A 113,346-nucleotide genomic window follows, 5' to 3' on the forward strand; every position below is an offset into this window, starting at 1 on the left:
AGGCAAGCATCACCTTGCCCATAAACTTAATGCTGCGGGTTTGATTGTTGGAGGCCAGCAGACCGCAAACAGTGCCATCGTCACTTTGGATCAGTTTGACCGCCGTCGTTTCATAAAAGAATTGGACGCCGAGATTTTCGCCCGCTTTGACGAGCGCTTCGACTAACGCCCATCCCCCGCCGACAGGCATGAGGCGGGTCGTAGACTGGGTAATTAAGTAAGTTGGCATATCCGAATAGGTGATGCCAAATTTCTTTAACCAGGTGAGAGCCTTACCCGCTTCGGAGGAGAGCGTTGAAATAATCTCAGGGTCGGTGAAGCCAAGTGCTCGAACAATCGCTGAGCGATTATCGTGACTGTTCCCAGCCTCTTGCACCAAACTTGGATCGAGATGAAAGCCGCTATTGGCCATGAAGTGGTCCTCAAGATCATCGGCCACTTCGGTTTCGTTCTTCATGCGCATCAGTGCTTCGGTCCAACGCGTATTCCCACCTCGGTCCTCAATCGTCGCGCGCTCTAGCACAGCGACTTTCAAACCATTCTCTGCTGCGGATACTGCTGTGGCGAGTCCTGCGATACCACAACCTACAACGACCAGATCAAATGTGTGTTCCATGTTTTGCCTCAAGTTTTGATGGCGAAGGGATCTCTCGCCATATTCGAATAGTCAATCATGATATTTTTAGGCGCCAGGAATTCGTCCAGTGCCCATTCGCTTCGCTCGCGACCAAAACCGCTATCTTTGAAACCACCGAAAGGTGCTTGAACCGCCACGGCTCGGTAGGTATTGACCCAGACACTCCCTGCGCGGATCGCTTTGGAGACGCGCATGGCACGATTGAGATCAGACGTCCAAATTCCAGCGGCGAGTCCATATTTTGTGTCGTTGCCGATTGAAATGGCGTCTTCTTCGGTATCAAAAGGAATCACTGACAGCACAGGCCCAAAAATTTCTTCTTGTGCCAACTCCATGGAGTTTTTAACGTCGCGAAAGATTGTGGGCTGAACAAAAAGACCTTTGCCTAAGCTAGGACCTGTTGCTCGGTGACCACCCGCGACGAGTGTGGCGCCCTCTTTGACGCCATTTTCAATACAGCGCATCACACGATTAAATTGAGGCTCGTTGGCAAGCGTGCCCATTTCCGTCTGTTGACTGAGGGGATCACCCAGAACAATATTGGCTGATTTTTCAATTAAGGTTTTAACGATTTTTTCGTATATGGACTTTTGCACTAAAAGACGTGAGCCGGCAATGCAGGTCTGGCCGGTCGCGGCAAAAATCCCTGCAAAGGCACCGACCACGGCTTTATCCAAGTCGGCATCTTCGAAAATAATATTGGGTGACTTCCCGCCTAGTTCGAGCGTGACGGGGATCAATAGCCGACCACATTGGGCTGCGATTTCGCGGCCGACGTTTGGGCTCCCTGTAAAGCTGACACGATCAACGCGACCAGAGCTGGTGAGTGCCTTTCCGACGCGCATATCACCTGTGACAATATTGATCACACCTTTTGGGAAGCCGGCTTTTTCAACGAACTTTGCAAACTCAAGCGTGGTGGCTGAGGCGTGCTCTGAGGGTTTGATCACGACGCAGTTGCCTGCCGCAATCGCAGGCGCAAGCTTGTTGGATAACAAGCCCATCGGAGAATTCCAAGCCGTGATCAGCACTGCGACACCCAAGGGTTCGCGCGTCGCGTAGTCAAGAATATCTGGTTGATCTAGCGGAATCACCTTGCCCCACAACTTGTCAGCGGATCCAGCAAAAAAACGATACTGGCGCGCTGCAAAGAGCATTTGGCTGCTCGTTTCGCGGATGACCTTGCCGTTATCTGTGCTTTCGAGCACCCCCATCCTGGCTGCATCAGCTTCTAGCAATTCAGCCAGTTTGTTGAGCAGTCTGGCGCGCTCAAGCCCTGAAGTTTTAGACCATACGCCATCAAAGGCGGCTCGAGCACAATCAATGGCTTGAGCAACTTGCGCGTCGCTGGCCTGCGGAATTTCAGCCCAGACTTCTTGCGTGTAAGGATTGATCGCGGGAAAATATTCTTGGTTGCTATCCTTGACCCATTCCCCGTTAATAAATAATTCGTATTTCATACCGTTATTCCTGTTCACTAAATAGTTTTGTTTGCGCCGCGTTGGCACTATCGCAAAGGTGGCAGATCCAAGCGCACGATTTCGTTTCCGAGCGAAGAGCTCGCGACGGGATACTTTTGAAGCACAAGCGGATCATGGCCAGGAATAACGTGGTCCGGACCATCGGCCAAAGCTTCACAGGTTTCCCAGGCTTTAATCGTGTCGTGCAAGTTAAAAAATACTGGGAACGGGTTTTTTTGCTGATAGTTCAAATAAAAATGTGAAGCGTCTGATGCGAGGACAACCCATCCCCGTTGCGTTCTGACGCGCACGATTTGCATGCCCGGCGTGTGACCGCCGACCGAATGAAGTGATACGCCGTCAGTAATGTTTTCTGCGCCGCCATGGTGGTACGTCACCGCGCCCGCATATAAACGCTTGATCACGGTGCAGACGTCATCTACCAAGAAAAAGTTATTGAGTGCTTTGATCGCCATATCCGGACCCGTCGCACTTTTCATCTCCTCGAGCTGGATGTGGATGCGCGCGTTGGGTAGTTTGTCGATATTGCCGGCATGATCCCAATGCATATGGGTAATGACCACATCGTCTACATCTTCGGGCTTGATATTGAGTGCGCTTAGGGACTCGATCGGACAGCGAATGAATTGATGTCCACGATCGTTACATTTCCAGTCGCGCGATCCCGTATCGATCAAAATGACATGATCATTATTTTTAATCACCCATACAAAAAAATCCATGGGCATTTTGGATTCATGGATGTCAGGATTCTCACAAAAATTGCAATTGTGATAACGCTTGCGGTGTTGGCTCGTTGCGTATCGCAACGCATAAATTTCAAAAACCGGTTTATCTTGCGAAGTGACATCCATGATTTGACCTGGTTGCGCGATTTAGTTGATCATTAAGTTTGGTAGAAGCGTGACCATACCCGGCGCGAGGAACAGGAGGCCGAGCACAATGAGCTCAAGAATAATAAATGGCGTAACGCCTCTGAATACTTGACTCGTGGTCACAAGCCCATCCGAGGAGGACTGCACGGCATACAAGTTTAGTCCGACGGGCGGCGTGATGACAGAGAGCTCGATCAGTTTGACCATAATGATTGCAAACCAAATTGGATCAAACCCCATGCCAACAACGATAGGATGTACGATGGGAACAGTCATCACCATCATGGAAATAGAGTCCATGACACACCCAAGCACAAGGTAGATAAGCACGATCACGGTCATGATGACCCATGGTGGAATGTCGTTTGTCTTAATCACTTCCAGTAACGCATCGACTGTACCAGTCACGAGCAAGAGACGAGAAAAAGCCAAGCCACCGATCACAATAAAGAACAAGATCGCAGTCGTAGCGGCAGTTTCTTTCATTGACTCTGTGAAGTCGATGAATTTGAATTTGCGCATCGCGAGGGCAATGATGAGTGCACTCAAGGCGCCGATCGCACCGGCGGAGGCTGGGGCGACTAAGCCCGCATATATTCCACCAACGATGATGATAAAAACTAAGGCAACCGGAAACAAGGTGGATAAGCTGCGAACTTTTTCATCAAACGTGAATGATCGTGTGACTGGAGGTGCCCAGTGTTTCTTGATCCTGATCATGATGAAAATACCAACTAAATATACAACTGCAGTCAGTATCCCCGGCAAAATTCCTGCAACCAAGATTTTTCCGATGGACTCGTTGGTGAGTAGACCATAGAGCACCATCGTGATCGAGGGTGGAATCATTGCAGAAAAGGTGCCTGCTCCTACAATGCAGCCTGCAGAGGTTGCTCGGTCGTAACCAAGCTTAATCATTTCCGGTAGCGCAATCTTTGTAAAGAGAGCGGCGCCAACAATGGTCGAGCCGTTGATGGCACCGAATGCTGCCGAGGCGATCACGACCGCCATGTAGAGGCCCCCACGCACTTGTGCCAACCAGATATCAGCAGACTTAAAAAGTGATGCGGCTAGCCCTGATTTACCAAAGATGATCCCCATGGCGACAAAGGTGGGAATCGCAGCGAAATTAAATGAACTTGCTGCGGCATACGGCAGCGTCATAAAATTTGTAAGCGCAAAATCCATGCCTGCACTCAGCGTGAGTCCTACGAATGAGGACGCGATCATTGCGATTGCGACAGGTACGCCAAGGCATAAAAGAAAAAGCATACCTGCCAGGCAGGTCAATGCTAGGATAAGTTGTTCCATGATTCTCTGCGCGTTAGTGTGCGATTTGTTTGGGTGCTGCCATGGTCAAGCGACCAAACAGGAACCAGGCGAATAGTTGTGTTAATGCCTCAAACAGCGCGATGCCAAAGCCAATAGTGACTGCAATCTTGCCGATCCATACTGGGACGCTGAGATATCCGGCTGATGTTTCAAAGGTTGCGACTGAACTTTTTGCGCTTTCGTAAGACTGAACAGTCAGCATGAAAAAGACAAGAATTGTGAGCACGATTGCAATTAATAGAAAAATCTTTTTAAGTCCTGCGCCGCACTGTTGCGTGAACATATCAATTTCGATATGCGCAAGTTTCCTCTGCGCATAGGGAATGGCCAAGATAATACACATGGCAAGAAATAGTTCAGTGATTTCAACGGCACCTGTGAGGGGACGAGAGAAAAAAGCACGTCCTAGGGTGTCGATTGAGTTCACAGCAATAATTGTTGCGACAGAGGCGCCCGATACAACCATGGCCAGCATGACCATGGTTGCCGAGACCCTGTCCAACATCCTGTAAAGCTGATTGGAAGTTGGATCGGTCTGTGTCATTGGGAATCTACTTTTTTGTTGCGGCGGCGGTTGCTTTCCGGACATCTGCTACGACGCTCTTGGCGTCATCGCACATGCCTTTTTTGCACATTGCGTCTTCCCATACTTGCAGCATGTCTGGGAACATCGTTTTGAGCTTGGCCTGATCTTCAAACTTGACAATAGTGACGCCGGCTTTTTTAGCAGCCTCAATACCCTGTTGTTCGAGTTTGTCGAAATTGTTGATCTCAAATTTAGTCGCGACGATTGCGGCGTCATTCATGATCTTCTTAACATTGTCAGGAAGCTTTTCGTAGCGTGATGTGTTCATGAAACTCGAGTACGCAGCGATTGCACCAAAGTCGATATCACTCCAGAACTTTGCGACCTCTGATAGCTTGAGGAAGCCAGCATTTTCGATTGGGTTGTAGCCGCAATCAAGACTTCCTTTCTGCAGGCCCTCATAAATCTGGCCCAGTGGAATATTCACTGGAACAGCACCAAGTTTTTCCATGATGTACGGAGGCCAGTCTCCAAACGTGCGAATACGTTTACCTTTCAAGTCTGCAAGTGTTCGGATGGGCGTCGTGCATTGCAGGCGATAGGGTGGTAGGCCATGTAACAGAATTGGCGTGAGCTCGTTCTTTTTTAACTCACGCTTAACGGCATCATTATTTTTAAATAAGTATTCTTGAACTTTCATGGCCGTCGGCGCGTCATCCCACACCATAGGGAGGCTATTCGAGAGGCCGATCATGGGCCATTCTGAAGGATGATAGGTGGGTACGATACTTGCGACATTTACCGCATTCTTTTTTGCAGCGCCAAATAACTCACCGAAACCAAACAAGGAACCAGACCAAAAGAATTGAAATTTGATCTTGCCACCTGATTTTTCTTCAATTTCCTTCGCGTAAAGCAACTCTGCTTGCGCCGAACCCCAAGCGGGTGGCGCAAAGTGTGCCCAACGCCATGTTTGGCTTGGGATGTCTTGAGCAAAGGCGAGCGGGGCTGCTGCCGCGAGTACCAAAGCTGAAAGCCCTTTGGCGAGTAAGTGTGATTTCATCATTTTGTCTGCTCCAAAATAAAAGGATCGAATAATTATTTTTATGAATTCTTTTGTATACGTTTGAATCCTATACGTTTAATTGAGATTTCGCACTTAAGTGTTTACCCTTAATCAATCAAAGAAAAATGAGATCTCACACTTGCTTCGTTATGTGGCGATGCGATGAGGAAGCTTCGTTCGCTACGAACACGAGTTCGGGCTGAAAGTGCGCGTACTTAAGCCCGGTGGACGATGTGCTTGATACGTTAAAAGATGGGCCCAGGTTGGGGAAGGTCGAGTTTCAATCGAAAAAAGTTAAGCAAAACACGTGAAATCCCCTATGTCTTGAAGGCATAGATGTAAAAGGAATAGAAACACATGAAACTTTTAGCGAAATAACATGAGTCTTTCAACGTATGCAGGAAAAAGATCATGCTGGGTGCTGTGTTTTCAGGTAACAAGACGGTAGAGTTGATTGATTTTCCGGATCCATCGCCCGGACCGAACGAGGTTGTTCTTGAGATGAAGGCTTCTGGCATATGCGGAAGCGACCTTAAGAACTATCGAGGAACTTTCACGGGCAAGTTGCCGCAAGGCCCGATTATCGCTGGCCATGAGCCTTGTGGGATTGTGATGGCCAAGGGGAGTGCCGTTCAGGCGCCTGTTGCACGGCTTGGAGCACGCGTCATGGTGCATCACTACAAAGGCTGCGGCTGCTGTTCAGACTGCATGACAGGTTGGACGCATATGTGTGCCGATAAAGAAGCGAGTTATGGACTCACGGCACATGGCGGGCACGCCCGCTATCTTAAAGTGCCTGCCGATACGCTCATAGAACTCCCTGAGGATCTGTCCTTCGAGGTGGGTGCCGCTATTTCCTGTGGGAGTGGAACTGCTTGGGGAGCATTAAAGAAGATAGGCTATGCAAACTGCGCAAGAATCATGGTTGTGGGTCAAGGTCCGGTTGGTCAGGCCGTCACGCAGTTCGTTGTTGCCATGGGCGGAGAAGTGATTGCCATTGATATCAATCAAGCCCGGCTTCTTGATGCCAAAAAATTAGGTGCTGCTATCACGATTCATTCAGGCGAAGTTGACGCGTGGGAAGCGGTGAGGGCGTTAACCCATGGCAAGGGCGTGCCATATGTCGTTGAGACATCAGGCTCAGATCAAGGCGGCTTGGATGCGCTGCGCTGCGCAGGTGCTTGGGGACAGGTCGCATTTGTTGGAATGGGCGGCAAGGTTTCCTTAAATGTGACGGATCACTTGATTAGGAAACAACTACGTGTTTACGGTTCCTGGACTTTCTCAAAATCATGGCAGGAAGAATGCGCAGCATTCGTTTCAAAGCATCAGGTCGACGTTGAGAAGTTATTTTCAAATCGCTGGGAGCTCGGCCAAGTAGACGAAGCTTACCGTTTGTTTGATCAACAGGCCACAGGAAAGTCGGTCATTGTATTTCCTTGAGTGCTAAATAATCTCAATCCGATTGATCTGTCAGGAAAATGAAATGTCAGCGCAGAAGCCAATGTTATTTACACCCCTTAAGATTCGTGACGTGACGATACGTAACAGAATCGTGATTTCGCCGATGGCGATGTATTGTGCCAAAAATGGATTACTCAACGATTTTCATGCGCACCATTACGCTAAATTCGCGATGGGTGGTGCAGGTATTGTTTTCATCGAGCAAGCGTCCGTCATCCGTGACGGAAGAATTACGAATGGCTGTCTGGGGATTTGGTCTGACGAACATGCTCAGGCGATGCGGTCTTTAGTCTCCTTCATCAAGTCACAAGGTTCAACGCCTGCACTGCAGATTGCGCATGGAGGACGTAAGTCAAGTACACAGCGGGCCTGGGAGGGCAACGGACCCTTGACACAGCAGAACATCGACAATGGAGATGAAACGTGGACACCCGTTGGTCCGTCAAGTACGCCATTCGCCGAGGGTTGGTCCACGCCTCGCGCACTTGGGGTCGAGGACATTCAAGTTTTGGTCATGGCGTTTAGGGATGCGGCTAAACGTGCCGTGGATGTAGGTGTTGAGATTATCGAAATTCACATGGCGCACGGGTATCTTTTGCAAAGCTTTCTCTCTCCCCTCGCAAATAAACGTAATGACCAATATGGTGGCAGTCTGGAGAACCGGATGCGCTTTCCTTTGGAAGTGGCACGCGCTGTGCGAGATGCCATTCCGGAAGGGACTCCCCTCTTTGTCCGAATTTCAGCGGTTGATTGGATAGAAGGGGGATGGGAAATCGAGGACAGCGTTAAGCTTTCCCGTCACCTAAAGGAAATTGGTATCGATGTGATTGATTGCTCATCGGGAGGTAACCTTGTTGCTGGTGCGACGAATTCAAACCTCAAGCGTGAGCCAGGCTATCAGGCCGAATTTGCTCGTCGTATCAAAGCAGAGGTCGATATCCGAACTGAAGCAGTCGGGCTGATTAGGACCCCTGAACTGGCAGAGGAGTTATTGCAAAAGAATTTCGCAGATTTAATCGCAATCGGACGCCAGGCACTTTTTAATCCGTTCTGGCCTCATCAAGCTGCTGAACAGATGGGTGTGAATGAGGGCTTTGCAGAGTGGCCGCACCAGTACACATGGTGGCTGAGCAAGTGGAAATCTGGTTTAGCCGCTAACGGAGAGTCATTGAACAACTGGAGTGCGTGACATCTGGCAATATCATTCAGTCAAGCATGACTGCAGATGCTTTATAAATGAAGTGGCGGCAGGAGAGAGAGCAATCGTTTTAGGCGTTAACAAGTAGATGTGGGTGTTGATCGGATCTTTTAGCTCGACAGAACAAATATTTCTCCACTGCTCCGGGTCATAGGCCTGACGATTGACGATCGATACACCTCGGCCTGCATTGATGATGGCGCAAATAACGTCGCCTCGATCAACCTCAAGATACCTTTTGAACGTGATGTTATGTTCTTGAAGTTTGCGATCAATGTACTCGCCGATGGGCATATTCCGATTGGTAAATATAAACTCTTGTTCAATTAAGTCTTCGAATTTGATGGTTCTATTGTGTCGAAGGCTATTTTTTTTATGACATAAAAAAACGAAGTCACTTTTAGCAATGGCTGTGCATTCAAGTCTGTGCGAAATAATCGGCCAAACTGAAAATCCAAACTCAAAGGTTCCTGATTCGATATCTGATTCGAGGTCTTTGAGCATGGACGACTCAAACGAGATCATCACGTCTCTGTTAAAGGAAGCGATCACCTTTGGCAAAAACGAGCTACATAACGCCGGAGCTGCGCAAAACTTTAACCGGTCAATGTGTTGGACTTGCAAAGACTTGATGGCGGAGTCAAGACGATTTTTTTTCTCGAAGATGTCATCACAATATCGATTTAAAACAAACGCATTTTGTGTGGGCACGAGGTGAGAGGATTTGCGATCAAACAGCTTGAGCGCAATAGTACGTTCTAGCTGCGAAATGACACGACTGACGACAGGTTGGCTGACACATAAATGACTTGAAGCTCTATTGATAGAGCCATACAACATGACCGCTCTGAAGTATTCGAGTTGTTTCAGGCTAGCCATGGCGCATGATTAATAGGTAAATGAAGGTTAATTTTGAGTGATGGTTTGTAAATAGGGTTTGTGAATAGTTTATTCATTGAAAGGGGCATGAAAAAATTCTTTGAGTCGCTTAGCCCGGTACGTGCATCCCGCAATCCCTGGCCTGACGCGCCTCAAACTGAGTGCAGCGCTCATCATGTTTAAAGCCGCGTATCCCACCCCTGACCGTACCTGACTCACAGCTCCGGTACAAATCTCGCCAACACTCAGGCAGCTGCTCACTATCTGGTGGTGCAATCCAAAGGCGGTACAACAATCGTTTGAGAGCCGGATCATCGTGATCCGTAAACTCGGTCCGTGAATGTAAGGTGACGTGGCTATTAATAATTTGTACATCACCGGGCTCAAGCCACATTTCAAATGCAACATCGGGGCGACGCATCACCTGATCAAACTGCTCAAGTGCAGCATATTGCTCGGGCGACAGTTGAGGTGCACCTTCAATTTTTTGAGCACTCCGCACGCGGTTCCAGTTCCAGCGACCAAACCATCTGCCGTGACATTCTGAAAAAACGGGTTGCATCACATACGGACCTTCGTCTGGCGCTTGTTCGCCCTGCCGACTAAATGGAATCGGCTCGTACAACCATTTCACCTGCTCTGGGTATTCGCGCACCATGACATCATGCCCGGCCATCGAACTGCTAATGATGGTTTTCCCACCAGAGACGGCTTTATTAAAACAACTTAGAAAAATCGTATCGGAAGAGTCAGTATGGAAATCAAGATCTGCACTAGAGGAATAGCCTCTACCAGTCCCCGTGCGGTACGAAGTGCCTGCATCGCGGACCGCGGAAATATATTGCGTATCCTTACCCTGAGGCCTTGGTACACCTGAGTGCAGACCTAAGCCCCAAGTCAGGATTTCAAACTGATGCGCCGTCAGTGCATCTCTTGGTAAGCCTTTGATCAAGGCAATTCCGCGCCCCTTCTTTACTTCTTTGAGTGCATCCGCAAGAATCTCGCATGTACGACTCCACGCAAAATCAGTTCGGTGGTAGTCAAACAAGCTCTTGTTTGGATCGGCGACGGAAATAACTGTTTTGATCATTTCCTCGCGGGCCTGAGCGTCTACGTGGAAAATCCAGCTCTGATCGTTTTGCAGATCAGCAGTGCGCCAATTTGAAGGATCTTGAAGGGACAGCATTGTGAGGACCTATCTTGTTAAATTAAATGATCAATTCTAAACCAGTCATCAGTCAGGTGCTTGAATGTCATCGGAGATGATCAAGCGCAATGTGTGTGTTGAATTTACTGCGGTGCACGGAAAAAAATGTGCGTACATTGCGTACGTTTGCCGCGGCAGTCAATGCACGCTGTACCAGCGCATGATAGGCCGGCATGTCGACAACGTGGGCGATTAATACAAAGTCGGGACCGGTCGAGACGCGATAGCATTGCAAAATGGCGGGTTCGCGCGATACGGTTTCTTCGAATGTCTGTAGATTTTCAGCAGACTGAATATCAAGGGTGACCTCGATGATCGCGGTCAGTGTGCTGCCAAGCTTGGAGGGATCTAGGATAGCGACTTGCTTGGCAATAATGCCAAGCGCTGTGAGTCGACGGACGCGCCGCAAACAGGTAGGGGGGGAGGCGTGTACCCGCAATGCCAGTGCCTGATTGGTCAGGCTGGCATCTTGTTGCAATTGATTGAGGATGCGTCGATCAAGGTCGTCCAAGGTGTCTAGCGTCATGACCGAATAGATAAGTCCTAAGCAATGGATGAGTTTATGAAATTATATTTCATTAATTATATGAACACTATATTTATTTCATAAATAAAATAAAAATGAAATAATATTTCAAGCCAAGTTGGGCAAAATAGGTGATTCTCAGGAGAAAGTCTATGTGCGGCATCGTTGGCGCCGTCGCTTCACGCGACATTACCCCAATTTTGGTTGAAGGCCTCAAGCGGCTTGAGTACCGTGGCTATGACTCCTGTGGCGTTGCCGTTTATGACAACGGAGGCTTGCGACGAGCACGCAGCACCGAGCGCGTTGCTGAGTTGGCCGCCGATATCGAGCGTAACCATATCGCTGGTTTTACAGGCATTGCACACACTCGCTGGGCCACGCACGGCGCACCCGTTACACGTAACGCCCACCCACATTTCTCTGGGCTCGGAAAAGAGGAGGCGAGTATCGCCTTGGTGCACAACGGCATCATTGAAAACCATGAAGAGCTGCGCGCTGAGTTGCAAGTGGTTGGTTATGTTTTTGAAAGTCAGACGGATACAGAAGTCATCGCGCATCTTGTCCGTCATCTTTACGCGGGTGATTTGCTTGAGGCCGTGCAGCAGACGGTTCGTCGTTTGCATGGTGCCTATGCGATTGCTGTGTTTTGTCGCGATGAGCCACACCGTATCGTAGCGGCTCGGCAAGGATCGCCTCTTGTGATCGGGCGTGGAAAAGGTGAAAACTTTTTAGCTTCGGATGCCTTGGCATTAGCAGGAACGACAGATCAGATTATTTATCTCGAGGATGGTGACGTTGCAGATCTGCAATTGGGTAATGTCTGGATCATGGATCAGGATGGAAAGCCTGTCGTGAGACAGATCAATACCGTACACGTGCATACGGGTGCCGCGGAGCTCGGCCCCTATCGCCACTATATGCAAAAAGAAATATTCGAGCAGCCTCGCGCTGTAGCGGATACCTTGGAGGATGTCGAATCCATTACGCCTGAACTGTTTGGCGATCAGGCCTATAAAGCATTTAAAGATATCGATCGCGTGTTGATCCTCGCATGTGGCACGAGTTATTACGCGGGCTCTACCGCTAAATACTGGATCGAATCCGTGGCAAAAATTCCCGTCTCAGTCGAGATCGCGAGTGAGTATCGCTACAGAGATAGCGTACCCAATCCCAAGACCTTGGTTGTCACGATTTCACAGTCCGGCGAAACAGCTGACACGCTCGCGGCATTGAAGCATGCGCGTGGTCTTGGGATGGAACAGACGTTGACGATATGTAATGTCTCAACGAGCGCAATGGTCAGAGAGTGCAAGCTCGCCTACATCACGCGCGCGGGTGTCGAGATCGGAGTAGCGTCGACCAAGGCCTTTACGACACAGCTGACGGCTTTGTTTATGTTGACGCTGGCACTTGCACAAGTGCATGGGCAGTTAACTGAGGAGCAAGAAGCGCGGCATGTCAAAGCCTTGCGTCACTTACCTGTTGCGATAGGCGCAGTACTCGCGCTCGAGCCGCAAATCATGGCGTGGGCCGATCGTTTCGCGACCAAAGAAAATGCCTTGTTTTTAGGGCGCGGCATGCACTATCCGATTGCGCTAGAGGGTGCGTTAAAGCTCAAAGAGATTAGCTATATCCATGCGGAAGCCTATCCTGCCGGAGAGCTCAAGCATGGTCCCTTGGCGCTTGTCACGGATCAAATGCCTGTTGTGACCATCGCGCCAAATGATGCATTACTAGAAAAGCTCAAGTCCAATATTCAAGAGGTCCGCGCGCGAGGCGGCGAGCTGTATGTGTTTGCTGATACCGATACCAGGCTCGTGAGCAGCGAGGGCTTGTATGTCATCCGGATGCCCGAGCACTACGGCTTGTTGTCACCAATTTTGCATACGGTACCGTTGCAGTTGTTGGCGTATCACACGGCATGCGCGAGAGGAACGGATGTGGATAAGCCTCGGAATCTGGCGAAGAGTGTGACGGTGGAGTAATCCCGTTAGGGGGTAGTCGAGACGGCTTTCTAGTCCGTTTCAGCTTGGTGGTTAGGACTAAGGGGTTGATGATCGGCTCCTATTCAGCCTACCAAACAGAGCTGTCTGATCGAATCATCCGACTAAGGGACATAGAGGGACTTACCTACCGAGCCATAGCCGATTTATTGATTGAGGAGGGGTATAGGTCACCCCGAGGGTTCGATCTCGGTCCAGAGAGCGTTTTCTCAATCTATAAGAAGCGAAAAAAAAGGGATACCAGATTGAACGGTATCCCTAAGGTGGAAATTGAAGATATAGAAGTCATAAGGTTCCAAAAAACGGTCTAGGAACAAAGATACTCACGAATTTCAACCGAGTACGATCACTACCCTTACAAGGCTGAAGGTATGACAACAACCGTTTGTTTTGAGTTAGGGTTCAGGGAAATAATGAACGACTGTTGATTGGACTTCTTGATTAGATCTAGGAGTTTGTCTTTGGTGATAGACATTCCCGATTTCTGTGCTTCCTTGACCAGTTGATTTGACATCTTTATCTTCCTTTTTCTTTTTGGGTTTCTTGGCTTCTTCAACAAGCCATTCTTTGAAACTAAGCATTTCTTTCTCCTTAAAACAGTTCAGATCGAGCCTTCTTGAAATTTTCAGAGTTGTTCCAATGTTCGTTAAGAAAACGCTTAAGACAGTAGCGGATTACTTCAGAACGGTTAAGCCTAATCTGAACGTTCAAAGAGATTTGAATAATGCTTAATTTCGGCTGAGATCCGAGGGATGGCTGGATCATCACATCGCCAAACACATCAATGTTTTTCTGGGCTCTTATATAAACACGTAACGTTAGCCTTGAGTTGTTACGGGGAGTTGGGTACGATGGATTAGTATATTAAAAAACTAATGTGAATATGTTGGGGGTGCGGCGTCAACAACTGGCATCAGAATCAAACCCATCTAGAATCTCAATACCTTCTGCAGCCATTGCATCAAAAGTTTCCTGCGCAACTCCAAAACCATTGAGTGCACTATAAACGCCACCATACACGTACGCCTGCAATAGAACCTCACCTATTTGCCGTTTGGTAAGCCCTATTTCAACCGCGCTGCGCACATGTCTTGATACTGCGCCTGACTGACCAAGTACTGAGGCAATGCCCAGAGACAAGATGCTTCGCAACGGCTGGCCGAGTAACTCACGACCCCAGATCTGAGCGAAACAATATTCATGGGTGACATCGAAGAACATTCTGATGAACGGATCTTCTCGGGTCCGCTCTTCAGTTCGATTGACCATTTCTGTTCCGAGGACATTGCGGCGGATTTGTAAGCCCATCTCTCTAAGCGCGTTAGAATTCCTGATCTCTGGAATTTCAGTTGATCTATCAACGGTGGAGCCTGGAACATAATCAGGACATTCGATCGCAAATACAGTTATAGCTGCATCCATAGCATCTAGCGATGCTGGAAGACCTGCGTAGCATTGAGTATGAAATAAAATTTCTTCAATTTCTGCAGGCGTCCATCCAAGATTTAATGCAACTCTTACATAGCTTTTGACGCTATTTTGACTGCCTTTGGCGGCCACCATTGCCAGCGCTAATGCAGAACGAGTGCGTTGGGTCAGGCCCGGACGCTTCCAGATCAATCCCCAACAGAATTCGCTTTCACCAGCACGGCAAAGGTCTGTTTGTTCTGACGGGGTGCTTTGTCCTATTAATGTATCTTTTAGCTTGTTGCCGATATTTCGGCGTTCAAGCAATAACGCACGCGCCTCTTGGTCTCTCATGAGATTCATGTCACACCTATCCTTAATCTGCAGATAAATTCAAACGTTTAATCTCTGGCAACCAGCGTTCACGTTCTGATTGAATGAAGCGAGCAAAATCATCTGGGGAACCAGTAAGCGCCTCACTGCCATTTTGCAACAAGCGTTGTTTAAAATCATCAGATGTAATGACTTGGTTGACTGCAGCATTCATGTTTTGCACGACACTTTCAGGTGTGTTGACAGGTGCCATCAGACCGAACCACGAGCTTGCTTGCAGCGGGTACCCTTGCTCGGATAAAGTGGGGATATTACTGAGGCTTGCGTTTCGTTTATCGCTTGCAATCCCAAGTGCCTTGAGTTGACCGGACTGAATATTGGGTATTGCAGTTGAGAGCGTGTCAAACACCAGAACAATATCACCTGCGATCAGCCCTGCGATTGCTGGAGCAATTCCCTTATAAGGAACGTGTAGTACTTCGATCCCCAACTGACTGGATAGATATGCGCCGGCAAGGTGAGGGATAGTTCCGCTTCCAGGCGAACCCATTGGAAGGCTTTGCTTGCTTTGCTTGGCAGCTTCAATGAGTCCTTTGATATCGTTTGCAGATACCTTTGGATTTGTTACCAGCACGAGTGGTGATCGGGTCATGCCCGCGACAGGGATGAAATCTTTTTCAGGATTGTATGAAAGTTTTTTGTACAAGCCTATATTGATCACCAAAGAAGCTGGTGAGCCCACCATGTATACACTACCATCGGTGGGTGCACGAGCCACGTATTGTGCGGCGACGATACCTGCGGCACCCGGCTTATTGTCGACGACATATCTCTTGCCGGTTACCTTTGTGAGCCCTTCAGCTAGTACTCGTGTTACTTGATCGGTCGGACCCCCCGCCGAAAACGGAACGACTAGAGTGATCTGTTCTTGCGCTTGCGCTGCCCCCATTAAAAATCCGATTGCAGTTAGAGTTTTTATTAATATTCTAATCATTTTTACCTCCAAATTAAAAACACCAAGAGACATGCACTCCCCTCGATATATGCAAACAAATAATTTGCACCTATCTATGGGTTTCACTTTCTACAGCATTAAGGAGACCTGACAGAGTTCAGCTAAACTGAAATTGACAGACACTTTCCTCACAAAAAATCCAGCACAATATGCAGTTTGAGAACGGCGAGTTCAAAAATGAAGTGCAACATTAACGTTGAGGTAATGTGTTGAGATGAAAACCAATTGCAAACATCTTAAAGATTCACTATAACGATACAAACTCAAAAGGGTATCGAGAAACTGTGCATTATTATCATTTATGTATTTTATACAGGATGTCTCATAAATAACAGTAACACCTGCGGGAGTTCACCACTAGACTCACTAATAATAGGTGGCCAACACCGTACTTGGCAGTCCAACTTTACGCAACACAAAAGGCTCAAATGGTTGATGTCATTTATTTGCTTGTAGTGATCTTGATCATTGCATTAGTGATTTTAGGCGCTCGCAACTTACCAGTGAGGACATACAGTTTATTGATGTTGTTTTGTATGCTGTTGTCTGTGGCGACAGTGATTCTATATAACGAACTATATTTAGAATCATCATCAAAGACGCCCCTTCATTCGGCATTGTTGAGTGTGGGGCAGTACGGAGCGTTGACGCTTTCAGCTAAGGTTTGGTTTTCAATCAATTACGATCGTTTCACCGCACTCACCAAGATCGTTGTTAACTGTGTAGTGTATGGTGCATTTCTGGTCTTGGTGCTGACGAGTTATTGGATACAGCAGCAAACTCCGCTTTTAATGGTGTTGCTATACCCTTTGGGGAGTATTTCGTTAGCTTTGTTAGCCGAATCCATCGAAGAGAAATTGCGCCATCGCACAGAGTAATTAAATAACGAATTTTTAGCGGCAAAGCCATTGCGTATATCTGCGCAGATCAATGCAAACCTCCATGAATACTTTAAAATCGATTTGACTAACGCTGTTGTTAAAAATTAACGATGTAATTACCTTTGGGATGCTTCATGAGTGTGACAGTTGCATACTGTTTTGACAGAGGCTATGCGGGCTATGCGGCGATATCTACATATTCACTTTTTGCGAATGGAAATAAAAATACTCAAGTGTATTGGGTCGTACCTGAAGAAGACCAAGATGCTGCTACAAAGGCTAGATATTATTTTCCCGACAACCTTAAAACTAATATAACAATCATTCCAGCAGAAATTAGTAAATTTGTTCACTGGAAAGAGTCATATCACTTTACGCGTGGTATGTATCTGCGATTGATGCTACCTCTACTGCTGACTGAAGATAAAGTCATCTATATAGACGCAGATACAATCGTACAAAATAACCTCACTGAGCTCTATCAAATTGAGCTTGGTGAGTGTCTAATTGGTGGTGTACTTGATCCCGCAGGCAAAGAGGAAAGCCGTATTCCAAGAAATGCTGGAGATCCATATATCAACTCTGGTGTGATGTTGATGGATCTCAAAAAGCTGCGACTAGATGATTCTTTTCAAAAGTCCGTCCATATTTATGAGCGATTTCATAACGAAGCTACTTGGCCAGACCAATGCGTAATCAATAAATATGCAGAGGGTAAAAAATTCATCATTAATGAAAAATGGAATAGGCAGATTTTTGCTAATAGTTTGACCGATAGTCAATTTCAGAAAATTTCAAATAAAAATAACTCTTCAATTTTGCACTTTATTGGACCGATCAAACCATGGCAGAAGTGGTGCAATCCCTGTATAGCAAACTTTTGGTTAACGTATGTTTCACGCTTGAATATCAAGGACGTTCAAATCTTTGATATCGGAACAATTGAACAAGCCCTCATTTATACACAAGCGCTTGATTTGAATAGAAAATTTGAGGAGTCTTCTTTTATCAAGGGCAACGTTATTCGGGATTTAATCAATATTATTGAGTCACAGAACATTCGGTAATCGACCCTGAACATAGCGGTTGATTAAGCGCGAAATTACTGCACTTTGGAGGCGAGTCCTTTCCACTTTTCAATACCTTCGCTGATCGATCTTTGAGCATCTTCGGGCGAGCCCCCGACGGGTGTTGCCCCCTCATCTGTTAATCGTTTACGCACATCGGGTGAGTTCAAGATATGGTTGATTTCAGCGTTGAGTTTCTTGATGATGTCAGGTGGGGTTCCCTTCGGGGCCACTACACCGAACCAGCCGAGCCCTTGGTAGCCGGGTAAGCCAGACTCGGAGACGGTGGGTACGTCTGGCAACATCGACATACGTTCAGTGCCTGTGACGGCAATAGCTTTGAGAGCACCGGTCTTGATCGATGAAAGGACTAAAGGCTGTGGTGCGAAATTGAGTTGAGTGTGTCCGGCGATCAAGTCATTAATTGCTGGCCCACTGCCTTTATAAGGAACGTGAGTCATCTCGATGCCTGACATTGAGCTAAAAAGCTCAGCAAATAGGTGATTGGAGGTTCCCTTGCCAGACGATCCATAATTAAGCACCCCCGGATTTGCTTTCCCGTAGGCAATTAATTCCTTGACGTTATTTGCCTTTAAAGATGCTGTCGCCGTTAAGATTGTGGGCGGAGTCGCCACTAAAATCACAGGATCTAGGTCGTTGACCGGATCGTACGGCAGGTCTTTGTAAAGACTCTTGGCAACGATAATATTTCCAAAAGCGGCTAACGCCAAAGTGTGTCCATCTGGCTTTGCCTTGGCGACCATGTTTACGCCGATCGTTCCGCCAGCTCCGGGTCGGTTCTCAACCACGACTCTCGCGCCCCATGCTTCACCAAGTTTTTGGGCAATCAGACGACCCAAAATATCCGTGTTGCCACCGGGTGTGTAGGGAATGATCAGCTGGATTGGTTTGTTGGGATACTTTTCAGCTGCAACAAGCACAGAAGTAAAGCAACCTATTACTAGAGTCAATAACGCTCTCGTGAGTAGATTATTCATCATCGCTGTCATCCTTCGTAAAATCACTGAGTGATCATTTGACGTTTAGCTATTCGATCTCAAGGCTGGTATGAGATTGCTGTCAGCTAGTTTTTCTTGAGCTGCAGTTTGTTCAAAACTTCTTCGATGGTTGCAGTTTCTTTTTCGAGCATGGCCATGGTCTCTGTTGCCGTCATGAAGCGAGGCGCCCATTGGTTTTGTTCCAGGAAATTGTTCCATTCTTTTGTTTGGGCAACCTGTCTGAATGCAGATTCCCAAAACTTAATTTGTTGGGGAGTGATATCTTTGGGCGCCATCACGCCTTGCGGAGATGATGTGATCGTGTCTACGCCTAATTCTTTCCAAGTTGGAATATTGCTTAATACTCCTTTAAGACGTTCTGGTGATCCAATCGCTAATACGCGGACTTTTCCACTTTGAAGAGCAGGAATGATAGTTGGCGTAGTGGCACCGACCACATCAACGTTGCCACCAATTAGGTTTGTTATTGACTCAGAGGAAGATTTGAAAGGTACGAATGTCAGTTTTGATATGTCAACGCCAGCCAACATCAAAGCCTTTGCGGTACCAACATGCACATCATTGCCTAAGCTTGCAGCAATCGCGATGTTGAGACTATCTGGATTTTTCTTAAGGTGCTCAATCAGATCATTTGCAGTTTTGAATGGTGAGTCGCTTCTAACCAAGATGCCAACATATCCGTCGAGGAGCATCGCGACAGGAGTGTAGCTTTTGTAATTTGTTTTGATCATACCGAGATAGCTATTGTTAATGATCGCTGTCGGTAAGGTCATCAGATAGTTGGGGTCACCGACGTTTTGATTGAGTACATTCAAAGCAAGTTGGGCGCCAGCACCAGGACGATTGAGCACAACGAAATTTTTAACTAGATTTTCCTTTGTTAGAAGCTCTTGGAGTTTTCTGGCCACAATATCAAGAGAGCCTCCAGCGCCTGCGGGCACGATGAACTGCGTGTTCTGCCCTGGCTGATGTCGTTCTGCACGCGCGGTTTGTAGACCTACGGTCGAAAACGCTAAGGCTATACAGAGAAGAATGAACTTATGCATTGTTTGTCTCCAGCACTGAAATGTCAGTACGCGATATATTTTTTTGTAGTTATCTGGTCATAAAACTCAGGTTTTGCCGCGATGTTCAGATCACGCATGTAGAGTCAATTTATAGTAGTACTTTAAGCTGCTACTAGTCAATCAGCAAAAAAGTGGAGTTAGAGAGAAGCACGTATCGCAGCCTAAGTTGATGGACGCGTGCGAGTTCGGGACGGTTTTGTTTTGGAGATATTTTTTCCCAGATTTGCCGTGAGTAAGACCATTTGCTCGGGGGAAAATAGTTCTTTTCTGAGTTCAACCAAACCTTTTCCAAAGCGTAATTCAATATCTTTTCCGAGAAATGCCATGATTTCGGCCATGTAGACATCATGGCGAATGAGTGTTTCCGCCATACGCACTACCGCAGGGTTCGTGGTGTAAGCGCCGGTTAAGGAGGCATCCAAGCTCGCGGTCAAGGCAATTTTGTAGTCAATAGCCAAGGTAAAGAGGTTGTCAGCCCCGCCAACACGTTGACCATTTCCCTCATGCAGATAAATTTTGCTGTTTTTCCCGAAATGCAAAAATTTGACATCGTCACCAAAAACTACAAAAACGAGCTTGACCCCGCGCGAGGCGGCTTTCTTCATGCGTGGCGCATGTTTGCGCAACACATCTGTCGAAGCTTTAATCCAGATATGACTATTCGCTTTGTCGATCAATTCGTCAATTTTTGCGGTAATTCTCTCCTCTCCGTCGATGCCCCAGACAACATCGGAGCTTTCCTGCGGTTGCATTTCATTGAACGTTTGTTGCAGACGATCACAGACACCGCTGACATTGGAAGAAATCCTTTCAAGAAGGATGCGAGGTTCGATCGGGACATAACGAACCGGATTTTCGCTAATAGGTTGAACGGCCTGTTTTTTAACAAGGTTCTCAAGAGCGGCATAGGTATTCGCACGTTGTAGACCTGCGATCTTGCTAATTTCATATGCAGTAGCCGGACTTTTGCTAAGAACGCCCATGTATGTGCAGGCTTCGTATTCAGAAAATCCGAGGCTTTGAAGGTCTTGTATCGGACCAGGTGCATCAATATTTTTTCTGCTGTATACGGTTTTTTTAACGGCGTTTTTAGACATTAGAAATTTCCATTAAGTTCAAGGCGGAAAATGGGGGTAGGCACAAGCGTGACCGCACCTTGAGAGCAGACTGGTGGATTACACGATCATAAATCAATATTGACGGTAGTAGCTCCGACTACTACAATAAATCATCCACAGATCATAAGCAGACCATACTATGAGCCAAGATTCAAACAACTCTGAACTCCAGCAGCGTCGCACCAAGGCACTCGCCATGGGTGGCGAAGAGAGACTCGCTAAACGACGATCGCAAAATATCCTAAACGCTCGCGAAAGGTTGGACTGTCTTCTAGATAAGGATAGTTTTCATGAGGCCGGTTTGCTGGCTGCGTCTTACCGGCCAGCGGCGCGTGACAAAACTCCCGCAGACGGAAAAATAACGGGCTTTGGAAAAATCGCTGGACGTCCGGTTGCGGTCGTCTCCAATGACTTTACGGTACTTGGAGCTTCTAGTAGTGTCGTGAACGGAAAAAAAATTAAGCATGTCAGGGCGGTTGCTAATGACTCCGGGATGCCACTCATTTTGCTTGGGGAGTCCGCCGGTGCGCGCATGCCGGATCGGATGGGCGCCGAAGGTCGTGCGATTCTTGGGCAAGATCCATTGGAATTTCTTCGTGATCGACGAACACCATGGGTCTCTGCGCTTCTAGGTAGTTGTTATGGATCTTCCACATGGTATTCGTGCTTGTCTGATTTTGTTGTGATGAGAAAAGGTGCGACGATGGCTGTCGCAAGCGGACGGGTCACAGAGCTTGCAATTAAACAGAGCGTGGATCCGGAGGAGCTGGGAGGCTGGAAGTTGCATACGGCCACAACAGGTTTTGTGGACGTTGCGGTTGATACTGATGAGGAAGCACTTGAAACAGTCAAACAATTCCTGAGCTATTTGCCTAGCCACAATGGTGAGCCACCGCCATTGGCTCCTGTGCCTGAGGGCTCAGACGATGCGATGCATGACATTCACGAAATAGTGCCCCAGTCGAGATCAAAAACCTATGATAGTCGCGAGGTCATTCGCCGTGTTCTCGATAAGGAGACAATGTTCGAGCTTAAACCTCGTTTTGGAAAGTCGTTAGTGACAACGCTTGGACGAATTGATGGAAAAACGGTGGGAGTGATTGCGAATAATCCAAAATTCAAAGGAGGCTCCATTGATGTGGACGCATGCGCGAAAGCAACCAGCTTTTTGGTCTTTTGTGACTCATTTAATATACCGTTAGTTTTTCTGGTGGATCAACCGGGATTTTTGATCGGGATCGATGGTGAAAGACGTGGCGCTCCGGGACGTATTATCAATTGGATGAATGCATTAGCCCAAGTGACTGTTCCAAAAATTACGATTACGCTCAGAAAAAATTACGGTCAAGCATATTTAAATATGGGTGGTGGACGTAACAGCAATGATGCCGCTGCATGGCCTGAAGCAGACTTCGGTTTCATGGACGCAGGCACTGCGGTTAACGTACTGCACGGAGTGCGCTATGAAGATGATCCAGCGCGTTTTCTTCAGCTTGTTGAAAACGTATCTCAAGACAATGCACCTTGGGCTCTCGCCGCTTTGTATGAAATTCAGAGCATAATTGAACCGCGCGAAACGCGAGACTATCTCAAGGCGGTTCTGGCCATTCATTCGAGAGGGCCGTCCAGAGGAGTGGGGCAGCATCGCCTGCACAACTGGCCGACAAGTTATTAAGAAAGGTCATTAGAGATACTCACTAGCAAGTCTAATGGAAATCAAATTTAACAAGGAAAAATTAAATGGCCATCATTGCGATTAAAAGTGACATCACTGGAACGGTTTGGAAGGTGCTGGTCAAACCAGGCGAATCTGTAGAAGAAGATGCCGAACTGATCATCTTGGAATCTATGAAGATGGAAATTCCTGTCACTGCCACTGAAACTGCCGTCGTGCACGAAATCTGCGTCACTGAAGGTCAGTCAATATCGGAAGGCGATATCGTTGTGACGCTCGAAGTGTGAGCAATTTTTTCGTAAGCGAGATCATTGACTTGGGTCGGACATGGACAAAGCTACAAACGCGCGTCAATTAATAGAAAGGGCCAAGCAGATTGGTCGGTGCGCACTTGACGAGCCAACTTCAAAGCGTATTTTGGGTGGGTATGGAATACGTGCTCCGCGCTCAGCGGTGATACAAGCGAACGACGATATCAGTGAGGTCTTAACGCGTTTTTCTGGACCAGTTGTCCTCAAGCTTATCTCTCCCGAGGTATTACACAAATCGGATTTTTCTGCAGTTGTCCTAGGTTTGCGCGACGCAGAAGCGGTCAAGGCATCCATTGACGATATATCCCAAAGATGCCGAGATCACGGCTATACCATCGATGGATTTTTACTCGAGGAGATGGTTAGCAAAGGCCATGAGATCGTGATTGGCGGATACCGAGACGAAACATTTGGTCCCGTGATGATGTTTGGTTTGGGCGGCATATTCGTTGAGGTTTTACAGGATGTCACGTTCAGAATTTGTCCGATTACTGAAGCGGATGCGCGCGAGATGATTCAAGATCTTCGAGGTGCGGCCTTGCTCAAGGGCGCAAGAGGTGGCATTTCAGTGCCCGACGAAGTCATTGTCGATGCTTTATTGGCAGTGGGTGGAGAACAAGGATTATTTTATGAACTGACAGACTTGATCCAAGAGTTGGACATTAATCCGTTGTTAGCTAACGAGCAAGGGGTCATCGCCCTGGATGCCCGTATTGTTTTGTCAGAGAGTTAGAACGATGCACACAGTATTTGACCCAAACAGTGCACAAGAGGCGGATGCCCCCATCAATTTTGATGCTTTGTTTCACCCCCGGGCTATCGCTGTCGCAGGGGTATCCAATAAAGTAGAGGGCCAGGGCAATCGTTTTATTCAACGACTGCGCCGATCAGGGTACAAGGGCAATATTTATCCAATTCATCCCACCGAGTCGGTGCTTGAAGGGTTACCAGCCTACCCCAGTCTTGCCGACACACCGGAACCGATCGATTATGCGTTCATTGCCATTCCTGCAGAAGGCGTGCCAGACCTGATTGCAAACGCTGGCGGGCGAGTAAAGTTTGCGCAAGTCATGTCCAGTGGCTTCGGAGAAGGAGGTAAGGGAGAGAAACTGCAGGCATCGTTGGTTGATGCAGTGCGTATTGGCAAAGTGCGATTACTAGGCCCTAACTGCTTGGGTGTGTACTCACCAGCAGCTGGTATGACATTTGTAGACGGTCAGATGGGGTCCACAGGCGCTGTAGGAATTTTCTCGCAGAGCGGGGGATTGTCGGTCGATATCATCAAGCATGGTGAATATCGCGGACTACGCTTCACTGGCGTTGTTTCCTTAGGAAACTGTCTAGATGTCGGCCCATGCGATTTATTAGAATATTACCTTTCAGAGCCTAAGGTCAAGGTGATCGGCGCATATATTGAGACGGTCCAAGAGGGGCGACGTTTCTTTGAAATATTACGCGCAGCAAACGCCAGAAAGCCCGTGGTCATACTGAAGGGTGGAAGAACCGAACAGGGTCAAAGAGCAGCGGCATCTCATACAGGTTCTCTCGCGGGCAATGATCAGGTCTGGAAAGCATTGGCGTCTCAGACCGGCTCGGTACTCGTTGAGACGCTGGAGGAATTTATTGATACGCTCGTGGCGTTTCAAAACTGGGGTTCAGGAAAGAAGCCATTCCACGGGAATGTCGTTTTATTCGGCAATGGCGGTGGTGCGAGCGTATTGGCTTGCGATGCACTGGGACGTCTAGGCATTGAGTTGCCGGCAATAGGTTCTGATACTGCCATCAAGTTGAACGCTCTCGGGATTTCTGCAGGTGCAAGTTTAGAAAACCCTCTAGATTTTCCGGCCAATATTTTGAATCGGTTCGGCGGTGAGTTATTCGAAAAATTACTTCAAATTGTGATTGACTCAGATCGACCAGAGATTATGTTGATCCACTTAAATCTGCCAGTCATACTTCCTTATCGAAGCGGTGAGCTGATGAGTGAGCTGATGAGCATGGTGCTCAAGCTGCATGATGCATTGCCTCCTGAAACAAGCCTTTTTCTTGTCTTGCGATCGACGGGTCAGGCAGATTACGAAGATCAGCGGCAAAAATATGCCTTGTTAGCCATGCAAGCAGGTATCCCAACATTTCAGGATTTGACTTCGGCATCTCGAGCGCTAGGTGCGTTAAAAAGGTATGGAACATACTTTATCAACAGGCCTAGTTTGAACTAAGCCGAGCCTCAATAGATAGTCGTTAATTTAAGAGTACTCGTGGCGCCCGCTGCTGTAGGTTTTGTGATCCAGTCCCTATAAAAAGAGAGGCGGCTAGATCGACTTTTGATGGCCCCGCCAGATAGCGAACTTTTACCAGAGTGCTGGCGAGACCTAAAGCGTGCGGCATGCTTGTATAGTTGAGCTGAGCATTCAGCCTTTGATAAAGTAAAGATTGTTTTTTATTGGAATAACAATGACGAGTTCAATGTCACCTTTGAAAGCCTCCGGCATGTCCGTTCAGGGTACTGGCGCCCATGCGGTCGTCAGCGCGTTAAAACGACACGGTGTCGATACGATATTTGGCCAGAGCCTGCCGAGTATGGTCCACCTTGTTGCGGAGAAGCAAGGCATTCGACAGATTGCATACAGAACTGAAAATGCTGGCGGATATATGGCCGATGCCTACGCAAGAGTCAGCGGAAAAATCGGTGTAGTCACAGCGCAAAACGGACCCGCTGCGGCGCTATTGGTGCCACCCCTTGCTGAGGCCTTGAAAGCTTCGATTCCAATCTTGGCTTTAGTGCAAGACGTCAGCGCCGAGCATACGGACCGCAATGCCTTTCAAGACCTCGATCATATCGGGATGTTTACGGCCGTCACTAAGTGGGTGCGCCGAGTCACGGACGTCTCACGCATCGAAGACTATATTGATCAGGCCATGACGGCCGCTTGTACAGGACGACCTGGGCCTGTCGTACTGATGTTACCCGCTGATATTTTGCTGCAGCCTTACGGTGAGGCCAAGAGATCATATGCGCTTGGTTACTACCCCCTTGATCGGGTTGCAGCCTCACCTGAGCGCATTTTAGAGGCCGCTGAATTACTGGCTAAAGCCAAAAATCCTATCATTATTGCTGGTGGAGGTGTGCATTCGTCTCAGGCGCAGCAAGCACTCGCAGCGTTGCAAGAGCAGTGTCATTTGCCCGTCGCAACAACGGTGATGGGGAAAGGCGTTGTTGATGAAACCCACCCGCTTTCGGTGGGGGTCATGACATACTTTTTGGGTCCGAATGGCTCAGGACGATATCAACGCCCACTCATTGAACATGCGGATGTGGTGTTATTGGTTGGGACCCGCACGAATCAAAATGGCACAGACTCGTGGAAGCTTTATCCAAGAGGGGCGACGTTTATTCATCTCGATATCGATGGTCACGAGGTGGGTCGTAACTACGAAGCAAAGAGACTGGTTGGTGATGCACAGCTGACCTTATCAGCACTGACCGACGCGATCACCGCACTCAATAATACCGCTCGAAAAACTGCACGACCAAGCGTAGAGAAAAAAATCGCCGAAGGACGTGCGGCTTACTTGAAAGAATCCGAAGCGGTTAGAACTTCCGATGCGACGCCGATTCGGCCCGAGCGAATTATGCAGGAAATTCAGTCCCAGTTGACCGAGGACGCTATCGTCGTCGCAGATGCGAGTTACTCCTCAATATGGATCGCAAACTTCCTGATTTCACTCAAAGCGGGCATGCGTTTCATCACCCCGCGTGGCTTAGCAGGTTTAGGCTGGGGCTTTCCCATGGCGCTCGGTGTCAAAGTCGCGCAGCCGCAGAAAGAAGTATTTTGTGTGGTGGGAGATGGTGGTTTTGGTCACGTGTGGTCAGAGCTTGAAACGGCTGCGCGCATGGGAGTGAAGGTTACGCTGATCCTGATTAACAATGGAATTTTGGGTTATCAGAAGCATGCTGAGAATGTGAAATTTGGCGATCACACTTCGGCGGTACATTTCACGCCTGTCGATCATGCGGCCATTGCGCGAAACAGTGGCTGTGACGGGATCCGAGTGACGGATCCGCGAGAGCTGGTAGGAGCGCTTGCACAAGCGAAGAAAAATAAAGGTACAACCTTGATCGAAGTACTGTGCGATGAAAATGCATTTCCACCCATTACTTTCTATACACCCGATGCAGCGGTGATCAAATGATAAAAAAGCGAATCGCAGTAGTGACCGGTGCGAGACAGGGCATTGGGCTTGAGACATCGAAAGCGTTGTTAAACAGCGGTCATTTCGTTGTCATGGTGGACCGTCAGCCGTTTGACGGGGCGGCGCTCGTGGGGTCCGACCATGCGGCAAACATCTTAGCGTATACCTTAGATGTGACCGACGACAGCGGCATCGCAAGCTTGTATCAAACAATCAGTACGACGCTTGGCAAAGTGTCGGTGCTGGTGAATAACGCAGGTATTTCACCTAAACAGCCTGATGGAAAATCGAGTGGCATCTTGCAACTCGATCCTAAAGAATGGGCGAAGGTGATCGAGGTCAATCTGACCTCTGTGATGCGGATGTGTCAGACGTTTATTCCGGATATGCAAGCGTTGAAGTACGGAAGAATCGTGAGTATTTCATCGCTTGCGGGTCGATCAAAATCAGTGGTCGCAGGACCAAGTTATATGGCGTCCAAAGCAGGCGTGCTGGGACTGACGCGTGCGATTGCCACGGAAATGGGTCCCTTCGGTATTACGGCCAACTGTGTCGCCCCAGGTAGAATTTTGACAGAAATGGCCTTGCAAGCCGGCGAAGAAGTCAACCGTCGTTATGCGGAGCAGATTCCGGTGAAACGAATCGGCACACCCGAGGAGGTTGGTCAGGCTGTCGCTTTTTTATGTGCAGAAAGTAGTGGATTTATTAATGGAGCCACGATCGATATCAATGGTGGTTTTTTCATGTCGTAAGCGATGTCATACATCGCGATACTTATAACAACGGAGCAAACATGATTCAGAAAATGAAATTGGCCTTAGGTGGATTCGCATTGTTGGCAAGTGCAGGTCTGGTGAGTGCACAAAGCTTTCCGCAACGCGAGGTGGCATTGATCGTCAACTTTGGCGCAGGTGGTGCGACTGACGTGGCCTCGCGCGCTTTAGCGCAAGGCATGGAGGCGCCGCTCGGAAAGCCAGTGATCGTGCAGAATAAACCTGGCGCACTCGGAACATTAACTCCCGCATATATTGCAAAACAAAAACCTGATGGCTATCAGGTGGGTGTTGTGACGTACTCAACAGTTGCCATCATGCCGCATTTGATGAATCTGACTTACACGATCAAAGATTTTGAGTTTGTCGCGGGGTTTGGTCGCTTTCGTTATGGCGTCGCAGTACGTGCTGATTCACCTTATAAAAATTTACAGGACCTCGTCGCAGCGGCAAAGACAGGGAAGGGTATTTTCTTTGGTTCTCCTTCTGCACCAAACAATCTCGCTATGTTTGAGTTAGGTCGTGTCGCAGGCGGAAAGTTTGAGCAGATTAGTTACAAGTCGGGTACTGAAACAGTGACGGCTTTGTTAGGGGGTCAAGTGGAAGTGATTGTTCAAAATCCCTCGGATATTTTGCCGCATATCACCAGTGGTAAGTTGCGTTTGCTCGCATCTGCAAGCCCGATGCGTTGGGTTGAACTGCCTAATATACCCACGATGAAAGAGCAGGGATTTAATGTGGAGATTGACTCATGGATGGGACTTGCCGTACCAAAGGGGACACCAAAAGAGATTGTCGATAAGCTTCAGGCTGCAGCACTCGCTTCAGTCAGAAATCCTGATGTAGCAAAGCGCCTTGAGGGTCTTGGTGTAGACCCCTCTCCTCTAACGGGCAAGCAGTATGAGGAGACTTTGCAGACAGGATATGTAGAGATGGGTAAGGCGATTAAGGCTGCGAACCTTCCACGTATCAACTAGTGATTGAGTATATTTCTTTGCTCATGAAAGTGATGGTATGCGCAAATGATGATCCGTCATCTTTTGCCATGCCGCACCTACACCAAGTAGTTTTGCGTCGGCGTAAGGTTTCCCAATCAGCTGGAGACCGACGGGTAAGTCGCGACCCTTTGTGTCACGCATGAAACCGCCTGGTAGAGATAAAGCAGGCAAACCTAGATAGTTGAAAGCTCGATTGAGAATAGTGAGCTCGTACCTATAATGAAGAGCCTGCGCTGAGCCATGTTCAAGCTGAGAGATGAGAGGGGTTTGCACTTTACAAACTGGCGTCAGGATGACATCAACCTCTTTCATGACAACATTGATAAAGTAGTCAAGATGCATCGCGCGTTCATTTAAGGCTTGCACGTATAAAGTCCCTGGAAGTGCGAGGCCCTCTTGAAATCTTTCAATCACAATAGAACTTAATCCAAAAATAGTGCTGATTTTTGGAATGCGGGTAGCAGCTTCCACGCGCGTCGTCACTGCACCCAAGGCGTTGATGCGATCCCAATAAAATGTTGGTAATGGAACAATCGTCGCGCCATGGGTTGTATACAAGTCGATACTTTGTTTAAAAATCGAATCTATTTCCGGATCAATGCCATCAAAGAAGAACTGTTCGGGGATGCCGATTGTTAGACCTTGAAGATTAGTAAACGCGCCTGTGGCAACGGCCTCGAACCCTTTGGTCAGGTGCTGGCACAGCTCTGAGCTGACTGCTTTTTCGTTCATCAATACACGCATCATCAAGGCGCAGTCAGCTGCGCTTCGGGTCAATGGCCCAAGATGATCATTCGTATGGCTGAGAGGCATGGCGCCTGTCGTATCGACCAATCCCCACGTGGGCTTGAGGCCAGTGAGTCCGCATAGCGATGCGGGAATGCGGATCGAGCCGCCAGTGTCGCTGCCAATCGCTCCAAAGGTGGCGCGGCTGGCCACAGTGACAGCCGAGCCGCTTGATGAGCCGCCAGGCACTCGGTCGAGTGCCCAAGGATTGTGGCAAGGACCATATTCCGTGTTGAGGCCAGAGGGGTCGAATGCAAACTCGGTCATATGCAATCTTGCAGTGTCGATCGAGCCTTGCTGATGGAGTTGTGTCACGACAGGCGCAGAGCCCTCGAACGCATAAGGTCTCGGATCGCGAGGTTTGATCCCACAACCTGCATTCACACCAGCCTTGTAGAGTAAATCCTTGTGCGCAAGGGGGACGCCATGCAATCGCCCACGGTTATTGGACGTGCCGGATAATTGGTCCTTCTCTTTGGCTTGAGCGAGCGCTTGCTCTGAGGTGATTTCTACACATGCGTTCGTCGCGGATTGTATTTCCGCGAGGCGAGCGAGGGCGATCGTGGTGAGTTCGAGAGAAGATATTTCTTTCCTTTCCAAAGCACCGGTAATCAAATTCATGCTGGCTTCGAGAGGGTTTGCCGGCAGTTCACCTAATCTCGGTGAGGGCCCGTAGTGAAAAAATCCACTTGAATCAAAAGATGCACTGGCATGTTTCACTAAGGTTGGCAGGTAATCGTTTGGCGTAGCATTAAACGCAAGTGAAGAGGCGTGAGGTTTAATTTGTTCATTCCATTTTTCATAGGAAATGCCCATTCTTTTGAGCTGTTCTGGACCTAAATCCTGAAGGTGCCAAGTTTGTGCGGCAAGCTTGATCAGCGCATTCCAATGCTCAGTCATTGCGAAATAATCCTTACATGTAGTGTCGAAATTAAAATTAGGACTGCTCTTCGACGAAAGCCTCTTGTCTCTTTTTGCGTAATCCTGGCAAGGTCATTAGCAGAAAGGAGCCAAGCGTAAATAGTAGGATGCCTAAACTAATCGGACGCGTAAAAAATACCGTCGGATCTCCAAAGGACATTGTCATCGCGCGTCTGAGGTTTTCTTCCATCATCGGACCTAATACAAAGCCCAGAATTAACGGTGCAGGTTCAAATCCGGCTTTGATCAGAAAATATCCAAGCACACCGAAAATAACCATTAATAGGATATCCGTGCTGTTGTTGGCAAGGCTATACGCACCGACTGCGCACAATAATAAGATCACCGGATAGAGATAGTGATGAGGCGCTTTCAAGAGTTTGATCCAGATCCCCACCAACGGTAGGTTAATAATCAGAAGCATCAGATTGCCAACCCACATGCTCGCAATCAGTCCCCAGAATAGTGCGGGCTGCTCTTTAATGACCATCGGTCCAGGCTGAATACCTTGCACAATTAATGCGCCAATTAAAAGCGCCATGACTGAGTTTGTGGGAATCCCTAGGGTAAGTAGAGGAATAAAGGACGTTTGCGCTGCGGAGTTATTCGCGGACTCCGGACCCGCAACGCCTGCAATCGCACCTTTACCAAAGCGCTCGGGATATTTGCTTACCTTTTTTTCCATTGCATACGATGCGAAGGATGCAAGTGTAGGGCCCGCGCCCGGAAGAATACCTAAAAAAGCCCCTAATGCTGAGCCCCTGCAAATTGGCCCGACGGACTCTTTCATTTGCTGCTTACTGGGAATGAGCGAGTCAACACGAGCGACTTCAGTGTCTCCGTCGCGATGCCTCTCTTCGAGATTTCTAATGATCTCGGCCACACCAAACAAACCCATCGCGACGGTGACAAAACCGATCCCGTCCATTAGGTCGCGAATGCCGAAGTTAAAACGCGTCACGCCGGTATTGATGTCGGTTCCAACAATCCCTAAGGCAAGGCCAATGAAGATCATGGTGACTGATTTTAAAACTGAGCCATGTGCAAGAATGACGGACATGAGCAGTCCTAACACCATCATTGAGAAATACTCGGCGGGTCCAAAGCTTAAGGCCACGCTAGTCAGCCCAGGACTCAACGCGGCTACGATCAGTGTTCCCACACTTCCTGCCACAAATGAACCGACTGCTACGATTGCTAAAGCGGGACCTGCTTGCCCTTTTTTCGCCATTTGATAGCCATCAAGAGCAGTGACGACACTTGAGGCTTCACCTGGCAGATTGACTAAAATGGCGGTTGTTGAGCCGCCATAATTCGCCCCATAGTAAATACCTGCCAACATGATGATGGAACTTTCCACTGGAAGGCCGATAGTCAATGGTAGCAACATGGCAATGGTGGCTGTCGGCCCCAGTCCTGGGAGTACCCCAATCAATGTGCCAAGCAGAGCGCCGATAAAACAGGCGAGCAGATTTGCGGGAACGGTTGCTACAGAGAGTCCTAAGGCTAGATCATTTAAAAAATCGATCATATCTTTCAGTCAAATGTCGGCCATAGAGGAAATGGCAATCCGAGAGCTTGAACAAACAGCAGGCTCGCCAACGCGACCGTGATGGCGGTAAATACGAGGGCCTGGAGCCACTTCAGTTTGTCTTGAGCTTTGATGGCAATAAGCATAAGCGCAGTTGATGCGACGACAAATCCCAACGTATCAATGAAGGCCCAAAACGCAAGGAGTGCAAGTGAAATAATAATGATAGGTCGCCAAAGCGGGCGACCGAACTCAACGTTCGAGCCTCTCACGCCTTTGCCAGCGATAAGGAGTCCCAACACCACAATGCAAGAGAAAACAAGAAGGGGGAAATAGCCGGGCCCCATGCTAATCGCACTGCCCAAGCGCATGTCAAGCGAAAACCAGACACCCAGCGCACCGAACAGTGCAATCAGCAACCCGGCCCAGATATCCGTTCTGGGTCGAGACGCTAATTTCATATCTAGTTATTGCAGTTCGAGTTTGCTCTTGCGGATGACGTCGCCCCATTTCGCGAGCTCTTTATTGACAAACTCTGCTGCTTGTTGGCGTGTGCCAGGCATCGTGACTGCGCCACGTCCGTCGAAAAACTCTTTAACCTCAGGCTCGTTCAAAATCTTGTCTAGATTTTTATTTAACGAGTCAGCGATTGGCGCGGGCAGATTTGCGGGTCCAAAGAGTGCAAACCAAGCCGATACCTCGAATTGACCTAAGTTATAAGGTGCGCCGATCTCTTTGACTGTGGGTACGTCCGGGAGTTGTGGCGAACGTTTGTCACCCGTGACAGCGATTGCACGTAAAGCGCCGCTCTTGATGGAGGGCATGGACGAAGGCAGATCGTCAAACATGACGTTTGCCTGATTCGCAATCATTGCGGTGACAGCGGGCCCACTTCCCTGAAATGGCACGTGTACAACTTTGACGCCAACCTGTTCGTTATACATCTCACCTGCAAGGTGAATTGTTGTTCCGACGCCAGAAGATGCATAGGTCATTTTCCCGGAGTTCTTTTTGGAAAACTCGACGAGATCTTTGAGTGAATTGATGGATGATTTGGGATTAACCACAATCACTTGTGGGCTAGAAGCGATCAGTCCTAGAGACGTGAAATCTTTGACGGGATCGTATTCAAGTTTTTTATACAGGTTAGGTGCTACACCATGTGAGGACACTTGACCGAGAAATAAGGTGTATCCATCAGGTTTAGCTCTAGCAGCAAGTGACGTGCCGAGTGTGCCGCCAGCGCCGGGACGGTTTTCTACGATGAAGGGTTGTTTGTAGATTTCCTGAAACTTTTGAGCGAGCTTGCGCGCTACGACATCAGTGGCTCCGCCTGGCGCAAAAGAAACGATGATTTTGACAGGCTTATCAGGATATTGCTGTGCAACAACTGGTGTCGAGGTGAGTGCAGCTGTGACAGAAAGGGACAGAATGGATAATGCGACTAAGGTGCGGCGTTTCATGTTGAGTCTCCTATAATTATTTTGTGTAAATACTTCCAAGATAAATACTACATCCCCATTCGCCACTGTCAATACAAAAATAGATTATTCGTATAGTGGTTATGAAAATTAAGCGCAACTCACAATTAAATTATTCATTTCAAGCTCAGCCATATCCGTCATCTTGAGCAAGTTGTCAGTCAGATCAGATAGTTCGGCAGCACGGAGTGCAGAACTCTCTTCCATATTAACGATGTCGGTGTACATCTGCACAAGCTCTTCGAGAATGTCCAGACTGTCTCCGATATCTTCATCAAGTTCCAAATTTTCTTGGTCTTGAAAAAAACCAGTTAGAAATGCATCGAGCTCTTCACCACGCAATTGCGCGTGCGCTTTAAGTTCGCTCAAGGATGTTGCTTTGTCTAAAGTGGTGAGGGTGAAAGGCAACTCTGCATCTTCTTTGCTATGTGCCGCGAGTAAGCCCCAAAAATCTTCAAGAAAAGTTTTGGTGACTTCGTCGAGCTTTTCTTGCGACGGCAATTCAGGAAACTCGCCATCCCACAAGGCATTTAATTCAAAGAGTGGGTCGACGACATAGGGGCTTGCGATCGCCCCCATGAACGAAGCTCGAACTTCATGAAATTGATAAGGACACTGATACTCGCTCAGCAGCGACTGAACGTGTTGATGAATAGAATCTGCTGAGCGTTGCATCGTATGTATCCTAGTAACCGACGGCTTCGCCGTCACGACGGTGATCAGAGCCTGCAACGTAGGCGTAGGGTGCCTGCTCGGCCTCACCCGCGAGGCGCGAGATCAATTGTGCGCTGCCGAAATCAAGACTGTCAGGCGCGGCAACGATAGGCTTGTGACCCATGGCGCGGAGTGCGTCGACGACTGCAGGGTTAACGGCGGCTTCGAGCGTGAGCTCGCCCGCATCGTTGATGCGCCAGCGCGGTGCGTCCGAGCAGGCCTGTGGGTTGTAGCCCTCAGAGATATGGCGCAACACCATCTGCATATGACCCTGTGCCTGCATGTTGCCACCCATGACGCCAAACGCCATTGAGGGCTTGCCATCGCGCGTGATGAACGCGGGGATGATCGTGTGCATCGGACGCTTGCCGCCACCAACGAGGTTGGGATGTCCGGGGGTTGTGACAAAGCCCCAGCCGCGGTTTTGTAGGGCGATACCGGTTTTGGGGACGACTACGCCTGAGCCAAAGCCTTTGAAGTTTGATTGGATGTAGGACACCATGCGGCCTTCGGCGTCCGAGGTACACAAGTAAATGGTTCCGCCTGAAGGGGGCTGACCGGAGCCATAGGTACCCGCTTTGTTGGGATCGATCAGCTTGGCACGCTCTTTTGCATAGGACTTGCTGAGCAAATCTTTGGCGGTGACTTTCATGAAGTCAGGATCGGCGATGTGTTCGAACAGATCAGCAAAGGCGGCGCGCATGCATTCGACTTCGAGGTGCATGCGTTCAGCTGAGCCAGGCTTGGTTTGCGCATAAGGTAGGTGCTCGAGGAGGTTGAGCGCGAGCAATGCGGTGAGACCCTGACCGTTTGGTGGAATCTCATGCACGTCATAACCTTGGTAGTTGGTCGAGACTGTGCCGACCCAGTCACAACGGTGCGCAGCCAAATCAGCTTCGTTGAGCACCGCACCGTTTACACGGGCGAAGTCAGCGATCATTTTTGCTAAGCGGCCACGATAAAACGACTCGCCTTTAGTGCGCGCGATATCTTCGAGGGTATCGGCTTGGTCGGCGAATTTCCAGATCTCACCGGCAGTAGGTGTGCGACCGTCTTTCATGAAGGCTTCTTTGAAGCCAGGTTGAACGTGCAGCTCGGCTGCCTGGTCTTTCCACTGACGCGCAATCACAGGACTGACGGGGAAGCCTTCGCGTGCATGACGAATGGCGTCTTTGAACAAATCTTCGAAAGGAAGATTACCGAATTTGTTTGACAACTCAACCCACTGTGACACAACGCCAGGAACAGTGACGGACTCCCAGCCGCGATGAGGCATGGTAGCCATGCCTTTGAAGCGCTCAGGTGACCAAGCGGCAGGTGCGCGGCCAGAAGCGTTGAGACCGTGGAGTGCTTTGCCGTCCCAGATAATCGCGAAGCCGTCACCGCCAATACCGTTCATCGTGGGCTCGACTACCGTCAGCGTAATCGCTGCGGCGAGTGCGGCATCAATGGCATTGCCCCCGCGGGCAAACACAGCGGCACCTGCTTGTGAAGCGAGCGGTTGCGAGGTGGATACGAGATTGCGGGCGAGGACGGGTTGACGACCGGATTGGAAGGGCAGTTGCCAGTTCATGAGACGTGTGATTCCAAAAAGAGAGATAGAGGAAATTATAAAGGGGCGCTCAAGGCGCCCCTTTGCTTGCGACCGCCTGCGTTAAGCGGTTTCGTGCAATGCTTTCTTGACGGTCGAGAAGATCTCTTCGATCTGACCTTCGCTGACGATCAGTGGTGGCGAGAAGGCCATGATGTCGCCTGTGAAGCGCGCTAACACACCTTTTTCCATACACTTGAGGAATACGTCGTAAGCACGTGCGCCCGGTGCACCATCACGCGACTCCAACTCAACTGCGCCCATCAGGCCGAGGTTGCGAATGTCTTTGACGAAAGGCTCGCCGCGCAGCGCGTGGATTTCTTTTTCGAACTTCGGTGCGAGTGCCAAAGAGCGATCGAACAGTTTTTCACGACGGTAAATTTCCTGGGTCGCCAAACACGCTGCAGCGGCAGCGGGGTGGGCAGAATACGTATAGCCGTGGAAAAACTCAATCGCTGCGCCAGGACCGCCGTTGACGATTGCGTCGTGTACGTGACGGCTGGCTGCAATGCCAGACATTGGGATGGCGGCGTTGTTCATTGCCTTGGCCATCGTAATAATGTCAGGTGTCACGCCAAGCAGTTCGCTGGCGGTGGCTTTGCCTAAACGACCGAAACCGGTGATAACCTCATCAAAAATCAACAGAATGCCGTGCTTGGTGCAAATCTCACGCAAGCGCTGCAGGTAACCCTGCGGAGGCACTAAGACGCCCGTCGAGCCAGCGACAGGTTCAACGATCACGGCTGCGATGGTTGAAGGATCGTGCAAGGCACACAAACGCTCGAGGTCGTCGGCAAGGTGCGCGCCCCAAGCGGGTTGGCCCTTGCTGTAAGCCATCTCGGCCAGATTGTGTGTGTGCGAAATGTGATCAACGCCTGGGATCAGTGCACCCGAATAGGCTTTGCGGTTGGCCAAAATGCCGCCAACGGAAATGCCGCCAAAACCCACGCCGCTATAGCCACGTTCGCGACCAATCAGACGCGTGCGTTGTCCTTCTCCGCGGGAGCGGTGATAGGCCAGTGCCATTTTCAGAGCGGTATCTACAGCCTCAGAGCCGGAGTTTGCAAAGAAGATGCGATCGAGTCCCGCAGGCATGACAGCTGCGATCGCTTTCGCGGCTTCGAACGCGATAGGGTGTCCCATCTGGAAGGGAGGTGCATAGTCCAGTTCCATCATCTGCTTGTGCACGGCTTCGATGATTTCTTCGCGGCAGTGGCCAGCGTTGACGCACCAGAGGCCCGAGCTTGCGTCGAGTACTTTCTTGTCATCGACGGTCGTGAAATACATGCCTTTGGCACTTTTCAGAATACGGGGGGTTGCCTTGAACTGTTTGTTGGCAGTAAAGGGCATCCAGAAATTTTCCATGTCCACTTCTTTGGACAGGCTGACGTTTTCGGTAATGGTGTTCATGGAAATCTCCAGTTAACAAGCGAATATCTCACTGTAACGGTTCTGCAGAAATAATTACCAGTACAGTTGAAGCAATTTATGGCAAACTGTATTGAATTTCGGGTGTATCCGCCCATAACTGTACTGGTTTATGACCAAAAGACCGCCATGGCTAACACTTTTTCTCTCACGCTTGACCGTCAGTCCTCCCGGACGCTGGTGGAGCAGATTGTGGAGTCGGTCAACCTAGCGATTGAGCGGCGAACCCTCAGGGTAGGCGATGCCTTGCCCTCTGTGCGCATACTGGCCGTCACGCATGCTTTAAGCGCCTTTACGGTAGCTGAGGCCTATCAAAGGTTGGTTACGGCAGGACGCCTCAGTGCCCGACGCGGTTCGGCCTATCGTGTGGCGGATGCGCGTGCGGCATCGCCAACGGTGTCCCCCATCTGGTCCGCACCGAGTCTAAACGCGGCATGGCTGCTATCGGATGTATTTGCCGATCATTCTGTTCCCACCAAGGCGGGTTGTGGCTGGATACCCGGCGAGTGGATTAATGAAAGTGGTTTGCAGCACGCATTGCGAGCGCTCAGCCGTATACCGGGTCCGCGCTTTGGCGGGTATGGTCACCCGTTTGGCATGGCCTCATTACGCGAACAAATCGCGACGGCGCTCAGACGCTTCTCTGTTCCGGTGGAAGCCTCAAATATTTTGTTGACGCAGGGGGCGACGCAAGCACTTGATCTTGTGGTGCGTTCGCTGTTGCGGCCTGGCGATACCGTGATTGTCGAAGACCCGTGTTATTGCAATCTATTGCAGATTTTGCAGCTAGCAGGGCTCAAGGTCATTGGCGTGGCGCGGACGGCCGAAGGCCATGATTTTGCTCAACTCGAGCGCATATTGAAAGAATCTAGGCCTAAAGCGATTTTTATTAATACGGTGCTGCAAAATCCTTCTGGGTCTTCTTTGTCCACGGTAAGTGCCCAGCGTTTATTGGAGATGGCGACGCGGGACGGCTTGTGGATCATCGAGGACGATATCTATCGAGAGCTTGCGCCACCCGAGGCGCCTTGCCTAGCCGCGATGGAGGGCTTGAGTCGTGTCATTTATATCTCCGGCTTTTCTAAAACGATCACGCCCACTTTGCGTGTTGGTTATGTCGCGGCCCATGCCGAGGTATTAGCCGATCTTGCGCGTACCAAGATGGCCGTTGGCCTGACATCATCAGAGGTCACGGAGCGTATCGTGTCGAATGTGTTGAGTGAGGGGCATTACGCGCGTCATGTCGATTTTTTAAAAGATAAACTACGCGTTGCCCATACCCATGTGGTTGAGAGCATGCAGTCTTTGGGCATGGAAATTTTCGAACAGCCTAGCGCAGGGCTATTCCTTTGGGCGCGGCTGCCCATCGATGCCGAGCAAAGCGCACATGTTGCGACACGTGCGCTTGAGCGGGGAATTTGGCTTGCGCCAGGTTCTTATTTTCACCCGAACGATCGTCGCTCAAACTGGTTCCGCTTTAATGTCGCCACCTCCGACAATGAGGTACTGTGGAATTTTGTCCGCACACTTGAGCGGGTCTAAAGAAACGCGGGCCTAGCGATCAACCGCTAAGTAAAGTGTTTCCTTGATTTCTTCCATGACGACGTAGCTGCGGGATTCGGCGGAGCCTGGTAGGCGTTTAAGAATCTCACCAAGCAGCTGTCGGTATTTGTTCATTTCGGGCAGTCGGGCTTTGATCAGATAATCAAAATCTCCGGAAACCAAGTGACACTCCATCACCTCCGGCACATAGCTCAGTTCCTTTTTGACTTTTTCAAAGACATCGTCGGACTTTGCCGAGAGTTTGATTTCAAGGAAAACGAGTAGATTTTTGCCGAGTGCCGCTGGATTGACCCGAGCGTAATAGCCCATGATGACCCCTTCGCGCTCGAGCCTACGTACGCGTTCAGAGCAGGGCGTGGCGGACAGGTTGATGCGCTCGGCGAGATCAGTCATGGAAATGCGACCGTCGCGTTGTAAAACATCTAGAATTTTGAGGTCGATACGATCAAGCTCGCGCATAGTGCCTCCTAAAGACATCTATTTTAGTGTTTTCCGCTGGAAAGCTGTCAGAATTAAGCGTTACATCCAAATTTTATCGCCCTAGAGGTCAAGCCCATGTTTTTTAAAAATGCCCCAGAGTTCAAAACGGCCGAAGTGTTTACAGAGATGCCCGCACAGTTTCGACGGACAGGTGTGCGCTCGGAGTGGGCGGATGTCAATCGCGCAGGCGTCGCGATGGATTCATTCCTTGAGGGGCCCGTGTTTGATGCAGCGGGTAATCTCTACGTCACGGATATTATTTTTGGTCGGGTGTTTAGTATTGACGCGAAAGGAACATGGACACAGATTGTCGAATACGACGGTGAGCCCAATGGAATGAAATTTTTATCCGAGACCGAGTTGCTGATCACGGATTACAAAAATGGCTTGATGAGGCTGAATGTCCAAACCGGGCAGATGACCCAACATCTGACACGTCGCAATACCGAGGGCTTTAAAGGTCTCAACGACCTGACCTTCGATGCGCAGGGCAATCTGTACTTTACCGATCAAGGTCAGACGGGGATGCATGATCCGACCGGCCGCGTCTATCGTTTGCGCCCTTCCGGTCAGTTAGATCTTTTGCTGAGCAATGTACCGAGCCCGAATGGTCTGGTCTTGTCCCTCGATGAGCGCGTCCTCTATGTCGGGGTCACGCGGGGAAATTGTGTCTGGCGGGTACCACTGATGCCGGACGGGGGCGTTGCCAAAGTCGGGCAGTTTTTTACTTCATACGGTCCCAGCGGCCCGGATGGCTTGGCCATGGATGCCGCGGGAAACTTGGTGATTGCCAATCCTGGCCTTGGCTACGTTTGGCTCATTAATCCCCGAGGCGAGCCGATCGCGGTCTGGTCGAGCCCTAAATCTTCAGCCGTGACGAACATCGCGTTCGGCGGTGCAGATCGACAAAGTTTGTTTTGCACCGAATCAGAATCAGCTTCGATCTTGACCATGCGGATGCCTTATCCGGGTGCAAAGGTGCAGCAGCCCGGATAGCCTTGTTATTAATGGGTTTGTTTTAAAAATGATGACGGGTTTTAGTGGTCTGTATGCGAAAATACACGCTATACATATTGACTGCTTTTATCCCCTTTTTTAGGCACTGGCCATCCATGAATCATGTTTCTTTTACACGCCGTCGTTTGATTGTCGGTGTTCTTGCTACGTCGACCGTTTTTGGTCATTCATGGACGGCTTTTGCAAATCCGAATGCTAATGCACCGATCTTGGTACTTAATTCGCTGAACGCGAATGTCAGCGTGATTGATCCCGTTACATGGACGGAGATCAAGCGTGTTCCCGTTGGAAAGGAGCCGCATCACCTCTACCTGACCCCGGATGAAAAATCCGTCATGGTGGCAAACGCTGAGGGTGACTCGATCACCTTTATGGATCCTAAAACGGCCAAAATTCAGCATACGATGACGGGTATTGTGGATCCCTACCATTTACGTTTTTCACCCGATATGAAGTGGTTTGTAACCGCTGCAAACCGTCTCGATCATATCGATATTTACACTTGGGAAAACAAGGCGGGTGAGTTCAAACTCAATCTGGTCAAACGTATCTCCGCGAGTAAAACCCCCAGCCATATCGCGATCGATAGCAAAAGCAAAATTGCCTTTATCACTTTGCAGGATAGCAACGAGTTAACGGCGATCGAGCTTGCGACTCAAAAACGACTCTGGACCATCAAGGTCGGCAAGATTCCCGCCGACTTGTATTTAACCCCCGACGATAAAACCTTGTTGATTGGTTTGACGGGTGAGGCCGGGGTCGAGGCTTACGATGTGTCGAATGGTAAGGCGGTACTTAAACAACGCATTCCGACAGGCAAGGGTGCGCACGCCTTTCGCTCGCAGGGTGACAAGCAACACGTATTTGTGAGTAATCGCACTGAAAACACGATCAGTCGTATCGATTGGAAAACGTTGAAGGTGGTCGATACATATCGGACACCGGCCGGCCCGGATTGCATGGAGATGATGGCGGATGGCAAGACGCTCTTGGTGACAGCCAGATGGGCGAGTCGTTTGGCGGTGATCGATATTGAGAAAAAAGCGGTCGTCAGACAAATTCCGGTTGGCAAATCACCACATGGCGTGTGGACGTTGAATCATGCGAGTCGTGATTAAGCGTCCACTGCTTGTTTGTTGCGCGTCATTCCTGTTGACGGTCACGTCGTTTGCTTCCCCGCCTTCTGTATGTCATCAACCTCTGTATCTCACCTTTGATACGGGTCACATGGAAATCGCACCGTTTGTTGCAGAGGTATTGCAGCGGCAACAGGTGCGCGCGACATTTTTCTTGGCCAACGAACGTACGCGCACAGGCGGCGGGAGTTTGGACGAAGTGTGGGCGCCTTGGTGGAAAAAGCTCAGTGAGCAGGGGCATGTGTTTGCTTCACATACCTTTGACCATGTGTATTGGCGGGCGGACTTGCCGGATGGCACTTTCAGGGTGAGGGCGAGTGCCGGGCCCCTCGAAGGTAAAACCCAAACCTGGACGGCGCAGGACTATTGTCGAGAGCTCAAGCGTCCTGTCGAGCGGTTCAAGGAGATGACGGGACAAGACATGTTGCCACTCTTTCGCGCGGCGGGAGGACGCACTTCTCCGGCCTTGCTCAAGGCGGCGTCAGAATGTGGATTTACACATGTTGGCTGGTCTCCAGCAGGGTTTTTAGGGGACGAACTTTCTAGTGAACAGTATCCTAACAAGTTGTTGCTCGACCAAGCGCTGCGCAATATTCGGAGTGGTGATATTTTGTTGGCGCATCTCGGAATCTGGTCACGTAAAGATCCTTGGGCTCCAGCGGTACTCGAGCCGCTTATTCAAGGCTTGAAAGAAAAAGGATTTTGTTTTGCGACGCTTGATACGCATCCCTCCTACCAATCTGTATCCAAATTACCTGGGCTCAAGCAATAATGATCAAGACTGCCGAAGACCTGTTTGACTCCGCCCATCAATGGCTGTTTGAAATGATCGTTCAGCCGATATTTTTTCATATGGGTTTGAGTGCTTTTATCGAAGATGCTTTTGATGGCTCGATGTGGTTGCTCATCGGTGTCTTGCAGGTGATATTGATTGCGGTTGTATTTGGCAGCATCCAACGCTGGCGACCCGCGGAACCGATGGTCGATAAACAGCAGATCAGAATCGATATTTTGTATACGCTGATCCACCGTCTAGGTTTGTTTCGCTTAGTTTTATTTTTTTCGATTGGACCGGTTTGGGATTTTTTGTTCGGTCAGGCAAGCTTGCATGGCATTTCAACATTCCATGTGGATCAAATTTGGCCCGGTGTGACCGATATCGCTTGGGTTAGCCTGATTATTTATATTTTGATCTTTGATCTGGTGGATTATTTTTACCATCGAGCTCAACATCGTTATGCGTGGTTTTGGAGCTTGCATGCTGTTCATCATAGTCAGCGACAAATGACGATGTGGAGCGACAACCGTAATCATCTATTGGATAGTTTTTTACGCAGTTCAGTTTTCGTACTGGTTGCCAAAGTGATCGGCGTACCACCTGGCCAATTCGTATTGATCGTCGTGTTGACGCAACTGATTGAAAGTTACTCTCACGCAAATATCCGAATGTCTTTTGGAAAAATTGGTGAGCGCTTGCTTGTCAGCCCAAAGTTTCATCGTTATCACCACTCGATCGAATACAACGAATCTACTGCGGGACCTGCTCGAGGCCACAACTTTGCTGTGCTGTTTCCAATTTGGGATATTTTGTTTGGTACCGCGCAATACAAAACAGGCTATGCGAAAACCGGGATCCATGATCAAGAACCCGAAGGCGGAAACCGAGACTATGGGAGAAGTTTTCTCTCTCAGCAATGGCTAGGTTTGCGGCGTATGTTTGGCTCTAAGACCGCAGGATTTTGAACCGTTAGACTGTAAAAAAACCGCTGCGTGAATTTTAATCATGCAGCGGATTTTTATTAAACAGGTAAAAATTTAAATCATTCAGAACCTGCTGAGACTTTGTTTGGCATCCGCTTTTCAATCGAATTTTTAAGAAGCGCAGCGCAACGGTAGAAACCGTGCGCGAATTTGCCGTAAGGCATGGTGAGGAATAAGGCCATGACCACGCCGAGGTGGATGGCGAGTAGTAGTGCCATCGCGCTTGTGTCGCGCCAGACCAACAGGGCGAGTCCCGTCAGGCTTGTCCAAAATAGCAGAGCGATAAAGCCACGGTCCATCGGTTGTTGCGCTTTGTCGCCATGAAGCGGTGATCGTCTTTTGTTGAGGTAAAACAATCCCGCGGGACCAATCAACAGGCCAATACCACCGACGGTGCCGAGTATCACGGGCAGGCTGGTATAGCCGTAGGGCGCTTCCCAACCCAAAATGTAGTGATAGAGCGTGGCGACCGACGTTGCGGCAAAACACAACATGAAACCGTAAAAGGTAAAGTGGTGATAGATGCGACGACGCAACGTGAATTTGTCGTCTTCATCGTTGCAGCCTTCACCATGGCCACCATCGAGATACTTGAGCTTGAGCGCATAATGTGCCGCTTCGCCAACAGCGACCCCACTCACTTGCCCTGGCGTGATTTCACGCCAAAAGCGAACTACGCCTATCAGCAGTGCCAGAATAGAAAATCCAAACACCGATCCGAACAGAACCACGAGTGTGTTGTGTGGAAATACAGCATAGAAGTTGCCGGCAAGAGGCTCGTGCCAAAGTGTGCCCTGAGAAATCAGCGCTAAAACCAAGAACAAGGCTAGACCAAATGCGGTCGCCATCGAGACAGTCAAACCGTTGCGCTTATAGAGAGCTCCCATCGCAGAGGGCCACGCAAAGTCCATGTAGGTTTCCATACGGACCTTGGCCATCGCTTGAGGAACGTTGACCATGAATTCATGGGGAGGCGCGTATTGACAGGCGTGTAAACAGGCACCGCAGTTATGACAGAGGTTCGCCAGATAGTTCAAATCCGCTTTGTTGTCGAAATTGAGGCGACGCGTCATTGCCGGGAAAACCGCGCAAAAACCTTCGCAATAACGGCAAGCGTTGCAGATCTGCATCTGACGCGCAACTTCGGCTTCGTTTTCAGTAATGCCTTTGTTGTGCCAAGTGACCGAATGCTCTGAGGCACCCGCTAAGTTTTGTGCTTCGCGGGTCAGTGAATCAAGCGATTGCATGCTGTGGTGCTCCTTCTTTCATTTTTTTTGCTGCCAAGGCCGCCTGTGTCCCGGCAATTCGGCCAAAGGCCGTACCGATCGACATACCAACGCCTGCTGTATAGCCCTTACCGAGCACGTTGCCCGCATTAATTTCACCGGCAGCAAACATATTTGGACTGGCGTTGCCACCAAAGAACACGCTGGCTTTTTCGTCAGTCGTGAGTCCGAAGTATGTAAAGGTCACCCCAGGGCGTACGGCATATCCATAAAATGGTCCCGTATCAAGCGGGCGTGCCCAGTGCGTTTTTTCCGGAGTAATGTTTTCTGTATAGCAGTCATCCTGAATCGTATGGTCAAAGGTCCCGACTTTGCAGGCTGCATTAAAGCCTTTGACCGTTGCCATAAAGGTATCAACGTCAAGACCGAGCTTGCTCGCCAATTCTGGCAGTGTGTCGGCTTTGACGCCATCAAAAACGGGCGGCATAAAGCGACCAACAGATTTTGCATCAATAATTGAGTATGCGATTTGTCCGGGTTGTAAGGCAACCAGACGACCCCAAAGCGCGTAACGCTTGGGCCAGAAGTCTTCGCCTTCATCATAAAAGCGCTTTGCCTCGCGATTGACGACGATACCCAGCGAGACGCAGTCAATACGCGTACAGATGCCACCGTCATAAAGGGGCGAACGCGCATCAATCGCCACGCAATGCGCTTGTGTCGGATCACCCATGGTGTCTGCACCTTCGCGCATCATGACTTTGATGACCACACCCATGTTGTAGCGGGTGCCGCGAATCAAAAAGTTATCAGCAGGCCATTCGCCGTTTTCATTTTGGCCCCAAGCCTCACGAAGCCATTTGCGATCGGACTCGAAACCTCCGCAACCCAGCACAACAGCGTGACCTTCGTAGCGTTTGTCACCCACACGTGCAGCGATAAACTTGCCGTCTTTAATTTCAAGGTCATCGACGGGTGAGTCATACAAAATATCGATACCGAGATTTTCTGCGCTGCGGTAGTAGGCATTAATCAGCGCTTTGCCTCCACCCATAAAAAACGCATTGGTGCGCGCGACGTGCAGGGTGCCAGACAAGGAAGGCTGAAAGCGTACGCCGTGCTTTTCCATCCAGGGACGACAAGTGGAGGACTCACGGATGACCATGCGGGCGAGTTTCTCGTTGGTAATACCGCCGGTCACCTTAAGTAAATCTTGCCAGTATTCTTCTTCAGGATAGGCGTCGACCAGAACGCCTTGAGGGGCATCGTGCATACAGCGCAGATTGCGTGTGTGCTGGGAATTACCTCCGCGCCACTCTTTGGGCGATGCTTCAAGAATCAATACGCTTGCGCCAGCTTCTCGTGCCATTAAGGCGCTGCATAGGGCGGCATTGCCACCCCCCACTACGACTACGTCCCACATGTTTTTGCCTCACAATGTTTTTTCACATTGTAGGGGAATGTAAATATGTCGTGCAGGTGGGGTGATGGGTTTTTGGGGTATTCGGGCATCCGCGGTCTGGAGCGGTCTGTCCACGGGGGAGAGAGAGGCGGACGGGTGGGCGACGCCCACTTCCCTCACCACATCAGCTGCTGGCGAATCAGCTCCGAACTCGGCCCTAGCGGGCCTCAGACAGGCGGAGCTGATTTGTCGCCAACAGCTGACGTGGTTCGGCCTGTCCTTGACGCTCTTTCCCCCGTGGACAGACCGCTCCAAGCTGCATGGACTGAAAGGGCTAAAGGTGGCAGGCGCATCAGGACGAGCCTCAAAATAGGGATCACAGACACAAAATCGACTCCGCATGTTTGAGGCCCGCCAGGGCCGAGTTCGGAGTCGATGTGTCTGTGATCCCTATTTTGAGGGAAGTGGGCAACGCCCACCCGTCCGCAGTGCCAGCCACCTTTAGCCCTTTCGGTCCATGTATGAATCGACCGATGCCTCAATACCAATGGCGTAACATAATAGATTCAAGTCCCACCACACAGAAAATCCAAACGAATGAACGCAGACCTGACCACCATCGCTATGTCCGAACGCATCGCCAGCATCAAGGCTCGCATGGCTGAAGCCTGTCTACGCGTTGGCCGTACTCCAGATGAGGTCACGCTGCTCCCTGTCAGTAAAACCTTTGACGACCAAGCGATCAGACGCGCAGTCAGCCTGGGTTACAAACGCTTCGGTGAAAATCGCACACAAGAAATCGCTCAAAAAACGCCTCTGCTAGCGGATTGCGATATCCAGTGGGTAGTAATCGGTCAGCTGCAAACGAATAAAGCCAAAGAAGTAGCTCGCCTAGCCCATGAGTTGCAATCTTTGGATCGAATGGAGTTGGCTGAGGCATTGGACCGTCGACTTCAGCTTGAGGGGCGATCGATTGATGTGTTGGTTCAGGTCAAAACCTCACCAGAGGAAACCAAGGCCGGTCTCGACCCGGTTGAGCTGATCCCATTTTTGAAAAAGCTGAGTGGTTTTCAAACGCTGCGTGTGCGTGGTCTGATGACCATGGCGATTTTGTCCGAAGACCAAGCCGCTGTGCGTCGCTGCTTTGCTCAATTGCGTCAGTTACGGGATCAGGCTAAGCAAGAGGGAATTGCCGGTATCGAACTGGACCGTTTGTCGATGGGGATGAGTGGTGATTTTGAGCTTGCGATCGAGGAGGGCTCAACCGAGATCCGGGTGGGGTCCGCCATTTTCGGGGCACGAGATTACGCAGCGTAAGGCTTTACAGGTTTGATTTACTTTAAAACAATTTCACCGCGCATGACCGGAGAATGCCCGGCAAATGTGCAAACAAAACCATAGCGTTCGCCTCGAACTAGCTTTGCCGTGTCAAACGTCACGGACGATGACTCCCCACCCCCTATGACACCCGAGTGCGCGATCACGCGGATGTCTTTAGGGTCAACATAAGCTTTGTCCGCGCCTGCAAGCATGCCTGTGCGCGCGACCCCATCCAAGTCACTGAGCTTAGCCAAAACCCAGTTATGCCCCATCGCGAGTTTTGGGAGACGCCCAGTGTGCTTGAGCGTGACAGTAAAGGTTTTGCATGCCAGGGGAATCTCGATGTTGTTCGGATCGTAACGAATTGCATCATCGCTTTCAATCGTGGTGGCACAGTCTTGTGCGATAGCGAAACCTCCTGCGAGACTCAATAGCACCACGACTAAGGCGTGTCGAAATCGTTTGAACGTAGAAATATGAATGTGCATCGGGTCAGTCGCTTGTTTTGAATAGCCTGCGCGCTCGAACAATCCGACCATTGGGGCGGCGCTCGATATCGCCATTGAGTTCGAGTGTCAGAAGCTCGCACTGTAGGATGGCGGGCAACATATTTGTGCGCTGTTGCAGAATGTCTTCGCTAACCGGATCGTAGCCGATTGCGTCCCAAACAGGGGAGTGTGGCGCGGCTTTGCTCCAAGTGTCAGTGTTTACTGAAGGGGTAGGTAAGGTCTGCGGCACGCAAAATGCCTCGAGTTCGCTCAAGATATCAGTGGCGTTTTCGACTAGTTTTGCACCTTGTTGAATCAGTGCATGCGGGCCTCTTGAGAGGGGCGAATGAATCGAGCCAGGCATCGCAAAGACCTCCCGATCCATCTCGACGGCTAAGCGCGCGGTGAGCAATGAACCACTTTTAAGAGCGGCCTCTACAACCAGCACGCCATGCGAGAGTCCCGCGACAATCCGATTGCGGCGCGGAAAGTGATGGGGTCGCGCAGGCGTGCCGAGCGGGAATTCAGAAATGATCAAGCCGCCCGCGGTGAGGATGCGACGAACGAGCTCGACATGGTTACGTGGATACACCACATCGGCGCCCGTGCCGAGAACAGCGATGGTGCCTCCCGCTGCCAAGCCTGCTTGAAGGGCGCCTCGATGAGCGGCTGCATCGATGCCCTGCGCCAAACCACTGATAATGCACCAGCCTTGCCGAGCAAGCGCGCAGGCAAAGTCGCTGGCATGTTCCAGTCCATCTGCAGTCGCGTGGCGTGCGCCAACGATCGCCAAAGCGGGTTGTTCAAGCCTTGATAATGCGCCTTTGGCGAATAAAACAATCGGTGTATCGGCGATCTGTTTCAGTAGGGCAGGATAGTGTGTTTGATCTTGAGTCAAAATGAACTGATCGTCATGCTGAGCCCATTCCAAGGCCGAAGCGATCTGTTGCGTCACCGCCTCCCCCCTGGCCAAAAGCAAGGCCTCGCAGAGGGCTTTGGGGGCCCGTGCCGCGAGCTGTTGAGGCGTGCATCGCTCGATCTCCATAGGCGAGGAGAAGTGGCTGAGTAGACGTTGGCACAAAATCGGCCCAAGTCCGGGAGTCATGCTGAGGCGCAGCCAGGCGGTCAGCATTTCTGATGAGAGAGTGTGAGGCATGAACTAGTCTGCCACATCCCGTACGTTTAAAAAGGACAAAAGTGTCCCGAAAATACCCCCAAAACTGTGCGGAATGTATCGAATTTAGGGCTTAATTAATTTAAAATAAAAAACGGTTATGTAAATACGTGGTTTTCGCTATGGCTCTGCTTAACATTTTGAACTATCCCGACAAGCGCTTGCATACGGTTGCAAAACCTGTACGCGTGGTGGACGAGCGCATTCGCACACTCGTCGTGGATATGACGGAAACGATGTACGAAGCACCCGGCGTAGGCTTAGCTGCGACCCAAGTCGATGTGCATGAGCGCGTGGTGGTGATCGATGTCAGCGAAGATAAAAGTGATTTGCGGGTGTTGATTAACCCAGAGATCTTGCGCTACAGCGATGAAAAAAAGATCTACGAAGAGGGCTGCTTGTCGGTGCCCGGTGTCTATGATGAGGTTGATCGTCCGGCGAATATCCGCGTGCGCGCACTCAACTTGCAAGGTGAAACATACGAATTCGATGCCGACGGACTGTTGGCCGTCTGTGTCCAACACGAGATAGATCATTTGAATGGTAAAGTCTTTGTGCAGCACCTGTCCCTCTTGAAGCAAACACGCCTTAAAGCCAAGCTGCGTAAAGAGCAACGCGAACTGGAACGGGTATAGCCCCCACATGCATAGTGAAATCCTCGGCTATATCGCCGCATTTTTGACAACTGCTGCCTTTCTTCCTCAAACGATTAAAACAATTAAGTCTCGCGATACCGCATCGATTTCTTTAGCGATGTACGTCATGTTTACGACGGGCATTGTCTTGTGGCTGGGGTATGCAATTTTGATTGAATCAATGCCCATGATCATCGCCAACATCATTACTTTTGTTTTGTCAGCGACGATTTTGTTGCTCAAGCTGACCGAGAAGTCACCGACCACCCGGCGATAAATACCGAGACTGGCTGACGTTTACCACCAGGTCGCTGTAACGCTAACAAGCGCAGTATTCCTTGTCCTGTGGCGATATCAATGCCCTCGGCACCTACGTGTAATACACGTGCTACACCATCATTTTCCGGTGGGGCATTCGGTGCGTGGTGGGGTAATGCAATGGCATCCCAGACTTTGACCGGCTCGGCGATACCAGGTAGTTTGACCGTCGCGCCCGGTGCGGGGTTAAACGCCCGGATGCGACGCGCTAGCAACTCAGCGGGAGCCTGTAAATCTAAAGCCGCTTCGGCTTTATCGAGCTTGGAGGCATACGTCACGCCGGCCTCGGGTTGCGCCGTAGCCGCAAGTGCGTTGGACGATAACCCACGAAGCGCTTGCACAATTAAGCGTGCACCTTGCTCTGCAAGTTTGTCGTGTAGGCTGGACGCATTGTCTTGCGCTTCGATCTCTAAGGGCTCAACCAGCAACATCGCGCCAGTGTCGAGACCCTCGTCCATTTGCATGATGGTGATGCCCGTCTGACGATCGCCGGCCTCAATCGAACGTTGAATCGGGGCCGCACCTCGCCAGCGCGGTAGCAGACTCGCATGGATATTCAGGCAGCCGTAGCGAGGCGCTTGCAATACCCAAGACGGCAGAATTAAACCGTAGGCGGCAACCACCAATACATCAAGCTGCGCATCTAGCAGGGCGCGTTGCGCCGCCTGCGCATCCTCGGGATATTTGCCGTCTAGGCGCAGACTGCGCGGCTGGATAACGGGAATGTTGTGTTCGAGCGAGAGTTGCTTGACCGCGCTTGGGGTCAGCTTGAGTCCACGACCTGAGGGACGGTCTGGCTGCGTGAGCACGAGCGGCACCTCAAACCCTGCGTTCAACATGGCGTGTAAGGCGAGTTTTGAAAACTCAGGTGTTCCCGCAAAGCCTATACGCATCACATCAAGATCCAACCTTCTTTGCCCACAGGTCGTATTCGTCCGACTCCGTCACACGTGCTCGGATGAGATCGCCGGGCTTGAGAGGGGTATCGCTTTCAACGTAGACGCAGCCGTCGATTTCTGGGGCGTCGGCGCTTGAGCGACCTACAGCGCCATCTTCGTCGACCTCATCTATCAATACATCGATCTCTCGTCCAACGCGTTTGGCCAGCCGCTCGGTCGAGATGGCTTGCTGATGTGCCATAAAGCGATCCCAGCGTTCTTGTTTGACTTCTTCGGGCACTGCTCCGTCGAGCGCATTGGCAGGAGCGCCTTGAACGGGTGAATATTGAAAACAGCCCACGCGATCGAGCTGCGCTTCCGACATCCAATCCAGCAAGTACTGAAAATCGCTTTCCGTTTCGCCCGGAAAGCCGACGATAAAGGTCGAGCGCAGCGTAATGTCCGGACATTGCTCACGCCAGCGATGGATGCGGGCCATGGTTTTGTCCTCAAAAGCGGGACGCTTCATCGCTTTGAGAATGCGTGGGCTGGCATGCTGAAAAGGGATGTCCAAGTAGGGCAAGATCTTGCCCTCAGCCATCAAGGGAATAACTTCGTCGACATGCGGATAGGGATAGACATAGTGCAGACGCACCCAGATGCCGAGCTCAGACAAGGCAGAGCACAACTCGGTCATACGCGTTTTGACGGGCCGGCCATTCCAGAAGCCGCTGCGATACTTGACGTCAACGCCATAGGCGCTCGTGTCCTGGGAAATGACGAGTAACTCTTTGACGCCGGCTTTGGCGAGTCGTTGCGCTTCGTCGAGCACATCACCCACGGGCCGGCTGACCAAGTCGCCGCGCATCGAAGGGATAATGCAGAAGCTACAACGGTGATTACAGCCCTCGGATATTTTTAAGTAGGCGTAGTGGCGTGGGGTGAGTTTGATGCCTTGAGGGGGGACGAGATCAAGAAAGGGGTCATGCGAAGCATTGGGCGGGGCAGCCTCATGGACAGCGCGAACAACCTGTTCGTATTGCTGAGGGCCGGTCACGGCTAATACGCTTGGATGCACGGCGCGAATCACCGATTCTTCGACGCCCATGCAGCCCGTCACGATCACACGGCCATTTTCCGCAATGGCTTCGCCGATCGCATCGAGCGACTCGGCTTTGGCGCTGTCGATAAAACCACAGGTATTGACCACAACCACATCGGCATTGTTGTAGTCGGGCACAATCTGATAGCCCTCTGTCCGTAACTGTGTGAGGATGCGTTCTGAGTCCACTAGTGCTTTGGGACAACCGAGACTGACAAAACCGACTTTGGGCGAAGACATAGTGAATGGCCTGGCGAGTCGTAACCCGCGTTAAACAGTTTGTGATTTTACCTTGCACAGCGACTAAAACCGGCTTTGCGACAGATGTTGTGATGCGTCCGACAAACAGACCTCTCAAAGACCCTACAATTGAGGGATGAATCCAGTCACACCCGCCCTATCTCACTCTTTGCTGGCCGCGGCCAGCTCGGTCGCAGCCGTGGAGTCCGGTCAGTCCCTGACCGAAGCACTTGCCGACGTTCACCCAGATGTGCGACCTGCCGCACAAGCGCTTGCTTTTTACGCCATGCGTCACTGGGGAATGGCCAAAGCTTTGCGTCGCACACTCGTCGAACGTGAGCCGCCTAGCGCGACCATGTATGCCTTGATAGGTCTGAGCTTGCTACTTTTGGATGCCTCTATCCGTGCCCAAGAAGAAACGCCCGCCGAAGGCACGCCCATCTATGGCGCGCATACCTTGGTAGATCAGGCGGTTCAAGCCACACAATGGCATCGCTCGACCGCTTCGTTTAAAGGCTTGGCCAACGCAGTATTGCGTCGTTTTCAGCGCGAGCGCAGCGATATTTTGGCGAAAGTCTCCAACGATCTTGAAGCAAAGTGGAACCATCCGCGCTGGTGGATTGAGAGCTTGCAAAAGAACTATCCCCAGGACTGGGAGACGCTATTGCTAGCCGCGAACACGCATCCACCACTCACGTTGCGGGTGAATGTGCGGGCGACGACCTTGGAGGCCGTTCAACAGGTTTTTAACGACCAGGGTATCGAGGCGCAGGCCTTTGGTGATGCCGGTCTTGTCCTAAAGGTGCCGCGACCGATTACGTCACTGCCTGGCTATGCTCAGGGTTGGTGGTCTGTGCAAGATGCTGGCGCGCAACTGGCCGCCCCGATGCTCGACGTTAAAGACGGGATGCAGGTGCTGGACGCTTGCGCGGCCCCTGGCGGCAAGACAGCGCATCTGTTGGAATTGGCCAAGGTTGATTTAACCGCGCTAGATATCGATGCGGTCCGACTCGAGAGAGTGCATCAAAATCTTAAGCGCTTGGGTTTGATGCGTCGAGGCATTCGCCTAGTCGCTGAAAGTGCCATCAAAACCCATGTTTGGTGGGACGCAAAGCCCTTTGACGCCGTGTTAGCGGACTTGCCATGCACTGCTTCGGGCATTGTGCGTCGACACCCCGATATTCGGTGGTTGCGCCGCGCGCAAGACGTTGGGCAAACGGCCAAGTTAGCGAGAGAAATTTTGGATTCCCTCTGGAGTGTGGTCGCGCCCGGTGGCAAACTACTCATGGTGACCTGTTCGATTTTTCCGGAGGAGGGCGAAAAGCAGGCGCAGGCGTTTGCGGCCCGTCATGCTCAAGCCGAGAGGATGGCGGCTCCCGGCCAGTTGTTGCCGCACCTGCCAGACGCCGCGCATCCGGCAGGCTACGATGGATTCTTTTATGCGTTGTTTACTAGAAAGGTCTAAGTGTTAAAGATCATGACTGAACCTAAGGGCTGGACTTTTCTGAGGGGTGCGCTGCTTGCGCTCACCTTGATGAGTTGCGCCCTCGTTCAGAGTGCTGCGTTGGCGGGCGACGCACAGATTAAACAAATCGAGCCATTGATCGGCGAGGGTCATCTCACCATGGATTTGGACGTTGGGCTTAAACTGAGTCCGATCGTAATAGAGGCTGCTGAGCGCGGAGTCCCTCTTTATTTCACGCTAGACGTAAAAATTAAAGCACCGCGTTGGTGGTGGCTCGATAAGTCCATCGTTGAGACTTCGCTGACGCGACGCATGTCCTACAACACCTTGACCCAACAATGGCGAGTTGCGACGGGTGATTTGTTTTTGCCAGTGGCTTCTCTCCAGGACGCGTTGGCAGTGCTGGAAAAGGTCAAAGGTTGGCCGGTGGCGCCCTTGGATCGTTTCGAGCCCAATGTTCGGTATGAGGGCGAGGTGCGGATTAGACTCGATACGTCTCATTTGGCGAGACCATTGCAATTGGATGCACGCAATCGTGGAGCGTGGTCGTTGACGAGCCCCTGGAAGCCGTTTGATTTTTCCGTACTCAAGGTAGGGGCTACGAAATGAATCCCCTCATGCGACTTGTCTCAGGTGTGGGCATTGCGAGTGCGATAGTTTTATTCGTGTTGTTGGCGTGGTCGACAGGCAATGCTTCGCTTTTGGCGCAATACCAGGCTTTATTGCTATGGTTGAACGGTGGGTTAGCCCTTACCTTGTTTGTGTGGGTCGTGTGGCTCACGCTTAGTTTGGCGAAACAATTTGCAATTGGAAAGTTTGGTTCTCGGTTGACTGCGCGTTTCGCTTTGGCGTTTGCCCTCATTGGGGTCTTGCCTGGCGCGCTCATCTACACGGTATCTTTGCAATTTATGTCGAGGTCGATTGAGTCTTGGTTCAATGTTCGTGTGGACACCGCTCTTGAATCAGGTTTGACACTAGGTCGTGCCGCCCTTGATTCTCAGTTGGCTCAGCTCGATGCACGCGCTCGATCGATGACGCCTGATTTAAGCAATACGCCGGACCCTGACATAGCTGCGGTATTGACGCGTCTGCGAGAGGCGAATGGCGCGATCGACGCGATGGTATTTACGACAAGCGGTCGCTTAATCGCGTTTGCCACCGACAATATTGGCACGCTTTTGCCGCCTTTACCGCCAGCGGCAGTCCTGAATCAGTTGCGAACCGCGCGAGGTTATTCGGCGGCTGATTCGGATGACCCAACGGCAAACTTGGGTGATGCAGGATTGTTGTTGCGCGTGATCGTACCCGTGGGGTCCCCTGAGCGCGCTGAGAAAACGCTAGGTGTGACGTCGGAGTCACGTTGGCTGCAGTTGCTACAACCGGTGTCAGATAAGATCGCTCAAAACGCGCGCGAGGTACAGAAAGGATACCTTGACTATCAAGAGCTAGCGCTCTCGCGTCAAAGCTTGCGCAATCTTTTCGCGGTGACGCTGACCTTGGCGCTCCTCTTGACGGTATTTGCTGCCATCGCCGTCGCTTTATATCTATCCAAAAAACTTGTGAAGCCCTTGCTAACACTTGCCTCCGGCACCCAAGCGGTGAGTATTGGAGACTTTCGGCCTTTGCCTGAACCTCCGAGCAACGATGAGGTGGGTCAACTGACCCGGTCCTTCAATGATATGACGCGCCAGCTCGAAGAGGCGCGCCGAATGGTTGAGTCCAATCGCGCTCAGCTCGAACGTTCAAACGTTTATCTGGAAAGTGTGTTGTCGAATTTGTCGGCCGGGGTGCTCGTTTTTGATCAGCAGTTTCGTTTGACGACGTTTAACCAAGGTGCGCAGGCGATTTTGAGTGTTGATTTACGCGCAGCACCTGGCCGACCGTTGGAAACGATTGATGGCATGATCGATTTTGCAGGCATGATTCGTCAGGCGTTTTCGCAGCATGCTGCAGTGGGCTCTGAGCGAACCCATTGGCAGGAGCAGGTTGAGCTCAAACTCCCTGATTTAAGTGATGACACGAAGTTTTATACACTGACACTTCTGGCTCGAGGCACGCAGTTGCTTGTCGATGGCCGCGATAACGGCTACATGGTGGTCTTTGACGATATCACTGAGGTCATGTCTGCCAACCGAAGCGTAGCGTGGGGCGAGGTCGCGCGACGTTTGGCGCACGAGATCAAAAATCCGCTAACACCGATTCAGCTATCAGCCGAGCGTTTGGCCATGAAACTAGCCCACAAACTCGAGCCTCAGGATGCAGCGTTACTCGAAAGAGCCACTAATACGATCGTGAACCAGGTGAGTTCACTCAAGCATATGGTCGACGACTTTAAGGAATATGCGCGTAAGCCCGCTATATTAATGGTGCCGGTTGATTTTAATGCGCTAGTTGATGAGGTCCTTGGACTTTATGGATGGGATCCAATCGATGGTATGGTAAGGGATGAGCGGCATGCTTGGCATCTTGAGGTTTCGCTTGATCCTGCTTTGCCACCCGTTTTGGGCGATCCCACGCAGTTGCGCCAAGTGGTTCATAATCTCTTGGCGAATGCGCGCGATGCCTTGGTGGATAAGCCAGAAGGGGGCGTGATCGAGGTTGCGACCAAGTTGATTCAGGCGGGAAGTCGGGAAAATACCGAACATCCTGACCTGCCCGCGCTTAGATTTACAGTCTCTGATAATGGTTCTGGATTTGGATCACAAGTTTTGCAACGCGCTTTTGAGCCTTACGTGACAACTAAAGCGCAGGGTACGGGTCTCGGTTTGGCGATTGTTCGAAAGATCATCGATGAGCATCAGGGTCGTATTGATTTGTCCAACCGGCGCGAGGGTGGTGCCAAAGTTTCGATTTTGTTGACGCAGTTGGCGCAATCGCTGGACGCGCCGCTGCAAGGCAACGATAATGCTTACGTGTAAGGGGTGGTGAAAGATTTATGGCCAGAATTTTGGTTGTCGACGATGAGGTTGGGATTCGTGAGTTGCTCTCCGAAATCCTGTACGACGAAGGTCACACGATTGAGCTTGCGGAAAATGCGGCTCAGGCGCGTGCTGCACGTTTGCGTGGGCGTCCCGATCTGGTTTTGCTTGATATTTGGATGCCCGATACGGATGGCGTAACGCTACTCAAGGAGTGGGGCTCTCAGGGTCTGCTCGATATGCCCGTGATCATGATGAGTGGCCATGCCACCATCGACACGGCAGTCGAGGCCACGCGCATCGGTGCGATTGATTTTCTGGAAAAGCCGATCACTTTGCAGCGTTTGCTCAAAACAATCTCTGCGGGTCTTGCGCGTGGTCGTTTGCCAGTTGCCAAGTCAGCAAACGGCACCTTTGTGTCAGTCGCGCCACCGAGCAGTGCCGCGCCCCAGATCTCTGAGCCGGTCTCTCAGGCGGGAAACGTAGCGGCTGTCGAACCCGTCGATCAAAGTTTGCTGGGTGACATCACGCTTGATCAACCCTTGCGGGAAGCGCGCGATGCGTTTGAGCGCGTGTATTTTGAATATCATTTGGCGCGCGAAAACAATAGCATGACGCGTGTCTCAGAAAAGACAGGTCTTGAACGTACACACCTTTATCGCAAGCTCAAGCAACTCGGCATTGAGTCTCGCAAGCGCAGCAGCTAAGCGTTCGTCGAGGCGGGTGGCTGACTGAGGCCTCCGACACGTGCGTCTTCGAGTGTGCGCCTGACTTGCACTAATTGGGCGCCGACCGCGACGGCAATTTCAGCGGGTGTGCGGCTGCCGATTTGAAGACCAACGGGTCCATGTAGCTTGTCAACTTCCTGTTCAGAAAGATCAAAGCTCAGCAGGCGTTCGCGACGTTTGGCTTGATTGCGAACCGAACCCAGAGCACCGATATAAAAAGCGTTGGACTTCAAGGCTTCGAGCAAGGCCATGTCGTCGAGCTTTGGGTCATGGGTGATGGCGACGATGGCGGTGCGAGAGTCTGTTTGAATCTCCAGCACGGCATCATCAGGCATGCCTGGCTGCAGCGTCACGCCCTGCATGTCCCAGCCGGCGGTGAATTCCTCGCGTGGATCGCAAATAATGACTTGAAATTCGAGCATCGTGGCGATCTGGGCCAGAGCCCGAGCGGTTTGGTTTGCACCGATAATCAGAAGTCGCCAGTGTGGACCATAGATGAAATGGCAGCCGTCTTCTTTAACTTCAGTCAGTTGGCCTGGCCGAGCGTTGGTCAACGTGGAGATGCCGGTGGACATATCTAACCAGCGACCGATGAGTTGTTGCGTTTCGGTGGTGGCGACCACCTGCTCGAGCCAGTCGCTGTGGATCAGAGGCTCGATCACCAAGCGCAGAGTGCCACCGCAGGGCAGGCCAAAGCGGGCCGCTTCGTCCTGTGACACACCATAACGCGCCCACTCGGGCTTGGTGGGGAGTCTCCCTTCTTGGGCTCTAGCGATCAGATCGTCCTCGATACAGCCGCCTGAAACAGAGCCAATGACGCGTCCGTCTTTACGCACAGCCAGCATCGCACCCGCCTGTCGCGGGGCCGAGCCCCACGTCTTGACGACAGTTGCCAGATGCACCGTATGACCGGTGGACACCCATTCGCGGGCTTGTTTCAATACTTCGGTATCAAGAGAGTCCATGCAGCATTCTTTCAGAAAAGGAGTCGAGGCGGGCAAGGGTTGTATCCAGTCAGTATACTGATCGACTTTACCAGCGTCGAGATCGAGTTCAACCTCATGGATCCATTATTTATCTTAGCCCTTGCCATTCTAGGCTGTGTGACCGGCTTTGCCGCCGGATTACTGGGCATTGGCGGTGGCATGCTGCTCGTCCCTTTTTTAACGCTTTTGCTGACTTGGCAAGGCTTGCCGCTTGAATTGATCGTTCATGCGGCGATCGCGACATCGATGGCTTCTATTTTATTTACTTCGGTGTCGAGTGTGCGCGCGCACAATAAAAGGGGGGCGGTGCGCTGGGATTTAGTCGCGGCCTTGACGCCCGGTATCGTAGTAGGCGGTTTGATTGCCGGCGGGGCTATTTTTTCTTTCCTTAAAACGGGCTGGTTGGCGCTCTTTTTTGCCGTCTTCGTGGGCTACTCAGCTTTTCAGATGTTGCGTGATAAAAAGCCCAAACCTTCACGTCACATGCCCGGTAAAGTCGGCACTGTAGGTGCGGGAGGTACGATTGGTTTCGTCTCTGGTTTAGTGGGTGCTGGCGGTGGGTTCATCTCTGTGCCCTTCATGCTCTGGTGCAATATTCCCTTGCATCAGGCTGTGGGCACATCGGCTGCGCTTGGTTTTCCGATCGCACTGGCCAATACGATCGGTTACGTCTGGTCTGGCTGGCACAAAGAAGGTTTGCCCTTTGAGATGTTCGGCTACATCTATTGGCCGGCTTTGATTATTTTGGCAATGTGCAGCGTGGTGCTGGCTCCTGTCGGCGCGCGTGCTGCCCACAACCTTCCTGTCAAAACACTCAAGCGTATTTTTGCTTACTTGTTATTTGGCTTGACGGCATACATGGCCTACAAAGCCTACGACTCATTTTTCGGCTGATTTTCGCTGAATCGCGCTCACGCTGATGCGCGTTTCCCCCGCCTGGCCGCGCCGCATTGCGCTGCGCCAGGCGTGACCATAAGCCACTTCGATGGTGAGATGGATACGGCCGTCAGGACGACGTTGTTCTTCTAGCGCATCCAGTAAACGCTGTCGCCATTGACGCGTCGTGAGCGACGCTTTACGTCCCAGAGCAGGATTGCCACCAAGATTTTTGACATCGTGCAAAAGCTTTTCCGGCGTGGCGTAGGTGAGCGTGAGTACTTCTTGATCCATGACCGGATCGGCAAAGCCTTTTTCAATCAGCAAGTCACCAAAATCGTGCATGTCCACAAAACTGGGCGTGCTGGTGTTGAGACCTGCAGTGCTCAACGCTTGACGAAGCTCTTGCATGCTCGCGGGACCAAAGCAGGAGAAAAACACTAAGCCATTTGGCCGAATAATGCGCCCCCATTCCTGAAGCACCTCGTGCGGGGCTGGGTGCCAGTGCAATGCTAGGTTGGACCAAACGAGATCGAGAGACTCGGGATCGAGACCTGTTTGCGCGAGATCCTGCTGGATCCAAGAGGTCGCTGGTGAATCTCCACGCAAACGTCCGACCCACGACCGCCAACCGTGCGGATAGATATTGTGTGCGGCTTGCTGTGCAAGCGTGAGCAAGCCTGCATTGTGATCCTGACCAATGAAGTGGGCATTAGGGTAGCGCGCGTACAAAAGTGGGATTTGAGCCCCGGCACCGCAACCTGCATCTAATAGTTGCGTGGGCTCTAAACGCACAAGCCTCAAGCGCTCGTCCATGCGGCGCGCGATTTCGCCATATAAAAACTGAGCCTCTTTGAGGTCGCCTCTGCGGTTGAATTGACGCAGGACGTGATCAACGTTCAAAGGGAGACGACTCAGTATGGATGTTGTTGTCATAGCAATAAAAAAAGGCGTGCGGTGCTGGTGCAGAATAAAGGCTTGAGGAATGAAAATGTACTCTATCCGAGAAAAAATCCGACAAATACTCCGCGCCCCATGTCCCTTATGTGGTTTAGCTGCCGTCGGCGGGGACCTTTGCCGCCCTTGCGAGAGCGAGGTCAGGTTCGAGTTCGATGCGCGTCGACATTGTCGCCGTTGTTTGTACCAAGCCCCCTGCGGCAGTTTGGGACCGCCGCACGCACTGAGTGCATTATGCGAAGCTTGTTGCCAACGGCCGGTGACGTATGCCCGTGCCATGGCAGGGATTCACTTTGCGGCGCCTGGCGATCAGCTGATGCGTCGCTTCAAGGCGCAGGGACGACTGACGGATGCGGGGCTGTTCGCCAGATTGCTGTGGCGTAATATGCAAATGGCATGCCCTGCCTTGCCGCCATTGACGGCTTTAGTTCCTATTCCGTCTAGTCGCGAGGCAATGTTGCGACGTGGCTTGAATCCCGCGGGTGAAATCGCGCGCGAGCTCGCGGGCTTAAGCGGCTTACCGTTACGGGGCGCATGGTTGCGCAGAACGCGCGAAGCTCACAGTCAAAAAAATCTGGATTGGCGTGCGCGCCAGGAGAGTGTGTGTGGACTGTACGAAGGGCGTATTCCAGTCAGTGGTGGCTGGTTAGGCTTGGTCGATGATGTGCTCACGACAGGGAGCACGCTGGAGGCGGCCTCTGCTGCGTTGTTGCGCGCTGGAGCTCAAGGCGTCATCGCCCTCGTTGCTGCGCGGACTCTGGCAAAATAGCGCTCATGTTTGATGTCATTCTTGTCCAGCCAGAAATTCCGCCCAACACGGGTAACGTGATCCGCTTGTGCGCCAATACGGGCGCGCGGCTACATCTTGTGCGCCCGCTCGGTTTTGAGATCGATGACACGCGACTCAAACGCGCCGGTCTCGATTATCACGAGTGGCAGCCCGTCAAGGTACATGATAGTTTACCCCTGGCGATTAAAGCGACCGGGGCACCACCCGAGCGTGTATTCGCCATGACGACCAAAGCCACGCTGCTGGTCAGCGAGGTCAGTTTGCTCGAGGGTGATGTCTTTGTGTTTGGACGTGAAACCGCAGGTCTCTCGGCAGAGCAAATGGCGCTGTTTGAGCCGACTCAGCGCGTCCGTTTGCCGATGTTGGTAGGACAGCGTAGTTTAAATCTTTCCAACGCAGTGGCGGTGGTGGTGTTTGAGGCCTGGCGACAGCAAGGCTATCCGGGCGCCGTGTAAAAAACAAACGTCTCGATCCGCGGTACTCAGTCCAGCGAAAGCTTGAGGTCTTCTATCACGGCATCCCAGCGTCTTTTTTCATCTTGGATGCGCTGTTTGAGCTCGCTAGGGCTCGAACCGACTGTTGAAAAATATTGAGAGGCAAATTTGTTTTTAATTTCTTCGCTGGCCAACAGTTCGGCGAGCGCTTTGTGGAGGCGCTCAAGGATGACTGCAGGGGTCCCCGCAGGTGCCAGAATCGCATTCCAGGAAATTGCTTCAAAGTCGGCAAAACCCTGCTCGGAGAGCGGCGTGATGCCTGGTAGTGTGGCGATCGCCTGTTGGCTCGTGACGCCTAAGGCTTTGACTTTACCGCTTTTGATTTGAATCATCGCGATCGCCGGCACCATGAAAGCAGCCTGAATGTCTTGGGCGATGACGGCTGTCGTGACCTGTGGAAAGCCGTTGTAGGGAATATGCGTGAGCGCAACACCCGCTTGTTTTTTAAAGAGCTCCATCGCGAGGTGGGACGCGCTGCCGGCGCCGATGGAGCCGTAGTTCCATCGGCCATCGTGTTGTTTGGCTTGGGCGACAAAGTCGGCGATGTTGACACCGGTAAAGCTTGCATTGACCACTAGAACGTTTGGACTGGTCGCGACTAAGGTGATTGGTGCGAGGTCAGTGACGGGGTCGTAGCCCAGTGTTTTTTTATAAAGCGTTGGTGCCGTGACGAGAGGGCCGTTGATCGTGTAGAGCAGCGTATAACCATCGGCAGGCGCACGTGCCACAAAGCGGGTGCCGATGTTGCCGCCTGCGCCGGGCTTGTTTTCAACGACAATATTTTGTCCGAGCTGTTTAGCGAGCGGGGCAGCGAGAGTGCGCGCCAGAATGTCAGGTGAGGATCCAGCGGGAAAAGGAACGATCAGGTGAATCGGCTTTTCATGCGGCCAAGTGTTTTGTGCAGATACGGGACGTAACGCAAAGGTGGTCATGAGCGTGAGTGCGCAGGCCAGGAGACAAAACAAACGCGAAGAAAAAAACATGGGGCACCTATTATTCAGTTGTCGCGACGCGCGAGAGCAGTCGTGTGACAGCTTCGAAGGGCCCGACGCCCTCGAACAGCACCTCGCACACAGCATGGGTAATGGGTAGTTCAACACCGAGCTGAGAGGCTCGCTTGAGAACGGCTTGCGCGCAGCGCGCGCCTTCGGCAGTGAGGCCTGTCTTCAACACTTCGGTTAAGGATTTGCCGCGACCAATTTCGAGGCCGACTTGGCGATTGCGCGACAGGTCGCCCGTCGCGGTCAGTACAAGATCTCCGAGTCCGGTGAGGCCAGAAAAGGTCGCGCTATGGGCGCCTAGAGCCTCGCCAAAGCGGGTCATTTCCGCCAGACCTCGGGTAATGAGTGCTGCGCGTGCGTTAGTGCCCAGACCGAGCCCCTCGCCGATGCCGCAGGCAATCGCCATGACGTTTTTTAGGGCACCGCCGACCTCGACGCCAATGACATCTTGGTTGGCATAGACGCGCATGGCGCCACCATGCAGTGCTGCGATCGTTGCGCGTCTTAACGCCGCATCGTGGCTGGCAATGGTGAGCGCAACGGGGAGGCCTTGGGCGACCTCCCGGGCGAAGGAGGGACCGGAGAGCACACCTGTTGGGATGTTGGGGACAGCGCTCAGCGCCTCGCGTGCAATCTCGCTGGGCAGCATGCCGGTCTCAGCCTCTAGGCCTTTGCAGGTCCATACGATGCCTGTGAGCGGTTGCGACAGTTTTTCGCCGAGCTGAGTGCATAAAACACGCAGGCCAGCGAGGGGAACACTCAAAATAAGCAAACCTGCAGCCTCTGGCGTTCTGGCTGACGTGTGCGCCAAGGCATGGTCAAGGTTGGAGGTAAACAAAAGAGAGTCTGGTAGTGCAATGCCTGGCAGATAACGGGTGTTTTCTCGACGAGCAGTCAGTTGCTCGGCGAACGCGGGATGACGCGCCCAAAGCATCGTGGGGGCATGGCGGCTCGCCGCGCATGCAAGAGCGGTGCCCCATGCGCCAGCACCAAGCACCGCAACGGGTCGCGGTGCTTGTTCAGCGTTGTGCATGGTCATGGGAGGTCAGCGTTATTGACGTGTCACACCGGGGGGCAAAATCAGGCCCGAATCAGCAGGTGCGGACTCAGCTTCTTGGGTTGCCTGAGCGATGCGTTGTTCGTAGAGGGCTTGGAAGTTGACCTCAGCCAAGTGCAATGGGGGTAACGAAGTGCGCGTGATCGCATCGGCGACATTGGAGCGCAGGTAAGGGTAAAGCATGGTCGGACACACGATGCCCATCAAGGGATCGATCTGTTCGGCGGGGATATTTACCATTTCGAAAATCGCGGCCTGTGTCGCTTCGACCAGATATAAAACCTTGTCCTTGATGCGTGTGGTGACGGTGACGGTCACGGTGGACTCAAAGACGGTTTCGGCCAAGGCCTGACCGCCAATGTTGATCGAAACCTCGACCGCGGGGGCTTCTTGCTCGAGGAAGATGCCCGGTGCGTTAGGCATCTCAAGCGAGAGATCCTTCAGATATACGCGTTGCATATTGAAGGAGGGAGCGTTGTCAGCTTGAGTGTTTTGTTCGGCCATGAAAATTTCCAGTAAAAACTAAAATAGAGGCGATTTTGATTTCGAGTCAAGAAATCGCGAGAAAACAGCAAAAAAAAACAGAAAAAAAGAGCAAAGGGTATTTAGCCGTTGAGCAGGGGCAAGAGCTTGCCCTCGCGATCCAGCGCAGACAAATCGTCGAAACCGCCAACGTGGGTGTCCCCGATGTAGATCTGAGGCACGGTTCGTCGGCCGGTGCGTTCCATCATGAGCGCGCGCTGCGCGGCGTCTTCGTCAATCCGGATTTTTTCGATCTCCGCCACACCACGCTGTGTCAGCAGCATTTCGGCGCGCGTGCAAAAGGGGCAATAACCGGTGGTGTACATCACGACTTTATTCATCTGAGGCTCCGAGAGGTCATTATTTTGTAGTTAAGGGCAGTCCGGCGGTCGACCAGGCGCGCATGCCGCCACCGAGCACATTGACTTGCGTAAAGCCAAGGGCACGTAGGCGTACCGCAGCGCTGCCAGCGGTGCGACCAAAGTCGCATACGACGATCAATGGCTTGTTTTTGGGCAAATTGGCCGCTTTTTTCTCAATTTCGATGGCGGGGATGCTGCGAGCTTGCGCAATATGACCCGACTTGTAAGCATCGCTAGGGCGAATATCAATCATGATGGCATGCTGATGATTCATCAATTGCACGGCTTCTGTGCAGGAGATGCTCGCACCAGCACGTTTGCTTTGGATCATGGGCCAGGCGAGTGCCAAGCCCGAGACTAAGGCTACGCCAATTAACAACAGGTTATTTTGACTAAAAAAGAAATCCACGGTGTATCCAGAGAAGCGGTTGCAGCCCAAATTTGGGGCGGGTTATGAAATATCACTCAGACAATTATAAAATGATGTTTTAACCACACTTTAACCTGTGTCTGCCATGTATAAACTTGTATTGATGCGTCACGGCGAAAGCCAATGGAATCTCGAAAATCGTTTTACGGGCTGGACCGACGTCGATCTGACTGATCTGGGTCGGGAGCAGGCGCATAAAGCTGGTCAAATGTTGAAAGATCAGGGCTACGAATTCGATATCGCCTTTACCTCGGTGCTCACACGCGCCATCCGCACGCTCTGGATCGCACTGGATGCGATGGACGCGATGTATCTGCCCGTTCATAACAATTGGCGCCTCAATGAGCGGCACTACGGCGCGCTCCAGGGTCTCAATAAGGCTGAAACAGCCGCCCAATATGGTGATGAGCAGGTGCTGATCTGGCGGCGCGCCTACGCAATCGCACCCAACCCACTCGCACTCGATGACCCTAGGCACCCTAAGTTTGACCCGCGCTATGCACGACTGACCGCGCAGCAATTGCCTGCGACGGAGTGTTTGAAAGACACGGTCGAGCGTGTGCTGCCGTTTTGGGAAGAAACGATTGCCCCTGCCATACGCGCCGGTCGTCGTGTGATGATTTCTGCGCACGGCAATAGCTTGCGTGCATTAATCAAGCATCTTGACCACGTTTCCGAAGAGGACATTGTTCATCTGAATATTCCGACCGGGCAGCCTCTGGTGTACGAGCTCGACAAGGATTTGCGTCCGATTCGGCATTATTACCTCGGCGATCCAGCCGAAATCGCCGCAGCGATGGCCGCGGTCGAGGCGCAAGGCAAGGCGAAAAAGGAATAGTCGTATGCGATTGGCGTTCTGGCGGTGGTGCGTCGCGGTGGCCTTGTCGGCCATGGTGGGCGCAACGCTGGCCGCGCCAGAGGCGGACGATTTGGCGAATCGTCGCAGCGCTGTCGAGCGTCAGCGAGCCGATTTGCGCGCCCGTATTCAAACGCTCCAAAAGGAGCTAGATGCGCGCGAGGCAGTTCGTAAGGAGGCCGCCGATGCCCTCAAGGTCTCCGAGGTCGCGATCTCTCAAACAACGCGACGACTCAACGAGTTGTCTACCCAGCTTAAAAAAGCACGCACTGAGCTTGAGGCTTTAAAAAACCAGATTCAGCGTCAACAAGGCATTCTGGTGCAACGCCGCGAGGAGCTTTCGGATCAATTGCGTCGGCAATATGCAAGTGGTTTATCGCCTTGGGCGGCCTTGCTCTCCGGCGATGATCCCCAAGAGCTGAGTCGCAATCTTTCCTACCTCGACTATATTTCGCAGGCTCGCGCCAAGACGGTTGCCGAGCTGAAAATTGAGATTGAGCGTTTGGCGCAACTTGAGGCGCGCTTGGAGGTGCGTCAAAAAGAGGTGTCACAGTTGGTCGAAGAAACCACGCAACAGCATTCGGTGTTGGAATCGCAGCAAAAGGAACGCGCAACGGTACTGGCTAGGATTGAAGGCCAAATTCAGGCTCAACGCTCTGAGGCCGTGCGCTTAGGCCAGGACGACCAGCGACTGAGTGGGCTCATTGATAGTCTTGGCGGACAGATTCAGGAGGCAAAAAAGGCGGAAGAGGCGCGTCGCGCAGAGCAAGCGAAGCTGGTTGAGCAGGCTAAACGCGAGGAGCAAGCAAAACAAGCCGAGTCGGTGCGCCGAGCCGAGGAGCAGCAGATCGAGCGTGCGCGTAGAGTCGCCCAGGAGCAGGAGCTTAAGGAGTCAGCGCGTGCCTCCGAGGCCGCGGCGACTCCTGAGTCTGGCGAGGGTCTTAAAAAAGGCTTGCGATGGCCCTTGAGGGGCACTGTGATGGCCCGCTTTGGCACGAATCGACCGGAGGGTGGCATATGGCGAGGTGTGTTGATCAAAGCCTCTGGTGGCACACCTGTCCATGCTGTGGGCGGAGGAACCGTGGTCTATTCCAACTGGCTTCGGGGATTCGGAAATTTGCTCATCGTTGACCATGGGGAGCAATATTTGAGCGTTTACGCCTATAACCAGAGTCTGCTCAAACAGGTCGGGGATTCGGTGCGGGCTGGAGATCCCTTGGCTCTTGCCGGAAGTACCGGTGGACAGGTGGATTCGGCCCTATACTTCGAGATTAGGCATCGTGGCGCAGCCGTAGACCCTTTGACGCTTTTATCCCGGTAGGAAGTACGGTATAGGATTGCCATTCTTCGCGCAGACCATTACGCTTTGTCTTATTTGTCTTGTTGTTTTTAGTTTGATCGGCATTCAACTTGGGAATGTGCATGAGCACTCGCAAAATACGTAGTATAGGTTTGGTGTCCGTTGGCGTCATCGCAGGTGTGCTCTTAAGTCTTGGGCTCAGTGCGGTCGCCCAAAGAGGTTCGCCTTTGCCGCTTGACGAGTTGCGTCAGTTTTCAAGCGTGTTTTCCGCGATTAAAAATAATTACGTCGAACCCGTTTCTGATAAAAAACTGATTAGCGGTGCGATCTCAGGCATGTTGTCTGATCTGGATCCTCATTCCGCCTATCTGGATGCGGATGCTTTCAAAGAAATGCAGAGTGCCACGCAAGGTGAGTTCGGTGGCTTGGGTATCGAAGTCGGCACTGAAGACGGCATGGTCAAAGTGATTTCGCCGATCGAGGACACACCGGCAGCGCGCGCAGGCATTCGCGCGGGTGATGTGATTACCAAAATCAACGATACCTCGACCAAGGGCTTGTCGCTAACAGATGCCGTAAAAATGATGCGCGGCCCGGTCAAGACGCCGATTACGTTGACGATTTCTCGTCAGGGACAGGCGCAGCCCATCGTCATTAAGATCGTCCGTGACACGATCCGAGTGCGCAGCGTGCGCAGCAAGATGTTGCCGGACAATATCGGCTACATTCGTATTGCGCAATTCCAGGAAAAAACCGGTGTGGACTTGGTGCGCCACTTGAAGGAGCTGGGTGAAAAAGGTGCGCCGCGCGGATTGATTCTAGATCTTCGTAATGATCCAGGTGGTTTGCTGACAAGTGCGATTGGTGTGTCGGCCGCCTTCCTCAAGCCCGACACTTTAGTTGTGTCAACGGATGGTCGTGCACCCGACGCTAAACAAAAGTATTTATCCAACCCCGCGGACTATGCGCGCGGTGAGCGTGACTATTTGGTCGGTTTGCCTGCTTGGGTTAAAACCGTCCCCATGGTGGTCTTGGTCAACGTAGGTTCTGCCTCCGCCTCGGAAATTGTCGCGGGTGCGCTTCAGGACCATAAGCGCGCCACCATAATGGGCAATCGAACCTTTGGTAAGGGCTCGGTCCAAGTCATCCTGCCGATTTCAGACACAACGGCGATCAAGCTGACAACCTCGCGTTATTACACACCCAAAGGACGATCGATTCAGGCGACTGGCATCATGCCTGATATTGTCGTGGCTGATACGGCCGAGGGAGATTTGTTCCGTATGTCACGCGAGGCAGACCTTAAGCGTCATCTGAGTAATAGCCGCAGCGGTCAACCAGAGTCTGAGAAAAAGACAAAAGAAGAGGAAGCGCCTCTTGCCGACACAGACAAGATTTTCCAATTTGGTACGCCCGAGGACTTCCAGTTGAATCAAGCGATCAACTTCCTCGAAGGCAAGCCTATCCAAAAGGCAGTGCCTCGTCCAAAGAATGCGAGTGCAGAGTCCTCCGGAGCTGCGCCAAAGGGCAAATGAAGGATAGCCAGCTTCTTCGTTATGCCAGACATATTTTGCTCGATGAGTTTGGCATAGAGGCCCAAGAAAAATTACTCGCGGCGCGCGTATTGGTTCTTGGTGCGGGCGGACTGGGCTCTCCCGCCGCCTTGTATCTGGCCTCCGCAGGTGTGGGTCATATTGTTTTGGCTGACCACGACACGATTGAACTGAGTAACCTGCAACGTCAGATTCTGCACACAGACGCTCGCGTCGGCTGGCTCAAAGCCGAGTCTGGTCGTCAAACGATGCTGGCTCTTAATCCCGACATCGAGGTTGAGGTACGCACAACAAGAATGGAACCGGAGAGCTTGCTCGCGGAGATTGCCACAGTCGATGTTGTCTTGGACTGTACGGATAACTTCGCGACACGGCATGCTGTGAACAAAGCATGCGTGATCCATCAAAAACCTTTGGTCTCAGGTGCTGCCATCCGTTTTGAAGGTCAAATCAGTGTGTTTGATCCTCGGGATGAGCAAGCACCCTGCTATCACTGTTTGTTTCCCGAGGCCGACGATATCGAAGCGTTGAGTTGCGCGACAACGGGCGTTTTTGCGCCATTGGTCGGGATCATTGGGAGTATGCAGGCTGCCGAGGCGATCAAAGTGCTTGCAGGTGTCGGTACGTCACTCAAGGGACGGTTGCTCATGCTCGATGCCTTTGAAATGCAGTGGCATAGCGTGCGCGTCAAGCGTGATCCGGCTTGCCCTGTCTGTGCGGATCGAACCTAGCCGCGCTGATCTAACAGAAGTTTGAGTTGCGTGTGCATGTGTGTAGAGGGGGCTGCTTGCCAACCACTTTGTGCAAAGCGTAACCAACTGCCTAAGACAAGATGCGTGAGAGCGGCAGACAGTGGGGTGATTTCGGTTGTGGGGTTGATTTCACCGCTTGTGAGAGCCTGGCGCAGTGACTGTTTGAACACGACATCAATGCGGTCTGTAATCTGGGTGACGCGTCCTTGAAGCCGCTCGTCCTCGGTGACGAGCGCATCACCACATAAGACACGAGTCATCCCTCTGTTGCGCTCTGAGAACGTCATTAACATGACGGCAATTTTGCGCGCTTGCTCGATGCCTTTTGGTTCGGTGGCGACGATTTGGTTGACGAGCGTAAAGATAGTCGTTTCAATAAATTCGAAGAGGCCTTCGAACATTTGCGCTTTGCTCGCAAAGTGTCGATAAAGCGCAGCCTCGGAGAGTTGCATTTTGGCGGCGAGCGCCGCGGTAGTGATCCGCGCCGCCCGCGGTTGCTCTAACATCTCTGCGAGTGTTTGCAGAATCTGATGTTTGCGTTCGCCCGTTTTGACCGACATACACTCAAGTCCAGAATTAGCCGTTAAGGAGGATGAAGCATTGCATGAGCTTTAAGTCACATACCTTGCAGGGTGCGCTTTTGGAGCAATAAATCACCTACATAGTTTACTCGTAAGTCTACGTAATTGGGACGCCCTCGCTTGCCTTTCGCAAAGGGCGTGCCGGGGTGAAAAACATGGACTGTGCGCAAGCCAGCATGTCTCGCGCCGCGCAGGTTTGCGGTCGTGTCCTCGACAAGCACGGCCCGTCGTGGATGGATGCCTTCGTGTGCGAGGATGTGACGCATGAGAGTCACGGAAGGTTTGGGTTTGTAGTGTCCGTGCAGACGCATTTGCTCAATGCCCCAAAACCCATCGAAGCAGCGTAGGATGTTGAGATGTTTCATGACAGCGCGGGCATAATGCAGTGGCGCATTGGTCACAAGAATTTTGCGACCAGGCAGGCGACGCAGCTTGTGCGCCAAACCTCGTTCGGCTCGAATCAAGGGGCCGACTTCAAAGTTGTGGCTGCGATGCAAAAACTGATGGGCATCTACACCATGGTGACGCACCAAACCGATCAAGGTGGCTCCGTAGCGTTTCCAATAGCTTGTCCGCAGGTGAGTGGCGGTCGCTTCATCGACCTCTAGGCTCTCCATCACGGCTGCGGTCATGCCAAGATTAATTTCTCGAAATATCTTGTAAGAAGTATCGTGTAAGGTATTGTCGAGATCGAACAGCCACACGCGTTCGCGGGCTTTGGAAATCGCTGCTTTGCGTGCAGGGGTATGCACGCGGGCTCGCCGCGTGCGGATCGGGGCATGGGGTGCGAACCGCTTGTGAATCACTCTGAGGTGATCATGGTGCCCACGCCGCGATCCGTTAGGATTTCGAGCAGCAGGCAATGCGGGACGCGACCATCGACGACGTGCACAGATTTCACACCATTACGTGCGGCATCCAGGGCTGAGGAGATTTTGGGGAGCATGCCGCCAGAGATTGTGCCGTCGGCAAAGAGTGCGTCGATCGTTTGTGCCGATAGGCTGCGCAGCAATTGCCCATCTTTGTTGAGTACGCCGGGTGTGTTGGTCATCATGAGCAGTTTTTCGGCACCCAGTACCTCTGCCATTTTGCCAGCGACGATGTCAGCGTTGATGTTGTAGGCAAGGCCGTCTTCGCCGTAGCCAATCGGAGAAATCACGGGGATGAACTGATCGTCCTGCAAGGCCTTGACGACCGCAGGTTCGACGTGGGCGATGTCGCCCACAAAACCGATGTCGATTGGGTTGGCGGGATCGTCCTTGTTGGGCATCATTTTCTTGCGAGCCTGAATGAGACAGCCGTCTTTGCCAGTGAGGCCAACGGCTTTCCCACCCGCTTCGTTAATCATCAACACGATGTCTTGTTGCACTTGTCCGCCGAGTACCCACTCTACGACTTCCATGGTCTCGGCGTCTGTGACGCGCATGCCTTGGATAAAGGTGCCTTGCTTGCCGATTCTGCGCAGCGCTTCATCGATCTGAGGGCCGCCGCCGTGAACGACGATGGGATTGAGTCCGATGAGTTTGAGCAAGACGACATCGTGTGCAAAGCTGCGCTGAAGAACTTCTTCGGTCATCGCATTGCCACCGTATTTGATGACGATGGTTTTGCCATGGAAGCGTTTGATATAGGGCAAGCTCTCAGAGAGCACTTTTGCGACGACTTCGGGAGGCATAGAGGCAGAGGGAGGCTGGCTATTCATTTGGCTGAGGCATTAGGGTGGGCAAGCAGTGAAAGAGGTGGATTTTTATAAGGGCGAGCTTAACCCGCGAGTGCTTTTTCAATCGATTTGCGTAATTCGGTTTTGTCGTACAAGCCCAAATAACGCTTGATGATATTGCCATTTTTATCGATTAGGAATGCCATCGGGGTCAGTTTGACATCACCAAAGGCTTTTGCGACTGTGCCCTGTGTATCCAGCGCAACAGTGAAGGGTAGTTTGCGTGTTTCGACGAACTTTTGGACAAAGTTGATGGGATCGTATTCCATGGCTACGGCGATGAGATCAAAGCCTTGAGCATGGTACTTGTTATAGTTTTCAATATTATCGGGCATCTGTGCCACGCAGCTAACACAGTTGGTCGCCCAAAACTTGACCAATACAACCTTGCCGTGCAACTCAGAGAGAGCGATTTTCTGGCCCGAGAGCGAGGTCAATGTCACGTCTGGAGCAGGGGTCGCGCGGGTACTGACGAACCAAGTCGTCAAGCCACCCACAACGACCAAGAGAATTAAAGCTACGATTTTTTTCATTGAATCGGCATCACTTGGACACCACCGACAGGCGGGGCATCCCCACCCATTGCACCCGAGCCACTTACCGGGGCTTCGCCTAGAGGTGTGGTGGGCTTGGTGTTGTTGCTTCCCATACGCGCTGCGTCATCCAGGCGTTTTGCTTGCTCGGGCGTGATGATCTGAAAGAGCTTTTCGACGCGCTTGACGCCGCTGACTTTGGCCGCGGCGGCGGCTGCCATATCACCTTCGCGTTGGGTCACCAGGCCCATCAGATAGACTATGCTGCGATCTGTTGTGACGACAATGGTGCGGGAGGGAATGTCTTTGGTGGTCGCCAAGATTGTCATGACCTTAGAGGTAATCCAGATGTCATTGGTCACAACTCCAAAGGAGGCCAGTTCTTTGACGACAACAATCTGGTCGGAGACGGATTTAACGTGTTCGACTTTGCGTGCGATCTCTGCCGCTCGATTTTTGAACTCGCTACTGATGGTGTCGCCCGTGAGTAACACGACGCCATCGTAGGAAGTGATCGTTGAGCGAACCGCATCGCCGAAGTTTTCGCGAAACTGACCACCGATTTTGAGTTCGATGGATTTGTCTTCGACTTGTTCGCCTAAGCTACGTCGATCGACGACGACCATGCCGGTTGTGGCTGCGGCTCCGCCAATGAGTAAGGGCACGCATGCGGTTAGCGTTGATCCCGCAGCAATCAGGGCGGCGCATAGGATCAAAGGACGAATGAATTGTCTTTTAAGGCTCATGCGGGATCTCCAAGTAATAAATGATCTATGCCATCGCACAGGATGTGCAACAGAAGGATGTGAACTTCCTGGATGCGCATGGTGCGGTCGTGCGGCACACACAGGTGGATGTCGTTATCGAGTAAAAGGTCTTTGATCTGGCCGCCGCCTTTGCCAGTGAGGGCGATGACACGCATTTCACGTTCGTGGGCGACTGCAATGGCAAGCTTGACGTTCGCTGAATTGCCGCTCGTGGAAATCGCGACAAGCACATCGCCAGGTTGACCAAGCGCACTGATCTGACGTGAGAAAATATGATCGAAACCGTAATCATTCCCCACAGCCGTCATGATCGAGGTGTCGGTGTTGAGCGCTACGCCAGCCAGAGGCAAACGGTCACGCTCGAAACGTCCGACGAGTTCGGCGATAAAGTGTTGCGCATCAGCCGCAGAGCCCCCATTGCCACACGCTAAAATTTTTGCATTGTTGGTGACGCAGCCAAAGCACAAGTCGATTGCCTGCGTGAGGGGGTCGGCGAGCACATCCATGCTGCGTCGTGTCGCGGCGATGTTGTCCTCGAAATGGGCGGCAAGGCGGTTGGCAAGGTCCATGGCTATGATCTGAAATACAGAATCTTTATTATCTCACTTATCTTGGCTCAAGCGCAGGGCGTCACGGTGCCAAGTCAGGTTGTCTTGGTCGAAGGTGGCAAGATCGATTCGGCATTGCGGCATCTTGCCGCCAAAGGCCTCCCGTACAAGCTTGGGTAGCCACCAATCGATGGTTTTGAGCAATCTTTGCTGCTTGGCGCGAGTGATGCTAGCCGTCGCGCCACCGTAAAGGCGGCTGCGTCGATAGCGAACTTCGACGAAAACAAGGACTTGGCCCTCTTTGACCACCAGATCGAGTTCGCCGAGAGGGCAGCGGAGTTGATACCCCAGCAAGGCGCAGCCTGCCTGCTGTAAGACTTCCCAAGCCCGCCGCTCATAGAGGTCTCCAATGCGTTGGCTGTTGCTGCGGGCCCTCTCGCGGGTTGAGCGCGTTTTGTCCGAAGCGCGTCTGTTGGCCGCGCGGCGGCGCTGTTTGCGTCGTCTTGCGAGGATCGCGCGCTGTTGCGCAGCCTCGGCGAGGGTAAAAAGAGTCAAATCTGGCGTGGGCGTTTGGGTCATAGGAGGCGCTTGTGCGTGACGCAGAGTGGTTGGGCGGTCTACACTGACACAATGAATGAATCTAGCCTATCCGCAATGACCGAACACGCACATTCCGATTCGCCGCCAGACTCTTGGGGTCGGTTGAGTGAGCGTATGGAGGGACAGCAATGGCCGACGCACGCCCTGTATGTCGTCGCGACACCGATTGGAAACTTAGGTGACTTGAGTTTGCGTGCCTGGCATGCCCTGAGTCGGGCAGATGTAATTGCCGCCGAAGACACTCGGGCGAGCCGGAACTTGCTCGAAGCTTGGGGAATCAATACGCCCTTGATTGCTGCGCATCGTCATAATGAGTTGAGTGCTGCGACAGAGATCGTCGCACGCCTTCAGTCAGGACAGCGGGTGGCCTTAATATCTGATGCGGGCTCGCCCGCAGTGAGTGATCCGGGAGGTCTTGTGGTGCAGGCCGTCAGGCAAGCGGGTTTGAGGGTGATCCCTTTGCCCGGCGCAAATGCGTTGATCACGGCGCTGATGGGCGCAGGCGTCACGACGGATGCTTCGCCGGGTTTTGTGTTCGCGGGGTTTGCTCCGATCAAGTCAGCTGCGAGGCAGCGTTGGTTTAGGCAATGGACACAACTGCCCGCGGCAACTGTATTTTATGAGGCGCCGCATAGGATTGTCGCCAGTGCGATAGATGCGGTGGCAGTGGTTGGTCCGACACGCAAGGTGACGTTTGCCCGCGAGCTGACTAAACGTTTCGAGGAAATTGCGACCATGCCAATTGCGCAGGCAGCGCAGTGGCTCGCAGAGGATCCGCATCGCGAGCAAGGAGAGTATGTCGTCATTATTCATCCTCCTGTTGTCGTGCAGTCAGAGGGGCTCGAACTGCAAGAGACTGCCTCGATTGATGCGTGGCTTGATGTACTGCTTGAGTCGATGTCCGTACGCGACGTTGCCCGTGTAGCGGCCAAGGCGACCGGTCAGCCGCGTGATGCCTTGTATACCCGAGCACTTGCGCTCAAAGCGAAACGCGAAGAGACGTAAAGGGTCGTTTTTCTGAACACAGGAAGTCCCTCAGTTCGCTGCACGGCTAAGGTTTACGCACGCGCCAGTTACGAATTTCCTCAGGCATGATTCGCTCGACGATCACCTCAGCGCTACCGGGGGCGAGAACGCCGAGTTGATAGGCCGCCACATAGGACAAATCAATCACTCTGCCCCGAAGAAAAGGTCCTCGGTCGTTGACGCGCAGCACGACGGTCTTGCCGGTCGACACGCGCGTGACCCTGACATAGCTGGGGATCGGCAGCGTGGGATGCGCAGCGGTCATTGCGTACATATCGTAGCGCTCACCGTTCGAGGTCGGATTGCCATGGAACTTTCTGCCGTACCATGAGGCGCGACCTTGAACGCGATAAGGGCTTCCGCTTGTATCAGGTGTAAAGCTTTGTCCTAGCACGGTATAGGGTCGATTTGGACCCCGTGCGAGCGGTTCGATTTTGGGTACGGCATCTGGCACGCGATCCAAATTTGCGGGTGGGTTGGGGCCGGGCCCATCGTCTTTGTAATAGCCGCCTTTGCGTGAGCTCGAGCCACAGGCTGCGAGGAGTCCACATAAAGCGCAGATACTCAGCAGTCGCAGCAGTCGAGCCGAGCCGCTTTTCATCCGGAGATCTCGGGTTGATGACGATGCCGCACTAGCAATTGTTGTTCTGCAAAGCGTTGTGCCAGTGTTTCGACCACATACACGGAGCGATGTTTACCACCAGTGCAACCGATGGCGACCGTCAGGTAGCTGCGTGTGTCTTCGGTGTAACGCGGCAACCATTTACGAATAAAGCCCTCAATGTCACTGACCATCAGTTCGACATCCGCGAAACTTTTGAGCCAGTTCGAGACGAGTTGATCTCGACCGGTGAGTGGCCGCAGCGCGGGATCATAGTGGGGATTTGGCAGGCATCGCACATCAAACACCAGGTCGGCGTCTCTGGGGACACCTTCTTTAAACGCAAAAGATTCAAAGGTGATAAGCAGTGGTTTGCGGTCGGCTTGTATCAGGTCGCGAATCCAGGCGCGGAGTTGACCGGGCATGAGGCCCGACGTGTCGATCACGTGACCTAAGTTGCGCAGGTCACTGAGTTGATTGCGCTCTAGTTGAATGCATTCTTCTAGCGTCGCGCTCAACCCTTTTTTGGTCAACCGCTCTGCCAAGGGATGACGACGGCGTGACTCTGAGTAGCGATGCACCAGCGTTTCATTGTCCGCATCAAGAAAAATCAATTTAAATTCAGTCTGTGTCGTGTTGAGCGCACTAATGACGGCAGGCATTTCTGCAAGCTCACCAGGGGAGCGGACATCGATGGCGACCGCAATCCGACTTGCTACATCATCGCGCATCGAGGTAATAAAATCATGCAAAAAACGCAGCGGAAGATTGTCGACGCACACGTAGCCTGCATCTTCGAGCATGCGCAATGCCACGGACTTGCCAGAGCCAGAAATACCCGTCAAGAGAACGACCTTGAGCGCAGGCATATTAATTTTTCCCTTGAGCAATAGCGGCCGATTGCAGTGCCATGAACTCGGCGAGCGTGTCGATGCCACGTAGTTTGAGGATCGTATTACGAACAGCGGCCTCGACGAGGACGGCGAGGTTTCGGCCGGCTGCGACCTGAAGCATGACTTTGCGAATCGGACAACCGAGCATATCCTGCGTCATATCTTGTAAGGGGAGTCGTTCGAATTTGTCCTGTGCGGTTGCGCGAACCAGATGCACAATCAGTTTGAGCTTCATTTTGCGTCGTACGGAGGTTTCACCAAAGATGGTTCGGATATTGAGCAAACCCAAACCCCGTACCTCGAGCATATTGCGCAAGAGCTCCGGACAATGGCCCTCGATGGCATGGGGTGCGGTGCGAGACAACTCAACCGCATCGTCGGCGACGAGTCCGTGACCGCGAGAAATCAACTCCAACGCAAGCTCGCTTTTGCCCAGGCCAGATTCGCCCGTAATCAGAACGCCGAGTCCCAGCACATCCATAAAGACACCGTGTACCGTGGTGGTCGGGGCGAGTCGACGACTGAGGTAAATGCGTAAGAGGTCGATTAGTTCTGCGGCATGAACCGAGGTTGACAAGAGGGGCACATGGCTATTCTCGCAGTTGAGAATGAGGTCCTCCGTGGCCTGTAAGTCGTCAGCTAGCAGGATGGCAGGAACGCCTCCCGCGAGCAACTCTTCGAGATGGTGCACTCGCCGACGCGTATCGAAGCGGGTGTAGTAATCCATTTCTTCACGACCAAAGACTTGGATACGAGAGGGATGGATCAGATTCAGGTGCCCGATCAAGTCAGCAGCGGCCATCCCGTTGTCAGGAATCAGGCGATCCGCCGCCGATTGTCCTGCTACCCATTTGAAGGAAATGTCTTCGACATTGTCATTCACTAGATCCTGCACCGTCAGCATAGCGACTCCGTAGTTGAGAGAAGAGGCCGACCGTTCTATAGCTAAGCCTGACCGGCGGTCAGCAGCTGATGGATAACGATGGGATCGACCTCGGTGGCTAGGCGCGCTCGTAAAGCGGGGTCTGAAAGACGCTGAGCCACCTCTGCCAGTATATCGAGATGTTGTTGATTTTCCGCTTCTGGGGCGACGAGAAAAAGTAATTGCTGAACAGGCATATGGTCAGGCGCGTCAAAAGCAATGGGTTGTGCCAGCCTGAAAAAAGCAGCGGCGGCATGTTTGATGCCTTTGACTCTGCCATGAGGAACGGCGATGCCCCCGCCGAGCGCTGTTGAGCCAAGGCGCTCTCGAGCAAATAAGCTTTCGTAAACGGCCGCGCGCTCAATCCCGTTATTATTCTCAAATAAAAGGCTAGCCTGTTCAAAGGCGCGCTTTTTACTCGTAACAGTGAGGTCGAGCACGATGTTGCTGACAGGCAAGATACGCGGCAAAAGTTTCATGCATTTGATTATATGCTGCAGTGCGGCCAGATGACGTTGGCCGTTGCAGTCTAAGTTTTATACAGTCTCGAAGATTTGTCGCTTGACTGATATGTGGTGATGGTCTTGGGTACGTGACTTATGTTGCAAGACCTTACGGTCGACTTTGTCGACGAGTAAGTCAATCGCTGCATACAAGTTGTCCTCAGAGGCTTCGCAATGGATGTCTTTGCCTCGAATGTGAAGGGTCAATTCCGCTCGGTGCTTGAGAGGTTCGAGCGACAGAAAGACCTGTGTATCGATCACATGATCAAAGTGGCGCACGACGCGCGACATCTTTGTGTGAATGTATGCCCGGATGGCAGGTGTAACGTCAAGATGGTGACCAGTAATGTTCAGATTCATTGCGTACTCTCCATTAAAGGGATAGAACGAAGTGCAAACACTTACTACGGTTTGACGTGCAGAGGTTTAGTGAGGCGCTCCTTTAACTAAATTGTCATATTTTTAGTTTAATGATTTAGTCGAAGAAAGCAAGGGTATAAATCCTTAAAGATTGATCTAAAACAAAACTTTGACGCTGCACTGCAGCAGAAAAGAGAGGATAGTATCCAATCTTTTTTTGACTTACATTTTGAAGTGTTCGCCCAAATAGACGCGACGCACCGAAGCGTCGTTGATAATCTCCTCGGGCTGTCCTGTCGTCAACACTTTACCTTCGCTAATGATGTAGGCGCGATCACAAATACCCAGGGTTTCACGAACGTTGTGGTCGGTAATCAGCACGCCGATGCCACGGCTTTTAAGAAAGCGTACGATACGTTGAATTTCAATCACTGCGATCGGGTCAACGCCGGCGAAAGGTTCGTCCAGCAAGATGAAGCGAGGCCGTGTGGCAAGCGCGCGCGAGATTTCGACGCGCCGTCGCTCGCCACCCGAAAGGGAGAGCGCACTGTTGCGACGGATATGGGTGATTTGTAACTCATCAAGCAAGGAATCAAGTTGTTCCTCAATTTTTTTTGAGGAGAATTTTTTGCCATCATTATCGATTTGAAGTTCGAGTACGGCGCGAATATTTTCTTCGACGGTCAGACGTCTGAATACGGAGGCATCTTGGGGCAGGTAGGACAGCCCGAGGCGCGCGCGTTTGTGGATAGGCATGCTGCTGATAACGGTATCGTCGATTTCAATCCGGCCTGCATCGGCGGCCACCAATCCGACAATCATATAAAAACTTGTGGTTTTTCCAGCGCCGTTGGGGCCCAGTAGACCCACGACTTCACCGCTGTTAACTGAGATTGACACGTCTTGCACCACCATCCGGCCGCCATAGGATTTACGCAGACCCGTTGCGCTCAGTTGACCGGGCTTCGACAGGGCTTGTGAATCAAAGCTGGAGGGGGCGTGCGATGTTTGCATAGAGAAGCTTTGGTGTCTTTGGGTATTAGGGGCGAGGCGCCACAGCGGGAGGGCTCGCAGGCGTGAGCGCGGGCGTTGGCGTATTGGCTTGTGCGGCTCGGCAGGCTGAGATGGCTGCTTCAGTGCGTGCTTTAGGTTGTGCGACCGAGCGCACGCGTCCGTCTGGATTGTAGGAGTCGGGGCCGGAGAAAGCCTGATAGACATCTGTTTTTTGGTTGTAGCGGACTTGCTGCCCACTGACCGTATCAAAATGTTTGCCGCAAATGTAGCGAGTGACGACGGCCTGACCAATCAAATCAAACGTTTCATTTTTGCCATCGTAGTCTGCCTTGAGCGCTACACCCTCGAGGACCTCGAAGTTTTCGGGACGAACTTGGCGAATGAAGACACGCTTGCCGGGGTCTGCTGTTGCGATCCCGTGCTGGTTGCCTTCGGCGTCCTCGCGCATGGACAACACGTCGGAGCTCAATGACAACAAGCCGCGCGTCATCACAACCTTGCCAGTAAAGGTACTTTCTTTTTTGGAATCGTCAAAGCGCAGCGTATCAGACAAAATCATGGTGCTGGGTTCTTCGACGGGGGCAACCGGTGTCGCGTTCGCAGGGCTTGTGGGTGCAGCTGCGGTTTGCGCCTGTGCGGAGGCAACGGATCCAAGAAGGATAAGCTTGCAAAGAAATGGCAGGGCGAGTTTAAAAATCATGGATTGGCTCTTTATGCAGGAGGCTTGGCGCCCTCGCGCTGGTCTTTGGGGGCGATGTCGACATCTGTTGATTTGAATACGTCCAATTGTTGCGTGGCATTGTTAAAACGCATCCCTACACCCGACATTTTGGAGCGACCACTTATCGCGATGGCGGGCATGTCTGTGTAGGCGAGATCTTTATTCACTAACAGAATGATCTCTTCGCTGCGAAAATTGAGTGGCTGTCGTTCGGCATCGCCTAGGCGCAGCAGCACAGCGTCTCCGCGCAAGATAATCCGGTCGCCTTCATCGTAAATAAATGCGACTTTGGCGGTGGCGACAGTCAGCGGATTTTCTTCTTTGAGGGTATAAGCACGCGGTGCCTGAAGCTCGTAGGATTTGTCGTCAGGAAAGTGTTCCATCAGATCGCCCTCGAGGCGATGAATCACAATCCCCTTGTCACTGGTCCGAATCAGCACGATTTTTTTTGCCCAAGTGTCGCGCTCGTGGGTCAGCCGGCTCGGGGGATCAATCTGAACAGCACGCTGAGAGTAGTCGGCCGCCCACCACGTCCCCATCACCAACAAAGTGAGGATGAAAATCGAGACGACGATGGAGGCGCGTTCTTTCATGGGGCCGCGGTCATTGAATGGAACCGGGGCCGAGGCGACCCGGTTGAAAAAAGTGTCCGAGTCGACCTTGAGAGGCCAAGATTAAGTCGCAACATTCACGCACAGCACCTTTTCCGCCTGCTTTGGTCGCGGTCCAGTGGGCGGCCTGGGTGACATAGGCAGGTGCGTCCGGTACGCTTGCGGCAAAACCGGCGCGCTGCATAGCGGGCAAATCGATCAGATCATCACCCATAAAGCCAGACTCTTCGAGCGTCAGGCGGTGTCGTGCCACAAGTTCATTTAACGCGGCGCCTTTGTCGCGGACGTTTTGCAGGACGTCCCCGAGTCCCAGTTCAGCGGCTCTGCGATCGACGATCGGCCCCTCGCGACCAGTCACCAGTGCGACTTTGATTCCGCTGGTCGTGAGCATCTTTAAACCATGACCGTCGAGTGCATTAAAGCGTTTGAACATTTCGCCTTGTTCACCGTACCAAAGGCTACCGTCGGTCAGCACGCCATCGACATCGAACACCATCAGTTTGATTTGTCCGAGGCGCTCTCGCAGGGTGGCGGGGATACGGGCCAGCACCAGTGCTTCGGCAGGATGGGGAATGAAATGGGGTTTATTCATGGACGTTATCTCAAACAACCTTGGCGGCCATCAGGTCATGCATATGCAGGGCGCCTACGAGTTTGTCATTCGCCTCAGCGACCAGCATTTGGTTGAGGCGGTGGCGGTCCATCAGGGTGGCGGCATCGACGGCTAAAGCCTCGGCAGCGATATGTCGCGGATTGCGTGACATACCTTCTGTGACAAGCACATTGCGGACGTCACCCTTCCTCTCGATCAGGCGACGCAGATCACCATCAGTAAAGATACCGATGGCACAACCATTGGCATCGAGCACAGCGGTCATGCCCATACCCTTTCGAGAGATTTCTTCTAACGCTTGAAATACTGTGGCGTCGGCCGCAACGGTGGGTACGGCGTCGCCACAGCGCATGACATCCGAAACACGCAGCAATAGGCGTCTGCCGAGCGCGCCTCCGGGGTGCGATCGGGCAAAATCCTCATGACCAAAACCGCGCGCTTCAAGGCAGGCCACTGCAAGCGCATCACCTAAAGCGAGTGCGGTGGTGGTGCTTGCTGTTGGGGCGAGATTCAGTGGGCAGGCTTCTTGCGCCACGCTGATATCGAGGTGGACCTCGGCAAGTTTCGCGAGCTCGGATTGCGCGTTGCCTGTGATAGCGATGACCTTGACGCCTAAGCGGTGCGCCACGGGCAGAATGGTGAGTAATTCTTGACCGTTACCGGAATAAGACAGAGCGATGAGGAGGTCTTGCCCGCCCAACATGCCAATGTCGCCATGGATGGCCTCGGCAGCGTGCAAGAAAAAAGCCGGTGTCCCGGTGGAGGCGAAGGTCGCCGCGATTTTGCGGGCGATATGACCTGTTTTGCCCAAACCGCAAACGACCACCCTTCCGGAGCAGCCCAAGATCAGTGCGACGGCTTGAGCGAAGCCCTCGTCGAGGCGGTTTTTAAGCTCAATAATGGCCTGAGCCTCGAGCGTGAGGGTGCGCTCAGCCGATGCCAGCGCCGCTGCGTGAGGGCTGTCAAAGTCGGTCGGGTCATCGCGCATATGGCACGGCGTGGTTTTAGGTGAGTGCTTAGAGGACATATCCTAAGTTTAATCGTTTCAGGTCTGACATGCGGGTTTTGGGTGTGGTTGCGTCGGGGTACGCGCTGTGGCAATCTGACGCCTCTGTGTTTCCTCCCCTGGATTTTCCATGACAACGCCCATGAATATTTCATCTGTTGCAACTGCGGGGTCTCCTGCGGCGGCTCTCGCGCCTTACGCGGCTGTTTTTGGTACCCCTTTGTCGGGCGCAGCGCTCAAGGTGATGCTGTTGGGTGCCGGCGAGCTGGGTAAAGAGGTCATTCTGGCCCTCCAACGTCTAGGGGTTGAGGTCATCGCGGTCGACCGTTATGCCGATGCTCCCGGACAACAGGTCGCGCACAGAGCCTACGTGGTGGCGATGACAGATAAAGTCGCCTTGCGCGCGGTGATTGAAAAAGAGCAGCCCCACTTGATCGTGCCCGAAATCGAGGCGATTGCCACGGATTTGTTGGTCGAGCTCGAGGCTGCCGGTGTGGTTCGTGTCACGCCCACAGCCCGGGCGGCGCAACTCACCATGAATCGCGAAGGCATTCGTCGACTCGCCGCCGAAACGCTCGGATTGCCGACTTCGCCCTATCGTTTTGCGGATTCCTTAGCTTCTTTGGCCCAGGCAACCGCCGCAGTCGGTTTTCCTTGTCTGGTCAAGCCTGTCATGTCTTCGTCTGGCAAGGGGCAGTCCGTCTTGCGCGGCCCAGAAGATATTGGGTCCGCCTGGAATGTCGCCAAAGAAGGGGCCCGGGTCGAGGGCAGCCGCATAATTGTCGAGGGATTTATCGATTTTGAATACGAGATTACGCTGCTGACCGTTCGCGCTCGAGGTCCGAACGGACAGGTCGAGACTCATTTTTGCGAACCGATCGGCCATCTGCAGGTCGGCGGTGATTATGTAGAAAGTTGGCAGCCTCAGCCGATGTCGCCTCGGGCGCTTGAGCGTGCGCAACAAATCGCCCGCGTGGTGACAGACAATTTGGGCGGACAAGGCTTGTTCGGCGTGGAGTTGTTCGTCTCGGGTGACGAGGTTTGGTTCTCCGAGGTGAGCCCGCGACCTCACGATACGGGCTTAGTGACCCTGGTGTCGCAGGGCCAGAGTGAGTTTGAATTGCATGCCCGCGCCTTGTTAGGCTTGCCAGTGGACACCTCCTTGCGCGGGCCTGCAGCGAGTAGTGTGATTTATGGCGGAATCGAAGCTAAAGCGGTTCGTTACGAAGGGGTTACCGAAGCGTTGGCCGAGCCTGGGACCGATCTGCGTTTGTTCGGCAAGCCGGAGTCCTTTATTAAGCGGCGCATGGGGGTCGCGCTGGCGACAGGCGCGTCTGTGGATCTGGCGCGCGCTAAGGCCCTGCGTGTTTCTGGTGCCATACGTGTGAAAGCCGCTTAAACTACTTCTTCTAATCTACGGCTTACCCCATGCGGAGCGCTACTTAATGATCATGCCCATCATTGCCCCCTATCAGGACTCAATAGAAGTCGTACGAGGGTTGATTCGGACGATTCCAGATTGGCCCAAACCGGGCGTGATGTTTCGGGACATTACGCCGCTTTTGCAAGACCCAAGAGCATTTCGTGTGTTGATCGATATTTTTGTCTATCGCCATATGCGTCAACGCATCGATGTGGTCGTTGGCATCGATGCCCGGGGGTTTATTTTTGGTAGCGCGCTAGCCTATGCCTTAGGCGTTGGTTTTGTACCGGTGCGTAAACAGGGAAAGCTGCCGCACAAAACCGTGGCGCAGTCCTATAGCCTTGAGTACGCCGACGCGACGGTCGAGGTACACCAAGATGCAGTCAAACCAGGACAGCGGGTATTGTTGGTAGATGACTTGGTCGCCACGGGTGGCACCATGCTGGCTGCCATCAAGTTGTTGCAGTTGCTTGGCGGCAATGTCGTCGAGGCCGCAGCGGTCGTAGATCTGCCCGATCTTGGCGGTTCCAGCAAAATCGCTAAAACAGACACACCTTTTTTTAGCGTCTGTCAGTTTAGTGGTGACTGAGTTGCCGTTATATCTGAGCGATTCTTATGAGCGATCCTTACAAAAATAATTTATAAGCGGGGTTGTCAGATTCGTTCCAGTGCGGGTAGCCAACCTCTTCGAGGAAGGCTTTGAAGGCTTTTTTGCTACCTGTGGGGACTTGGATGCCAATCAGGATCTGACCGTAGTCGGCGCCCTGATTGCGGTAATGGAACAGACTGATGTTCCATTCGGGTTTCATGGAGTTCAAAAAACGCATCAAGGCACCGGGCCGCTCGGGGAATTCGAAACGATAGAGCAACTCATTGCCTGCAAGGCTGGAGCGCCCCCCCACCATGTGCCGTAAATGGGTCTTTGCCATTTCATCGTGGGTCAGATCCAGCGTATCAAAGCCGTGCTTGCGGAAGTTGTTCGCGATTTTGTTGGGCTCGCCCAAAGAAGAGACTTGGATGCCGACAAAGACATAGGCCGAGGTTGCATCTGAAATGCGGTAATTGAACTCGGTGACATTACGGTTGCCGACAAGCTCGCAAAAAGCTCTGAAACTCCCTCTTTGCTCAGGGAGCGTCACAGCAAAAATGGCTTCGCGCGCCTCACCAACCTCCGCACGTTCCGCAACAAAGCGCAAACGGTCGAAATTCATGTTGGCCCCGCAGGCAATCGCGACAAGCGTTTTTCCCTTGAGTTTGTGCTCAGCGGCGTATTGTTTGGCGCCTGCGAGGGCGAGTGCACCCGCGGGCTCCAAGACGCTGCGGGTATCTTGAAAGACGTCCTTGATTGCAGCGCAGATGGCGTCCGTGTCGACGAGGACGTAGTCGTCCACCAGTTCGCGAGTCAGCCTAAAGGTTTCAACGCCGACTTGTTTAACGGCGGTGCCATCAGAGAACAGCCCGACATCGGTCAAGGTGATGCGTCGACCGGCACGCACGCTGCGCACCATGGCGTCCGAATCGAAGGTTTGTACGCCGATGATTTTGATCTCAGGACGAACTTGTTTCACATAGGCGGCGATCCCGCTGATCAGGCCACCCCCGCCGATCGCCACGAAAATCGCTTCGATAGGCTCGGCGTGTTGGCGCAAAATTTCCATTCCAATCGTGCCTTGGCCTGCGATGACATCCGGGTCATCAAAGGGATGCACAAAGGTCAACTGTTGTTTTTTTTCTAGGGTCAGTGCATGTCCATACGCGTCGCTAAAACTGTCGCCATAAAGTACGACCTCGGCGCCAAGCGCGCGGACGGCGTCGGTTTTGACGCCCGGCGTGGTCGTGGGCATGACGATCACAGCCCTGCAGCCAAGACGCTTGGCGGACAATGCGACGCCTTGAGCGTGGTTGCCCGCGGAGGCGGCGATCACGCCGCGCGCGATAACGGCCTTGGGCAAGTGCGCCATTTTGTTGTAGGCACCCCGCAGCTTGAAACTAAAGACGGACTGCGTGTCCTCGCGTTTGAGCAAAACGGTGTTGCCGATACGCTGAGAAAGCTGAGGGGCGAACTCCAACGGTGTTTCGACCGCAACGTCATACACTTTTGAAGTAAGGATACGTCTGAGATAATCCGTGGTCATGATGTTCCTAAGTAGACTGCGTACTGATTCGACATTATCCCACGGGGACTTTTTACTTGACCTGTAGTCACTGGAGTTTGCTTTGGGCGCGCTCATACAAGACTTTTTGACCTGGCTGGCGATGCCAGGAGTGGGTTTGCCGGCGGTTTTTGCCGTGAGCTTGTTGGCGGCAACGATCTTGCCGCTTGGTTCTGAACCTGTGTTGCTGGGGTACTTGGCGGCGTTTCCAGAGATGTTTTGGCCGGCGATCTTGGTGGCGACAATTGGTAACACCCTAGGGTCGCTCGTCAGCTACGCCATGGGTGCCGGGGCGCATGGCATCTTTGGTCGTTGGCGGCAGAAAAAGCGCTTGAGCGCGGCAAGCTCTGGACCTACGCGTTCGCACGCTCTTGAACCCGTTCCTGTCATCACCCCTGGACGTGTCCGCGCTGAAAAATGGGTGCACCGCTATGGTGCCCCAGTGCTCTTGTTGGCTTGGCTGCCTGTTGTGGGGGACCCTCTCTGCGCGGTGGCTGGTTGGTTAAGACTACCATTTTGGCCTTGCGTGGTTTATGTCGCACTAGGCAAATTTGGACGCTATCTGGTCTTGGCTTGGGCGTTTCGATGGGTCTTTACCCCTACTTAAGCGGTGCGCAACCATATTGTTTTAAGGGTATTGGGTGCGCCCTAATAGGATGTCTTAAAATGTTTATTTGAAGGTCCTTAAACGAGCCTAGACCTATGAACGCACCGTTTCCAAGCCATTTACTGAATGCCGAGCCCGCTCAAGATGCGCAGGCTCGTTTACGTGAAATCCCCTACAACTACACCTCTTTCTCTGACCGAGAAGTCGTGTGTCGCTTGCTAGGCGATGATGCCTGGGCGTTGCTGTCCGATTTGCGTGGCGAACGCAAGACGGGCCGTTCCGCGCGGATGCTTTACGAGGTGCTGGGCGATATCTGGGTGGTACGTCGCAATCCTTATTTGCTGGATGATCTGCTTGACAACCCCAAGCGCCGTAAGCTGTTGATCGAGGCGCTTGAGCACAGACTGACCGAAATTGATCATCGACGGATATCGGATGATGCGAGCCGCGATGAAAAAGTCGCGAGCTTGCTCGAGCGTGCTCGCGCTGCCGTACGCGCATTCGAAGAAGAGTTCGAGCGCACCGCGCGTTTGCGTCGTCAGGTGCAAAAGGTGCTGGGCAAGATCACGGCCAAAGACAACATCAAATTTGACGGTTTGTCTCGTGTCTCGCACGTTACGGATGCAACCGACTGGCGCGTCGAGTACCCTTTCGTCGTATTGACGCCGGATGATGAGCAAGAGATCGCGGCTTTGGTGCGCGGTTGTATCGAACTCGGTCTGACGATTGTGCCTCGAGGCGGTGGGACGGGCTATACCGGCGGTGCGATCCCGTTGACCTGGCGATCCGCAGTGATCAATACGGAAAAACTTGATACGCTCGGTGCCGTAGAAGTGGGTCCGTTGCCTGGTGTCGCCACACAGGTCGCGACAGTGCGGTCTGGAGCGGGCGTTGTCACCAAACGCGTCTCTGAGGCAGCCGAGGCCGCAGGCTTTGTGTTTGCGGTGGATCCGACCTCGGCCGATGCCTCGTGCGTCGGTGGTAACGTCGCGATGAATGCCGGCGGGAAAAAAGCGGTGTTGTGGGGGACCGCGCTGGACAATCTGGCATGGTGGAGGATGGTCGATCCCCAAGGCAATTGGCTTGACGTTACTCGCCTAGAGCACAACCTTGGCAAAATCCATGAAGCCGGCCGGGTTCGGTTTGAGCTTCAGTGGTCAGATGGCACCGAGGCCGCTGGCGCACGCGTTTTGCGTACTGAAATTTTAGAGATTGACGGTGCGCGGTTTCGTAAAGTCGGTCTGGGCAAGGATGTCACAGACAAATTTCTCTCTGGTTTGCCTGGTGTACAAAAAGAAGGTTGCGACGGTTTGATCACGGCGGCCCGCTGGGTGCTGCATCGCATGCCGAGTCACACCCGCACGGTCTGCCTGGAGTTTTTTGGGCAGGCCCGCGATGCGATCCCCTCCATTGTTGAAATTAAAAACTATCTGGACGTTCAGGGGCGCGCCCGCGGCGCGTTGCTGGCGGGTCTTGAGCATCTCGATGAGCGCTATTTGCGCGCAGTGGGGTACGCTACAAAAAGCAAGCGCGGTGTGTTGCCCAAAATGGTGCTGATTGGCGATATCGTCGGTGATGATGATGCGGCGGTCGCCCATGCGACGAGTGAAGTGGTGCGCTTGGCCAATACGCGCCACGGAGAAGGTTTCGTCGCAGTGAGTGCGGACGCGCGTAAAAAATTCTGGCTGGATCGTTCGCGCACGGCCGCGATCGCACGCCATACCAATGCTTTTAAAATTAACGAAGATGTCGTGATCCCGCTCGAGCGCATGGGCGAGTACACCGATCACATCGAACGAATCAATATCGAACTGTCGACGCATAACAAGCTCAAATTACTGGATGCATTGCAGCGCGCGCTCGAGGGCGAACTGCCGATTGCAAAACTCGATCGTGGCAGCGAAGAAGGTGGCTTGCTCGAAGAGTCGCTCGATGAGCGTCGTCGTAGCGCGATTGAAAGTGTGATGCGGGTGCGCGCGCGCTGGCAGTGGGTGCTTGAGCATTTAGATGTGCCGCTCTCGGAGGCGATGGCTGGCTTGTCGGCGCATGGCCTCAATGTCCTAGAGCCGGCTCTCGCGCAGCGATTGGCTTTGCAACCCGAGGCGCGTCTATTCGATGTCGTGCAGGACCGTACCTTGCGCATCTCTTGGAAAGCCGAGGTGCTCTGCGATTTAGCCGGCGTGTTTGGTGGCACAGATTTTGCACCCATCATGACCGAAATGCAGGCCATTCATGATCGCGTACTTAAAAGTCGCGTGTTCGTCGCCTTGCATATGCATGCGGGCGACGGCAATGTGCACACCAATATACCGGTGAACTCTGATGACTATGAAATGCTGCGCGAGGCCAATGAGGCCGTTGTGCGTATCATGCAGATCGCGCGCGATCTCAATGGTGTGATTTCTGGCGAACACGGCATTGGTTTGACCAAGTATGAGTTTCTGACCGAAGCGGAGTTATTGCCCTTTCAGGACTACAAGCGTCGTATCGACCCGAACGACCATTTCAATGCCGGCAAACTGATGCCAGGCGCTGACTTGCGCAATGCTTGGACGCCGAGTTTTGGTCTGATGGGCCATGAGTCGCTCATCATGCAGCGCAGCGAGATCGGCGCGATTAGCAACTCCATCAAAGACTGTTTACGCTGTGGCAAGTGCAAGCCTGTATGCGCAACCCATGTGCCGCGTGCGAATCTGTTGTACTCGCCACGTAATAAGATTCTTGCGACTTCGCTGTTGATTGAGGCTTTTTTATACGAAGAGCAAACCCGACGCGGCATTAGTTTGAAGCATTGGGAAGAGTTCGAGGATGTGGCTGACCACTGTACGGTTTGCCACAAGTGCTACAACCCGTGCCCGGTAGATATTGATTTTGGCGATGTTTCCATGAACATGCGCGCGCTGTTGCGCAACGTGGGTCGTAAGTCTTTTAATCCTGGCACCTCGACTGCGATGTTCTTTTTGAATGCCAAGGATCCCGCAACGATTAATGCGACCCGCGTCGCGCTAGTGGGTGTGGGTTACAAGATTCAGCGCATGGCGAGCGACTTGTTGTCCAAATTCGCGCGCAAGCAAACCGCCAAGCCCCCTGCGACTGTTGGCAAGGCACCCTTGCGCGAGCAGGTGGTGCACTTTATCAATAAAAAAATGCCAGGGGGTTTGCCCAAGCAGGCGGCGCGCAAGTTGCTGGATATCGAAGACGCGGACTACGTACCGATTATTCGTCCTCCGCAGGCGCCTGCGGATACGGAAGCGGTATTTTATTTTCCGGGCTGTGGTTCTGAGCGGTTGTTTTCACAGGTTGGCTTAGCGACGCAGGCGATGTTGTGGCATGCGGGTGTGCAAACGGTATTGCCTCCTGGCTATTTATGCTGTGGTTATCCGCAACGCGCCAACGGGATGAACGACAAGGCCGAGCAGATCATCACGGACAATCGCGTGCTGTTTCATCGCGTGGCGAATACGCTGAATTATCTTGATATTAAAACCGTCGTGGTGAGTTGCGGCACGTGCTATGACCAGTTGGCAGGCTACGAGTTTGAAAAGATTTTCCCAGGCTGTCGCTTGATTGATATTCACGAATATTTGCTTGAAAAAGACATTAAGCTCGAAGGTGTTCAAGGCACGCGTTACATGTATCACGATCCCTGCCACACACCGATGAAGCTGCAGGATCCGATGAAGACCGTGCGCTCGCTTGTGGGTGACTCAGCGATCAAGACGGATCGTTGCTGCGGTGAGTCCGGGACCTTAGCTGTGACGCGTCCGGACATTTCGACGCAAATCCGTTTCCGCAAGGAAGAGGAGCTTGTCAAAAATGATGCGACCTTGCGTCAAGATGGTTTTGACGGCGAGATCAAGGTCTTGACCTCGTGCCCTTCTTGCTTGCAAGGACTGTCACGCTTTGAGGCGGACAGTGGCGCCAAAGCCGACTACATCGTAGTCGAAATGGCCAAGCACATTTTGGGCGACAACTGGCTTGAGGAATATGTCAAAAAAGCCAATGACGGCGGGATTGAGCGCGTCCTCGTTTAATGTCAGGATGTGCTTGTTCGCAGCCTGAAGAGGGTGTTTAAAAGAGGCTGTCTACGGACAGCCTCACTTCATTACACGCCAACTTCGATGCCTTCGGCGCGCAGTGCTTCGCGGATAGCTTTGGCAAAGGTCACCGCACCTGGCTGATCGCCGTGAATACAAAGCGTGTCAGCACGGACCGTGACGATGGTGCCGTCATTGGCGGTTAAGGTGCTGGTCTTGACCATCTGCAGGACTTGCTTGATCGACTGTTGCACGTCTGTGATCATCGCGTTGGGCTGGTTTCGTGGGCTCAGCGTCCCGTCAGGCGCGTAGTTACGGTCACCAAAGACTTCGCTGGCGACGCGCAAGCCGATGGACTCGGCAATAGGAATCATCTGGCTGCCCGCCAAGGCAAAAAAGACCAGATCCTTGTCGACGTCGTAGGTCGCTTGAGCAAGTGCGCGCGTGAGACCTTCGTTTTTGACGGCCATGTTGTAGAGCTGACCATGCGCTTTGACATGACGCAAGCGCGCGCCTTGCGAGGCAGCGACCCCCGCTAGCGCGCCGATCTGAACCACCATCATGTCGTAGGCTTCTTGATCTGTGATCGCCATATTGCGGCGACCAAAACCTTGCAAGTCGGGCAGACCTGGATGCGCGCCGAGCGCCACGCCATGTTTATGAGCCGAGGCGACTGTTTTGCGCATCGTCGCCGGGTCGCCACCGTGAAACCCGCAGGCGATGTTGGCCGAGGAAACGTAGGGCAAAATTTCCTCGTCGTTGCCCATTTTCCAGGCGCCAAAGCTTTCGCCCATATCGCAATTCAAATCAATACGTAGTGCCATGATTGAGGTCCTTAGTGATGAAGCAATAATGTTCGCACGGGGCGGAGTGCCTGCGCAAGGTCCATGAATGCGCGGGTTCGCGCTGTGTCCAGTGTTTGTGCGGTTTCGAGCGTGACTAGTTCAAACTGCACCTTGTCGCCAGGGCCCATCTGAGCGAGAAGCGGTAAATCGACGGTCGCGACATAGGCTATTTTTGGGTAGCCTCCCGTGGTCTGGCGATCAGCCATCAGGACGATCGGCTGTCCACCGGCCGGCACTTGAATGGTGCCAAAAGTCGTGGCTTCGGAGATCATTTGCCGAGGCTTGGTCATGAGGATGTCTGGACCCTGCAGTCGGTAGCCCATCCGCTCCGAGTCAGGACTGATGCGAAAAGTTTGACTCAGGAGCGCCTCTCGACTTGCGGGGGTGAACTCTTCCCACTGTTGACTCTTGATGAGCCGAATGCGCGCGCGCGTGGAGTCCGCAATGACGCTTGGCAAATACAATCTGATATCCCAGAGGGCTTTCGCGAGGGTTTCGAGCGTTCCGCCATCTTGGCCAACTTCCCTGAGGGGGCGCCGCAAGGGAATTTCGTCGTGACGCTTAAGGGCGCGACCATGCCAACCTCCGAATTGACTGCGAAGATACGTGCTTTGACTGCCAAGGATGCTGGGGATGTCGAAACCACCGTGCACGGCCAAATACGCACGCGTACCGTGTTGTCTGGCGCCGAAATGCAGTTCGTCCTGCGCACGCAATACCAGTGGACGATTCATCGCGATTGGCTTGCCATTGAGCTGAGGGCTCAGATCTGCGCCACATAAGGCGATACAGCACGCTTGCGTAAATTGCAGCGTGGGTCCCGTCAGGGTAATTTCCAGGCTTGCAATATCCTCGGCATTGCCGACGAGCGTATTCGCAAGGCGGTGTGCGCGTTGATCCATTGCACCCACAACCGATACGCCGAGTGGTTGATGGCCAAAGCGACCCTCGTCCTGAAAGCTCGACAGCATGCCTGGTTTGAGAACGCGAACGGTCATGTGGCCTCCTGAGCGATTGCGGCTGCGAGGCGGTCGTACTCTTGTTCGCTGATGGAGAAAAAGCGCACTTGATCACCCGGCAATAGCAAGGAGGGCTGAGGTCGTCGTAAGTCAAAAAGCTTGAGCGGGGTGGCGCCAAGAATATGCCAACCACTCGGCAAAAGCGTGGGGTAAATCGTGGATTGGCGGTTGGCAATCGCAACAGAGCCGGCGGGTACGGCGGTACGCGGTACATCTCGCCGAGGCAGGGCAAAGAGTGCATCATGCACGCCAATATAGGGATGGCCGGGTGAAAACCCAAGGCCAAACACCATGCTGCCAGGCTGCGTGTGCAGCGCGATGACCTGCTGCTCGGTGAGCCCCGTTTTTTGAGCGACATCGCTTAGGTCGGGGCCATGTTTGCCCCCGTAGCAAACGGGAATCTCCATTTGACGCGCTGAGGTTGTGGCTTGGACAAGTTCGCCCTGGAGCTGCGCGTCGACTTGAGCGCAGAGTGTGGCGAAGTCTGTGCCGCCCATCTTGATGCCTGGTTTGTAAAAGAGTGCGACGGCCGTATACAAAGGGACGATGTCCGTGACGCCTTGGAGTTTGGCGCGTTCCAGCGTGGCTGCCGCCCAGAGGCAGAGTGTGCCGGTCTCTAAACTGATGGATTCGCCAAAGTCGATGCTTAGGCAACGGTCGCCTTGAGGGCGCAGGGTGTAATGGATCGAGGCCATGCAGAGGGGTGGTTCAGAATGCAGTATGAAGCCTCACGGCAAAGAACCTTCAGTTTATGCCTTTTTCAGCGTTGAAATGACGTCTGAGAGATTAAACTGGGCATTGCATTGATTTGAGTGAAAGACTATGTCACAAGAAAAGACACACTTTGGTTTTCAGACCGTCGAAGAGTCCGAAAAGGCCGGCAAGGTTGCTCAGGTTTTTCACTCGGTTGCTTCACGCTACGATGTGATGAACGACCTCATGTCCGCTGGCCTGCACCGAGTTTGGAAGGCTTTTACGATTGGTCGGGCCGCTGTCAGACCAGGCATGAAGGTGCTCGACATCGCAGGCGGAACAGGTGATCTCGCGCGCGAATTTGCCCAAAAAGCCGGTGCGCAGGGTGAGGTCTGGCTCACCGACATTAATGACTCAATGCTGCGCGTCGGACGCGATCGGCTCCTCGATGATGGCGTGGTCTTGCCTTGTGCGGTGTGCGACGCGGAATATCTGCCTTTCCCAGACAATTATTTCGATCGTGTTACGGTTGCTTTTGGATTACGCAACATGACACACAAGGATCGTGCGTTATCTGAGATGACCCGGGTGTTGCGTCCCGGAGGCAAACTCTTGGTATTGGAGTTTTCGCGCATCGCCAAACCCCTTGCGCCCGCGTATGATTGGTATTCCTTTAATATCTTGCCGTGGTTGGGAAGCAAAGTCGCGGGAGATGCGGATAGTTATCGTTATCTGGCCGAATCCATACGCATGCATCCCGATCAAGAGACGCTTAAGGGGATGCTCGAGCACGCGGGTCTCTCGAGGGTGCAGTATTTCAATTTATCGGCGGGTCTGACGGCCTTGCACGAAGGGATCAAACTGGGCTGAACGCTAAGAATGAACTTTTGGACACTTGCCGTTTCTATATACATATATTTGTTCAGCTTTTAGTCAGATTCAGGTAAAATTCAGCTTATATTCAGTTTTAGTGTACGGGTTTTCTATTTCTATTGACAGGCGATATTCGCCTAGGAGCACTCAATGTCACGTCCTTTGATTCGTTTCTTTGCTGCAGCGTTGGTGGCTGTGAGCGGACTGGCCCTTACTGCCGTAGCCTTCGATGCCGAAGCCGCTCGTGCGGGCAAGGGTAGCAACTCCGGTCGTCAGTCTTCGAACGTCACGAGCCAAAAGGCTGCCCAGCCTGCTGCCGCGACAAGTAACACAACACAGCGTAGTGCCGCCGCAGCCCCTGCCGCCGGCGCTGCCGGAGCGGCAGCCGCCTCTGGCGCCTCCCGCTGGCTCGGCCCCTTGGCTGGCATTGCCGCCGGTCTGGGAATCGCGGCGCTCATGTCTCACTTAGGTTTGGGCGGCGCCTTCGCCGACTTCTTGGTGCTGGCGCTGATTGCCGGTGTGGTCGTGTTTGGCGTGATGTTCATCATGCGCAGAATGCGTGGCCCTCAGCCTGCTGCCGAGGGTGCGGGCGCGGGTAATGGTGGAACGTCAAATCAAAATAATAATGCTACGTTGCGCGAGACCAGTGAGCCTGCGGCGCAGGCGCCCGTCTCCTTGCCGTCAACCGCGACGGGTTCGATGTCAGCAGCGGGTTTTGGTTCCGATGCACCAGCACCAGATCAAAATTGGTTTATTCCTGTCGACTTTGATACGCAACGTTTCTTGAGCGAAGCCAAAAAGCAGTTCGTTTCGATTCAAAAAGTCTGGGACAGTGGCAACATCGCAGAGATGCGTACTTTCCTGACGGACGACCTGATGAAAGAGCTGCAAGCTCAACTCAGCGACCGTATTGAGGAAAATCACACGGAAGTGGTTTTGTTGAATGCCGAGCTGCTTGGTATCGAAAAGGTCAGTGATGGCCACCTGGCGAGTGTACGTTTCTCGGGCATGCTCAGAGAGCAAGCTGGCGCTGAGGCGTTCCGTTTTGAAGAGGTCTGGAATCTGTTCAAGCCTGAGCAAGGCGGTTGGTTGCTCGCGGGTATTCAGCAGGTACCCGTCAGCCAAGCGAGCTGATTCCCTAGTTGCATGATGTCAATCAAACAAAACGCCCGCCTTTGCGGGCGTTTTGTTTGGGCTGAACCGCCACACCCGCTAAAATAGTGGATTATGCCGAAAATACTTGCTACGACAGTGCGAGGCGCTGCGTCCCAGAGGCTTGGTTTGTCACTTTAAGGTGAATCGTATTTCCACTACTTTTTTCGGTTTTGCACCTGTGCATCCAGCGCAGGCGATGGCTCTAGCGCTCAATACGCTGACTCAGCAGCAAGTCTGGGCGGCGCAGCGCCTAGCTCAGCACGCCGGTAAAACCGTGCGGATCGTTGTGGCGGGCTTTCAGCTCAACTGGCGGATCGAGTCCGATGGCAAGCTGGTTCATGAGCAGGAGTCGGTGACGCCCGACGTCACCCTAGAGATTTTGCTGGAAAAGCTTAGTCCTTTTGCTTTTGTTGATCAGGCGCGACGTCCGGATATCGCCGAATATGTTCATGTCTCGGGACAGGCCGCATTGGCGCAAGTGATGTCTGATTTGGCCCGAGAGTGTCGTCCCGACCCAGAGGATGCACTTGCTCAATGGCTAGGTGATGTGCCCGCGCGCCGCATCGTGCAGGGCTTGCGTCAGACGCTGAGCGCCGTTCAAACCCTCGGTTCGAGTCTGACACAAAATGTGGCTGAATATTTATCTGAGGAAACGGACGCCTTGGTGGGTCGGCCTGCAATGCTCACGCAGCGCGCGACGCAGTCGCAGTTGCTGGCATCCTTGGAACGACTCGAGCATCGTCAGCTGCGCATACAAAGCAAAATCGAAAAGATTGAGCGTTCAGTCGGGGCGAAACCATGATGTCCTTGCCGCGCTTGACGCGGATCATCGTCGTTGCTTTGCGATACCGACTGGATGAATTGGTTTTATCCGGTATTGATCATCCTATCGCTGTGCGCTTGCTGTGGGTAGTGAGGCTCGGATCCCAGCCAAAGATGCCGCGGGGACTTAGACTGCGTCTTGCGCTTGAGTCCTTAGGGCCGATTTTCGTCAAATTTGGTCAGGTATTGTCGACGCGGCGCGATTTGATCCCGCCGGACGTCGCGGATGAGCTCACGCTGTTACAAGATCGCGTCGCGCCTTTTCCGTCTGACGAGGCCGCGGCGATGATCGAGGCGGCGCTTGGCGCACCGACGTCTAAGTTATTTGCGCAGTTTGATAAAGATCCGGTCGCATCCGCCTCGATCGCCCAGGTGCATTTTGCAGTGTTACACGATGGTAGGTCTGTCGCGGTCAAGGTGCTTAGGCCCGGTATGCTGGAGGTGATCGATAAAGATCTCTCTTTGATGCGGGTGTTGGCAGGGCTCATCGAGCGGCTCGCGCCTGATGGCCGGCGACTCAAACCACGCGAGGTTGTTGGCGAGTTTGATAAGCATCTGCACGACGAGTTGGACCTCCTCAGAGAAGCCGCAAATTGCAGTCAGTTACGCAGGAATTTCTCCAACGAGGGTCCTCGGCAGAATCTATTGTGGGTTCCCGAGGTGATGTGGGATTATTGCGCGACGAATGTGTTTACGATGGAGCGGATGTACGGTGTTCCTGTCAGCCAGATAGAAAAGTTGCGTTTGCTTGGGGTGGATATTCCCAAGCTCGCCCAAACTGGCGTGGAGATTTTTTTCACTCAGGTCTTTGACGACGGTTTCTTTCATGCCGACATGCACCCTGGCAACATCTATGTGTCGGATCGCCCCGAGACGCTTGGCCGCTATATCGCATTAGATTTCGGTATTGTTGGGTCGTTATCCGAGTTCGATAAAAACTACTTGGCGCAAAACTTTCTAGCCTTTTTTCAGCGCGACTATCGCAGAGTGGCTCGGCTGCACATCGAGTCAGGCTGGGTACCGCCTACGACCCGTGAAGAAGAACTCGAAGGCGCCGTGCGGGCGGTCTGCGAACCTTATTTTGATCGACCGTTGGCTGAAATCTCACTTGGACAAGTGTTATTACGTCTTTTCCAGACATCAAGGCGGTTTAATGTTGAAATACAACCGCAATTGGTCCTGTTACAAAAGACCCTGCTCAATGTCGAAGGACTTGGACGTCAGCTTGATCCGCAGTTAGACTTGTGGAAAACGGCTAAACCCTACCTAGAGCGTTGGATGCATGAGCGAGTTGGGTTCAAGGGAATTAAGAAGAAATTGACGCAGGAAGCGACGCAGTGGTCGCAGTGGCTGCCAGAGTTTCCACGTTTGTTATATGCGCAACTCACGCGTCCGGATGTTTCGTCCGCGGTGTTGTCCGAGTTACAGCGCTCGCGCAAAGCGCGCGAGCAGGGTAATCGTTTGCTGGTTGCTTTAACGGGCGTAGCCGCCCTGGCATTGGGTGTGGCGCTTTGGGCGCTCATTCAATGAATTTGTTAGTTGAACCTTTAGCCACAGATCACTGTTTTATGTGAAAACGATCTGAGCTGAATCTTTAAGGCAGTAAATGATGCTTTACACAGAACTTTTCAAGTCCATGGAGTCGGTGCGCTGGAATATGGCCACGGATATTCCTTGGCACGATTTTGATCGGAGCAAGCTCACTGATGAGCAGGCGCAAACGATCAAGATGAATGCCATCACAGAATGGGCGGCACTGCCTGCTACAGAAATGTTCCTGCGCGACAACCGCGACGACAGTGATTTTTCTGCCTTTATGTCGGTTTGGTTTTTCGAAGAACAAAAACATTCTTTGGTACTGATTGAATATTTGCGTCGCTTCGCGCCCGATCTTGTCCCGACCGAAGAGGAGCTGCACCGCGTTCGATTTGAGTTCGATCCAGCGCCCCCTCTTGAGACATTGATGCTGCACTTTTGTGGTGAGGTGCGTCTGAATCATTGGTATCGACGCGCAGCGGACTGGCACACAGAGCCTGTGATCAAGGCGATCTACAACGTGATCGCACAAGATGAGGCTCGACACGCCGGTGCCTATTTACGCTATATGAAGCGCGCCTTGACGCAGCGTGGGAGCGAAATTGCGACGCAGGCTCGGATGGCCTTTGCAAAAATTGGTGTGTTGATGGCTTCGGCACATCGCACGCCTCAAGCGCTGCACCCCACCAATTTGCACGTGAATAAGGATATGTTTCCTGATGACACGGTGCAGTCCAAGTTGCCTGAGCCCGGTTGGCTTGAGCGTTGGCTCGATCATCAAATTCATTTTGACAAAGTCTGGGAAGGCAAGGTGAGTACGCGTATTTTGCATAACATGTCTTTGCTGATGGACAGTTCGTTTAAGTCGGTTCAGGATTTGAATCGTTATCGTAAAGAGTTGCTAAGAGCCGTGCCCTTGATCGCGCCCGACACCAAACCTTCGGTAGCCTAAGGAGCGGGGTTGTTGATGGCTGCCCGGTTTGAAAGCAAAATCTTGTCTCCTCAGGCCTGTGCACAACACATCGCCCGTGGGGATTGGGTTCGCCCAGTGGTGTTTACGAATGGTGTTTTTGATATTTTGCACCGTGGCCATGTGACCTATCTGGATCAGGCCGCCCAGCTTGGCGGCACGTTAGTAGTGGCGATTAATAAGGACGCCTCGGCGCGCCGTTTGGGCAAGGGAGCGGATCGGCCCCTCAATCACGAGCAGGATCGTGCGGCTTTGCTTGCTTCGCTAGCGTGCGTCGACGCCGTGACTTTTTTTGATGAAGACACCCCTGTCGCGTTGATCGGCTTGCTCCGACCAGATCTCATCGTTAAAGGCGGCGATTACGACATGCAGACCTTGGCAGAAACCAAGCTGGTGGAGTCATGGGGCGGCAAAGCAGTCGCAATCCCGTTCGAGTTTGCGCGTTCGACGACCGCCTTGGTGACAAAGATTCGACAAACTTAGAACTTAAACTTTGATGGACGCGTGCCGCTCAGAGGTTTAATGACGGTTTCAAACAGGGGTGTTGTTTCAAAACTAGCAGCAGTTGTCCGCGTGACACAGTAAGCCGTCATCGCAGGGGCTTGACCCACCACAACCACCATACGCCCACCTTCGCAAAGCTGATACTTGAGCGCATCCGGTATGGCGGCCACCGCGCCGGTCACCAAAATCGCATCATATTCGGTTGTCCCCCAGCCGTTGCTCGCGTCACCTATTTCAACCTTGACGTTTGAAATGCCTGCTTGCTGAAGGTTGAGCTGTGCAAAAGCGGCCAAACGTGGGTCGATGTCAACGGACGTCACACCGCGTGCGATGTGCGCCAGCAAGGCGGCCTGATAGCCGGAACCCGTGCCGACTTCGAGTACGCAGTCATCCTCTTTGAGCTGAAGCAGTTGTGTGAATTTGGCTTCGAGCTTGGGTGCGAGCATCGTCTGATGCGTTTCCCCCGAGGAAATGGTCAACGGAATCTCAAGATCCGAAAACGCGAAAGCGCGGTAGCTCGAGGGAACAAAGAGCTCACGTTTAACGTTAAAGAGCGCCTCAAGCACATTGCTGTTAGAAACGTCCCAAGGACGAATCTGTTGTTCGATCATATTGATGCGCGCGCGCTCGATATCAGGCAAAGTATTGGCTTTCATAAAATCAACGGGGCAACAAGTCAGTCGCCTAACAATGTCACATGGCGGAAAACCCTTATTGTAAGGGTTTTCCTGACCAGAGTTGGTGAAAGTGGTGAACAGGGCCATGCCCTTGACCTACACGCAGGTCCTCGGCATGCAAAATCGCCTGAACCAAGTAGTCTTTTGCTTTCTGAGTGGCTTCGGGTACGGACTGCGTTTGTGGTAAGAGGGCCGTGATCGCAGAGGAGAGGGTGCAGCCTGTGCCGTGCGTGTTGCGCGTCGGGATGCGATGACCGGGCAACTCGATCATCTGATCACCATCGTGCAGGATGTCGATGGTGTCATTCCCAGGGAGATGACCGCCCTTGACGAGCACCCAACGGTGTCCAGAGTGCGTCATCAGGTTGCGCAGACGTTCGGCAACGCGACGCATTTCTCGTACGGTCTCGACACTGCGCATTTCTAGTAAAACGCCCGCTTCAGGCAGATTTGGTGTCAGGATGGTGGCAAGGGGTAGCAACTGCTCTCTCAGCGCGCCGACGGCTTTTTGTTCGAGTAGCAGGTCGCCGCTCTTGGCCACCATGACGGGATCCAAGACGATGTGTTCGGGCTTGAAGTGTCCTAGCCGATCGGCCACCACCTCAATGACGCCTGTTTGACCGAGCATACCGATCTTTGCGGCATGGATCGTGACATCCGCAAACAGCGTATCGAGCTGTGCCCGAACAAATTGGGGATTGACCGGCGAAATATCCGTCACCGCCTGCGTGTTTTGAGCTGTCAGGGCGGCGACCACCGCGCAAGCGTAGGCACCTAGCGCGCTCATCGCTTTGACATCCGCCAAAATGCCCGCACCACCGGAGGGGTCCATGCCTGCAATCGTTAGCGTATTGGGAATCTGACGTGTCGATTCGTGGGCGCTCATGTGCTGCTCTTGGGGGTAATCAACCCTGTGGTGGGCGAGCTCGGCGCGGCCTGGTATGTTTTGCGGGGGACGCGTCCGGCGAGGAAGGCTTCGCGACCGGCTTGGACTCCTTTTTTCATGGCGCTGGCCATCAAGACGGGTTGCTGCGCACCTGCGATGGCAGTATTCATGAGTACACCATCGCAGCCAAGCTCCATGGCAATCGTTGCATCGGAGGCGGTGCCGACCCCAGCGTCAACAAGGACCGGCACGCGCGCTTGGTCAATAATGAGACGCAAGTTCCAGGGGTTGAGAATGCCCATGCCGGAGCCAATCAGTGAGGCGAGAGGCATGACAGCGACACAGCCAATATCCTCAAGCATGCGGCATTGCACAGGATCGTCGGTGCAATACACCATCACGTCAAAACCCTCGGCGACGAGAGTTTTCGCTGCGGCGAGTGTCTCGGGCATATTTGGAAACAAGGTATGTGGATCGCCGAGGACTTCGAGTTTAACGAGTCGGTGTCCATCGAGCAGTTCGCGTGCGAGTCGCAGGGTGCGGACGGCGTCTTCGGCGCTATAACAACCCGCCGTATTGGGTAGCAAGGTGAATTGGTGGGGCGGTAAATACTCGAGCAGGCTAGGCTCGTTGGCGTGCTGACCGATATTGGTACGGCGGATCGCGACCGTAATGATTTCGGCACCGCTGGCGTCGATCGCCAAGCGCGTTTGTTCGAAATCCTGATATTTACCGGTACCGACGAGGAGTCGAGATTGGTAGGCCTTGCCTGCGATGACCAAACTGTCGGTAGGGTGGGAGTTCTTCATAAGCTTTCTCGGTTTTAGGGCGTCACCCGTTATTTTCGGGCTTGTTGAATCATGCTGCAAATCGCTTGCGCAGCCTCGATAAGTCTTGGGCCGGGACGATAGAGTACATCCGAATCCATCACGTAGCTTTGGCCAGCCTGTACGGCAGGTAAATTCAGGCGTGACCAGTACTTTTGTGTCGCGGGATCCAAGGCGGGTTGTGCTGACGCCCCGACTCTGCCGAGCAAAATGAGCTCTGGGCGCTGTGCCAGCACGCTTTCAGCGCTAATTTTAGGCGCGATCGCCGTCGCTGAACCAAATATATTGAGGCCACCGCAGGCTTCGATGACTTGCGACAATAAATGCGTGCGATTGAGGGTGTATTCGGGCGTTTCTCCGACTTGTAAAAAGACGCGCACAGGCGAAGTAGGGCGCGGTGCTTGTTCTAAAGCGCCAAGCAGGGTTCGGAGCTCAGCTGCGCGATTTCGAGCAATTTCCTCCGTATCTAAAAGAGCGCCTAATTTTTCAATGGTATCGGGTACATCGTTGAGCGTCTTGGGGGCGCTTAAAAATGAGGGGATACGCAGGCTATGGAGGGTTGAAAATTGCGAGGCTTGCCAGCCAATCAGTAAGTCTGGCCGGAGGCGTAAAAGCTGCTCTGGCTCGGGCTGTAAGCCTGCGCCGATCCGTGGCAAGGTGCGGGCTGCCTTTGGGAAGTCGCTGGCATCGACGGTGGCGGCGATGTACGTGCCACCGCCTGCTGCAAAAACAAGCTCGGTCGCGTGGGGTGAAAGCGTGATGACGCGACGGGCAGGTGCGGAAAGTTGCACACGCGCGCCGCGATCATCTGTGACGCTGATTTGAGCAAAGGCGTGTGGGAGGACGGACAGACAGGCCATCAAACCCACAAGCACGTTGAAGGTGTTTTTCAACACGTCATATTGCCTCTAAACACTACATTTTCATCGCCAAGTTTACAAACACGTTTGAGCCTGGCGTCGCGTAGCCCTGGACGAGGGTGTATTGCTTGGCGAAGACGTTGTTCCAGCGCACCTGGACCTCTGTGTTTTCTGTGAGCGGGTAACTGCCCACGATATTCATCAGGCTGTAGCCACCCAGCGTATCACTCGTGAGCGCGTCTTGACGCTGACTGGTGACGAAAAACTCACCACTCAGCCGAGCGCGCCCCAAGCTTTGGTCTACGGCCATTTTAAACACGCGTTGTGCGCGTTGCGGTAACAGCTCCCCCGTCGTGGCATTGCGTGGGTTGGACCAATCGAAGCTACCTTTCACCAGAGTATTGCGACCGATCTTTTGTGAGCCGGTCAGTGTGATGCCCGTGATTAACGCCTGATCAATGTTCATCGGTGTGTAGGCCGAAAATACATTACCCGGAATCGTGGGTTCGTTCAAAATGAGATTATCGATGTTGTTGCGATAAAGTGTGAGACCAAGTTGGGTGTTGTCGGTGGTGTACTTGAGTCCTGCTTCAATGTTTTGCGAGCGTTCAGGTATTAGGGTTGGATTCCCTAAAAAGGAGGGCGTGACGGGCCAATAAAGCTCATTGAAGTTTGGGGCCCTAAAGCCTGTGTTGGCGCCGATGCTCGCCTTCCAGCGTGGCGTCAGCGCAAGACCATAGCTCAGGCTGCCCGTGGTGACGTTTCCGAACTGTGAGCTGTCATCGTTGCGCACGCTCGCTTGCACGGACTGAGGGCCCCAGGTGCCGCGATAAATCGCCAAAAGCGAGTTGGTAAAGCGCGAGGTTTGCTGATAGTTGACGACGCCAGGTGAAATGTTATCGACTAGCGAGCCATCGACCTGTTGGTCGAGTCTTTCGAAGGCCAGGCTGACGATTTGCGTCGGCGAAAAGGTCAAGTCGTTTTGCCAAACATACTGACTTTGATTGGTTTTGAAAAACTGTTTACCGTCCGGCGTGTTGTAGAAATTTTGCGAGGCGTCGACGTTGACGGTTTTGTAGGTATCGGTACTTAAGCTGGCTCTAAGCGTACTGGTCCAAAACGAGGAAATCACATTTCGACTTGTCAGGATGTTGTTGCTGAGTGTCTGAATCCCGCGGTCTCCAAAGAAAGGCGCGCCCATATCGTAGCTGCCATTGACTTTGGACTGATAGGTCTGAAAGCTTAAGGTTTGTCCGGGTTTCCAGGTGTAACCGAGTGAGCCACCCAGATTGCTGCGGTAGTACGAATCACTGTCTGGATTTTGATAATAATTGGATGCGGTGGTGGCATTGAAGCCGCCGCTCTGACCATAGCCACCAAACAAACTGTAGCTCCAACCGTCTTTGGCGCCGGAAAATCCCGCATCGTATTGGGTCGAAGCATAGGTGCCAATACCGGCATTGGCATGGGCCGAAAAGGGTCGGTCGGTTTCGCTGCGCGTAATGATGTTGACCACGCCACCGATCGCGTCCGCACCATACAAGCTGCTGCTAGTGCCCCGCACGATTTCGATACGCTCAATACTGTTGAGCGGAATCGCATTGAGCGGAGGTAGCCCGTTGGTGGCGTTATTGACGCGCACGCCATCAATCAATATGAGCGATTGGTTACTGTTGGTACCGCGAATATTGATCGTGCTGACGGTTTGCGGGCCGCCTAAGTTGACACTTTCGATGCTGTGCGCACGCGAGAGCGCCTCCGAGAGCGTGCCGTTGGGAAGCGTTTCGAGCGTTTCCCGGGAAATCACACTGTTGTCGCCCAGGGTTTGCGAGAGAGGTTCAGGTGCGCGTGTCGGGGTCACGACGATGGTGGCAAGCTTGGGGACTGGGGTTGGGTCCATGGGCGTAGGCTGAGCCAGCGCGTCCGGGGTGGTGAGTGCAGTCAGCCCGATTCCTAGGCTTAAAGCCGTAGAGATCGCAAGGGCAATAGTTGAGCGACCGGGGGTGGCCCGGTTGGGAGAATGATGCATGATAAACCTCGTAGTGATGTGCGTCCCCGCACATCCTGAACGTTCAAAAGATAGGGTGTTCAACACCTTTTCCACTCAAACTGGCCGGTATCGGGCTGGCGTCAGGCGGGCTTCATTGTTGAAGGACCGGACGTTGACCGTTGCGGGGGCAGCACAGGCACGAGGATCCGTTTGGATCGTTCTCCCTGTTTCCCGTTTAACTTTCCCAATGCGCGATATTGCTTGTGGCAAGACCGTTTTCGCACCGAAAGCACCAATTCTGATATCACTGTATCACAGCCACCCTTTTGTTAAACTAACAGGCTATCTCACTGCGTAACAATCATGACCTATCCAAGCTTGCCTTACCCCATCGAGCGTTACACCCGCGGCGCGGCATTTGCTCGTTTATTAGCCGAGCGCATTTTGATTCTCGATGGCGCGATGGGTACGATGATTCAGACCTACAAATTGTCCGAGGCAGACTTTCGCGGCAGTCGTTTTGCAGACCATGGCAAAGATGTCAAAGGTAACAACGAATTGTTGTCGCTCGTGCGTCCCGACATTATTCAGTCGATCCACGAACAGTACTTCGAGGCCGGTGCCGACGTGGTGGAGACCAACACATTTGGTGCTACCTCAATTGCGCAGGGTGATTACGACTTGCCCGAGCTTGCCTACGAGCTGAATCTGGATTCGGCACGTTTAGCGCGTGCGGCCTGCGACAAGTTCAGCACGCCTGAGCGTCCGCGTTTTGTTGCGGGTGCGTTGGGACCGCAACCCAAGACGGCCTCCATTTCTCCTGATGTCAATGATCCGGGCGCACGAAATGTGACGTTTGACGAGTTACGTATCGCGTACATCGAGCAGCTCAATGGCTTGCTCGATGGCGGTGTGGATCTGATTTTGATTGAAACGATTTTTGATACGCTGAACGCCAAGGCGGCGATCTTTGCTGTCGAAGAGGTATTTGAAGCACGCGGTGAACGCTTGCCTGTGATGGTCTCCGGGACCGTGACGGATGCTTCAGGCCGTATCTTGTCTGGCCAAACGGTAGAGGGTTTCTGGAACTCGGTTCGTCATGCCCGTCCAATCACCATCGGTCTGAACTGTGCCTTAGGCGCGGCGCTGATGCGCCCCTATATCGCTGAGTTAGCCAAGATTTGTGACACCTATGTTTGCGTGTATCCGAATGCGGGCTTGCCCAATCCAATGAGCGAGACCGGGTTTGACGAGACGCCTGCGGATACATCAGCTTTATTGGAGGAGTTTGCACGTTCGGGTCTGGTCAACGTTGCAGGTGGCTGTTGCGGCACAACACCTGAGCACATTAAAGCTATTGCGGACAAGGTCAGCAGTCTGCCGATTCGGATCGTGCCCGAGATCCCCGTCAAGACACGCTTGTCTGGACTAGAGGCGCTCAACATTGATGGTGAGACCTTGTTTGTCAACGTGGGTGAACGCACCAACGTGACCGGCAGCAAAATGTTCGCGCGTTTGATTCGCGAAGAAAAATACGACGAAGCGGTTGCCGTTGCACGCCAGCAGGTCGAGAGCGGTGCGCAGATCATCGATATCAACATGGACGAAGCCATGTTGGATTCGGCCGCATGTATGCATCGCTTTTTAAATTTGATCGCGTCCGAGCCCGATATCGCGCGTGTGCCGATCATGATTGATAGTTCGAAGTGGTCCGTCATCGAGACGGGACTCAAATGCGTGCAGGGCAAGTCGATCGTCAACTCGATTTCCCTCAAAGAAGGCGAAGAGCCTTTCCTCAAGCAAGCGCGTTTGTGCCGTCTGTATGGCGCAGCTGCGGTCGTGATGGCTTTTGACGAAAAAGGTCAGGCCGATACGCTAGAACGTCGTCAGGAGATTTGTACGCGTGCCTACAATTTGTTGATCAACGAGGTGGGCTTTCCACCCGAAGATATTATTTTTGATCCAAATGTTTTTGCGATCGCAACAGGGATCGATGAGCACAATCATTACGCGGTCGATTTTATCGAGTCGACCAAGTGGATCCGCGCCTCGCTGCCGCACGCGCGCATCTCAGGCGGCATCTCTAACGTCAGTTTCTCGTTCCGTGGCAATGAAGCCATGCGCGAAGCAATTCATACCGCTTTCTTGTACTACGCTATCCGCGAAGGTTTGACGATGGGTATCGTCAATGCGGGACAGTTAGGTGTGTACGCAGAACTCTCGCCAACGCTGCGTGATCTGGTCGAGGATGTGGTGTTGGATCGTCAACAGCCTGTCGGTCTGATTGAAGCGAATGACACGCGCACGCCGACCGAGCGACTGGTGTCGTTTGCAGATTCCGTCAAAGGCAGTGGTGCCAAGCGCGAAGAGGACCTCACCTGGCGTGAGCAGACTGTTGAAAAACGTCTAGCTCATGCCATGGTGCATGGTATGACGCAGTTCATCATCGAGGACACCGAAGAAATTCGCCAGCAGATCGCTGACCGAGGTGGCCGCCCGATCGAGGTGATCGAAGGTCCCTTGATGGACGGCATGAATATCGTGGGCGATTTGTTTGGCGAAGGCAAGATGTTCTTGCCTCAGGTGGTCAAGTCCGCGCGCGTGATGAAACAGGCGGTCGGCCATCTCGTGCCCTTTATCGAAGAGGAAAAAAAGCATATCGCCGCGGCAGGTGGAGATGTGCGCGCCAAGGGTAAGATTCTGATCGCAACCGTCAAAGGCGATGTGCACGACATTGGTAAAAACATCGTCACCGTGGTGCTTCAATGTAATAACTTCGAAGTCATCAATATGGGTGTGATGGTGCCTGCGGCCGAGATCCTCAATCGCGCTAAGGCCGAACAGGTTGATATCATCGGGTTGTCGGGTCTGATCACGCCAAGTCTCGAAGAGATGGCCTATGTTGCCAGCGAAATGCAGCGCGACGAGTACTTCCGTAGCCGCAAGATGCCACTGATGATTGGTGGTGCAACCACAAGTCGCGTGCACACGGCTGTCAAGATCGCACCGCATTACGAGGGCCCGGTGATTTATGTGCCAGATGCCAGCCGTTCTGTTGGCGTGGCACAGAATTTGGTGTCAGAAACTGCCAATAATTACTTGCAAGAACTTGCCGTCGAGTACGAGGACGTCCGTCGTCGCCATGCCAATCGTCAGATCGCACCGTTGATGTCGATGCTGGATGCGCGCGCGGCTAAGCCAAAGCTTGACTGGTCGGCGTATCAGCCACCGCGTCCGAAGTTTATCGGTCGACGTACGTTTAAAAACTTTGATCTCTCTGAGCTCGCTCGTTTTATTGACTGGACCCCGTTCTTTCAGACCTGGAGTTTGTTTGGTCAGTATCCCGCGATCCTCGATGACAAGATCGTAGGTGAGCAGGCGCGCAAGGTCCATATCGACGGCTTGGCGATGATCAAACGCATCATCGATGGTCGTTGGCTGACGGCCAATGGCGTAGTGTCTTTTTATCCTGCCAACACGGTCAATGATGATGACATCGAAATCTATCAAGACGAGACACGTGAAAAAGTGCTTTTTACTTGGCGCGGATTACGTCAGCAAGGCATCAAGCGCGAGGGTGTTGAAAATAAATGCCTGGCGGACTTTATCGCACCGAAGTCTTCGGGTGTGATGGACTATATCGGCCTGTTTGCAGTGACGGCAGGGATTGGGGTCGATAAGAAAGAAAAAGAATTTGAAAAAGACAATGACGACTACTCTTCCATCATGTTTAAGTCTTTGGCAGATCGGATGGCCGAGGCCTTTGCCGAGGCTTTGCACGCGCGTGTTCGGACGGATCTATGGGGTTATGTGCCTGACGAGTCCTTAACGAATGAACAAATGATTAAGGAGGCCTATGTCGGGATTCGACCTGCACCGGGCTACCCGGCATGCCCTGAGCATGTGGTCAAGCGCGAGATGTTTGAGGTTCTGGATGGTGCAGATATCGGGATGATGCTGACGGAGAGTTACGCCATGCATCCCGCGGCGAGCGTCTCGGGCTTTTACTTTAGTCATCCGCAGTCACAATACTTTAGCGTGGGTCCGATTGGCGAGGACCAAGTCGAGGACTACGTTAAGCGTTCAGGTCGGACCGCGGTGGATGTTAAACGGACCTTGGCACCGAACCTTGGCTAGAAGAGTGGGGCGGTGCAGTGCAAGAGCACTGCAGCCATCTACTTAGCGAGCGTAGGATTCAAGCGCCATTGTGGCCAATACGCCCGTGACGAGTATTGCAGTGGTGAGGTTCATGCCGAGTACGTTAGGTCGGGACTCTACGAAACGATAGAGAACCGCACCGCCGGCAATGGATGCGGCCACGGCGACCACGATACCAAGCGCATTGATCAGGATGCCGCTCGGAAACCATACGCTCCAAACCGCATTGACGCCGATGATCAACCCATAGTGAATTAAAAAGATCGAATAGGAGCGTTCACCTAGCCAATGCAAACTGGCTGAGCGTGGCCATTGCTCCAACCAGCCGCGCGCACTGGCAATGCTCAGTATGAGTGCGCTGACCGTTGCAGTCACGACAGATTTACGAAACTCGATACCGAGTGCGATCAGACCCAGCAAGGCAAGGAGGACCAAAAACCAACCTTTGGCAGGCGTGCGCGCCGCCCAGTACGCCAGCATGCCGAGCCCGTAATACCCAAAGAAGTAAGGGGCTGCGATCTCATAGCGTGCGTGCAGACTCAGGTGCCACAATGACCACGCTGAGAGGGCTACGACCACGACAGGGAACAGGCTGTGCCATCGCGCGGGCATCCTATGAATGAGCGCAATCAGCACCGTGGTGAGGGCAAACAACTGGAAGTCCACCGCTACGTACCAAACCCCGGCAGAAAGCGCTTCTAGACCGATAAGATCATAGATTAAAAAGAGGTGTGCGAGGAGTTGGCCGACAGTGGGCGCCTCTGAAAGCGAAGCGTGTTGAAACCACGGACGGACAAAGGCTGTGATGAGCGCTGCGAGCGTGACAGCAAAGAGAAAGGGCGTGATGAGGCGCTTGTAGCGTTTCCAGACCAACGGACCTGGATGAATGGGTGTCGTGAGCCCGTTAGGCGAAAATTGTGAGGCAACAAAATAGCCCGCCACCACAAAAAAGAGTTGCACGGCTAAGCGACCGTAGACAACGAGCGCATCGATCAGCTGTGGATAAGCGGCACCAATGACTTCAGACATTGGGCCGTACACCGCTAAATGATGCACCACAATGACAAGACAGGCGATCCCCTTTGCTGCATCAATTAAGGGGAGCCTGCGCGTCATGGTTGGTGGATCTCCAGATCAGGTTTTGTGATAAATCTCAGAACCTTTTTTCACAAACTCGACCGCTTTTTCTTGCATGCCGACTTTGAGGGCTGCATCGTTTTCCACGCCCAGTTTTTTGGCATAGTCACGTACATCTTGCGTGATTTTCATGCTGCAGAAATGCGGACCGCACATCGAACAGAAGTGCGCCACTTTCATCGAGTCCTTGGGTAAGGTCTCGTCGTGGAAGTCTTTGGCGGTGTCAGGATCCAGACCCAAATTGAACTGATCTTCCCAGCGGAACTCGAAGCGTGCCTTGGACAGAGCGTTGTCACGAATCGCGGCGCCCGGATGACCCTTGGCCAAGTCGGCCGCATGCGCAGCGATTTTGTAGGTGATGATGCCATCTTTGACGTCTTTTTTGTTGGGCAGACCTAAGTGTTCTTTTGGCGTCACATAGCAGAGCATGGCGGTACCGTACCAGCCGATCAACGCTGCGCCAATGCCAGAGGTGATGTGGTCGTAGCCTGGCGCAATATCTGTGGTCAGTGGTCCGAGCGTATAGAAAGGCGCTTCGTCACAATGCTTGAGTTGCATCTCCATGTTTTCTTTGATGAGCTGCATCGGCACGTGTCCGGGACCTTCGATCATGACTTGAACGTCATGCTTCCACGCCACCTTGGTGAGTTCGCCCAGCGTTTTGAGTTCGGCAAATTGTGCTTCGTCGTTGGCATCAAAGCCTGAGCCTGGGCGCAGGCCATCTCCCAGAGAGAAGCTGACATCATAGGCCTTCATGATTTCGCAAATTTCTTCGAAACGCTCGTACAGGAAACTTTCCTTGTGGTGTGCGAGACACCACTTGGCCATGATCGAGCCGCCTCGCGAGACGATGCCGGTCATACGGTCGGCGGTCATGGGAATAAAGGGCAGACGCACACCTGCATGGATGGTGAAGTAATCCACGCCTTGTTCAGCTTGCTCAATCAGTGTGTCTCGGAAAATCTCCCAAGTGAGGTCTTCAGCTTTGCCGTCGACTTTTTCCAAGGCCTGATAGATAGGCACGGTGCCGATTGGCACGGGAGAGTTACGCACGATCCACTCACGTGTTTCGTGAATGTGTTTACCTGTGGACAAATCCATCACGGTGTCGCCACCCCAACGGATCGACCAGGTCATTTTTTCGACTTCTTCGGCGATGCCGGAGCTGACTGCGGAGTTGCCGATGTTGGCGTTTATTTTCACCAGGAAGTTGCGACCGATCGCCATCGGTTCGACTTCGGGGTGATTGATGTTGGCGGGGATGATGGCGCGACCACGTGCGATTTCGTCGCGCACAAACTCGGGTGTGATCAGATGGGGGATCGAGGCGCCAAAAGACTCACCTGCATGTTGGCGCAACATCCGCTTGGCCATTTTTTCGCCTTCGGGACCCGTGGCGCGCAGACTTTCGATGTATTGCTCGCGACGGAGATTTTCGCGAATCGCGACAAATTCCATCTCAGGGGTAATGATCCCGCGTCGTGCGTAGTGCATTTGTGACACGTTGGCGCCCGCTTTAGCGCGACGCGGATGGCGCTGCAGATCAAAGCGCATTGCGGTCAATTTTGGATCGGCCAAGCGCTCCTGTCCATAGGTGCTGCTTGGACCGCTCAACAATTCAGTGTCGCCGCGCTCTTCGATCCAGGCGCGACGCAGCTCTGGCAAACCGCGACGAATATCGATGTTGACTGACGGGTCTGAGTAGGGGCCGCTGGTGTCGTAAACGGTCAGAGGAGGATTTTTTTCTCCACCGAAAGAAGTGCCAGTATCTTCTTGCTCGATTTCGCGAAACGGGACACGGATATCGGGACGTGACCCAATTTCATAGACTTTGCGTGATTTTGGCAGGGGGGCGACCGCGGCTGCGTCAACTTCGGCGGTCGCAGCTAGAAACTTAGGAATGGCATTCATAAAAAAGCTCCAAAAATCGATTGGAGCCGAATCGGGATAGATCCCGGGTTCCTCCGGGATGCGCTCCCAGCATCGGCATTATCCGTACTGGTACGAAGGGACTCTCTCAACCTGGCACATGCCAAGTACCCCCGCATTTAAGTACAAAGTATAGGGCAGGATGGTCTGGTTTGGCAGCGATGCCCGCATCAATCTCAAAGAATGATGAGGTTATCCCTGTGGACTAACTCTTCTGCAGTCATCGCGCCCAGAATATCGGCGATTTTGCTTGAGGGTTGACCCATAATGCGTCGCGTATCGGATGAAGAGTAGTTGATCAGTCCGCGCGCACACTCTTTGCCTGCGAGATCGAGGCAGGCCACCACATCACCAGGCTCAAAGTCGCCTTCGATGCTGCGAACACCCACAGGCAGCAAACTCTTGCCTTCGACTAAGAGCGCTTGCAGCGCACCCGCATCGAGTAAGAGCTTGCCGGGTAAGCGAAGATGGTCGGCCATCCATTGTTTACGCGCCGATAGGACAGGCAGTTCGGCGCGGAGCTCTGTGCCAATGCAATCGCCCGCCGCCAGGCGAACCATGACGTTATCTTCGCGGCCTGAGGCGATGACGGTATGCGCGCCACTGCGGGCTGCGCGTTTGGCAGCCAGAATTTTTGTCAACATGCCGCCTTTGCCGATGCCGCTGCCTGTGCCACCGGCCATGGTTTCGAGGCTGAGGTCGCCGGCTTTGGCGTGAGAGACAAAACGTGCTTCGGGATTTTTGCGGGGATCCGACTCGTAGAGTCCGCGTTGATCTGTCAGGATGATCAATGCGTCGGCTTCGATCAGATTGGTCACGAGCGCGCCGAGGGTGTCGTTGTCGCCAACCGCGATCTCGTCAGTGGCGACAGTATCGTTTTCGTTGACGATAGGCACAACCCCAAGGCGTAACAGCGCAAAGAGTGTGGAGCGTGCGTTCAGATAGCGTTGACGATCCACGAGATCTTCATGGGTCAGGAGAATTTGGGCGGTACGTAGTTTGTGCTTGGAAAACTCGACTTCGTAGGCTTGGATGAGTCCCATTTGGCCGACTGCTGCAGCGGCTTGCAGGTCGTGCATGGAGGTTGGACGCTGGGCCCATCCTAGACGCGCCATCCCCTCAGCAATCGCTCCGCTTGAGACCAGCACCACTTCTTTACCTTGGTTGCGCAAGGCAGCGATTTGACTCGCCCAGTGTGCGACGGCTTGCCTGTCTAGCCCCTGACCATCGTTGGTCACAAGGGAGGAGCCAACCTTCGCGACAATGCGCGAGGCGGAGGCAATCACGGAGCTAGGCAATGCAGTGCTGTTCATGGGCGTTAAACAAAGCAAGGTCTGTGGAGGAGGGCTGGTGCGTGGCGATAGTTTTTAATTATGGCGCAGGCTTGTCGGCAGCGCTACGCGTCTCGTCAAAACGAGGGTCTTCGGCGACGTAGGTGCCATCCGCCTTATCTTCGGCAATGTTGTCGATTTGGCGATACGCATCAATCGCGTTTTGCAGATCCCAGATCAATTGTTGTGTACCGTCACCAGAAAGAGCAGAAATCGCATATACAGGGCCTGTCCAGCCATATTCTTTGCAGAAGCGTTTTTTAACTTCCTCGGGGTTGGGGACGACATCAAGCTTGTTAAGGACGAGCCAGCGCGGTTTGTTGTAGAGCGCCTCGTCATACAGGCGGAGCTCTTCGACGATGGCGCGGGCTTCGCCTAGCGCGCGTGCGACAGAGTCCTCGTCCGGATCTTGTGAGGAAACGTCAACGATATGCAACAAAATGCGGGTGCGTGTCAGGTGACGCAAAAACAAGTGTCCCAAGCCGGCACCTTCGGAGGCGCCTTCAATCAAACCTGGAATATCTGCGACAACAAAGCTGCGTGACTCGGAGGTCCGCACCACACCCAAGTTGGGGTGCAACGTGGTAAAGGGGTAATCGGCGAT

Annotated in this window: 109 protein-coding genes, 1 pseudogene and 1 riboswitch (2 of these 111 running past the window's edge); of the genes and pseudogenes, 44 read left to right on the forward strand and 66 right to left on the reverse strand. The window is 52.7% G+C overall.

The window, feature by feature from the left end:
• The 6 genes in view from AC8GE9_RS12675 to AC8GE9_RS12700 are tightly spaced (at most 47 nt apart) and all read right to left on the reverse strand, a layout consistent with a single transcriptional unit that may run on beyond the window.
• Positions 1-616 carry the beginning of an FAD-dependent oxidoreductase gene (locus AC8GE9_RS12675; RefSeq protein ID WP_506677506.1) on the reverse strand. It extends 824 nt beyond the left edge of the window, so the window shows 616 of its 1,440 coding nt (coding positions 1-616); it begins with the start codon at positions 614-616; its stop codon lies beyond the left edge, outside the window.
• 8 nt (positions 617-624) lie between these two features.
• A complete protein-coding gene (locus AC8GE9_RS12680; protein WP_506677507.1) occupies positions 625-2,097 on the reverse strand; it encodes an aldehyde dehydrogenase in 1,473 nt (490 codons plus the stop codon).
• Positions 2,098-2,144: 47 nt separating this feature from the next.
• A complete protein-coding gene (locus tag AC8GE9_RS12685; RefSeq protein WP_506677508.1) occupies positions 2,145-2,972 on the reverse strand; it encodes an N-acyl homoserine lactonase family protein in 828 nt (275 codons plus the stop codon).
• A gap of 21 nt (positions 2,973-2,993) precedes the next feature.
• Complete coding sequence (locus tag AC8GE9_RS12690) at positions 2,994-4,304, reverse strand: TRAP transporter large permease (protein WP_506677509.1); 1,311 nt, start codon at positions 4,302-4,304, stop codon at positions 2,994-2,996.
• A gap of 13 nt (positions 4,305-4,317) precedes the next feature.
• Entirely contained in the window at positions 4,318-4,869 is a 552-nt protein-coding gene (locus AC8GE9_RS12695) for a TRAP transporter small permease (protein ID WP_506677510.1), read from the reverse strand.
• Positions 4,870-4,876: 7 nt separating this feature from the next.
• Positions 4,877-5,917 carry a C4-dicarboxylate TRAP transporter substrate-binding protein gene (locus tag AC8GE9_RS12700; protein WP_506677511.1) on the reverse strand — a complete coding sequence of 347 codons (1,041 nt, stop codon included), beginning with the start codon at positions 5,915-5,917 and terminating at the stop codon, positions 4,877-4,879.
• Positions 5,918-6,328: 411 nt separating this feature from the next.
• On the opposite strand from AC8GE9_RS12700, the gene AC8GE9_RS12705 reads away from it, so the two are divergent.
• Positions 6,329-7,360, forward strand: coding sequence for a zinc-dependent alcohol dehydrogenase family protein (locus tag AC8GE9_RS12705; protein WP_506677512.1), 1,032 nt, complete (start codon positions 6,329-6,331; stop codon positions 7,358-7,360).
• A 43-nt stretch (positions 7,361-7,403) separates the two neighbouring features.
• A complete protein-coding gene (locus tag AC8GE9_RS12710) occupies positions 7,404-8,570 on the forward strand; it encodes an NADH:flavin oxidoreductase/NADH oxidase (RefSeq protein WP_506677513.1) in 1,167 nt (388 codons plus the stop codon).
• A 12-nt stretch (positions 8,571-8,582) separates the two neighbouring features.
• Here the strand turns inward: AC8GE9_RS12710 and AC8GE9_RS12715 are convergent, their stop codons facing one another.
• The 3 genes from AC8GE9_RS12715 to AC8GE9_RS12725 form a co-directional block, all read right to left on the reverse strand.
• Entirely contained in the window at positions 8,583-9,458 is an 876-nt protein-coding gene (locus AC8GE9_RS12715; protein WP_506677514.1) for a LysR family transcriptional regulator, read from the reverse strand.
• Between the two features lie 109 nt (positions 9,459-9,567).
• Complete coding sequence (locus AC8GE9_RS12720) at positions 9,568-10,644, reverse strand: TauD/TfdA family dioxygenase (protein WP_506677515.1); 1,077 nt, start codon at positions 10,642-10,644, stop codon at positions 9,568-9,570.
• A 67-nt stretch (positions 10,645-10,711) separates the two neighbouring features.
• Positions 10,712-11,191: an Lrp/AsnC family transcriptional regulator gene (locus AC8GE9_RS12725; RefSeq protein ID WP_506677516.1), complete on the reverse strand. Its 480-nt coding sequence runs from the start codon at positions 11,189-11,191 to the stop codon at positions 10,712-10,714.
• Positions 11,192-11,343: 152 nt separating this feature from the next.
• On the opposite strand from AC8GE9_RS12725, the gene glmS reads away from it, so the two are divergent.
• Positions 11,344-13,176 (forward strand): glutamine--fructose-6-phosphate transaminase (isomerizing), encoded by a 1,833-nt coding sequence (gene glmS / locus AC8GE9_RS12730; protein ID WP_506677517.1) that lies wholly within the window; start codon positions 11,344-11,346, stop codon positions 13,174-13,176.
• Positions 13,177-13,589: 413 nt separating this feature from the next.
• Here the strand turns inward: glmS and AC8GE9_RS12735 are convergent, their stop codons facing one another.
• The 3 genes from AC8GE9_RS12735 to AC8GE9_RS12745 all read right to left on the reverse strand — a co-directional run bounded on the left by AC8GE9_RS12735 (position 13,590) and on the right by AC8GE9_RS12745 (position 15,961).
• Entirely contained in the window at positions 13,590-13,775 is a 186-nt protein-coding gene (locus tag AC8GE9_RS12735; protein WP_506677518.1) for a hypothetical protein, read from the reverse strand.
• A gap of 319 nt (positions 13,776-14,094) precedes the next feature.
• Complete coding sequence (locus AC8GE9_RS12740) at positions 14,095-14,964, reverse strand: carboxymuconolactone decarboxylase family protein (RefSeq protein ID WP_506677519.1); 870 nt, start codon at positions 14,962-14,964, stop codon at positions 14,095-14,097.
• Between the two features lie 13 nt (positions 14,965-14,977).
• Positions 14,978-15,961, reverse strand: a complete 984-nt coding sequence (locus AC8GE9_RS12745; RefSeq protein ID WP_506677520.1) for a Bug family tripartite tricarboxylate transporter substrate binding protein — start codon at positions 15,959-15,961, stop codon at positions 14,978-14,980.
• 416 nt (positions 15,962-16,377) lie between these two features.
• Here AC8GE9_RS12745 and AC8GE9_RS12750 point away from each other — a divergent pair, with 416 nt between their 5' ends.
• Together AC8GE9_RS12750 and AC8GE9_RS12755 are read left to right on the forward strand one after the other, a co-directional pair.
• Positions 16,378-16,827, forward strand: a complete 450-nt coding sequence (locus tag AC8GE9_RS12750; RefSeq protein WP_506677521.1) for a hypothetical protein — start codon at positions 16,378-16,380, stop codon at positions 16,825-16,827.
• Between the two features lie 137 nt (positions 16,828-16,964).
• Complete coding sequence (locus tag AC8GE9_RS12755; RefSeq protein WP_506677522.1) at positions 16,965-17,897, forward strand: glycosyltransferase family 8 protein; 933 nt, start codon at positions 16,965-16,967, stop codon at positions 17,895-17,897.
• A 35-nt stretch (positions 17,898-17,932) separates the two neighbouring features.
• Here the strand turns inward: AC8GE9_RS12755 and AC8GE9_RS12760 are convergent, their stop codons facing one another.
• From AC8GE9_RS12760 to AC8GE9_RS12770, 3 genes are all read right to left on the reverse strand, one after another.
• Positions 17,933-18,898, reverse strand: coding sequence for a Bug family tripartite tricarboxylate transporter substrate binding protein (locus tag AC8GE9_RS12760; protein ID WP_506677523.1), 966 nt, complete (start codon positions 18,896-18,898; stop codon positions 17,933-17,935).
• 83 nt (positions 18,899-18,981) lie between these two features.
• Positions 18,982-19,962 (reverse strand): tripartite tricarboxylate transporter substrate binding protein, encoded by a 981-nt coding sequence (locus tag AC8GE9_RS12765; protein ID WP_506677524.1) that lies wholly within the window; start codon positions 19,960-19,962, stop codon positions 18,982-18,984.
• A 182-nt stretch (positions 19,963-20,144) separates the two neighbouring features.
• A complete protein-coding gene (locus AC8GE9_RS12770; protein ID WP_506677525.1) occupies positions 20,145-21,080 on the reverse strand; it encodes a TrmB family transcriptional regulator in 936 nt (311 codons plus the stop codon).
• Between the two features lie 160 nt (positions 21,081-21,240).
• Between AC8GE9_RS12770 and AC8GE9_RS12775 the strand changes: the two genes are divergently transcribed.
• The 7 genes from AC8GE9_RS12775 (at position 21,241) to AC8GE9_RS12805 (ending at position 29,031) form a co-directional block, all read left to right on the forward strand.
• Positions 21,241-22,776 carry an acyl-CoA carboxylase subunit beta gene (locus AC8GE9_RS12775; RefSeq protein WP_506677526.1) on the forward strand — a complete coding sequence of 512 codons (1,536 nt, stop codon included), beginning with the start codon at positions 21,241-21,243 and terminating at the stop codon, positions 22,774-22,776.
• A gap of 65 nt (positions 22,777-22,841) precedes the next feature.
• On the forward strand, positions 22,842-23,063 hold the full coding sequence (locus tag AC8GE9_RS12780; protein WP_506677527.1) for an acyl-CoA carboxylase biotin carboxyl carrier protein subunit: 222 nt from the start codon (positions 22,842-22,844) through the stop codon (positions 23,061-23,063).
• 40 nt (positions 23,064-23,103) lie between these two features.
• Entirely contained in the window at positions 23,104-23,820 is a 717-nt protein-coding gene (locus AC8GE9_RS12785; protein WP_506677528.1) for an acetate--CoA ligase family protein, read from the forward strand.
• A 4-nt stretch (positions 23,821-23,824) separates the two neighbouring features.
• The gene (locus tag AC8GE9_RS12790; RefSeq protein ID WP_506677529.1) at positions 23,825-25,306 is read left to right on the forward strand and encodes a CoA-binding protein; all 1,482 of its coding nucleotides are present in this window, start codon (positions 23,825-23,827) and stop codon (positions 25,304-25,306) included.
• Between the two features lie 235 nt (positions 25,307-25,541).
• Entirely contained in the window at positions 25,542-27,281 is a 1,740-nt protein-coding gene (locus AC8GE9_RS12795; RefSeq protein WP_506677530.1) for an acetolactate synthase catalytic subunit, read from the forward strand.
• The gene (locus tag AC8GE9_RS12800) at positions 27,278-28,033 is read left to right on the forward strand and encodes a 3-oxoacyl-ACP reductase (protein ID WP_506677531.1); all 756 of its coding nucleotides are present in this window, start codon (positions 27,278-27,280) and stop codon (positions 28,031-28,033) included. Before AC8GE9_RS12795 ends, AC8GE9_RS12800 begins: the two co-directional genes overlap by 4 nt.
• 41 nt (positions 28,034-28,074) lie before the next feature.
• On the forward strand, positions 28,075-29,031 hold the full coding sequence (locus AC8GE9_RS12805; RefSeq protein WP_506677532.1) for a Bug family tripartite tricarboxylate transporter substrate binding protein: 957 nt from the start codon (positions 28,075-28,077) through the stop codon (positions 29,029-29,031).
• Positions 29,032-29,052: 21 nt separating this feature from the next.
• On the opposite strand, the gene AC8GE9_RS12810 is transcribed toward AC8GE9_RS12805, so the two are convergent.
• The 7 genes from AC8GE9_RS12810 to aptA form a co-directional block, all read right to left on the reverse strand.
• Complete coding sequence (locus tag AC8GE9_RS12810) at positions 29,053-30,738, reverse strand: amidase (protein WP_506677533.1); 1,686 nt, start codon at positions 30,736-30,738, stop codon at positions 29,053-29,055.
• Between the two features lie 37 nt (positions 30,739-30,775).
• Complete coding sequence (locus tag AC8GE9_RS12815; protein ID WP_506677808.1) at positions 30,776-32,287, reverse strand: tripartite tricarboxylate transporter permease; 1,512 nt, start codon at positions 32,285-32,287, stop codon at positions 30,776-30,778.
• Between the two features lie 8 nt (positions 32,288-32,295).
• Complete coding sequence (locus AC8GE9_RS12820; protein WP_506677534.1) at positions 32,296-32,751, reverse strand: tripartite tricarboxylate transporter TctB family protein; 456 nt, start codon at positions 32,749-32,751, stop codon at positions 32,296-32,298.
• Positions 32,752-32,757: 6 nt separating this feature from the next.
• Complete coding sequence (locus AC8GE9_RS12825) at positions 32,758-33,753, reverse strand: Bug family tripartite tricarboxylate transporter substrate binding protein (protein ID WP_506677535.1); 996 nt, start codon at positions 33,751-33,753, stop codon at positions 32,758-32,760.
• A 108-nt stretch (positions 33,754-33,861) separates the two neighbouring features.
• Entirely contained in the window at positions 33,862-34,446 is a 585-nt protein-coding gene (locus tag AC8GE9_RS12830) for a hypothetical protein (protein ID WP_506677536.1), read from the reverse strand.
• A gap of 10 nt (positions 34,447-34,456) precedes the next feature.
• A complete protein-coding gene (locus AC8GE9_RS12835; protein WP_506677537.1) occupies positions 34,457-36,058 on the reverse strand; it encodes a gamma-glutamyltransferase family protein in 1,602 nt (533 codons plus the stop codon).
• Positions 36,059-36,139: 81 nt separating this feature from the next.
• Positions 36,140-37,486 (reverse strand): omega-aminotransferase AptA, encoded by a 1,347-nt coding sequence (gene aptA / locus AC8GE9_RS12840; RefSeq protein WP_506677538.1) that lies wholly within the window; start codon positions 37,484-37,486, stop codon positions 36,140-36,142.
• A 147-nt stretch (positions 37,487-37,633) separates the two neighbouring features.
• On the opposite strand from aptA, the gene AC8GE9_RS12845 reads away from it, so the two are divergent.
• Complete coding sequence (locus tag AC8GE9_RS12845; RefSeq protein WP_506677539.1) at positions 37,634-39,046, forward strand: aminotransferase-like domain-containing protein; 1,413 nt, start codon at positions 37,634-37,636, stop codon at positions 39,044-39,046.
• A gap of 12 nt (positions 39,047-39,058) precedes the next feature.
• On the opposite strand, the gene AC8GE9_RS12850 is transcribed toward AC8GE9_RS12845, so the two are convergent.
• A complete protein-coding gene (locus AC8GE9_RS12850; protein WP_506677540.1) occupies positions 39,059-39,526 on the reverse strand; it encodes an Lrp/AsnC ligand binding domain-containing protein in 468 nt (155 codons plus the stop codon).
• Between the two features lie 96 nt (positions 39,527-39,622).
• Between AC8GE9_RS12850 and AC8GE9_RS12855 the strand changes: the two genes are divergently transcribed.
• From AC8GE9_RS12855 to AC8GE9_RS12870, 4 genes are all read left to right on the forward strand, one after another.
• The gene (locus AC8GE9_RS12855; protein WP_506677541.1) at positions 39,623-40,543 is read left to right on the forward strand and encodes an SMP-30/gluconolactonase/LRE family protein; all 921 of its coding nucleotides are present in this window, start codon (positions 39,623-39,625) and stop codon (positions 40,541-40,543) included.
• A gap of 116 nt (positions 40,544-40,659) precedes the next feature.
• Positions 40,660-41,682 (forward strand): YVTN family beta-propeller repeat protein, encoded by a 1,023-nt coding sequence (locus AC8GE9_RS12860; protein WP_506677542.1) that lies wholly within the window; start codon positions 40,660-40,662, stop codon positions 41,680-41,682.
• The gene (locus AC8GE9_RS12865; protein WP_506677543.1) at positions 41,666-42,472 is read left to right on the forward strand and encodes a polysaccharide deacetylase family protein; all 807 of its coding nucleotides are present in this window, start codon (positions 41,666-41,668) and stop codon (positions 42,470-42,472) included. Before AC8GE9_RS12860 ends, AC8GE9_RS12865 begins: the two co-directional genes overlap by 17 nt.
• On the forward strand, positions 42,472-43,443 hold the full coding sequence (locus AC8GE9_RS12870) for a sterol desaturase family protein (RefSeq protein ID WP_506677544.1): 972 nt from the start codon (positions 42,472-42,474) through the stop codon (positions 43,441-43,443). Before AC8GE9_RS12865 ends, AC8GE9_RS12870 begins: the two co-directional genes overlap by 1 nt.
• A gap of 77 nt (positions 43,444-43,520) precedes the next feature.
• Here AC8GE9_RS12870 and tcuB read toward each other — a convergent pair whose 3' ends face one another.
• The gene (gene tcuB, locus AC8GE9_RS12875; protein WP_506677545.1) at positions 43,521-44,708 is read right to left on the reverse strand and encodes a tricarballylate utilization 4Fe-4S protein TcuB; all 1,188 of its coding nucleotides are present in this window, start codon (positions 44,706-44,708) and stop codon (positions 43,521-43,523) included.
• Entirely contained in the window at positions 44,695-46,110 is a 1,416-nt protein-coding gene (gene tcuA / locus AC8GE9_RS12880; protein ID WP_506677546.1) for an FAD-dependent tricarballylate dehydrogenase TcuA, read from the reverse strand. The genes tcuB and tcuA overlap by 14 nt, the downstream gene beginning before the upstream one ends.
• Positions 46,111-46,171: 61 nt before the next feature.
• On the opposite strand from tcuA, the gene AC8GE9_RS12885 reads away from it, so the two are divergent.
• Together AC8GE9_RS12885 and AC8GE9_RS12890 are read left to right on the forward strand one after the other, a co-directional pair.
• Positions 46,172-46,462, forward strand: coding sequence for a hypothetical protein (locus tag AC8GE9_RS12885; protein ID WP_506677547.1), 291 nt, complete (start codon positions 46,172-46,174; stop codon positions 46,460-46,462).
• 224 nt (positions 46,463-46,686) lie between these two features.
• Entirely contained in the window at positions 46,687-47,406 is a 720-nt protein-coding gene (locus AC8GE9_RS12890) for a YggS family pyridoxal phosphate-dependent enzyme (RefSeq protein WP_506677548.1), read from the forward strand.
• A gap of 17 nt (positions 47,407-47,423) precedes the next feature.
• Here AC8GE9_RS12890 and azu read toward each other — a convergent pair whose 3' ends face one another.
• The gene (gene azu / locus AC8GE9_RS12895) at positions 47,424-47,972 is read right to left on the reverse strand and encodes an azurin (protein WP_506677549.1); all 549 of its coding nucleotides are present in this window, start codon (positions 47,970-47,972) and stop codon (positions 47,424-47,426) included.
• Positions 47,902-49,053, reverse strand: a complete 1,152-nt coding sequence (gene dprA, locus AC8GE9_RS12900; RefSeq protein WP_506677550.1) for a DNA-processing protein DprA — start codon at positions 49,051-49,053, stop codon at positions 47,902-47,904. Before dprA ends, azu begins: the two co-directional genes overlap by 71 nt.
• Positions 49,054-49,193: 140 nt before the next feature.
• On the opposite strand from dprA, the gene def reads away from it, so the two are divergent.
• Both def and AC8GE9_RS12910 read left to right on the forward strand, forming a co-directional pair.
• Positions 49,194-49,706, forward strand: a complete 513-nt coding sequence (gene def / locus AC8GE9_RS12905) for a peptide deformylase (RefSeq protein WP_506677551.1) — start codon at positions 49,194-49,196, stop codon at positions 49,704-49,706.
• A 7-nt stretch (positions 49,707-49,713) separates the two neighbouring features.
• Positions 49,714-49,983 carry a SemiSWEET transporter gene (locus AC8GE9_RS12910; protein WP_506677552.1) on the forward strand — a complete coding sequence of 90 codons (270 nt, stop codon included), beginning with the start codon at positions 49,714-49,716 and terminating at the stop codon, positions 49,981-49,983.
• On the opposite strand, the gene fmt is transcribed toward AC8GE9_RS12910, so the two are convergent.
• Entirely contained in the window at positions 49,946-50,917 is a 972-nt protein-coding gene (gene fmt, locus AC8GE9_RS12915) for a methionyl-tRNA formyltransferase (protein WP_506677553.1), read from the reverse strand. The genes AC8GE9_RS12910 and fmt overlap by 38 nt on opposite strands.
• Before the next feature lie 4 nt (positions 50,918-50,921).
• Positions 50,922-52,244 (reverse strand): 30S ribosomal protein S12 methylthiotransferase RimO, encoded by a 1,323-nt coding sequence (rimO, locus tag AC8GE9_RS12920; protein ID WP_506677554.1) that lies wholly within the window; start codon positions 52,242-52,244, stop codon positions 50,922-50,924.
• A gap of 136 nt (positions 52,245-52,380) precedes the next feature.
• Between rimO and rsmB the strand changes: the two genes are divergently transcribed.
• From rsmB to AC8GE9_RS12940, 4 genes are read left to right on the forward strand one after another with little or no spacing between them, the layout of a single operon-like run.
• On the forward strand, positions 52,381-53,709 hold the full coding sequence (rsmB, locus tag AC8GE9_RS12925) for a 16S rRNA (cytosine(967)-C(5))-methyltransferase RsmB (protein WP_506677555.1): 1,329 nt from the start codon (positions 52,381-52,383) through the stop codon (positions 53,707-53,709).
• A 12-nt stretch (positions 53,710-53,721) separates the two neighbouring features.
• Positions 53,722-54,318 (forward strand): DUF4390 domain-containing protein, encoded by a 597-nt coding sequence (locus AC8GE9_RS12930; protein WP_506677556.1) that lies wholly within the window; start codon positions 53,722-53,724, stop codon positions 54,316-54,318.
• Positions 54,315-56,627 (forward strand): sensor histidine kinase, encoded by a 2,313-nt coding sequence (locus AC8GE9_RS12935; RefSeq protein WP_506677557.1) that lies wholly within the window; start codon positions 54,315-54,317, stop codon positions 56,625-56,627. The genes AC8GE9_RS12930 and AC8GE9_RS12935 overlap by 4 nt, the downstream gene beginning before the upstream one ends.
• Before the next feature lie 17 nt (positions 56,628-56,644).
• The gene (locus AC8GE9_RS12940) at positions 56,645-57,334 is read left to right on the forward strand and encodes a response regulator (RefSeq protein WP_506677558.1); all 690 of its coding nucleotides are present in this window, start codon (positions 56,645-56,647) and stop codon (positions 57,332-57,334) included.
• On the opposite strand, the gene AC8GE9_RS12945 is transcribed toward AC8GE9_RS12940, so the two are convergent.
• Positions 57,331-58,320 carry an XdhC family protein gene (locus AC8GE9_RS12945; protein ID WP_506677559.1) on the reverse strand — a complete coding sequence of 330 codons (990 nt, stop codon included), beginning with the start codon at positions 58,318-58,320 and terminating at the stop codon, positions 57,331-57,333. The genes AC8GE9_RS12940 and AC8GE9_RS12945 overlap by 4 nt on opposite strands.
• 96 nt (positions 58,321-58,416) lie before the next feature.
• Here AC8GE9_RS12945 and AC8GE9_RS12950 point away from each other — a divergent pair, with 96 nt between their 5' ends.
• Positions 58,417-59,235, forward strand: a complete 819-nt coding sequence (locus AC8GE9_RS12950) for a sulfite exporter TauE/SafE family protein (protein ID WP_506677809.1) — start codon at positions 58,417-58,419, stop codon at positions 59,233-59,235.
• Here AC8GE9_RS12950 and AC8GE9_RS12955 read toward each other — a convergent pair.
• On the reverse strand, positions 59,221-60,153 hold the full coding sequence (locus AC8GE9_RS12955; protein WP_506677560.1) for a methyltransferase domain-containing protein: 933 nt from the start codon (positions 60,151-60,153) through the stop codon (positions 59,221-59,223). The genes AC8GE9_RS12950 and AC8GE9_RS12955 overlap by 15 nt on opposite strands.
• Before the next feature lie 49 nt (positions 60,154-60,202).
• Here AC8GE9_RS12955 and AC8GE9_RS12960 point away from each other — a divergent pair, with 49 nt between their 5' ends.
• Both AC8GE9_RS12960 and AC8GE9_RS12965 read left to right on the forward strand, forming a co-directional pair.
• Positions 60,203-60,943, forward strand: a complete 741-nt coding sequence (locus AC8GE9_RS12960) for a ComF family protein (RefSeq protein ID WP_506677561.1) — start codon at positions 60,203-60,205, stop codon at positions 60,941-60,943.
• Between the two features lie 5 nt (positions 60,944-60,948).
• Positions 60,949-61,419 (forward strand): tRNA (cytidine(34)-2'-O)-methyltransferase, encoded by a 471-nt coding sequence (locus AC8GE9_RS12965; protein WP_506677562.1) that lies wholly within the window; start codon positions 60,949-60,951, stop codon positions 61,417-61,419.
• A gap of 26 nt (positions 61,420-61,445) precedes the next feature.
• Here AC8GE9_RS12965 and AC8GE9_RS12970 read toward each other — a convergent pair whose 3' ends face one another.
• The 5 genes from AC8GE9_RS12970 to AC8GE9_RS12990 form a co-directional block, all read right to left on the reverse strand.
• The gene (locus AC8GE9_RS12970; RefSeq protein ID WP_506677810.1) at positions 61,446-62,390 is read right to left on the reverse strand and encodes a Bug family tripartite tricarboxylate transporter substrate binding protein; all 945 of its coding nucleotides are present in this window, start codon (positions 62,388-62,390) and stop codon (positions 61,446-61,448) included.
• Positions 62,391-62,451: 61 nt separating this feature from the next.
• On the reverse strand, positions 62,452-63,492 hold the full coding sequence (locus AC8GE9_RS12975; RefSeq protein WP_506677811.1) for an NAD(P)H-dependent glycerol-3-phosphate dehydrogenase: 1,041 nt from the start codon (positions 63,490-63,492) through the stop codon (positions 62,452-62,454).
• An 18-nt stretch (positions 63,493-63,510) separates the two neighbouring features.
• Positions 63,511-64,020 carry a protein-export chaperone SecB gene (gene secB, locus AC8GE9_RS12980; protein ID WP_506677563.1) on the reverse strand — a complete coding sequence of 170 codons (510 nt, stop codon included), beginning with the start codon at positions 64,018-64,020 and terminating at the stop codon, positions 63,511-63,513.
• A 101-nt stretch (positions 64,021-64,121) separates the two neighbouring features.
• A complete protein-coding gene (gene grxC / locus AC8GE9_RS12985; protein WP_506677564.1) occupies positions 64,122-64,379 on the reverse strand; it encodes a glutaredoxin 3 in 258 nt (85 codons plus the stop codon).
• A 19-nt stretch (positions 64,380-64,398) separates the two neighbouring features.
• Entirely contained in the window at positions 64,399-64,809 is a 411-nt protein-coding gene (locus AC8GE9_RS12990; RefSeq protein ID WP_506677565.1) for a rhodanese-like domain-containing protein, read from the reverse strand.
• A 106-nt stretch (positions 64,810-64,915) separates the two neighbouring features.
• On the opposite strand from AC8GE9_RS12990, the gene gpmA reads away from it, so the two are divergent.
• The 4 genes from gpmA (at position 64,916) to AC8GE9_RS13010 (ending at position 69,270) form a co-directional block, all read left to right on the forward strand.
• Positions 64,916-65,668 carry a 2,3-diphosphoglycerate-dependent phosphoglycerate mutase gene (gpmA, locus tag AC8GE9_RS12995; protein ID WP_506677566.1) on the forward strand — a complete coding sequence of 251 codons (753 nt, stop codon included), beginning with the start codon at positions 64,916-64,918 and terminating at the stop codon, positions 65,666-65,668.
• Between the two features lie 4 nt (positions 65,669-65,672).
• A complete protein-coding gene (locus AC8GE9_RS13000; protein ID WP_506677567.1) occupies positions 65,673-67,007 on the forward strand; it encodes a murein hydrolase activator EnvC family protein in 1,335 nt (444 codons plus the stop codon).
• Between the two features lie 101 nt (positions 67,008-67,108).
• Positions 67,109-68,521 (forward strand): S41 family peptidase, encoded by a 1,413-nt coding sequence (locus tag AC8GE9_RS13005; RefSeq protein ID WP_506677568.1) that lies wholly within the window; start codon positions 67,109-67,111, stop codon positions 68,519-68,521.
• The gene (locus tag AC8GE9_RS13010) at positions 68,518-69,270 is read left to right on the forward strand and encodes a HesA/MoeB/ThiF family protein (RefSeq protein ID WP_506677569.1); all 753 of its coding nucleotides are present in this window, start codon (positions 68,518-68,520) and stop codon (positions 69,268-69,270) included. The genes AC8GE9_RS13005 and AC8GE9_RS13010 overlap by 4 nt, the downstream gene beginning before the upstream one ends.
• Here AC8GE9_RS13010 and slmA read toward each other — a convergent pair.
• From slmA to AC8GE9_RS13045, 7 genes are read right to left on the reverse strand one after another with little or no spacing between them, the layout of a single operon-like run.
• A complete protein-coding gene (gene slmA / locus AC8GE9_RS13015) occupies positions 69,267-69,851 on the reverse strand; it encodes a nucleoid occlusion factor SlmA (RefSeq protein ID WP_506677570.1) in 585 nt (194 codons plus the stop codon). The two genes, AC8GE9_RS13010 and slmA, sit on opposite strands and share 4 nt — an antisense overlap.
• 56 nt (positions 69,852-69,907) lie before the next feature.
• On the reverse strand, positions 69,908-70,624 hold the full coding sequence (locus AC8GE9_RS13020; RefSeq protein ID WP_506677571.1) for a pyrimidine 5'-nucleotidase: 717 nt from the start codon (positions 70,622-70,624) through the stop codon (positions 69,908-69,910).
• 50 nt (positions 70,625-70,674) lie between these two features.
• Positions 70,675-71,574, reverse strand: a complete 900-nt coding sequence (gene argB / locus AC8GE9_RS13025; RefSeq protein ID WP_028816511.1) for an acetylglutamate kinase — start codon at positions 71,572-71,574, stop codon at positions 70,675-70,677.
• A 59-nt stretch (positions 71,575-71,633) separates the two neighbouring features.
• The gene (locus tag AC8GE9_RS13030; RefSeq protein WP_506677572.1) at positions 71,634-72,125 is read right to left on the reverse strand and encodes a peroxiredoxin family protein; all 492 of its coding nucleotides are present in this window, start codon (positions 72,123-72,125) and stop codon (positions 71,634-71,636) included.
• Positions 72,122-72,871 carry a BON domain-containing protein gene (locus AC8GE9_RS13035; protein ID WP_506677573.1) on the reverse strand — a complete coding sequence of 250 codons (750 nt, stop codon included), beginning with the start codon at positions 72,869-72,871 and terminating at the stop codon, positions 72,122-72,124. The genes AC8GE9_RS13030 and AC8GE9_RS13035 overlap by 4 nt, the downstream gene beginning before the upstream one ends.
• The gene (locus AC8GE9_RS13040; protein ID WP_506677574.1) at positions 72,868-73,461 is read right to left on the reverse strand and encodes a phosphoheptose isomerase; all 594 of its coding nucleotides are present in this window, start codon (positions 73,459-73,461) and stop codon (positions 72,868-72,870) included. The genes AC8GE9_RS13035 and AC8GE9_RS13040 overlap by 4 nt, the downstream gene beginning before the upstream one ends.
• 33 nt (positions 73,462-73,494) lie before the next feature.
• Positions 73,495-74,019 (reverse strand): YraN family protein, encoded by a 525-nt coding sequence (locus AC8GE9_RS13045; RefSeq protein WP_506677575.1) that lies wholly within the window; start codon positions 74,017-74,019, stop codon positions 73,495-73,497.
• Between the two features lie 75 nt (positions 74,020-74,094).
• Between AC8GE9_RS13045 and rsmI the strand changes: the two genes are divergently transcribed.
• A complete protein-coding gene (rsmI, locus tag AC8GE9_RS13050) occupies positions 74,095-75,045 on the forward strand; it encodes a 16S rRNA (cytidine(1402)-2'-O)-methyltransferase (RefSeq protein ID WP_506677812.1) in 951 nt (316 codons plus the stop codon).
• Between the two features lie 70 nt (positions 75,046-75,115).
• On the opposite strand, the pseudogene AC8GE9_RS13055 reads toward rsmI, so the two are convergent.
• The 10 genes and pseudogenes from AC8GE9_RS13055 to AC8GE9_RS13100 form a co-directional block, all read right to left on the reverse strand.
• A pseudogene (locus AC8GE9_RS13055) lies at positions 75,116-75,667 on the reverse strand (septal ring lytic transglycosylase RlpA family protein); the annotation flags it as partial.
• Positions 75,664-76,536, reverse strand: coding sequence for an RNase adapter RapZ (rapZ, locus tag AC8GE9_RS13060; protein ID WP_506677576.1), 873 nt, complete (start codon positions 76,534-76,536; stop codon positions 75,664-75,666). The pseudogene AC8GE9_RS13055 and the gene rapZ, both read right to left, overlap by 4 nt.
• Before the next feature lies 1 nt (position 76,537).
• The gene (gene hprK, locus AC8GE9_RS13065) at positions 76,538-77,464 is read right to left on the reverse strand and encodes an HPr(Ser) kinase/phosphatase (RefSeq protein ID WP_506677577.1); all 927 of its coding nucleotides are present in this window, start codon (positions 77,462-77,464) and stop codon (positions 76,538-76,540) included.
• A 41-nt stretch (positions 77,465-77,505) separates the two neighbouring features.
• A complete protein-coding gene (locus AC8GE9_RS13070) occupies positions 77,506-77,961 on the reverse strand; it encodes a PTS sugar transporter subunit IIA (RefSeq protein ID WP_506677578.1) in 456 nt (151 codons plus the stop codon).
• 57 nt (positions 77,962-78,018) lie between these two features.
• Positions 78,019-78,345: a ribosome hibernation-promoting factor, HPF/YfiA family gene (gene hpf / locus AC8GE9_RS13075; RefSeq protein ID WP_506677579.1), complete on the reverse strand. Its 327-nt coding sequence runs from the start codon at positions 78,343-78,345 to the stop codon at positions 78,019-78,021.
• A gap of 222 nt (positions 78,346-78,567) precedes the next feature.
• Complete coding sequence (gene lptB, locus AC8GE9_RS13080) at positions 78,568-79,359, reverse strand: LPS export ABC transporter ATP-binding protein (protein ID WP_506677580.1); 792 nt, start codon at positions 79,357-79,359, stop codon at positions 78,568-78,570.
• Between the two features lie 25 nt (positions 79,360-79,384).
• Positions 79,385-80,059 (reverse strand): lipopolysaccharide transport periplasmic protein LptA, encoded by a 675-nt coding sequence (gene lptA, locus AC8GE9_RS13085; protein ID WP_506677581.1) that lies wholly within the window; start codon positions 80,057-80,059, stop codon positions 79,385-79,387.
• A gap of 11 nt (positions 80,060-80,070) precedes the next feature.
• Entirely contained in the window at positions 80,071-80,673 is a 603-nt protein-coding gene (lptC, locus tag AC8GE9_RS13090) for an LPS export ABC transporter periplasmic protein LptC (protein WP_506677582.1), read from the reverse strand.
• Between the two features lie 10 nt (positions 80,674-80,683).
• A complete protein-coding gene (locus tag AC8GE9_RS13095; protein ID WP_506677583.1) occupies positions 80,684-81,283 on the reverse strand; it encodes a KdsC family phosphatase in 600 nt (199 codons plus the stop codon).
• Between the two features lie 10 nt (positions 81,284-81,293).
• On the reverse strand, positions 81,294-82,292 hold the full coding sequence (locus tag AC8GE9_RS13100) for a KpsF/GutQ family sugar-phosphate isomerase (RefSeq protein ID WP_506677584.1): 999 nt from the start codon (positions 82,290-82,292) through the stop codon (positions 81,294-81,296).
• 160 nt (positions 82,293-82,452) lie between these two features.
• Between AC8GE9_RS13100 and purT the strand changes: the two genes are divergently transcribed.
• On the forward strand, positions 82,453-83,709 hold the full coding sequence (gene purT, locus AC8GE9_RS13105) for a formate-dependent phosphoribosylglycinamide formyltransferase (RefSeq protein WP_506677813.1): 1,257 nt from the start codon (positions 82,453-82,455) through the stop codon (positions 83,707-83,709).
• A 46-nt stretch (positions 83,710-83,755) separates the two neighbouring features.
• Entirely contained in the window at positions 83,756-84,322 is a 567-nt protein-coding gene (locus AC8GE9_RS13110; RefSeq protein ID WP_506677585.1) for an adenine phosphoribosyltransferase, read from the forward strand.
• A gap of 37 nt (positions 84,323-84,359) precedes the next feature.
• On the opposite strand, the gene ilvA is transcribed toward AC8GE9_RS13110, so the two are convergent.
• Entirely contained in the window at positions 84,360-85,868 is a 1,509-nt protein-coding gene (gene ilvA / locus AC8GE9_RS13115; protein WP_506677586.1) for a threonine ammonia-lyase, biosynthetic, read from the reverse strand.
• A 70-nt stretch (positions 85,869-85,938) separates the two neighbouring features.
• Between ilvA and AC8GE9_RS13120 the strand changes: the two genes are divergently transcribed.
• The gene (locus AC8GE9_RS13120; RefSeq protein ID WP_506677814.1) at positions 85,939-86,493 is read left to right on the forward strand and encodes a YqaA family protein; all 555 of its coding nucleotides are present in this window, start codon (positions 85,939-85,941) and stop codon (positions 86,491-86,493) included.
• Positions 86,494-86,588: 95 nt separating this feature from the next.
• Positions 86,589-90,527: a DUF3683 domain-containing protein gene (locus AC8GE9_RS13125; protein WP_506677587.1), complete on the forward strand. Its 3,939-nt coding sequence runs from the start codon at positions 86,589-86,591 to the stop codon at positions 90,525-90,527.
• 71 nt (positions 90,528-90,598) lie between these two features.
• Here the strand turns inward: AC8GE9_RS13125 and AC8GE9_RS13130 are convergent, their stop codons facing one another.
• The 3 genes from AC8GE9_RS13130 to pxpB are packed head-to-tail and all read right to left on the reverse strand — an operon-like array spanning position 90,599 to position 93,089.
• Entirely contained in the window at positions 90,599-91,354 is a 756-nt protein-coding gene (locus tag AC8GE9_RS13130) for a LamB/YcsF family protein (RefSeq protein WP_506677588.1), read from the reverse strand.
• An 11-nt stretch (positions 91,355-91,365) separates the two neighbouring features.
• Positions 91,366-92,373, reverse strand: a complete 1,008-nt coding sequence (locus AC8GE9_RS13135) for a 5-oxoprolinase subunit C family protein (RefSeq protein ID WP_506677589.1) — start codon at positions 92,371-92,373, stop codon at positions 91,366-91,368.
• A complete protein-coding gene (gene pxpB / locus AC8GE9_RS13140) occupies positions 92,370-93,089 on the reverse strand; it encodes a 5-oxoprolinase subunit PxpB (protein ID WP_506677590.1) in 720 nt (239 codons plus the stop codon). The genes AC8GE9_RS13135 and pxpB overlap by 4 nt, the downstream gene beginning before the upstream one ends.
• 127 nt (positions 93,090-93,216) lie before the next feature.
• On the opposite strand from pxpB, the gene ubiE reads away from it, so the two are divergent.
• The 6 genes from ubiE to rfaE2 all read left to right on the forward strand — a co-directional run bounded on the left by ubiE (position 93,217) and on the right by rfaE2 (position 98,926).
• On the forward strand, positions 93,217-93,957 hold the full coding sequence (ubiE, locus tag AC8GE9_RS13145) for a bifunctional demethylmenaquinone methyltransferase/2-methoxy-6-polyprenyl-1,4-benzoquinol methylase UbiE (RefSeq protein WP_506677591.1): 741 nt from the start codon (positions 93,217-93,219) through the stop codon (positions 93,955-93,957).
• A gap of 153 nt (positions 93,958-94,110) precedes the next feature.
• Complete coding sequence (locus tag AC8GE9_RS13150; protein WP_506677592.1) at positions 94,111-95,094, forward strand: Tim44 domain-containing protein; 984 nt, start codon at positions 94,111-94,113, stop codon at positions 95,092-95,094.
• Positions 95,095-95,254: 160 nt separating this feature from the next.
• Positions 95,255-95,917 (forward strand): ubiquinone biosynthesis accessory factor UbiJ, encoded by a 663-nt coding sequence (locus AC8GE9_RS13155; RefSeq protein ID WP_506677593.1) that lies wholly within the window; start codon positions 95,255-95,257, stop codon positions 95,915-95,917.
• The gene (gene ubiB / locus AC8GE9_RS13160; protein WP_506677594.1) at positions 95,914-97,467 is read left to right on the forward strand and encodes a ubiquinone biosynthesis regulatory protein kinase UbiB; all 1,554 of its coding nucleotides are present in this window, start codon (positions 95,914-95,916) and stop codon (positions 97,465-97,467) included. The genes AC8GE9_RS13155 and ubiB overlap by 4 nt, the downstream gene beginning before the upstream one ends.
• 79 nt (positions 97,468-97,546) lie before the next feature.
• Positions 97,547-98,425: a ferritin family protein gene (locus AC8GE9_RS13165; RefSeq protein WP_506677815.1), complete on the forward strand. Its 879-nt coding sequence runs from the start codon at positions 97,547-97,549 to the stop codon at positions 98,423-98,425.
• 12 nt (positions 98,426-98,437) lie between these two features.
• Positions 98,438-98,926 carry a D-glycero-beta-D-manno-heptose 1-phosphate adenylyltransferase gene (gene rfaE2 / locus AC8GE9_RS13170; RefSeq protein WP_506677816.1) on the forward strand — a complete coding sequence of 163 codons (489 nt, stop codon included), beginning with the start codon at positions 98,438-98,440 and terminating at the stop codon, positions 98,924-98,926.
• On the opposite strand, the gene AC8GE9_RS13175 is transcribed toward rfaE2, so the two are convergent.
• The 5 genes from AC8GE9_RS13175 to AC8GE9_RS13195 are packed head-to-tail and all read right to left on the reverse strand — an operon-like array spanning position 98,923 to position 104,226.
• Positions 98,923-99,603, reverse strand: a complete 681-nt coding sequence (locus AC8GE9_RS13175) for a protein-L-isoaspartate O-methyltransferase family protein (protein ID WP_506677595.1) — start codon at positions 99,601-99,603, stop codon at positions 98,923-98,925. The two genes, rfaE2 and AC8GE9_RS13175, sit on opposite strands and share 4 nt — an antisense overlap.
• Positions 99,604-99,658: 55 nt before the next feature.
• A complete protein-coding gene (gene thiD / locus AC8GE9_RS13180; protein ID WP_506677596.1) occupies positions 99,659-100,510 on the reverse strand; it encodes a bifunctional hydroxymethylpyrimidine kinase/phosphomethylpyrimidine kinase in 852 nt (283 codons plus the stop codon).
• Positions 100,507-101,319, reverse strand: coding sequence for a thiazole synthase (locus AC8GE9_RS13185; protein WP_506677597.1), 813 nt, complete (start codon positions 101,317-101,319; stop codon positions 100,507-100,509). Before AC8GE9_RS13185 ends, thiD begins: the two co-directional genes overlap by 4 nt.
• A gap of 29 nt (positions 101,320-101,348) precedes the next feature.
• The gene (locus AC8GE9_RS13190; RefSeq protein WP_506677598.1) at positions 101,349-102,233 is read right to left on the reverse strand and encodes an ABC transporter substrate-binding protein; all 885 of its coding nucleotides are present in this window, start codon (positions 102,231-102,233) and stop codon (positions 101,349-101,351) included.
• Between the two features lie 19 nt (positions 102,234-102,252).
• Positions 102,253-104,226, reverse strand: a complete 1,974-nt coding sequence (locus tag AC8GE9_RS13195) for a TonB-dependent receptor domain-containing protein (protein ID WP_506677599.1) — start codon at positions 104,224-104,226, stop codon at positions 102,253-102,255.
• A 65-nt stretch (positions 104,227-104,291) separates the two neighbouring features.
• Positions 104,292-104,479: riboswitch (cobalamin riboswitch) on the reverse strand.
• A gap of 71 nt (positions 104,480-104,550) precedes the next feature.
• Here AC8GE9_RS13195 and metH point away from each other — a divergent pair.
• Positions 104,551-108,324: a methionine synthase gene (gene metH, locus AC8GE9_RS13200; protein WP_506677600.1), complete on the forward strand. Its 3,774-nt coding sequence runs from the start codon at positions 104,551-104,553 to the stop codon at positions 108,322-108,324.
• Positions 108,325-108,366: 42 nt separating this feature from the next.
• Here metH and AC8GE9_RS13205 read toward each other — a convergent pair whose 3' ends face one another.
• From AC8GE9_RS13205 to obgE, 4 genes are all read right to left on the reverse strand, one after another.
• Positions 108,367-109,461, reverse strand: coding sequence for an acyltransferase family protein (locus AC8GE9_RS13205; RefSeq protein WP_506677601.1), 1,095 nt, complete (start codon positions 109,459-109,461; stop codon positions 108,367-108,369).
• A gap of 18 nt (positions 109,462-109,479) precedes the next feature.
• Positions 109,480-111,393 (reverse strand): phosphomethylpyrimidine synthase ThiC, encoded by a 1,914-nt coding sequence (gene thiC, locus AC8GE9_RS13210; protein WP_506677602.1) that lies wholly within the window; start codon positions 111,391-111,393, stop codon positions 109,480-109,482.
• Between the two features lie 194 nt (positions 111,394-111,587).
• A complete protein-coding gene (gene proB / locus AC8GE9_RS13215) occupies positions 111,588-112,724 on the reverse strand; it encodes a glutamate 5-kinase (RefSeq protein ID WP_506677603.1) in 1,137 nt (378 codons plus the stop codon).
• Between the two features lie 58 nt (positions 112,725-112,782).
• A protein-coding gene (gene obgE / locus AC8GE9_RS13220) for a GTPase ObgE (protein ID WP_506677604.1) crosses the window boundary here: on the reverse strand, positions 112,783-113,346 show its 3' portion. 555 nt of this gene lie beyond the right edge of the window; 564 of the gene's 1,119 nt are visible here — the last part of the coding sequence; its start codon lies beyond the right edge, outside the window; the stop codon is at positions 112,783-112,785.

Source organism: Zwartia lucis (genome assembly GCF_965234455.1).
GTDB lineage: Bacteria > Pseudomonadota > Gammaproteobacteria > Burkholderiales > Burkholderiaceae_B > Zwartia > Zwartia lucis.

Excerpts from the sequence above, each read along its gene's own strand:
- AC8GE9_RS13135 (WP_506677589.1), bottom strand. The coding sequence starts at position 92,373 with ATGACCGTTCGCGTTCTCAAACCAGGCATGCTGTCGAGCTTTCAGGAC.
- AC8GE9_RS12830 (WP_506677536.1), bottom strand. The coding sequence starts at position 34,446 with ATGCAACGCTCAGCAGATTCTATTCATCAACACGTTCAGTCGCTGCTG.
- AC8GE9_RS12740 (WP_506677519.1), bottom strand. The coding sequence starts at position 14,964 with ATGAATCTCATGAGAGACCAAGAGGCGCGTGCGTTATTGCTTGAACGC.
- lptC (WP_506677582.1), bottom strand. The coding sequence starts at position 80,673 with ATGAAAGAACGCGCCTCCATCGTCGTCTCGATTTTCATCCTCACTTTG.
- AC8GE9_RS13195 (WP_506677599.1), bottom strand. The coding sequence starts at position 104,226 with ATGCATCATTCTCCCAACCGGGCCACCCCCGGTCGCTCAACTATTGCC.
- glmS (WP_506677517.1), top strand. The coding sequence starts at position 11,344 with ATGTGCGGCATCGTTGGCGCCGTCGCTTCACGCGACATTACCCCAATT.
- AC8GE9_RS13175 (WP_506677595.1), bottom strand. The coding sequence starts at position 99,603 with ATGAAAGCCAATACTTTGCCTGATATCGAGCGCGCGCGCATCAATATG.
- AC8GE9_RS12860 (WP_506677542.1), top strand. The coding sequence starts at position 40,660 with ATGAATCATGTTTCTTTTACACGCCGTCGTTTGATTGTCGGTGTTCTT.
- rsmB (WP_506677555.1), top strand. The coding sequence starts at position 52,381 with ATGAATCCAGTCACACCCGCCCTATCTCACTCTTTGCTGGCCGCGGCC.
- AC8GE9_RS12715 (WP_506677514.1), bottom strand. The coding sequence starts at position 9,458 with ATGGCTAGCCTGAAACAACTCGAATACTTCAGAGCGGTCATGTTGTAT.
- AC8GE9_RS12805 (WP_506677532.1), top strand. The coding sequence starts at position 28,075 with ATGATTCAGAAAATGAAATTGGCCTTAGGTGGATTCGCATTGTTGGCA.
- AC8GE9_RS13095 (WP_506677583.1), bottom strand. The coding sequence starts at position 81,283 with ATGAATAAACCCCATTTCATTCCCCATCCTGCCGAAGCACTGGTGCTG.
- AC8GE9_RS12955 (WP_506677560.1), bottom strand. The coding sequence starts at position 60,153 with ATGACAACAACATCCATACTGAGTCGTCTCCCTTTGAACGTTGATCAC.
- tcuA (WP_506677546.1), bottom strand. The coding sequence starts at position 46,110 with ATGTGGGACGTAGTCGTAGTGGGGGGTGGCAATGCCGCCCTATGCAGC.
- AC8GE9_RS12935 (WP_506677557.1), top strand. The coding sequence starts at position 54,315 with ATGAATCCCCTCATGCGACTTGTCTCAGGTGTGGGCATTGCGAGTGCG.
- secB (WP_506677563.1), bottom strand. The coding sequence starts at position 64,020 with ATGGCCGAACAAAACACTCAAGCTGACAACGCTCCCTCCTTCAATATG.
- AC8GE9_RS12720 (WP_506677515.1), bottom strand. The coding sequence starts at position 10,644 with ATGCTGTCCCTTCAAGATCCTTCAAATTGGCGCACTGCTGATCTGCAA.
- AC8GE9_RS13035 (WP_506677573.1), bottom strand. The coding sequence starts at position 72,871 with ATGAGCCTTAAAAGACAATTCATTCGTCCTTTGATCCTATGCGCCGCC.
- AC8GE9_RS12775 (WP_506677526.1), top strand. The coding sequence starts at position 21,241 with ATGAGCCAAGATTCAAACAACTCTGAACTCCAGCAGCGTCGCACCAAG.
- AC8GE9_RS12795 (WP_506677530.1), top strand. The coding sequence starts at position 25,542 with ATGACGAGTTCAATGTCACCTTTGAAAGCCTCCGGCATGTCCGTTCAG.
- rimO (WP_506677554.1), bottom strand. The coding sequence starts at position 52,244 with ATGTCTTCGCCCAAAGTCGGTTTTGTCAGTCTCGGTTGTCCCAAAGCA.
- AC8GE9_RS12680 (WP_506677507.1), bottom strand. The coding sequence starts at position 2,097 with ATGAAATACGAATTATTTATTAACGGGGAATGGGTCAAGGATAGCAAC.
- AC8GE9_RS12765 (WP_506677524.1), bottom strand. The coding sequence starts at position 19,962 with ATGCATAAGTTCATTCTTCTCTGTATAGCCTTAGCGTTTTCGACCGTA.
- AC8GE9_RS13000 (WP_506677567.1), top strand. The coding sequence starts at position 65,673 with ATGCGATTGGCGTTCTGGCGGTGGTGCGTCGCGGTGGCCTTGTCGGCC.
- AC8GE9_RS13185 (WP_506677597.1), bottom strand. The coding sequence starts at position 101,319 with ATGAAGAACTCCCACCCTACCGACAGTTTGGTCATCGCAGGCAAGGCC.
- metH (WP_506677600.1), top strand. The coding sequence starts at position 104,551 with ATGACCTATCCAAGCTTGCCTTACCCCATCGAGCGTTACACCCGCGGC.
- AC8GE9_RS13205 (WP_506677601.1), bottom strand. The coding sequence starts at position 109,461 with ATGACGCGCAGGCTCCCCTTAATTGATGCAGCAAAGGGGATCGCCTGT.
- AC8GE9_RS12845 (WP_506677539.1), top strand. The coding sequence starts at position 37,634 with ATGGCTAACACTTTTTCTCTCACGCTTGACCGTCAGTCCTCCCGGACG.
- AC8GE9_RS13040 (WP_506677574.1), bottom strand. The coding sequence starts at position 73,461 with ATGGACCTTGCCAACCGCCTTGCCGCCCATTTCGAGGACAACATCGCC.
- AC8GE9_RS13005 (WP_506677568.1), top strand. The coding sequence starts at position 67,109 with ATGAGCACTCGCAAAATACGTAGTATAGGTTTGGTGTCCGTTGGCGTC.
- tcuB (WP_506677545.1), bottom strand. The coding sequence starts at position 44,708 with ATGCAATCGCTTGATTCACTGACCCGCGAAGCACAAAACTTAGCGGGT.
- AC8GE9_RS13110 (WP_506677585.1), top strand. The coding sequence starts at position 83,756 with ATGATCATGCCCATCATTGCCCCCTATCAGGACTCAATAGAAGTCGTA.
- dprA (WP_506677550.1), bottom strand. The coding sequence starts at position 49,053 with ATGCCTCACACTCTCTCATCAGAAATGCTGACCGCCTGGCTGCGCCTC.
- AC8GE9_RS12780 (WP_506677527.1), top strand. The coding sequence starts at position 22,842 with ATGGCCATCATTGCGATTAAAAGTGACATCACTGGAACGGTTTGGAAG.
- AC8GE9_RS12735 (WP_506677518.1), bottom strand. The coding sequence starts at position 13,775 with ATGCTTAGTTTCAAAGAATGGCTTGTTGAAGAAGCCAAGAAACCCAAA.
- AC8GE9_RS13150 (WP_506677592.1), top strand. The coding sequence starts at position 94,111 with ATGTCACGTCCTTTGATTCGTTTCTTTGCTGCAGCGTTGGTGGCTGTG.
- AC8GE9_RS12745 (WP_506677520.1), bottom strand. The coding sequence starts at position 15,961 with ATGTCTCTTGGTGTTTTTAATTTGGAGGTAAAAATGATTAGAATATTA.
- ubiE (WP_506677591.1), top strand. The coding sequence starts at position 93,217 with ATGTCACAAGAAAAGACACACTTTGGTTTTCAGACCGTCGAAGAGTCC.
- fmt (WP_506677553.1), bottom strand. The coding sequence starts at position 50,917 with ATGCGTATAGGCTTTGCGGGAACACCTGAGTTTTCAAAACTCGCCTTA.
- AC8GE9_RS12710 (WP_506677513.1), top strand. The coding sequence starts at position 7,404 with ATGTCAGCGCAGAAGCCAATGTTATTTACACCCCTTAAGATTCGTGAC.
- AC8GE9_RS13070 (WP_506677578.1), bottom strand. The coding sequence starts at position 77,961 with ATGAAACTTTTGCCGCGTATCTTGCCTGTCAGCAACATCGTGCTCGAC.
- AC8GE9_RS12910 (WP_506677552.1), top strand. The coding sequence starts at position 49,714 with ATGCATAGTGAAATCCTCGGCTATATCGCCGCATTTTTGACAACTGCT.
- AC8GE9_RS12810 (WP_506677533.1), bottom strand. The coding sequence starts at position 30,738 with ATGACTGAGCATTGGAATGCGCTGATCAAGCTTGCCGCACAAACTTGG.
- lptA (WP_506677581.1), bottom strand. The coding sequence starts at position 80,059 with ATGATTTTTAAACTCGCCCTGCCATTTCTTTGCAAGCTTATCCTTCTT.
- gpmA (WP_506677566.1), top strand. The coding sequence starts at position 64,916 with ATGTATAAACTTGTATTGATGCGTCACGGCGAAAGCCAATGGAATCTC.
- AC8GE9_RS12690 (WP_506677509.1), bottom strand. The coding sequence starts at position 4,304 with ATGGAACAACTTATCCTAGCATTGACCTGCCTGGCAGGTATGCTTTTT.
- AC8GE9_RS12965 (WP_506677562.1), top strand. The coding sequence starts at position 60,949 with ATGTTTGATGTCATTCTTGTCCAGCCAGAAATTCCGCCCAACACGGGT.
- AC8GE9_RS12785 (WP_506677528.1), top strand. The coding sequence starts at position 23,104 with ATGGACAAAGCTACAAACGCGCGTCAATTAATAGAAAGGGCCAAGCAG.
- rapZ (WP_506677576.1), bottom strand. The coding sequence starts at position 76,536 with ATGCCTGCGCTCAAGGTCGTTCTCTTGACGGGTATTTCTGGCTCTGGC.
- ilvA (WP_506677586.1), bottom strand. The coding sequence starts at position 85,868 with ATGACCACGGATTATCTCAGACGTATCCTTACTTCAAAAGTGTATGAC.
- def (WP_506677551.1), top strand. The coding sequence starts at position 49,194 with ATGGCTCTGCTTAACATTTTGAACTATCCCGACAAGCGCTTGCATACG.
- AC8GE9_RS12960 (WP_506677561.1), top strand. The coding sequence starts at position 60,203 with ATGAAAATGTACTCTATCCGAGAAAAAATCCGACAAATACTCCGCGCC.
- AC8GE9_RS13045 (WP_506677575.1), bottom strand. The coding sequence starts at position 74,019 with ATGACCCAAACGCCCACGCCAGATTTGACTCTTTTTACCCTCGCCGAG.
- AC8GE9_RS12835 (WP_506677537.1), bottom strand. The coding sequence starts at position 36,058 with ATGAACTGGCAACTGCCCTTCCAATCCGGTCGTCAACCCGTCCTCGCC.
- thiC (WP_506677602.1), bottom strand. The coding sequence starts at position 111,393 with ATGAATGCCATTCCTAAGTTTCTAGCTGCGACCGCCGAAGTTGACGCA.
- AC8GE9_RS13030 (WP_506677572.1), bottom strand. The coding sequence starts at position 72,125 with ATGAAAAAAATCGTAGCTTTAATTCTCTTGGTCGTTGTGGGTGGCTTG.
- AC8GE9_RS12870 (WP_506677544.1), top strand. The coding sequence starts at position 42,472 with ATGATCAAGACTGCCGAAGACCTGTTTGACTCCGCCCATCAATGGCTG.
- ubiB (WP_506677594.1), top strand. The coding sequence starts at position 95,914 with ATGATGTCCTTGCCGCGCTTGACGCGGATCATCGTCGTTGCTTTGCGA.
- AC8GE9_RS12705 (WP_506677512.1), top strand. The coding sequence starts at position 6,329 with ATGCTGGGTGCTGTGTTTTCAGGTAACAAGACGGTAGAGTTGATTGAT.
- AC8GE9_RS13010 (WP_506677569.1), top strand. The coding sequence starts at position 68,518 with ATGAAGGATAGCCAGCTTCTTCGTTATGCCAGACATATTTTGCTCGAT.
- grxC (WP_506677564.1), bottom strand. The coding sequence starts at position 64,379 with ATGAATAAAGTCGTGATGTACACCACCGGTTATTGCCCCTTTTGCACG.
- AC8GE9_RS12755 (WP_506677522.1), top strand. The coding sequence starts at position 16,965 with ATGAGTGTGACAGTTGCATACTGTTTTGACAGAGGCTATGCGGGCTAT.
- AC8GE9_RS12750 (WP_506677521.1), top strand. The coding sequence starts at position 16,378 with ATGGTTGATGTCATTTATTTGCTTGTAGTGATCTTGATCATTGCATTA.
- AC8GE9_RS12685 (WP_506677508.1), bottom strand. The coding sequence starts at position 2,972 with ATGGATGTCACTTCGCAAGATAAACCGGTTTTTGAAATTTATGCGTTG.
- thiD (WP_506677596.1), bottom strand. The coding sequence starts at position 100,510 with ATGAGCGCCCACGAATCGACACGTCAGATTCCCAATACGCTAACGATT.
- AC8GE9_RS12850 (WP_506677540.1), bottom strand. The coding sequence starts at position 39,526 with ATGCGCGAGCTTGATCGTATCGACCTCAAAATTCTAGATGTTTTACAA.
- AC8GE9_RS13130 (WP_506677588.1), bottom strand. The coding sequence starts at position 91,354 with ATGGCACTACGTATTGATTTGAATTGCGATATGGGCGAAAGCTTTGGC.
- azu (WP_506677549.1), bottom strand. The coding sequence starts at position 47,972 with ATGGCGATATCGAGCGCCGCCCCAATGGTCGGATTGTTCGAGCGCGCA.
- AC8GE9_RS12770 (WP_506677525.1), bottom strand. The coding sequence starts at position 21,080 with ATGTCTAAAAACGCCGTTAAAAAAACCGTATACAGCAGAAAAAATATT.
- AC8GE9_RS12825 (WP_506677535.1), bottom strand. The coding sequence starts at position 33,753 with ATGAAACGCCGCACCTTAGTCGCATTATCCATTCTGTCCCTTTCTGTC.
- AC8GE9_RS13100 (WP_506677584.1), bottom strand. The coding sequence starts at position 82,292 with ATGCGCGATGACCCGACCGACTTTGACAGCCCTCACGCAGCGGCGCTG.
- AC8GE9_RS12940 (WP_506677558.1), top strand. The coding sequence starts at position 56,645 with ATGGCCAGAATTTTGGTTGTCGACGATGAGGTTGGGATTCGTGAGTTG.
- lptB (WP_506677580.1), bottom strand. The coding sequence starts at position 79,359 with ATGCAAACATCGCACGCCCCCTCCAGCTTTGATTCACAAGCCCTGTCG.
- AC8GE9_RS13125 (WP_506677587.1), top strand. The coding sequence starts at position 86,589 with ATGAACGCACCGTTTCCAAGCCATTTACTGAATGCCGAGCCCGCTCAA.
- AC8GE9_RS12800 (WP_506677531.1), top strand. The coding sequence starts at position 27,278 with ATGATAAAAAAGCGAATCGCAGTAGTGACCGGTGCGAGACAGGGCATT.
- AC8GE9_RS12760 (WP_506677523.1), bottom strand. The coding sequence starts at position 18,898 with ATGATGAATAATCTACTCACGAGAGCGTTATTGACTCTAGTAATAGGT.
- AC8GE9_RS12855 (WP_506677541.1), top strand. The coding sequence starts at position 39,623 with ATGTTTTTTAAAAATGCCCCAGAGTTCAAAACGGCCGAAGTGTTTACA.
- AC8GE9_RS12790 (WP_506677529.1), top strand. The coding sequence starts at position 23,825 with ATGCACACAGTATTTGACCCAAACAGTGCACAAGAGGCGGATGCCCCC.
- proB (WP_506677603.1), bottom strand. The coding sequence starts at position 112,724 with ATGAACAGCACTGCATTGCCTAGCTCCGTGATTGCCTCCGCCTCGCGC.
- purT (WP_506677813.1), top strand. The coding sequence starts at position 82,453 with ATGAATATTTCATCTGTTGCAACTGCGGGGTCTCCTGCGGCGGCTCTC.
- AC8GE9_RS12930 (WP_506677556.1), top strand. The coding sequence starts at position 53,722 with ATGACTGAACCTAAGGGCTGGACTTTTCTGAGGGGTGCGCTGCTTGCG.
- argB (WP_028816511.1), bottom strand. The coding sequence starts at position 71,574 with ATGAATAGCCAGCCTCCCTCTGCCTCTATGCCTCCCGAAGTCGTCGCA.
- AC8GE9_RS12975 (WP_506677811.1), bottom strand. The coding sequence starts at position 63,492 with ATGCACAACGCTGAACAAGCACCGCGACCCGTTGCGGTGCTTGGTGCT.
- AC8GE9_RS12950 (WP_506677809.1), top strand. The coding sequence starts at position 58,417 with ATGGATCCATTATTTATCTTAGCCCTTGCCATTCTAGGCTGTGTGACC.
- AC8GE9_RS12820 (WP_506677534.1), bottom strand. The coding sequence starts at position 32,751 with ATGAAATTAGCGTCTCGACCCAGAACGGATATCTGGGCCGGGTTGCTG.
- AC8GE9_RS12700 (WP_506677511.1), bottom strand. The coding sequence starts at position 5,917 with ATGATGAAATCACACTTACTCGCCAAAGGGCTTTCAGCTTTGGTACTC.
- AC8GE9_RS12890 (WP_506677548.1), top strand. The coding sequence starts at position 46,687 with ATGAACGCAGACCTGACCACCATCGCTATGTCCGAACGCATCGCCAGC.
- AC8GE9_RS12695 (WP_506677510.1), bottom strand. The coding sequence starts at position 4,869 with ATGACACAGACCGATCCAACTTCCAATCAGCTTTACAGGATGTTGGAC.
- pxpB (WP_506677590.1), bottom strand. The coding sequence starts at position 93,089 with ATGGCCTCGATCCATTACACCCTGCGCCCTCAAGGCGACCGTTGCCTA.
- hprK (WP_506677577.1), bottom strand. The coding sequence starts at position 77,464 with ATGCTGACGGTGCAGGATCTAGTGAATGACAATGTCGAAGACATTTCC.
- AC8GE9_RS12970 (WP_506677810.1), bottom strand. The coding sequence starts at position 62,390 with ATGACCACCTTTGCGTTACGTCCCGTATCTGCACAAAACACTTGGCCG.
- AC8GE9_RS12725 (WP_506677516.1), bottom strand. The coding sequence starts at position 11,191 with ATGACGCTAGACACCTTGGACGACCTTGATCGACGCATCCTCAATCAA.
- AC8GE9_RS12865 (WP_506677543.1), top strand. The coding sequence starts at position 41,666 with ATGCGAGTCGTGATTAAGCGTCCACTGCTTGTTTGTTGCGCGTCATTC.
- rsmI (WP_506677812.1), top strand. The coding sequence starts at position 74,095 with ATGACCGAACACGCACATTCCGATTCGCCGCCAGACTCTTGGGGTCGG.
- slmA (WP_506677570.1), bottom strand. The coding sequence starts at position 69,851 with ATGTCGGTCAAAACGGGCGAACGCAAACATCAGATTCTGCAAACACTC.
- AC8GE9_RS12945 (WP_506677559.1), bottom strand. The coding sequence starts at position 58,320 with ATGGACTCTCTTGATACCGAAGTATTGAAACAAGCCCGCGAATGGGTG.
- hpf (WP_506677579.1), bottom strand. The coding sequence starts at position 78,345 with ATGAATCTGAACATTACTGGTCACCATCTTGACGTTACACCTGCCATC.
- aptA (WP_506677538.1), bottom strand. The coding sequence starts at position 37,486 with ATGAACACCATTACCGAAAACGTCAGCCTGTCCAAAGAAGTGGACATG.
- AC8GE9_RS13165 (WP_506677815.1), top strand. The coding sequence starts at position 97,547 with ATGCTTTACACAGAACTTTTCAAGTCCATGGAGTCGGTGCGCTGGAAT.